At 56.2% G+C, this 96,323-nt stretch carries 92 protein-coding genes, 7 tRNA genes and 1 pseudogene; 66 read left to right on the top strand and 34 right to left on the bottom strand.

The features are described 5' to 3' along the window. The first annotated feature begins 84 nt into the window (after positions 1–84). Positions 85–160, top strand: a tRNA-Trp gene (locus tag ACETPC_RS21220). Between the two features lie 237 nt (positions 161–397). On the opposite strand, the gene hdfR is transcribed toward ACETPC_RS21220, so the two are convergent. Beyond that, the gene (hdfR, locus tag ACETPC_RS21225) at positions 398–1,222 is read right to left on the bottom strand and encodes an HTH-type transcriptional regulator HdfR (protein WP_380184456.1); all 825 of its coding nucleotides are present in this window, start codon (positions 1,220–1,222) and stop codon (positions 398–400) included. A 121-nt stretch (positions 1,223–1,343) separates the two neighbouring features. Between hdfR and ACETPC_RS21230 the strand changes: the two genes are divergently transcribed. Beyond that, positions 1,344–1,682 carry a DUF413 domain-containing protein gene (locus ACETPC_RS21230; RefSeq protein WP_380184457.1) on the top strand — a complete coding sequence of 113 codons (339 nt, stop codon included), beginning with the start codon at positions 1,344–1,346 and terminating at the stop codon, positions 1,680–1,682. 61 nt (positions 1,683–1,743) lie between these two features. On the opposite strand, the gene ACETPC_RS21235 is transcribed toward ACETPC_RS21230, so the two are convergent. Beyond that, a complete protein-coding gene (locus ACETPC_RS21235; RefSeq protein WP_380184458.1) occupies positions 1,744–3,261 on the bottom strand; it encodes a YifB family Mg chelatase-like AAA ATPase in 1,518 nt (505 codons plus the stop codon). 336 nt (positions 3,262–3,597) lie between these two features. Between ACETPC_RS21235 and ACETPC_RS21240 the strand changes: the two genes are divergently transcribed. The 6 genes from ACETPC_RS21240 to ilvA all read left to right on the top strand — a co-directional run bounded on the left by ACETPC_RS21240 (position 3,598) and on the right by ilvA (position 10,151). After that, positions 3,598–3,696 (top strand): IlvGEDA operon leader peptide, encoded by a 99-nt coding sequence (locus tag ACETPC_RS21240; RefSeq protein WP_125290746.1) that lies wholly within the window; start codon positions 3,598–3,600, stop codon positions 3,694–3,696. Positions 3,697–3,845: 149 nt separating this feature from the next. After that, positions 3,846–5,492: an acetolactate synthase 2 catalytic subunit gene (gene ilvG, locus ACETPC_RS21245; protein ID WP_380184459.1), complete on the top strand. Its 1,647-nt coding sequence runs from the start codon at positions 3,846–3,848 to the stop codon at positions 5,490–5,492. Continuing rightward, the gene (ilvM, locus tag ACETPC_RS21250; RefSeq protein WP_380184460.1) at positions 5,489–5,746 is read left to right on the top strand and encodes an acetolactate synthase 2 small subunit; all 258 of its coding nucleotides are present in this window, start codon (positions 5,489–5,491) and stop codon (positions 5,744–5,746) included. Before ilvG ends, ilvM begins: the two co-directional genes overlap by 4 nt. Positions 5,747–5,764: 18 nt before the next feature. Then, complete coding sequence (locus tag ACETPC_RS21255) at positions 5,765–6,691, top strand: branched-chain amino acid transaminase (RefSeq protein WP_380184461.1); 927 nt, start codon at positions 5,765–5,767, stop codon at positions 6,689–6,691. A gap of 59 nt (positions 6,692–6,750) precedes the next feature. Beyond that, the gene (gene ilvD / locus ACETPC_RS21260; RefSeq protein WP_380184462.1) at positions 6,751–8,601 is read left to right on the top strand and encodes a dihydroxy-acid dehydratase; all 1,851 of its coding nucleotides are present in this window, start codon (positions 6,751–6,753) and stop codon (positions 8,599–8,601) included. Positions 8,602–8,606: 5 nt separating this feature from the next. Then, positions 8,607–10,151: a threonine ammonia-lyase, biosynthetic gene (gene ilvA / locus ACETPC_RS21265; RefSeq protein ID WP_380184463.1), complete on the top strand. Its 1,545-nt coding sequence runs from the start codon at positions 8,607–8,609 to the stop codon at positions 10,149–10,151. Here the strand turns inward: ilvA and ilvY are convergent. Further along, positions 10,148–11,029 carry an HTH-type transcriptional activator IlvY gene (gene ilvY, locus ACETPC_RS21270; protein ID WP_380184464.1) on the bottom strand — a complete coding sequence of 294 codons (882 nt, stop codon included), beginning with the start codon at positions 11,027–11,029 and terminating at the stop codon, positions 10,148–10,150. The genes ilvA and ilvY overlap by 4 nt on opposite strands. A gap of 155 nt (positions 11,030–11,184) precedes the next feature. Here ilvY and ilvC point away from each other — a divergent pair, with 155 nt between their 5' ends. Next, positions 11,185–12,663: a ketol-acid reductoisomerase gene (gene ilvC / locus ACETPC_RS21275; RefSeq protein ID WP_380184465.1), complete on the top strand. Its 1,479-nt coding sequence runs from the start codon at positions 11,185–11,187 to the stop codon at positions 12,661–12,663. A 45-nt stretch (positions 12,664–12,708) separates the two neighbouring features. Here ilvC and ACETPC_RS21280 read toward each other — a convergent pair whose 3' ends face one another. From ACETPC_RS21280 to ppiC, 3 genes are all read right to left on the bottom strand, one after another. After that, complete coding sequence (locus ACETPC_RS21280) at positions 12,709–14,085, bottom strand: MFS transporter (protein ID WP_380184466.1); 1,377 nt, start codon at positions 14,083–14,085, stop codon at positions 12,709–12,711. A 29-nt stretch (positions 14,086–14,114) separates the two neighbouring features. Beyond that, on the bottom strand, positions 14,115–15,275 hold the full coding sequence (locus ACETPC_RS21285) for a M20 aminoacylase family protein (RefSeq protein ID WP_380184467.1): 1,161 nt from the start codon (positions 15,273–15,275) through the stop codon (positions 14,115–14,117). Between the two features lie 213 nt (positions 15,276–15,488). Continuing rightward, entirely contained in the window at positions 15,489–15,770 is a 282-nt protein-coding gene (gene ppiC, locus ACETPC_RS21290) for a peptidylprolyl isomerase PpiC (RefSeq protein WP_125290737.1), read from the bottom strand. A gap of 87 nt (positions 15,771–15,857) precedes the next feature. On the opposite strand from ppiC, the gene rep reads away from it, so the two are divergent. Then, positions 15,858–17,882 (top strand): DNA helicase Rep, encoded by a 2,025-nt coding sequence (gene rep, locus ACETPC_RS21295; RefSeq protein ID WP_380184468.1) that lies wholly within the window; start codon positions 15,858–15,860, stop codon positions 17,880–17,882. Between the two features lie 82 nt (positions 17,883–17,964). On the opposite strand, the gene gppA is transcribed toward rep, so the two are convergent. Next, positions 17,965–19,452, bottom strand: a complete 1,488-nt coding sequence (gene gppA, locus ACETPC_RS21300) for a guanosine-5'-triphosphate,3'-diphosphate diphosphatase (protein ID WP_380184469.1) — start codon at positions 19,450–19,452, stop codon at positions 17,965–17,967. 5 nt (positions 19,453–19,457) lie between these two features. After that, complete coding sequence (rhlB, locus tag ACETPC_RS21305; RefSeq protein WP_380184470.1) at positions 19,458–20,750, bottom strand: ATP-dependent RNA helicase RhlB; 1,293 nt, start codon at positions 20,748–20,750, stop codon at positions 19,458–19,460. 117 nt (positions 20,751–20,867) lie between these two features. Between rhlB and trxA the strand changes: the two genes are divergently transcribed. The 19 genes from trxA (at position 20,868) to ACETPC_RS21400 (ending at position 34,872) form a co-directional block, all read left to right on the top strand. Next, the gene (trxA, locus tag ACETPC_RS21310) at positions 20,868–21,200 is read left to right on the top strand and encodes a thioredoxin TrxA (RefSeq protein WP_380184471.1); all 333 of its coding nucleotides are present in this window, start codon (positions 20,868–20,870) and stop codon (positions 21,198–21,200) included. Between the two features lie 368 nt (positions 21,201–21,568). Further along, positions 21,569–22,828 (top strand): transcription termination factor Rho, encoded by a 1,260-nt coding sequence (gene rho, locus ACETPC_RS21315; RefSeq protein WP_380184472.1) that lies wholly within the window; start codon positions 21,569–21,571, stop codon positions 22,826–22,828. A 27-nt stretch (positions 22,829–22,855) separates the two neighbouring features. Further along, positions 22,856–23,035, top strand: a complete 180-nt coding sequence (locus tag ACETPC_RS21320) for a hypothetical protein (protein ID WP_380184473.1) — start codon at positions 22,856–22,858, stop codon at positions 23,033–23,035. Positions 23,036–23,135: 100 nt separating this feature from the next. Continuing rightward, a complete protein-coding gene (gene wecA, locus ACETPC_RS21325; protein ID WP_380184474.1) occupies positions 23,136–24,215 on the top strand; it encodes a UDP-N-acetylglucosamine--undecaprenyl-phosphate N-acetylglucosaminephosphotransferase in 1,080 nt (359 codons plus the stop codon). 43 nt (positions 24,216–24,258) lie between these two features. After that, positions 24,259–25,287, top strand: a complete 1,029-nt coding sequence (gene wzzE, locus ACETPC_RS21330) for an ECA polysaccharide chain length modulation protein (RefSeq protein WP_380184475.1) — start codon at positions 24,259–24,261, stop codon at positions 25,285–25,287. Positions 25,288–25,332: 45 nt separating this feature from the next. Further along, complete coding sequence (gene wecB, locus ACETPC_RS21335; protein WP_380184476.1) at positions 25,333–26,463, top strand: non-hydrolyzing UDP-N-acetylglucosamine 2-epimerase; 1,131 nt, start codon at positions 25,333–25,335, stop codon at positions 26,461–26,463. Then, positions 26,460–27,722 (top strand): UDP-N-acetyl-D-mannosamine dehydrogenase, encoded by a 1,263-nt coding sequence (gene wecC, locus ACETPC_RS21340; protein ID WP_380184477.1) that lies wholly within the window; start codon positions 26,460–26,462, stop codon positions 27,720–27,722. Before wecB ends, wecC begins: the two co-directional genes overlap by 4 nt. Next, positions 27,719–28,423, top strand: coding sequence for a dTDP-4-amino-4,6-dideoxy-D-galactose acyltransferase (gene rffC / locus ACETPC_RS21345; protein ID WP_380184478.1), 705 nt, complete (start codon positions 27,719–27,721; stop codon positions 28,421–28,423). Before wecC ends, rffC begins: the two co-directional genes overlap by 4 nt. A gap of 4 nt (positions 28,424–28,427) precedes the next feature. Then, complete coding sequence (rffA, locus tag ACETPC_RS21350; RefSeq protein WP_380184479.1) at positions 28,428–29,555, top strand: dTDP-4-amino-4,6-dideoxygalactose transaminase; 1,128 nt, start codon at positions 28,428–28,430, stop codon at positions 29,553–29,555. Position 29,556: 1 nt separating this feature from the next. Next, positions 29,557–30,807 carry a lipid III flippase WzxE gene (wzxE, locus tag ACETPC_RS21355; RefSeq protein ID WP_380184480.1) on the top strand — a complete coding sequence of 417 codons (1,251 nt, stop codon included), beginning with the start codon at positions 29,557–29,559 and terminating at the stop codon, positions 30,805–30,807. After that, a complete protein-coding gene (locus ACETPC_RS21360; RefSeq protein ID WP_380184481.1) occupies positions 30,804–31,871 on the top strand; it encodes a TDP-N-acetylfucosamine:lipid II N-acetylfucosaminyltransferase in 1,068 nt (355 codons plus the stop codon). Before wzxE ends, ACETPC_RS21360 begins: the two co-directional genes overlap by 4 nt. Further along, complete coding sequence (gene wzyE, locus ACETPC_RS21365) at positions 31,868–33,241, top strand: ECA oligosaccharide polymerase (protein ID WP_380184482.1); 1,374 nt, start codon at positions 31,868–31,870, stop codon at positions 33,239–33,241. Before ACETPC_RS21360 ends, wzyE begins: the two co-directional genes overlap by 4 nt. Next, positions 33,238–33,978, top strand: a complete 741-nt coding sequence (gene wecG / locus ACETPC_RS21370) for a lipopolysaccharide N-acetylmannosaminouronosyltransferase (RefSeq protein ID WP_380184483.1) — start codon at positions 33,238–33,240, stop codon at positions 33,976–33,978. The genes wzyE and wecG overlap by 4 nt, the downstream gene beginning before the upstream one ends. A gap of 167 nt (positions 33,979–34,145) precedes the next feature. After that, positions 34,146–34,222, top strand: a tRNA-Arg gene (locus tag ACETPC_RS21375). Between the two features lie 74 nt (positions 34,223–34,296). After that, positions 34,297–34,372 (top strand) — tRNA-His (locus ACETPC_RS21380). A 10-nt stretch (positions 34,373–34,382) separates the two neighbouring features. After that, positions 34,383–34,469: transfer RNA gene (locus ACETPC_RS21385), tRNA-Leu, on the top strand. A gap of 26 nt (positions 34,470–34,495) precedes the next feature. Continuing rightward, positions 34,496–34,572 (top strand) — tRNA-Pro (locus tag ACETPC_RS21390). Between the two features lie 73 nt (positions 34,573–34,645). After that, positions 34,646–34,722: transfer RNA gene (locus ACETPC_RS21395), tRNA-Pro, on the top strand. 73 nt (positions 34,723–34,795) lie between these two features. Next, positions 34,796–34,872 (top strand) — tRNA-Pro (locus ACETPC_RS21400). Positions 34,873–34,930: 58 nt separating this feature from the next. On the opposite strand, the gene ACETPC_RS21405 is transcribed toward ACETPC_RS21400, so the two are convergent. Next, a complete protein-coding gene (locus tag ACETPC_RS21405) occupies positions 34,931–35,260 on the bottom strand; it encodes a carboxymuconolactone decarboxylase family protein (RefSeq protein ID WP_380184484.1) in 330 nt (109 codons plus the stop codon). 69 nt (positions 35,261–35,329) lie between these two features. Then, positions 35,330–35,854, bottom strand: a complete 525-nt coding sequence (locus tag ACETPC_RS21410) for an RNA polymerase sigma factor (protein ID WP_380184485.1) — start codon at positions 35,852–35,854, stop codon at positions 35,330–35,332. Positions 35,855–36,560: 706 nt separating this feature from the next. Between ACETPC_RS21410 and ACETPC_RS21415 the strand changes: the two genes are divergently transcribed. Further along, positions 36,561–36,872, top strand: coding sequence for a hypothetical protein (locus ACETPC_RS21415; protein WP_380184486.1), 312 nt, complete (start codon positions 36,561–36,563; stop codon positions 36,870–36,872). A gap of 39 nt (positions 36,873–36,911) precedes the next feature. On the opposite strand, the gene hemY is transcribed toward ACETPC_RS21415, so the two are convergent. From hemY to hemC, 4 genes are read right to left on the bottom strand one after another with little or no spacing between them, the layout of a single operon-like run. Continuing rightward, positions 36,912–38,102 (bottom strand): protoheme IX biogenesis protein HemY, encoded by a 1,191-nt coding sequence (gene hemY / locus ACETPC_RS21420; protein ID WP_380184487.1) that lies wholly within the window; start codon positions 38,100–38,102, stop codon positions 36,912–36,914. A gap of 2 nt (positions 38,103–38,104) precedes the next feature. Further along, on the bottom strand, positions 38,105–39,232 hold the full coding sequence (gene hemX / locus ACETPC_RS21425) for a uroporphyrinogen-III C-methyltransferase (RefSeq protein WP_380184488.1): 1,128 nt from the start codon (positions 39,230–39,232) through the stop codon (positions 38,105–38,107). Positions 39,233–39,255: 23 nt separating this feature from the next. Beyond that, positions 39,256–39,996: a uroporphyrinogen-III synthase gene (gene hemD / locus ACETPC_RS21430; RefSeq protein WP_380184489.1), complete on the bottom strand. Its 741-nt coding sequence runs from the start codon at positions 39,994–39,996 to the stop codon at positions 39,256–39,258. Then, the gene (hemC, locus tag ACETPC_RS21435; RefSeq protein ID WP_380184490.1) at positions 39,993–40,934 is read right to left on the bottom strand and encodes a hydroxymethylbilane synthase; all 942 of its coding nucleotides are present in this window, start codon (positions 40,932–40,934) and stop codon (positions 39,993–39,995) included. The genes hemD and hemC overlap by 4 nt, the downstream gene beginning before the upstream one ends. Before the next feature lie 287 nt (positions 40,935–41,221). Here hemC and ACETPC_RS21440 point away from each other — a divergent pair, with 287 nt between their 5' ends. The 3 genes from ACETPC_RS21440 to ACETPC_RS21450 all read left to right on the top strand — a co-directional run bounded on the left by ACETPC_RS21440 (position 41,222) and on the right by ACETPC_RS21450 (position 46,510). Then, positions 41,222–43,771, top strand: coding sequence for a class I adenylate cyclase (locus tag ACETPC_RS21440; protein WP_380184491.1), 2,550 nt, complete (start codon positions 41,222–41,224; stop codon positions 43,769–43,771). Positions 43,772–43,949: 178 nt separating this feature from the next. Beyond that, positions 43,950–45,218: an MFS transporter gene (locus tag ACETPC_RS21445; protein ID WP_380184492.1), complete on the top strand. Its 1,269-nt coding sequence runs from the start codon at positions 43,950–43,952 to the stop codon at positions 45,216–45,218. Beyond that, complete coding sequence (locus tag ACETPC_RS21450; protein WP_380184493.1) at positions 45,215–46,510, top strand: BNR repeat-containing protein; 1,296 nt, start codon at positions 45,215–45,217, stop codon at positions 46,508–46,510. The genes ACETPC_RS21445 and ACETPC_RS21450 overlap by 4 nt, the downstream gene beginning before the upstream one ends. Before the next feature lie 4 nt (positions 46,511–46,514). Here the strand turns inward: ACETPC_RS21450 and ACETPC_RS21455 are convergent, their stop codons facing one another. Next, on the bottom strand, positions 46,515–47,327 hold the full coding sequence (locus tag ACETPC_RS21455; RefSeq protein ID WP_380184494.1) for a helix-turn-helix domain-containing protein: 813 nt from the start codon (positions 47,325–47,327) through the stop codon (positions 46,515–46,517). A gap of 248 nt (positions 47,328–47,575) precedes the next feature. Between ACETPC_RS21455 and ACETPC_RS21460 the strand changes: the two genes are divergently transcribed. From ACETPC_RS21460 to corA, 9 genes are all read left to right on the top strand, one after another. Then, positions 47,576–47,896 carry a cupin domain-containing protein gene (locus tag ACETPC_RS21460; protein WP_380184495.1) on the top strand — a complete coding sequence of 107 codons (321 nt, stop codon included), beginning with the start codon at positions 47,576–47,578 and terminating at the stop codon, positions 47,894–47,896. 159 nt (positions 47,897–48,055) lie between these two features. Next, positions 48,056–48,250 carry a lipoprotein gene (locus ACETPC_RS21465; protein WP_380184496.1) on the top strand — a complete coding sequence of 65 codons (195 nt, stop codon included), beginning with the start codon at positions 48,056–48,058 and terminating at the stop codon, positions 48,248–48,250. 27 nt (positions 48,251–48,277) lie between these two features. Then, entirely contained in the window at positions 48,278–49,102 is an 825-nt protein-coding gene (dapF, locus tag ACETPC_RS21470) for a diaminopimelate epimerase (RefSeq protein WP_380184497.1), read from the top strand. Beyond that, positions 49,099–49,800: a DUF484 domain-containing protein gene (locus tag ACETPC_RS21475; RefSeq protein ID WP_380184498.1), complete on the top strand. Its 702-nt coding sequence runs from the start codon at positions 49,099–49,101 to the stop codon at positions 49,798–49,800. Before dapF ends, ACETPC_RS21475 begins: the two co-directional genes overlap by 4 nt. Then, a complete protein-coding gene (gene xerC / locus ACETPC_RS21480; protein ID WP_380184499.1) occupies positions 49,797–50,702 on the top strand; it encodes a tyrosine recombinase XerC in 906 nt (301 codons plus the stop codon). The genes ACETPC_RS21475 and xerC overlap by 4 nt, the downstream gene beginning before the upstream one ends. After that, positions 50,702–51,418, top strand: coding sequence for a 5-amino-6-(5-phospho-D-ribitylamino)uracil phosphatase YigB (gene yigB / locus ACETPC_RS21485; protein WP_380184500.1), 717 nt, complete (start codon positions 50,702–50,704; stop codon positions 51,416–51,418). The genes xerC and yigB overlap by 1 nt, the downstream gene beginning before the upstream one ends. A gap of 54 nt (positions 51,419–51,472) precedes the next feature. Continuing rightward, the gene (gene uvrD / locus ACETPC_RS21490) at positions 51,473–53,635 is read left to right on the top strand and encodes a DNA helicase II (RefSeq protein ID WP_380184501.1); all 2,163 of its coding nucleotides are present in this window, start codon (positions 51,473–51,475) and stop codon (positions 53,633–53,635) included. 117 nt (positions 53,636–53,752) lie between these two features. Beyond that, positions 53,753–53,809 (top strand): YsgD/CorL family protein, encoded by a 57-nt coding sequence (gene ysgD, locus ACETPC_RS21495; protein ID WP_380184543.1) that lies wholly within the window; start codon positions 53,753–53,755, stop codon positions 53,807–53,809. A 129-nt stretch (positions 53,810–53,938) separates the two neighbouring features. Then, complete coding sequence (gene corA / locus ACETPC_RS21500) at positions 53,939–54,892, top strand: magnesium/cobalt transporter CorA (protein ID WP_380184502.1); 954 nt, start codon at positions 53,939–53,941, stop codon at positions 54,890–54,892. Between the two features lie 43 nt (positions 54,893–54,935). On the opposite strand, the gene mdtI is transcribed toward corA, so the two are convergent. The 4 genes from mdtI to ACETPC_RS21520 form a co-directional block, all read right to left on the bottom strand. Beyond that, complete coding sequence (mdtI, locus tag ACETPC_RS21505; protein WP_380184503.1) at positions 54,936–55,265, bottom strand: multidrug/spermidine efflux SMR transporter subunit MdtI; 330 nt, start codon at positions 55,263–55,265, stop codon at positions 54,936–54,938. Then, positions 55,252–55,602 (bottom strand): multidrug/spermidine efflux SMR transporter subunit MdtJ, encoded by a 351-nt coding sequence (gene mdtJ, locus ACETPC_RS21510; RefSeq protein ID WP_380184504.1) that lies wholly within the window; start codon positions 55,600–55,602, stop codon positions 55,252–55,254. Before mdtJ ends, mdtI begins: the two co-directional genes overlap by 14 nt. A 377-nt stretch (positions 55,603–55,979) precedes the next feature. Next, positions 55,980–56,879, bottom strand: coding sequence for an EamA family transporter RarD (rarD, locus tag ACETPC_RS21515; protein ID WP_380184505.1), 900 nt, complete (start codon positions 56,877–56,879; stop codon positions 55,980–55,982). Positions 56,880–56,907: 28 nt separating this feature from the next. After that, entirely contained in the window at positions 56,908–57,381 is a 474-nt protein-coding gene (locus ACETPC_RS21520; RefSeq protein WP_380184506.1) for a thioesterase family protein, read from the bottom strand. Between the two features lie 159 nt (positions 57,382–57,540). Here ACETPC_RS21520 and pldA point away from each other — a divergent pair, with 159 nt between their 5' ends. Together pldA and recQ are read left to right on the top strand one after the other, a co-directional pair. Next, positions 57,541–58,419, top strand: a complete 879-nt coding sequence (pldA, locus tag ACETPC_RS21525) for a phospholipase A (protein WP_380184507.1) — start codon at positions 57,541–57,543, stop codon at positions 58,417–58,419. A 50-nt stretch (positions 58,420–58,469) separates the two neighbouring features. Then, complete coding sequence (gene recQ / locus ACETPC_RS21530) at positions 58,470–60,296, top strand: ATP-dependent DNA helicase RecQ (RefSeq protein WP_380184508.1); 1,827 nt, start codon at positions 58,470–58,472, stop codon at positions 60,294–60,296. Between the two features lie 10 nt (positions 60,297–60,306). Here recQ and rhtB read toward each other — a convergent pair whose 3' ends face one another. Continuing rightward, complete coding sequence (gene rhtB, locus ACETPC_RS21535; RefSeq protein WP_380184509.1) at positions 60,307–60,930, bottom strand: homoserine/homoserine lactone efflux protein; 624 nt, start codon at positions 60,928–60,930, stop codon at positions 60,307–60,309. Positions 60,931–61,032: 102 nt separating this feature from the next. On the opposite strand from rhtB, the gene pldB reads away from it, so the two are divergent. Continuing rightward, positions 61,033–62,013 (top strand): lysophospholipase L2, encoded by a 981-nt coding sequence (pldB, locus tag ACETPC_RS21540; RefSeq protein ID WP_380184510.1) that lies wholly within the window; start codon positions 61,033–61,035, stop codon positions 62,011–62,013. A gap of 48 nt (positions 62,014–62,061) precedes the next feature. After that, entirely contained in the window at positions 62,062–62,862 is an 801-nt protein-coding gene (gene yigL, locus ACETPC_RS21545) for a sugar/pyridoxal phosphate phosphatase YigL (RefSeq protein ID WP_380184511.1), read from the top strand. 257 nt (positions 62,863–63,119) lie between these two features. Here yigL and glpQ read toward each other — a convergent pair whose 3' ends face one another. After that, positions 63,120–64,118: a glycerophosphodiester phosphodiesterase gene (gene glpQ / locus ACETPC_RS21550; protein WP_380184544.1), complete on the bottom strand. Its 999-nt coding sequence runs from the start codon at positions 64,116–64,118 to the stop codon at positions 63,120–63,122. 44 nt (positions 64,119–64,162) lie between these two features. Next, the gene (gene glpT, locus ACETPC_RS21555) at positions 64,163–65,506 is read right to left on the bottom strand and encodes a glycerol-3-phosphate transporter (protein WP_380184512.1); all 1,344 of its coding nucleotides are present in this window, start codon (positions 65,504–65,506) and stop codon (positions 64,163–64,165) included. 297 nt (positions 65,507–65,803) lie between these two features. On the opposite strand from glpT, the gene ACETPC_RS21560 reads away from it, so the two are divergent. After that, positions 65,804–66,655, top strand: a complete 852-nt coding sequence (locus ACETPC_RS21560) for a carboxylate/amino acid/amine transporter (protein WP_380184513.1) — start codon at positions 65,804–65,806, stop codon at positions 66,653–66,655. A gap of 78 nt (positions 66,656–66,733) precedes the next feature. Here the strand turns inward: ACETPC_RS21560 and ACETPC_RS21565 are convergent, their stop codons facing one another. Then, positions 66,734–67,210: a DUF1456 family protein gene (locus ACETPC_RS21565; protein WP_380184514.1), complete on the bottom strand. Its 477-nt coding sequence runs from the start codon at positions 67,208–67,210 to the stop codon at positions 66,734–66,736. A 95-nt stretch (positions 67,211–67,305) separates the two neighbouring features. Next, complete coding sequence (metR, locus tag ACETPC_RS21570; protein ID WP_380184515.1) at positions 67,306–68,247, bottom strand: HTH-type transcriptional regulator MetR; 942 nt, start codon at positions 68,245–68,247, stop codon at positions 67,306–67,308. A 135-nt stretch (positions 68,248–68,382) separates the two neighbouring features. Here metR and metE point away from each other — a divergent pair, with 135 nt between their 5' ends. Next, complete coding sequence (gene metE / locus ACETPC_RS21575; protein WP_380184516.1) at positions 68,383–70,653, top strand: 5-methyltetrahydropteroyltriglutamate--homocysteine S-methyltransferase; 2,271 nt, start codon at positions 68,383–68,385, stop codon at positions 70,651–70,653. A 192-nt stretch (positions 70,654–70,845) separates the two neighbouring features. Then, complete coding sequence (locus ACETPC_RS21580; RefSeq protein ID WP_380184517.1) at positions 70,846–71,451, top strand: LuxR C-terminal-related transcriptional regulator; 606 nt, start codon at positions 70,846–70,848, stop codon at positions 71,449–71,451. A 64-nt stretch (positions 71,452–71,515) separates the two neighbouring features. On the opposite strand, the gene ACETPC_RS21585 is transcribed toward ACETPC_RS21580, so the two are convergent. The 7 genes from ACETPC_RS21585 to ACETPC_RS21615 form a co-directional block, all read right to left on the bottom strand. Further along, positions 71,516–71,941 carry a hypothetical protein gene (locus tag ACETPC_RS21585; protein WP_380184518.1) on the bottom strand — a complete coding sequence of 142 codons (426 nt, stop codon included), beginning with the start codon at positions 71,939–71,941 and terminating at the stop codon, positions 71,516–71,518. Beyond that, positions 71,938–72,393, bottom strand: coding sequence for a hypothetical protein (locus tag ACETPC_RS21590; protein ID WP_380184519.1), 456 nt, complete (start codon positions 72,391–72,393; stop codon positions 71,938–71,940). The genes ACETPC_RS21585 and ACETPC_RS21590 overlap by 4 nt, the downstream gene beginning before the upstream one ends. 53 nt (positions 72,394–72,446) lie before the next feature. Beyond that, complete coding sequence (locus tag ACETPC_RS21595; protein ID WP_380184520.1) at positions 72,447–72,941, bottom strand: ribonuclease; 495 nt, start codon at positions 72,939–72,941, stop codon at positions 72,447–72,449. A 47-nt stretch (positions 72,942–72,988) separates the two neighbouring features. After that, a complete protein-coding gene (locus ACETPC_RS21600) occupies positions 72,989–73,438 on the bottom strand; it encodes a lysozyme (protein ID WP_380184521.1) in 450 nt (149 codons plus the stop codon). Then, complete coding sequence (locus ACETPC_RS21605; RefSeq protein ID WP_380184522.1) at positions 73,428–74,129, bottom strand: DUF2589 domain-containing protein; 702 nt, start codon at positions 74,127–74,129, stop codon at positions 73,428–73,430. Before ACETPC_RS21605 ends, ACETPC_RS21600 begins: the two co-directional genes overlap by 11 nt. Positions 74,130–74,199: 70 nt before the next feature. Then, positions 74,200–74,844 carry a DUF2589 domain-containing protein gene (locus ACETPC_RS21610; protein ID WP_380184523.1) on the bottom strand — a complete coding sequence of 215 codons (645 nt, stop codon included), beginning with the start codon at positions 74,842–74,844 and terminating at the stop codon, positions 74,200–74,202. A gap of 359 nt (positions 74,845–75,203) precedes the next feature. Further along, on the bottom strand, positions 75,204–76,031 hold the full coding sequence (locus ACETPC_RS21615; RefSeq protein WP_380184524.1) for a dienelactone hydrolase family protein: 828 nt from the start codon (positions 76,029–76,031) through the stop codon (positions 75,204–75,206). A 258-nt stretch (positions 76,032–76,289) separates the two neighbouring features. Here ACETPC_RS21615 and udp point away from each other — a divergent pair, with 258 nt between their 5' ends. The 11 genes and pseudogenes from udp to tatD all read left to right on the top strand — a co-directional run bounded on the left by udp (position 76,290) and on the right by tatD (position 85,578). Continuing rightward, complete coding sequence (udp, locus tag ACETPC_RS21620) at positions 76,290–77,051, top strand: uridine phosphorylase (protein ID WP_380184525.1); 762 nt, start codon at positions 76,290–76,292, stop codon at positions 77,049–77,051. A 167-nt stretch (positions 77,052–77,218) separates the two neighbouring features. Next, positions 77,219–77,422 carry a hypothetical protein gene (locus ACETPC_RS21625; RefSeq protein ID WP_380184526.1) on the top strand — a complete coding sequence of 68 codons (204 nt, stop codon included), beginning with the start codon at positions 77,219–77,221 and terminating at the stop codon, positions 77,420–77,422. Then, positions 77,388–77,882 carry a hypothetical protein gene (locus tag ACETPC_RS21630; RefSeq protein ID WP_380184527.1) on the top strand — a complete coding sequence of 165 codons (495 nt, stop codon included), beginning with the start codon at positions 77,388–77,390 and terminating at the stop codon, positions 77,880–77,882. The genes ACETPC_RS21625 and ACETPC_RS21630 overlap by 35 nt, the downstream gene beginning before the upstream one ends. A 235-nt stretch (positions 77,883–78,117) precedes the next feature. Beyond that, a complete protein-coding gene (gene rmuC, locus ACETPC_RS21635; RefSeq protein ID WP_380184528.1) occupies positions 78,118–79,641 on the top strand; it encodes a DNA recombination protein RmuC in 1,524 nt (507 codons plus the stop codon). A 74-nt stretch (positions 79,642–79,715) separates the two neighbouring features. Continuing rightward, positions 79,716–80,471 (top strand): bifunctional demethylmenaquinone methyltransferase/2-methoxy-6-polyprenyl-1,4-benzoquinol methylase UbiE, encoded by a 756-nt coding sequence (gene ubiE / locus ACETPC_RS21640; protein ID WP_380184529.1) that lies wholly within the window; start codon positions 79,716–79,718, stop codon positions 80,469–80,471. A 12-nt stretch (positions 80,472–80,483) separates the two neighbouring features. Continuing rightward, the gene (locus ACETPC_RS21645) at positions 80,484–81,089 is read left to right on the top strand and encodes an SCP2 domain-containing protein (RefSeq protein WP_380184530.1); all 606 of its coding nucleotides are present in this window, start codon (positions 80,484–80,486) and stop codon (positions 81,087–81,089) included. Then, complete coding sequence (ubiB, locus tag ACETPC_RS21650) at positions 81,086–82,723, top strand: ubiquinone biosynthesis regulatory protein kinase UbiB (protein ID WP_380184531.1); 1,638 nt, start codon at positions 81,086–81,088, stop codon at positions 82,721–82,723. The genes ACETPC_RS21645 and ubiB overlap by 4 nt, the downstream gene beginning before the upstream one ends. Positions 82,724–82,820: 97 nt before the next feature. Then, complete coding sequence (gene tatE, locus ACETPC_RS21655; protein ID WP_380184532.1) at positions 82,821–83,066, top strand: twin-arginine translocase subunit TatE; 246 nt, start codon at positions 82,821–82,823, stop codon at positions 83,064–83,066. 3 nt (positions 83,067–83,069) lie between these two features. Beyond that, positions 83,070–83,600: pseudogene (gene tatB / locus ACETPC_RS21660) on the top strand (Sec-independent protein translocase protein TatB); the annotation flags it as partial. A 200-nt stretch (positions 83,601–83,800) separates the two neighbouring features. After that, complete coding sequence (gene tatC / locus ACETPC_RS21665; protein ID WP_380184533.1) at positions 83,801–84,550, top strand: Sec-independent protein translocase subunit TatC; 750 nt, start codon at positions 83,801–83,803, stop codon at positions 84,548–84,550. A 239-nt stretch (positions 84,551–84,789) separates the two neighbouring features. Beyond that, the gene (gene tatD, locus ACETPC_RS21670; RefSeq protein WP_380184534.1) at positions 84,790–85,578 is read left to right on the top strand and encodes a 3'-5' ssDNA/RNA exonuclease TatD; all 789 of its coding nucleotides are present in this window, start codon (positions 84,790–84,792) and stop codon (positions 85,576–85,578) included. Between the two features lies 1 nt (position 85,579). Here tatD and rfaH read toward each other — a convergent pair whose 3' ends face one another. After that, a complete protein-coding gene (gene rfaH / locus ACETPC_RS21675; RefSeq protein ID WP_380184535.1) occupies positions 85,580–86,068 on the bottom strand; it encodes a transcription/translation regulatory transformer protein RfaH in 489 nt (162 codons plus the stop codon). Between the two features lie 280 nt (positions 86,069–86,348). On the opposite strand from rfaH, the gene ubiD reads away from it, so the two are divergent. Together ubiD and fre are read left to right on the top strand one after the other, a co-directional pair. Then, positions 86,349–87,851, top strand: a complete 1,503-nt coding sequence (ubiD, locus tag ACETPC_RS21680) for a 4-hydroxy-3-polyprenylbenzoate decarboxylase (protein WP_380184536.1) — start codon at positions 86,349–86,351, stop codon at positions 87,849–87,851. 21 nt (positions 87,852–87,872) lie between these two features. Beyond that, complete coding sequence (fre, locus tag ACETPC_RS21685; protein WP_380184537.1) at positions 87,873–88,574, top strand: NAD(P)H-flavin reductase; 702 nt, start codon at positions 87,873–87,875, stop codon at positions 88,572–88,574. A 38-nt stretch (positions 88,575–88,612) separates the two neighbouring features. Here the strand turns inward: fre and fadA are convergent, their stop codons facing one another. Together fadA and fadB are read right to left on the bottom strand one after the other, a co-directional pair. Continuing rightward, the gene (gene fadA / locus ACETPC_RS21690; RefSeq protein ID WP_380184538.1) at positions 88,613–89,776 is read right to left on the bottom strand and encodes an acetyl-CoA C-acyltransferase FadA; all 1,164 of its coding nucleotides are present in this window, start codon (positions 89,774–89,776) and stop codon (positions 88,613–88,615) included. A gap of 10 nt (positions 89,777–89,786) precedes the next feature. After that, positions 89,787–91,970 carry a fatty acid oxidation complex subunit alpha FadB gene (fadB, locus tag ACETPC_RS21695; RefSeq protein ID WP_380184539.1) on the bottom strand — a complete coding sequence of 728 codons (2,184 nt, stop codon included), beginning with the start codon at positions 91,968–91,970 and terminating at the stop codon, positions 89,787–89,789. 179 nt (positions 91,971–92,149) lie between these two features. Between fadB and pepQ the strand changes: the two genes are divergently transcribed. Genes pepQ through hemG form a run of 4 tightly spaced genes read left to right on the top strand, consistent with a single transcriptional unit; the run spans position 92,150 to position 96,122 of the window. Continuing rightward, positions 92,150–93,481, top strand: a complete 1,332-nt coding sequence (pepQ, locus tag ACETPC_RS21700; RefSeq protein ID WP_380184545.1) for a Xaa-Pro dipeptidase — start codon at positions 92,150–92,152, stop codon at positions 93,479–93,481. Further along, positions 93,481–94,092, top strand: coding sequence for an IMPACT family protein (locus ACETPC_RS21705; RefSeq protein ID WP_380184540.1), 612 nt, complete (start codon positions 93,481–93,483; stop codon positions 94,090–94,092). Before pepQ ends, ACETPC_RS21705 begins: the two co-directional genes overlap by 1 nt. A 26-nt stretch (positions 94,093–94,118) precedes the next feature. Continuing rightward, on the top strand, positions 94,119–95,570 hold the full coding sequence (gene trkH, locus ACETPC_RS21710; protein ID WP_380184541.1) for a Trk system potassium transporter TrkH: 1,452 nt from the start codon (positions 94,119–94,121) through the stop codon (positions 95,568–95,570). A gap of 15 nt (positions 95,571–95,585) precedes the next feature. Continuing rightward, positions 95,586–96,122: a menaquinone-dependent protoporphyrinogen IX dehydrogenase gene (gene hemG / locus ACETPC_RS21715; protein ID WP_380184542.1), complete on the top strand. Its 537-nt coding sequence runs from the start codon at positions 95,586–95,588 to the stop codon at positions 96,120–96,122. The last annotated feature ends 201 nt before the right edge of the window (positions 96,123–96,323 follow it).

The raw sequence follows: 96,323 nt of genomic DNA on the forward strand, positions 1-96,323 counted from the left end.
GAGCGGTAGTTCAGTTGGTTAGAATACCTGCCTGTCACGCAGGGGGTCGCGGGTTCGAGCCCCGTCCGTTCCGCCACCCTATTTAGGGGCGTAGTTCAATTGGTAGAGCACCGGTCTCCAAAACCGGGTGTTGGGGGTTCGAGTCCCTCCGCCCCTGCCAGAAAATAATCCTTTGCTTCGGCAAAGGATTTTTTTTGCCCTGAAAATGGTGACCTGCTCTGTTTTTCAGCAATCCCTCTCCGTATAACGCCTCTTTTTGTTCATCTTTTCTTCGCTATATCCCTTCCTGAGCTCTTGTAAACCACTAAAACTGCCATTTTTTTCCTTTGTATGCGGTTAGCTTCATAGCCAAAGCTATAAAAAATGGCCAGCGAGCTGACCATTTTGAAATACAAGCCTATGGCGTATTAACAGGAAATTTCAGCAGCTGGCGTATATGCGATTGCTGATCGCTGTTCTGTAGCCAAACGGCATAGAGCGGACGAACCGCAACCGGCGTATCGGGGATCACAGCCAAATCGGCATATTCACCGTGCCAGAAATCCGGCAAAAATGCGCATGCGCCAGTAGTATGCAGCAGCTGACGAGTTAAATGCGCCGAGGTCGTGGTTAACACCGGCACGTCGTCAGCGCCGGCCAGGTAGCTCTCATGCTGATGAAAATCAGCGCCCCATTCCAGCTTAATATAGTCATATTGCTCGCGTTTCTCTGACTTTCGCGAACGGTAAAGCGTCAGCGAAATATGACCGATCTGCTGGCTGGTCAGCTCATCCATTTTTGGCGCTTCGGTCGTGATCAGTAAATCCAGCTGGCGCTCATGCAGTTGTTTAACCAGTAAATGGCGCTGGGCCACTCTGGCTTCAAGATGCAGGTCTTCACGGTGCTCATACAGCGTCTGTAGCCAGGGCGTCAGATAGGCTTCCCATAAGGAGGCGCTGGCCCCCATAGAAAGCTCATGGTGCTGTTGAGTATGGGCAACCTCCTTTTTAGCCATCATCCAGGTGCTCATCAGGCTTTCGGCATAAGGAAGCAGCCGCTCCCCTGCAGAAGTCAGGCGAATATTATTACGATGACGGGTAAAAAGATTGACGCCCAGCTGATTTTCCAGCTGCCTGATGCGAAAACTAACGGCAGACTGCGTGAGATAGAGCGCTTCAGCGGCACGTCCAAAGTGGCGGGTTCTGCTCACTTCAAGAAAGGTTTTTAGTAATTCCGTATCCACATCTGTCTCCTGAAAATCATTTGTCGTCATGATTTAAATGTTTTGTTTTACACTCTGTCAAGCGTATCTAATACTCCGCGCCATAAACAGCACGGCCATAAAAGAGTTAGGAGCGTGTAAAATGGCGGAAAGCTTCGCAACAACGAATCGTTTTTTTGATAACAAACATTACCCACGCGGATTCTCCCGTCACGGTGATTTCACCATCAAAGAAGCTCAACTTCTTGAGCGTTATGGTTACGCTTTTAACGAGCTGGATTTGGCAAAGCGTGAACCCGCAACGGAAGAAGAGCGTCTGTTTATTGAGGTGTGCCGTGGCGTACGTGAACCTCAGACCGAAGCAGAACGGGTCTGGTCAAAGTATATGACGCGTATCAAGCGTCCCAAGCGTTTTCATACACTTTCCGGCGGCAAGCCGCAGATGGAAGGGGTTGAAGACTATTCGGACAGCGATGATTAATAATAAAGGGGCTTCGGCCCCTTTATTGTCAGCGATCGACGCTATTTTGCAAGGTAAAAGCTTATTCCAGACTGTCGAGCAGGTGGATCAGCAATCTGTCGATAGCACGATAGCTTAAAGCTTCATGTAAATGCTCACGTTCAATCTTCTCTTTTCCCGCTAAATCGGCAATGGTTCGGGCAACTTTCAGAATGCGTTGCCAGGCGCGAACAGAAAGCCCCAGCTGAGTCAGCACCTCTTCCAGCCAGTCGGCATCTTTCTTACTGATTTCACAATACCGCCGAATGTCGCCAGCTTTTAGTTTCCCGTTTATAGTAGCGGCGCGCGCCTGCTGAATCTCTCTGGCTGCCAGTACTCGTTGGCGCACCGTCTCGCTGGATTCTTCAGACGCTGAATGGCTTAGCGTTCCCGGAGGCAGCAGAGGCACCTCCAGCGAGAGATCGAAGCGGTCAAGGAAAGGACCGGAAAGACGATTTAAATAACGTAGCGTCTGCTGAGGCGTGCTGCGGTTTCGTTTTGCGCCATGCTGGCCGGTAGGGCTGGGGTTCATGGCCGCAACCAGTTGAAAGCATGCCGGATAGGTAACCTTTGCCCGGGCGCGGGAAATAGCGACGCAGCCTGACTCAATCGGCTCCCGTAGCGCATCCAGTGTTCTGCGCTCAAATTCCGGCAGCTCATCCAGAAACAGAATGCCGTTATGCGCCAGCGAGATCTCACCGGGTTTAGGCAGCGGGCCACCGCCTACCAGCGCATAGCGGGAAGAAGTATGATGAGGCGCGCGGAAAGGACGCTGACGCCACTGATGGTCTGCCAATGGTGCTCCGGCGACGCTGGCGATGGCGGCGCTCTCCAGCGCTTCCTGGTCGCTCAGGGGTGGTAACAGTCCGGGAAGGCGGGTCGCCAGCATGGTCTTGCCCGTGCCGGGCGGGCCGATCAGCAGCAGGTTGTGACCGCCGGCTGCGGTTATTTCCAGCGCTCTTTTAGCCTGCTGCTGACCAATCACCTCGCTTAAATCCTCAGGCGGCAGCGGCGAAACGGGCGGTGTGTAGCTTGCCTGCTCCAGATCTGCTTGCCCGTTTAAAAAAGCGCAGACTTCAAGCAGATTGTTTGCCAGACGGCATTGAGCATGCCGCACCAGCCCTGCCTCCTGACGATTATCCGCCGAGAGGATAAGTACGCGTTTGGCCTCCGCTGCCGCCATTGCCGCTGGAATGGCAGCCTGTACGCCACGCAGAGCACCTGTCAGCGCCAGTTCGCCTAACAGCTCGTATTGACTCAGGTTCTCTGCGCGAATTTGTTCTGAGGCCGCGAGAATGGCTATGGCGATAGGCAGATCGTAGCGGCCACCTTCTTTGGGAAGATCCGCCGGAGCCAGATTGACGGTAATACGCCTGGCAGGAAAAGAGAAACCACAGTTAATCAGCGCGCTCCTGACACGTTCGCGCGCTTCCTTCACAGTGGTTTCTGGCAAACCAACCAGTGTCAACGCGGGCAGGCCGTTGCTCAGATGGACTTCAACAGCAACCAGCGGTGCTTCAACACCGATTGCTGCACGCGTATAGATCACAGATAACGACATAGCTACTCCTTATGCCTTTATTCTGCTCCTGGGTTAAAAGGGGCGCGATGGGAAGCGCATTTGTTGTCGAGCCGGTTCGTAAAAAACTTACCTTCTTGCAGCAACGCGACCTGGATCTCTGGAAATGGCTCGCAGAACTCATTGAACCGAAAAGCCGTTGCGCCAGGTGCGTAATGAATATTTTTCAATATTTGTCTTATGTATTGATTAATAGTTGTTTTTTTATCAACCACGCTTGCCGCCCAAAAATAAAATAACGAAAAAAGTTGAATGCAAGGCGATAACTGTGATAACTCTGTAGGCATTACTTCGAACAAGTGAATTTATCGAATCTAAATGAAAGCCCTTCTACGAGTCCTAAGCCTTGTCATTATCAACGTCGTCGTGATTATTATCACGCCGTGCGGGGCTACGCTCGGAGGAAGAAAGGCTTAAAAATCAAGCCTGATTTCAGAAGAACCCCCGCACCGAAAGGTCCGGGGGTTTTTTTTTGGCAGGGCTTACAGGCTATCAACGACAGAGGAACAGAAGATGAACAGTAGAATAAAATGCTGTTGTTCCCAGCGAGAGGCGGGGAAATAACTATGAATGGTGCTCAGTGGGTGGTTCAGGCGTTGCGTGGGCAGGGAGTCGAGACAGTTTTCGGCTATCCGGGTGGTGCGATTATGCCCGTCTATGATGCGCTCTATGATGGCGGCGTCGAACACCTACTGTGTCGGCATGAGCAGGGCGCCGCAATGGCAGCCATCGGCTATGCCCGCGCAACCGGCAAAGTCGGCGTTTGTATCGCCACTTCTGGCCCTGGCGCGACCAACCTGATCACCGGCCTCGCTGACGCGATGATGGATTCTGTTCCTGTTGTGGCAATCACCGGGCAAGTCGCAGGTGGACTGATCGGCACAGATGCTTTTCAGGAAATCGACGTGCTTGGCCTGTCGCTGGCCTGCACCAAACACAGCTTCCTGGTTGGCTCGCTGGAAGAACTGCCGGAAGTAATGGCTGAAGCCTTCGCCATCGCGCGCTCGGGCCGTCCTGGCCCTGTTTTAATCGATATCCCTAAAGATATCCAGCTGGCGAACGGCGAGCTGTCTGCCCATCTGGCGGCCGTTGAAGACGAGGCGGATCATCCGCATCAGGAATTGCAGCAGGCGCGCGCCATGTTAGCCCAGGCGAAAAAGCCCATCCTGTATGTTGGCGGCGGTGTCGGCATGGCGGGTGCCGTCGAAGCCTTACGTTCATTCGCTCGCGAAACGGGCATCCCGACAGTTGCTACGCTGAAAGGCCTGGGCACGCCGGATGCGCAAGATCCCTGCTACCTGGGGATGCTGGGGATGCACGGCACCAAAGCTGCCAACTTTGCCGTTCAGCAGTGTGACCTGCTGATTGCCGTCGGCGCTCGCTTTGACGATCGCGTTACCGGCAAGCTGGACACTTTTGCGCCGCACGCCAGCGTAATCCATATGGATATCGATCCTGCCGAATTAAACAAATTGCGCCAGGCACACGTTGGGCTGCGCGGCGATCTCAACAAGCTGCTGCCTGATTTGTATCATCCGGTTGATATCAGCGCCTGGCGCGAGCAGGTTCAGGCACTGAAAGCCGAACATGGCTGGCGTTACGATCATCCGGGCGAAGCCATCTATGCGCCGCTGTTTTTAAAGCAGCTTTCCGACAGCAAGCCAGCGCGCGCCGTAGTGACCACCGATGTTGGTCAGCACCAGATGTGGTCGGCGCAGCACATGAGCTTTGACCAGCCGGAAGATTTCATTACCTCCAGCGGTCTGGGCACTATGGGATTCGGTCTACCTGCTGCGGTAGGCGCGCAGGTGGCTCGCCCGGAAGATACCGTTATCTGCGTATCGGGCGATGGTTCCTTTATGATGAATGTGCAGGAGCTGGGCACCATCAAGCGCAAGCAGCTGCCGGTAAAAATTGTGCTGCTGGATAATCAGCGTTTAGGCATGGTGCGACAGTGGCAGCAGCTGTTCTTCTCAGAGCGCTACAGCGAAACCAATCTCTCTGATAACCCCGATTTTCTCACCCTTGCCAGCGCCTTCGATATCCCGGGCCAACGCATTACCCGTAAAGACCAGGTCGCCGAAGCATTAGACGCTTTGCTCAACAGCGAAGGGCCATACATGCTGCACGTCGCCATTGACGAACTTGAAAACGTCTGGCCGCTGGTGCCGCCGGGCGCCAGCAACGAAAATATGATGGAGAAAACCTCATGATGCAGCATCAGTTATCCATAGAGGCGCGCCTGCGTCCTGAAATTCTGGAGCGCATTCTGCGCGTGGTTCGCCATCGCGGCTTTCAGGTTTGCGCCATGAATATGACCTCCGGCGAAAACAGCGACAGCATAAATATTGCCATGACCGTTGCCAGCCAGCGTCCGGTCGATTTACTGTCAACACAGTTAAGCAAGCTGATGGATGTTGCCACCGTTCACATCCAACACCAGACAACACAACAAATCCGCGCCTGAGCGCGAAAGGAAAGAAGAATGACGAAGAAAGCTGACTTTATCTGGTTCAATGGCGAGATGGTTAAGTGGGAAGACGCGAAGGTAAGCGTGATGTCCCACGCGCTGCACTACGGCACTTCCGTATTCGAAGGCGTCCGCTGCTACGACTCGCACAAAGGCCCGGTAGTCTTCCGCCATCGTGAACATATGCAGCGTTTGCATGACTCTGCAAAAATTTATCGCTTCCCGGTTACCCAGAGCGTTGATGAGCTGATGGAAGCCTGCCGTGAAGTGCTGCGCGTCAACAAACTGACCAGCGCCTATATTCGTCCGCTGGTCTTCGTTGGCGATGTCGGTCTGGGCGTCAACCCGCCGGAAGGCTACAGCACCGATGTCATCATTGCCGCTTTCCCGTGGGGCGCATACCTGGGCGCGGAAGCGCTGGAGCAGGGCATTGATGCGATGGTTTCTTCCTGGAACCGCGTCGCGCCGAACACGCTGCCAACCGCAGCCAAAGCTGGCGGTAACTACCTTTCTTCTCTGCTGGTGGGCAGCGAAGCACGCCGCCACGGCTACCAGGAAGGCATCGCGCTGGATACCCAAGGCTATATCTCCGAAGGCGCGGGCGAAAACCTGTTTGAAGTCAAAGACGGCATTCTGTTCACCCCGCCGTTTACCTCTTCCGCTCTGCCGGGCATTACCCGCGACGCCATCATCAAGCTGGCGAAAGACATGGGCATCGAAGTCCGTGAGCAGGTGCTCTCCCGTGAATCGCTCTACCTGGCCGACGAAATCTTTATGTCCGGCACCGCGGCAGAAATCACGCCGGTACGCAGCGTAGACGGCATCCAGGTCGGCGAAGGTAAGCGCGGCCCGGTTACTACCCGTATTCAGTCCGCCTTCTTTGGCCTGTTCACCGGCGAAACCGAAGACAAATGGGGCTGGTTAGATCAGGTAAACCCATAACAATGAAATTTACGGGCGTCGTTTGACGCCCGTGTACTGTCAGATTCTGGAGTATGAGCATGCCTAAGTACCGTTCCGCCACCACCACTCACGGCCGTAATATGGCTGGTGCCCGCGCGCTGTGGCGCGCCACGGGTATGACCGACGACGATTTCGGCAAGCCAATTATCGCCGTGGTCAACTCCTTCACGCAGTTTGTACCAGGACACGTGCATCTGCGCGATCTGGGCAAGCTGGTTGCCGAACAGATCGAAGCTTCCGGCGGCGTCGCCAAAGAGTTCAACACCATCGCCGTTGATGACGGTATCGCGATGGGGCACGGCGGCATGCTTTACTCTCTGCCTTCGCGCGAGCTGATCGCCGACTCGGTCGAATATATGGTTAACGCCCACTGCGCGGATGCCATGGTCTGTATCTCTAACTGCGATAAAATCACGCCGGGCATGCTGATGGCTTCCCTGCGTCTGAATATTCCGGTGATCTTTGTTTCCGGCGGCCCGATGGAGGCCGGTAAAACCAAGCTTTCCGATAAAATCATCAAGCTGGATCTGGTCGATGCGATGATTCAGGGCGCTAACCCGAACGTCAGCGACGAAGACAGCGATAAAATTGAGCGCTCGGCCTGTCCGACCTGCGGCTCCTGCTCCGGCATGTTTACCGCTAACTCCATGAACTGCCTGACGGAAGCGCTGGGTCTGTCGCAGCCGGGCAACGGCTCGCTGCTGGCGACCCATGCCGATCGTAAAGAGCTGTTCCTGAAAGCTGGCGAACGTATCGTTGGCCTGGCGAAGCGCTATTACGAGCAGAATGACGAAAGCGCGCTGCCGCGCAGCATCGCCAACAAGGCCGCGTTTGAAAACGCCATGACGCTGGATATCGCCATGGGCGGTTCCACCAACACCGTATTGCACCTGCTGGCCGCCGCGCAGGAAGGCGAAATCGACTTCAATATGTCCGATATCGACCGTCTGTCGCGTCTGGTGCCGCATCTGTGCAAGGTTGCGCCAAGCACCCCAAAATATCATATGGAAGATGTGCATCGCGCGGGCGGCGTGCTGGGCATTCTGGGCGAACTGCACCGCGCGGGCCTGATGAACAGCAGCGTCAGAAACGTGCTGGGCCTGAGCCTGGAAGAGACGCTGAATCAATACGATATCGTGCTGACCAAAGACGAAGCGGTGAAGAAAATGTTTCGCGCTGGCCCGGCCGGTATTCGCACCACGCAGGCTTTCTCGCAGGATACCCGTTGGGATACGCTGGATGACGATCGTCAGGAAGGCTGCATCCGTTCCCGTGAATACGCCTATAGCCAGGACGGCGGTCTGGCCGTGCTGTATGGCAATATGGCGGAAGATGGCTGCATCGTTAAAACCGCGGGCGTAGAGAAAGAAATTCTGACCTTCCGCGGCCCGGCCAAAGTCTACGAAAGCCAGGACGACGCGGTTTCCGCTATCCTGGGCGGCAAAGTGGTAGCTGGCGATGTAGTGGTGATCCGTTACGAAGGGCCAAAAGGCGGGCCGGGTATGCAGGAGATGCTCTACCCGACCACCTACCTGAAGTCGATGGGCCTGGGTAAAAGCTGTGCACTGATCACCGATGGTCGCTTCTCCGGCGGCACATCAGGTCTTTCTATCGGTCACGCCTCGCCGGAAGCGGCCAGCGGCGGCACCATCGCGCTGGTAAAAGATGGCGATATGATCGAGATCGACATCCCTAATCGCGGCATCAAACTGGACGTGCCGGATAATGAGCTGCATGCCCGTCGTGAAGAAGAGCTGGCGCGTGGCGATGCGGCTTACACGCCGCACGGCCGTGAACGTCAGGTTTCCTTAGCTCTGCGCGCCTATGCCTTGCTGGCAACCAGCGCAGACAAAGGCGCCGTACGTGATAAGAGCAAGCTGGGAGGCTAACAAACATGGCAGAGTCTCAACCGCTACCCGCCGAGCCTTGCGGCGCGGAGTATCTGCGAGCGGTGCTCCGTTCGCCGGTTTACGAAGTCGCGCAGGTTACGCCGCTGCAAAAGATGGAGAAAATCTCTTCTCGTCTTGGCAACACGGTGCTGGTGAAGCGTGAAGATCGCCAGCCGGTGCACAGCTTTAAGCTGCGCGGCGCCTACGCGATGATCGCTTCGCTGAACGAGGAGCAAAAAGCCTGCGGCGTGATTACCGCTTCGGCGGGCAACCATGCGCAGGGCGTCGCGCTCTCGGCGACCCGGCTGGGGATTAAATCCCTGATCGTGATGCCGGTGGCTACCGCAGATATCAAAGTCGAGGCCGTGCGGGCGTTTGGCGGTGAGGCTTACCTGTTTGGCGCCAACTTCGACGAGGCGAAGGCTAAAGCGATCGAACTGGCGCAGCTGCAGGGCTACACCTTTGTGCCACCGTTCGATCATCCTATGGTGATCGCCGGGCAGGGCACGCTGGCGATGGAGCTGCTGCAGCAGGATGCGCATATCGACCGCGTCTTCGTGCCGGTCGGCGGCGGCGGGCTGGCCGCCGGCGTAGCGGTGCTGATCAAACAGCTAATGCCGCAGATCAAAGTGATCGCGGTAGAAGCAGAAGATTCAGCCTGCCTGAAAGCGGCGCTGGAAGCAGGCGAACCTGTGGATCTGCCACGCGTTGGGCTGTTTGCCGAGGGCGTGGCGGTAAAACGTATCGGCAGCGAAACCTTCCGGCTTTGCCGGGAGTATCTTGACGATATTGTCACCGTAGACAGCGACGCCATCTGCGCGGCCATGAAGGATCTGTTTGAAGACGTGCGCGCCGTAGCGGAACCGTCCGGCGCGCTGGCGCTGGCCGGAATGAAAAAGTACATCCAGCAGCACCAGATCAAAGGCGAGCGGCTGGCGCATGTGCTTTCGGGCGCCAACGTCAATTTCCACGGCTTGCGCTATGTTTCTGAACGCTGCGAGCTGGGCGAACAGCGCGAGGCGCTGTTGGCGGTTACTATTCCCGAACAAAAAGGCAGCTTCCTGAAGTTTTGCCAGCTGCTGGGCGGCCGTTCCGTTACCGAGTTCAACTACCGCTTCGCGGATGCGGAAAACGCCTGCATCTTTGTCGGCGTGCGGCTGACACGCGGTATGGAAGAGCGTCGTGAAATCCTGCAGATGCTCAACGAAGGCGGCTACAAGGTGGTGGATCTCTCCGATGACGAAATGGCGAAGCTGCACGTGCGCTATATGGTCGGCGGGCGGCCGTCAAAGCCGCTGCGCGAGCGGCTTTACAGCTTTGAGTTCCCGGAGGCGCCCGGCGCGCTGCTGCGCTTTTTGCAAACCCTGGGCACCCACTGGAATATCTCGCTGTTCCACTATCGCAGCCACGGCACCGACTATGGCCGCGTGCTGGCGGGCTTTGAGCTGGGCGAAAACGAGCCGCAGTTTGAAGAGCACCTTGCGGCGCTGGGCTACGACTGCCACGATGAAACCCGCAATCCGGCCTTCAGTTTCTTCCTGGCCGGTTAAAGCAGGTTCCAGAACGCCTCGATCAGCGGCTCGTTGAGCCGCTTCTTCTGTACGCAAACGCCCAGTTCCAGCGGCGCGACAATATCGATATTTTCCAGTTCCAGAATACGGTTGCGGATCGGCTCCGGGCTGTTTTCCAGCACCACATCGGGGATAAGCGCGACGCCACAGCCCAGCGCCACCATCGACACAATAGCTTCATGCCCGGCCACCGTGGCGTAAATCAAGGGGTTAGCAATGCGGCGACGTCGGAACCAAAGATCGATGCGCTGACGTGTCGGCCCCTGATCCGGCAGGATAAAAGGGATCTGCGGCCAGTCTGGCTCCGGCTGGCTGGCCTGGCTGCGTACCGGACAGGGTAACGCGGGCGCGATCAGCACCAGCGGGATCGGGCCCAAGGCGGTAAAACCGATGCTGCCAGGCAGCGTCTCCGGTCGCCCGGCGATAGCTATATCGGCCTCGGCGCTCTGGACTTTTTCTACCGCATCGGCGGGATCGCCAGTAGTAAGTTTGATCTCCACCAGCGGATGCTCGGCGCGAAAGCGATCGAGGATAGGCGGCAGATGGCTGTAGGCTGCCGTTACCGAGCAAAACAGGCGCAGCTCGCCGCTTAGCGACGGGCCATGCTGGCCGATAGCGTGGCGCAGCTGCTGATACTGCAACAGCGTCTGCTGGGCGAACTGCCGCAGCTGTTCACCGGCGTCGGTCAGCGTTACCGTGCGGTTATCGCGCAGGAACAGCGTTTGCCCCAGGTCTTCCTCCAGCCGTTGAATCTGCCGGGAAAGGGTGGAAGGGCTGACGTGCATCGCCCGCGCGCTGCGGCCAAAATGTCGGCTTTCAGCCAGATGCAGAAAAAGTTTCAGATCGCGTAAATCCATGCGCTTTGGGCCTCGTTTTGACGTTGCACTATTTGCAATATGACGTTGTTAATATATCAATTTAAGCAATGCATTTCCTGTCATATGATGGGGATTAACAGGGTGAGCTAAAGCGTCACCGACAAATAAAAGCGAACACAACCTCAGGAGTCTCCATGGCTAACTATTTCAACACTTTGAACCTGCGCAACCAGTTAGCGCAATTAGGTAAATGCCGCTTTATGGCGCGCGACGAGTTTGCGGACGAAGCAAGCTACCTGAAAGGCAAAAAAGTCGTCATCGTTGGCTGTGGCGCCCAGGGTCTGAACCAGGGCCTTAACATGCGCGATTCCGGTCTGGATATCGCTTACGCCCTGCGTGCAGAAGCCATTGCAGAAAAACGCGCCTCCTGGCGTAAAGCGACCGAGAACGGCTTTAAAGTCGGCACCTATGAAGAGCTGATCCCGCAGGCAGATCTGGTAGTTAACCTGACGCCGGACAAGCAGCACACTTCCGTAGTGCGTGCTGTACAGCCACTGATGAAAGATGGCGCGGCGCTGGGCTACTCGCACGGTTTCAACATTGTGGAAGTAGGCGAGCAGATCCGTAAAGACATCACCGTAGTGATGGTAGCGCCAAAATGTCCAGGCACCGAGGTTCGTGAAGAGTACAAACGCGGCTTCGGCGTACCAACGCTGATCGCCGTTCACCCGGAAAATGACCCGAAAGGCGAAGGCATGGCAATCGCCAAAGCCTGGGCAGCAGCAACCGGCGGCCATCGTGCGGGCGTGCTGGAGTCCTCTTTCGTTGCGGAAGTTAAATCCGATCTGATGGGCGAGCAGACCATTCTGTGCGGCATGCTGCAGGCTGGTTCGCTGCTGTGCTTCGACAAGCTGGTGGCTGAAGGCACCGATCCGGCCTACGCGGAGAAACTGATTCAGTTCGGCTGGGAAACCGTGACCGAAGCGCTGAAGCAGGGCGGCATCACGCTGATGATGGATCGCCTGTCTAATCCAGCCAAACTGCGCGCCTTCGAGCTTTCTGAGCAGCTGAAAACCATTATGGCACCGCTGTTCCAGAAGCATATGGACGACATCATCTCCGGCGAGTTCTCTTCCGGCATGATGGCCGACTGGGCCAACGACGATAAGAAACTGCTGGGCTGGCGCGAAGAAACCGGTAAAACCGCTTTCGAAACCGCGCCACAGTTCGAAGGTAAAATCGCCGAGCAGGATTACTTCGATGAAGGCGTGGTAATGATCGCTATGGTGAAAGCAGGCGTTGAGCTGGCGTTCGAAACCATGGTGGCTTCCGGCATCATTGAAGAGTCCGCCTATTACGAATCGCTGCACGAGCTGCCGCTGATTGCCAACACCATCGCTCGTAAGCGCCTGTATGAGATGAACGTAGTCATCTCCGATACGGCGGAATACGGCAACTACCTGTTCTCTTACGCGGCCGTACCGCTGCTGAAAGAGTTTATGACTACGCTGCAGGCAGGCGATCTGGGCAAAGCGGCAGCGACCTCAACCACGGTAGACAATGCGCAGCTGCGTGACGTGAACGAGGCTATCCGCAACCATCCTATCGAATCTGTAGGCCGCAAGCTGCGTGGCTACATGACCGATATGAAACGTATTGCGGTAGCAGGTTAATCGGCCTGCCCGCGTTTGAAATCAAGCGCGGGGAACCGCGCTTTTTCACTTCCTGGGCACCATCAGCACAACGGCTGCCATCGACAGCAGGCAAAAAGCGACGTTGACCAGCAGGCCTGCCGTGGCCGCCACCGATCCGCCTTGCGGCAGCAGCGCCGCATAAACCGAAGCCGAAATCGCCACGCCAAAAGCACCGCCCAGCGAGCTGGCCATCTTATAAATGCCGGAAGCCACGCCAATTTTATCGGCAGGCGCGTTGGCTATCGCCGTATCGGTAGAAGGCGTTGCATAACAGCCCAGCCCCAGACCAAGCAGCACATAACCCGCCAGTACCGCGACGACATAGCTGCTGTCCGGCAGAAAGGTAAAGGTCATCATCATCACGCCGACTGCGCCCAGCCGCGTTCCCCACAGCATCGGCTTTCTGGCGCCCGCTTTTTGCAGCAGTTTCTCTCCTACGCGGATCATCGCCAGCACGGCGATCAGATAACCTATGGTCAGCATCCCGGCCTGGAAAGCGGTAAAATCCCTGTGGCGCTGGACATAGACGCTGGCGATCATTAGCGTCCCGGCAACGGCATTCAGCAAAAAATTAGAGAGCACCGCGCCGCTGTAGGCTTTATTGCGGAACAGAGAAAAATCGATAAAGCCGTGCTGCTTTTTAATGATTTCGATGCGGAAAAACAACGCGGCGGAGAACAGGCAAATTGCCGCCAGTCCCAGCGTAACAGGACTTAGCCAGCCAAAGGTGCCGCCTTTGGTAATCACCAGGTTCAGCGTAACCAGCGCCATAACGAAAGCTATCAGGCCGCTAAAATCGAACGGTTGCCGTTCGCCCGGCTCCGCTTTGCTTTCCGGTGTACCGCGGATCAGCAGCATGCCAATCAGGGCCGCGACAATGGAAAAGATAAAGATCCAGCGCCAGCCCAGCCAGGTAGCGACCGCGCCGCCCGCCAGCGAGCAGAGGCCGGAACCTCCCCATGAACCCACCGACCAGAAGCTCAGCGCCCTTTGCCGATCTTTGCCTTCATAGCTGGTTTTTATCAGCGACAGCGTGGCAGGCATAATGCAGGCGCCTGACAATCCTTGCAAAACGCGGCCAAGGGCAAACAGCGGCATGCTTTGCGCAAAAATAATGCACAGACAGCCCACGATACTCAATGCGAAGCCAGCGTAGGTCATTCTCACCCGACCAAGCTTATCGGCTATGCCGCCAGCGACCACGATAAAGCAGCCGGAAAACAGCGTGGTCAGGCTGATCGCCAGGTTTAACGAAGGCAGAGGAATGGCCAGGCTTTGTTGAATTGCCGGAACGATGTTCAGCACCGACTGGGCAAACAGCCAGAAAGTCAGCACGCCCATTACCATGCCCAGCGTCAGGCGATCGTTGCCCCGGAAGGCGCTTTGCTCAAGCGTTGACATAACTACTCCTTGTTAATTTCTCCGTGCGCCTACTGCAAATAGCGCTCCGCCAGCAGGCACCAGTATGCGGCAGCGGGCAAAATAATCTCGTCGTTAAAGTCGTAGCCAGGGTTATGCACCATGGGGCCCGGGCCATTGCCGACCATCAGATAGGCGCCGTTGGGGTTGGCTTCCAGCATAAAGGCGAAATCTTCGCTGCCCATTAATGCAGACGCATCGGTACAGATCTGCGACTCGTCCACCAGCTCACGCGCTACGCTGATGGCGAACTCGGTTTGCGCATCGTCATTGATCAAAACCGGACAGCCGTTGATATGCTCAACTTTTGCGACGGCATTAAAGCTTTCCGCCTGTAATCGCGCAACCTCATCAATACGCTTCAGCAGCAGCTGCCGCACCTGGGGATCGAGCGAGCGGACGCTCAGTTTCATTACGGCTTTTTCGTTGATGATATTCGGCGCTTCGCCGGAGTGAATGCTGCCCACGGTAATCACCGCCTGCGCGAAAGGCGTAACGTTGCGGGAAACAATAGTCTGTAGCGCTACGGCGATCTGACAGGCGACCAGAGTAGCGTCTACGGTTTTTTCCGGTATTGCGCCGTGTCCGCCCGTGCCGGAGACAGTAATGTGCACCGTATCGCAGGAAGCCATCATTGCCTGCTTTCTGAAATGAAAGGTGCCGACCGGCATGCCTGGCATATTGTGCAGGCCAAACAGCGCATCGCAGGGGAATTTCTCCAGCAGGCCATCCTCAAGCATGACTCTGCCGCCATACAGCAGCTCTTCCGCAGGCTGGAAAATCAGATTAAGGGTGCCGTTAAAATTACGGCGGCGCGCCAGAAACTCGGCGGCGCAGAGCAGGATAGTGGTGTGGCCGTCGTGGCCGCAGCCATGAAATTTTTCGGTATGCTGGCTGGCCCACGGCTTGCCGCTGTTTTCCGTCATTGGCAGGGCGTCTATATCGGCGCGTATTCCAAGTGTTTTGCTGCCGTTGCCGCATTTCAGCGTACCGACGACGCCGGTCTTCGCCATGCCTTGATCGACCTCATAGCCGAATTCCTTCAGCTTTTCCGCCACCAGCCGACTGGTGCGATGCTCTGCAAAACCTGTTTCCGGATGCTGATGTAAATCGCGCCGGAATATCGTCCAGTCTGCTATAGAAGGTTGAATTTCCTGAAGAATAGCATGCATCTTTCTCTCTCCCTGATCGCGAGTCCTGTAGTAATTCGTGGATCTAAAATGAGATAAACAGAGAAGCAATGCAATAAATTGTTTCTTTTTTGTGCGAAAAGGGAAGCCGCTGGCGAAAAATCCGCCTCAGAGCATGGCTTTAATTTCCAGGATGAGGGCGTAAAAAGCAGTAAATCCGGGTGAAGAATTTACTGCTGCGGTAAAGCCGAGCCGTTAGTTACGGTACAGCACTTTAATAATGTGGTAGCCGAACTGCGTATGCAGCGGGCCGTAAGGCGTGATAAGCGGGCAGGAGAACACCACTTTATCGAAAGCCGGCACCATCGCGCCCTGTTTAAACTCGCCTAAATGGCCGCCTTTTTTACCTGACGGGCAGATAGAGTGTTTTTTCGCCAGTTTTTCAAAATCGGCGCCCTGTTCCAGCTGTGCCAGAAGGTCCTGCGCCAGTTTCTCTTCCTTTACAAGGATATGGAGTGCTGCTGCGGTTTTTGCCATGATCGTACCTTGAGTCGTAGGGATGCTGCTGGCTATACTACCACGCTGTGATTTCTTTCCCTCTGTCATTTCATCGAGTAAATCCCTATGCGTCTTAATCCTGGTCAGCAACAAGCCGTCGAATTCGTCACCGGGCCCTGTCTGGTGCTGGCCGGTGCGGGCTCGGGCAAAACGCGCGTCATTACCAATAAAATTGCTCACCTGATCCGCGAATGCGGCTATCAGCCCCGGCACATCGCGGCGGTAACCTTTACTAATAAAGCCTCGCGAGAGATGAAAGAGCGTGTAGCGCAAACGCTGGGACGCAAAGAGGCACGCGGCCTGATGATTTCCACCTTCCATACGCTGGGGCTGGAAATTATCAAACGCGAATATGCTGCATTGGGCATGAAATCTAACTTCTCGCTGTTTGACGATCAGGACCAGCTGGCCCTACTAAAAGAGCTGACGGAAGAGTGGCTGGAAAACGATAAAAATCTGCTGCAGCAGCTGATCTCGACGATCTCCAACTGGAAAAACGATCTGATGGATCCTTCCCGCGCAGCGGCGTCGGCGCAATCAGAGCGCGATAAGATCTTCGCCCACTGCTACAGCTTGTACGATCGGCACCTGAAAGCTTGCAACGTGCTGGACTTCGATGATTTGATCCTGCTGCCAACGCTGCTGTTTCAGCGCAACCTGGAAGTGCGCGAGCGCTGGCAGCAGCGCATCCGCTATCTGCTGGTGGATGAATACCAGGATACCAACACCAGCCAGTACGAGCTGGTAAAACTGCTGGTTGGCGCGCGCGCGCGTTTCACCGTAGTAGGCGATGACGATCAGTCTATTTACTCGTGGCGTGGCGCAAGGCCGCAAAACCTGGTGCTATTGAAAGAAGATTTCCCGGCGCTACAGGTAATTAAGCTGGAGCAGAACTACCGCTCTTCCGAACGCATCCTGAAAGCGGCCAATATCCTGATCGCCAACAATCCGCACGTATTCGAAAAGCGCTTGTTTTCGGAGCTGGGCTACGGCGCGGAGTTAAAAGTCGTCACGGCTAACCACGAAGATCACGAAGCCGAGCGCGTAACGGGCGAGCTGATAGCGCATCACTTTATCAACAAGACGCAGTACAAGGATTACGCCATCCTCTATCGCGGTAATCACCAGTCGCGCGTCTTTGAAAAAATGCTGATGCAGAACCGTATTCCTTATCGTATCTCCGGCGGTACCTCGTTTTTCTCAAGGCCGGAGATTAAAGATCTGCTGGCCTATCTGCGCGTGCTCACTAACCCTGATGACGACAGCGCTTTTATGCGTATCGTTAACACGCCAAGGCGGGAAATCGGCCCGACCACGCTGCGTAAGCTGGGCGAATGGGCGATGCAGCGCAACAAAAGCCTGTTTACCGCCAGTTTCGATATGGGGCTTGGCCAGACGTTAACCGGACGCGGGCTGGAATCATTACAGCGCTTCACTTTCTGGCTGCGTGAGGTAGCACAGCTGGCGGAACGTGAGCCGGTAACCGCCGTGCGCGATCTGATCCGCGGTATCGATTACGAAAGCTGGCTGTTTGAAACCTCCGCCAGCCCAAAAGCTGCGGAAATGCGCATGAAAAACGTCAATACGCTGTTCCAGTGGATGACGGAAATGCTGGAAGGCAGCGATATTGATGAACCGATGACGCTAACGCAGGTGGTAACGCGTTTCACGCTGCGCGACATGATGGAACGCGGCGAAAGCGACGAAGAGGCGGATCAGGTACAGCTAATGACGCTGCACGCCTCGAAAGGGCTGGAGTTTCCTTATGTCTATCTTGTCGGCATGGAAGAAGGGCTGTTGCCACACCAAAGCAGCATTGATGAAAACAATGTAGAAGAGGAGCGGCGGCTGGCCTACGTTGGCATCACACGCGCGCAAAAGGAGCTGACTTTCACGCTATGCCGCGAGCGCCGCCAGTATGGCGAAGTGATTCGTCCGGAACCAAGCCGCTTCCTGCTGGAACTGCCGCAGGACGATCTCAACTGGGAAACGGAACGTAAAGTGGTCAGCCCGGAACAACGGATGCAAACCGGCCAGAGCCGCGTGGCGGGGCTGCGCGCGATGCTGGATAAGGCGAAAAGCGCCGGGTAAATAGCGCAGCGCAGAATACGCTGTGCTGGCTTCGGCATAAGTTCTGAACGGCCCGCGCCTGATAAAGCGCGGGCCGCTGTTTTTAGCAGCCTACGGTCAGCGACCAGTGCACATAACTCTGCCAGTGGCTTTCCTGCTCCAGCAGCTCCGCGCGCAGCGGATGTGCCTCCAGCCAGCCAGCCGGAAGAGTCAGCTTCAGGGCGTCGTCTTCGGCATGCAGGCGCACCGCAGGCAAAGTATCGTCACGGCGGCGGCTGGCGAAAATAATCGCTAACCGCAGCAGTCGGCACATCCTCTCTGCCATACGCGGCGGCACGGCGTTTTGCTGGCTGAGCAATGCCAAATCTATGCCGTTGACCTGATTTTGCAGCAGCGTCGCCAGCAGCTTTTTCTGTGCGGGAGTAAAGCCCGGCAGATCGAGATGGCGAATCAGGTAGGCAGCGTGCTGCGGTGCCTGTTTAAAATCGACGCTCAGGCCGATTTCATGGATCAGACAGGCGCTGTTCAACAGCTCGCGGCAGCGATCGTCCAGCTTCCAGTTCTGGCTGACCTGACGACTGAAGCTCTCCGCCAGCGTGCGTACGCGCTCCGCCTGATCAACATCAATAGCAAAGCGGCGCTGGATATTGTGCAGCGTGCGGCTGCGGATATCGCGATTCACCGGCAATTGCAGCATGCCGTACACCAGGCCTTCGCGCAGCGCGCCGCCAGCCAGCGTCATGCTGCTGATATTCAGCTCGGTAAAGATGGCGATAAGAATCGAGAGGCCGCTGGGAAAGACCAGCGCGCGCTCCAGCGTCAGGCCTTCGATCTCCAGCTCTTCCAGTTTGCCGCACTGAATGGCGCGCTGCTTCAGCTGCTGCAGCTTGGCAAGCGTGATGCGCTCATCCATGCCCTGCGCCATCATGATTTCCTGCAGCGCCTGAACGGTACCGGAAGCGCCGACGCAAATTTCCCAGCCCTGCTCGCGCAGTTTACCGGCTATCGGGCGGATCATCTCGCTGGCCGCCTGTTCCGCCTCGTCAAAATTCTGCTGGCCGAGATGGCGATCGCCGAAATAGCGTTCCAGCCAGGTTACGCAGCCCATCGAGAGGCTGAACAGCGCGCCCGGCTGCTCGCCGCTGCCGGTGACCAGCTCGGTGCTGCCGCCGCCGATATCCACCACCAGCCGCTTGTCGGAGCCGCCGGTAGTATGTGCCACGCCCTGATAAATCAGACAGGCTTCTTCTTCGCCGCTGATCACGTTAATGGCGCAGCCCAAAATTTGCTGCGCCTGCTGCAGAAAAGCGCCCGCGTTGGCGGCCAGCCGCAAAGTCGCGGTTGCTACCACGCGGATCTGCTCAGGTGGGATATCCTGTAACTGCTCCGAAAACAGTTTCAGGCACTGCCAGCCGCGCGTCATCGCCTCAAGAGAAAGACGGCTGTCGCTGTCCAGGCCAGCGGCCAGACGCACTTTGCGTTTGATGCGCGCAACGGTCTGGATACTACCAGCCACCTCGCGCACCACCAGCATATGAAAGCTGTTAGATCCTAAATCTATTGCAGCATAAAGCGATGAAGCGCTCGGCATGGCGATTAACCTGAACGTTTGCGGTTATTGTTACGCGGCGGGCCGCTACGGCGATTGTTCGGACCGTTGCGGCGCGGGCCGCTGGCGGAACGGCTGCGCGTCAGACGTTTCGGCGGCGGCAGATCGCTCATCAGCGCATCGCTGTTATAACGGCTGACGCTGATACTGTGGCCGATATACTCTTCGATGGCAGGCAGGTTCAGCGCGTATTCTTCACAGGCCAGGCTGATGGAATGCCCGTTGGCGCCTGCGCGGCCGGTACGACCAATACGGTGAACGTAGTCTTCGCGATCGTCAGGCAGATCATAGTTAAAGACGTGCGTAACGGCCGGAATATGCAGACCGCGCGCGGCAACATCGGTAGCGACCAGAATATCGATATCGCCTTTGGTGAAATCTTCCAGGATGCGCAGGCGTTTCTTCTGCGCTACATCGCCAGTCAGCAGGCCAACGCGATGACCGTCCGCAGCCAGATGACCCCAGATATCTTCACAGCGGTGCTTGGTGTTGGCGAAGATAATGGCGCGATCCGGCCACTCTTCTTCCAGCAGGGTTTGCAGAAGACGCATTTTTTCTTCGTTAGAAGGGTAAAAAAGTTCTTCTTTAATCCGGTGCCCGGTTTTCTGCTCCGGCTCGACTTCGACATATTCGGCGTTGTTCATATTTTCGAACGCCAGCTCGCGTACGCGGAAGGAGAGGGTAGCGGAGAAGAGCATATTCAGACGCTGGTTCGCGGCAGGCATGCGGCGGAACAGCCAGCGAATATCTTTAATAAAGCCCAGGTCGAACATCCGGTCGGCTTCATCCAGCACCACCACCTGGATAGCGCCCAGATTGACATGGTTCTGCCTGGCGTAGTCGATCAGCCTGCCGGTAGTCCCGATCAGAATATCGACGCCGCTTTCCAGCACTTTCAACTGCTTATCGTAGCCGTCGCCGCCATAAGCCAGACCAAGCTTCAGCCCGGTTGCCTGCGCAAGCGGTTCTGCATCGGTATGGATCTGCACGGCCAGCTCGCGGGTAGGTGCCAGGATCAGCGCGCGCGGCTGATTAACCTGACGGCCTTCCGGCGCGGGGTGAGAAAGAAGATGATGGAACGTTGACGTCAGAAACGCCATCGTTTTCCCGGTACCGGTTTGCGCCTGTCCCGCTACATCACGCCCGTTAAGGGTGAAAGGCAATGCCAGCGCCTGAATAGGCGTGCAGTTATGAAAGCCTTTATTTTCAAGGGCTTCGATAACCTGTGGGTGCAGGGCGAAGTCGGAAAACTTCTGTTCGGTTAAGTGTGTTTTGCTCATAGTGTGGTAGAATATCAGCTTACTATTGCTTTACGAAAGCGTATCCGGTGAAATAAAGTCAACCTAAGTTGGCAGATTTTACGCCAGGCAGCCAGGCATAATCTTTTGGAGTAAGACATGAGCAGCGATAAAATTGTCCACCTGACCGATGACAGCTTTGAAACCGACGTCCTGAAAGCAGAAGGCTTGACGCTGGTCGACTTCTGGGCGGAGTGGTGCGGTCCGTGCAAAATGATCGCCCCGATCCTCGACGAAATCGCCGAAGAGTACGACGGCAAGCTGACCATCGCAAAACTGAATATCGACGATAACCCGGGCACCGCGCCTAAATACGGTATTCGCGGCATTCCTACTTTGCTGCTGTTTAAAGACGGCGAAGTCGCGGCAACGAAAGTGGGCGCACTTTCCAAAGGCCAGCTGAAAGAGTTCCTGAACGCGAACCTGGGCTAACAGCCTTTCTGCGGCGGAAATCTCCGCCGCAGGCGCAACGGCTTATTTTTAGCTCATCGCTAGACGTTTGCCATTGGGCGTGCTAACTTACTTTTACTGCACTACGCACTTACCTGTAGTTTGAATCTTAGCTTTACTCCTTGTTGAATACTGTATTCGTCCGAGTGATACAAATATTCAGCAATCTGACGGTTAGTATCCAGAATTTCCGGCACCTTGTCCTTACCGTCTCCTTGTATCGGATCCGCGTATTCCTGCACGCGTTCCTCGGGACTCTGACAAGAAAGCCATTAACAGGCATGGATTTTTCGCCATACCATTGACGACAAACATTTCGAGATTTACCCCGAGTTTAAGAACCCACCATTATGAATCTTACCGAATTAAAAAATACGCCGGTTTCTGACCTGATTACTCTCGGCGAAAACATGGGGCTGGAAAACCTGGCGCGCATGCGCAAACAGGACATTATCTTCGCCATCCTGAAGCAACACGCGAAGAGCGGCGAAGATATCTTCGGCGACGGCGTTCTGGAGATATTGCAGGATGGATTTGGTTTCCTCCGCTCTGCAGACAGCTCCTACCTCGCCGGTCCCGACGACATCTACGTATCTCCCAGCCAAATTCGCCGCTTCAACCTTCGCACTGGTGACACCATCTCCGGCAAGATCCGTCCGCCGAAAGAAGGCGAGCGCTACTTTGCCCTGCTGAAGGTCAACGAAGTTAACTTCGACAAGCCGGAAAATGCCCGCAGCAAAATCCTGTTTGAAAACTTAACGCCGCTGCACGCTAACTCGCGTCTGCGCATGGAGCGCGGCAACGGTTCTACCGAAGATTTAACCGCGCGCGTGCTGGATCTGGCTTCGCCGATCGGTCGCGGCCAGCGTGGTCTGATCGTGGCGCCGCCGAAAGCGGGTAAAACCATGCTGCTGCAGAATATCGCGCAGAGCATCGCTTATAACCATCCTGACTGCGTGCTGATGGTGCTGCTGATTGACGAACGTCCGGAAGAAGTTACCGAGATGCAGCGTCTGGTAAAAGGCGAAGTCATCGCCTCTACCTTCGATGAACCCGCTTCCCGCCACGTGCAGGTTGCTGAAATGGTTATCGAGAAGGCCAAGCGTCTGGTTGAGCATAAAAAAGACGTTATCATCCTGCTGGACTCCATCACGCGTCTGGCTCGCGCCTATAACACCGTGGTGCCGGCTTCCGGTAAAGTCCTGACCGGTGGTGTGGACGCTAACGCCCTGCATCGTCCAAAACGCTTCTTCGGCGCCGCGCGTAACGTGGAAGAGGGCGGCAGCCTGACCATCATCGCTACCGCGCTGGTGGATACCGGCTCGAAGATGGATGAGGTTATCTACGAAGAGTTTAAAGGTACCGGCAACATGGAACTGCATCTGGCGCGTAAAATCGCCGAGAAGCGCGTATTCCCGGCTATCGACTACAACCGCTCCGGTACCCGTAAAGAAGAGCTGCTGACCAGCTCTGAAGAACTGCAGAAGATGTGGATCCTGCGCAAGATTATTCATCCAATGGGTGAAATCGACGCCATGGAATTCCTGATCAACAAGCTGGCGATGACCAAAACCAACGACGAATTCTTCGATATGATGAAACGTTCGTAAAGAGCCTGCTCTGCTGAAAAGAGAGGGTTGAGCGATCAACCCTCTCTTTTTTCGCCGTTTTTGGCGGAAACCGCAGCCAAAGGCGCAAAAACAAGAAAACTCGGGGAACGCCACGCTCAGACGTGGCGTTTTTCGTTTATGGGCTATACGATGTTGCCACTGGAAAACTCATTAAAGGTGCGGCCAGGTATAAAACCGGATAATTAGCCGGATTTTTGCCGGTGGCACAATGGACATCAGAATCTGGCGACGTTCTTGGCACAGAAATTGCTATAACATCGGGATTCTTAGCAGAGAGCTGGTTAATGTGAATTTACTCAATATGAGTACCGAGCTTGCCTTAATATTTTTGTTTTCGCTGGTGTTTCTTTTTTTCGCCCGCAAAGCGGCAGAGAAAGTTGGGCTTGTGGACAAACCCAACTACCGCAAACGTCACCAGGGCGTCATTCCTCTGGTCGGCGGCATTTCGGTATTCGCCGGGATCTGCTTTGGCTTCACCGTCACGGATTATTATATTCCCCATAGCCTGCTTTATTTAGGCTGCGCTGGCGTACTGGTGCTGGTAGGCGCGCTTGACGATCGTTTTGATATCAGCGTCAAGATACGTGCCTGCGTTCAGGCGGGTATTGCGGTAGTCATGATGAGTATGGCCAAGCTTTACCTGCTTAGCCTGGGGTTTATTTTCGGCCCCTGGGAGCTGATTGTTGGCCCTTTCGGCTATGTGCTGACGCTGTTCGCGGTCTGGGCCGCCATCAACGCCTTTAATATGGTGGACGGCATCGATGGGCTGCTCGGCGGGCTTTCCTGCGTAACCTTCCTCGCTATGGGCACTATTTTGATGGTGGATGGGCAGCAGAGCCTGGCGATGTGGTGCTTTGCCATGATTGCCGCCATCATCCCCTACATTCTGTTGAACCTGGGTGTATTTGGCCGCCGCTATAAAGTCTTTATGGGCGATGCGGGCAGCACGCTGATCGGCTTTACCATTATCTGGATCCTGCTGGAAGCGACTCAGGGACAGAGCCATCCTATTACGCCTGTTACGGCGCTGTGGCTGATCGCCATTCCGCTAATGGATATGGTCGCTATTATGTATCGCCGCCTTAGCAAAGGCATGAGCCCGTTTTCCGCCGACCGCCAGCATATTCACCACCTAATCATGCGCGCCGGTTTTACCTCCCGCCAGGCCTGCTTTCTGATCACGCTGGCGGCCGCGCTGCTGGCTGGCGTTGGTGTGCTGGGCGAATCGCTGAGCTTTGTGCCCGACTGGATGATGCTGCTGCTGTTTTTGCTGGCGTTTATGCTGTACGGCTACTGCATCAAGCGCGCATGGCGCGTGGCGCGAATGCTGAAAAGAATTAAAAGAAGGCTGCGCAAGGCCCGCTAGATGATTTCGCAATTCTTTACCCTGATGACAAGGAATATCAAGTATGACGCATCCTGAGGTTGCAGAGAACGAACTGGATATCCGCGGACTTTGCTGCGCGCTATGGCGCGGCAAATTGTGGATTATCGGCAGCGCGCTGCTTTTCGCCCTGCTGGCCTGGCTCTGTTCGCTACTGATGACGCCGAAATGGAGCACTACGGCGGTTACCGATCGTCCCACCGTCAATATGCTGGGCAACTACTACTCACAGCAGCTGTTCCTGAATAACCTGGACAGCCGCGCCAGCAGCGTGCCGATCGCAGCGCCTGCTATTGCGGATGAGGCTTATCAGGAGTTCGTTATGCAGCTGGCCTCTTACGACAGCCGTCGTGAGTTCTGGCTGCAAAGCGACTATTACAAAAAGCGCCAGAGCGGCCAGGCCCGTGATGACGCGGCGCTGCTGGATGAGCTGATCGCCAATATCCAGTATCAGCCCGGCGACGCGGCGAAAAACCTTAACGACAGCGTCAGGCTGATAGCGGAAACCGCGCCGGAAGCCAATACGCTACTGCGTCAGTACGTCGCTTTTGCCGGCGAGCGTGCTTCGCAGCACCTTAATGCCGAGCTGGCTGGCGGCTGGGCCGCGCGCGCCCAGCAGCTGAAAGCGCAGGTGCAAAGGCAGGAGGCCGTGGCGAAAGCCGTTTATGACCGCCAAATCAACAGCGTGCAGCAGGCGCTGAAAATCGCCCAGCAGCAGGGTTTTGAACAGGCGAAAACCAGCACGCCTTCAGAGCAGCTACCCGATTCCGAACTCTTTTTGCTGGGGCGTTCGCTGCTGCAGGCCAGGCTGGAGAACCTTCAGGCCAGCGGCCCGGCTTACGATCTGGACTATGATCAAAACAGAGCCATGCTGAGCACGCTTAACGCCGGACCGCAGCCGAACAGCGCTTTCCAGCCCTGGCGCTACCTGCGCACGCCGGAAGAGCCGGTGAAACGCGACAGCCCCCGTCGGCTGTTTATGATGATCCTGTGGGGCGCAGTCGGCGCGCTGGCTGGCGCGGGAACTGCTTTAGTACGTCGGCGTCGTGATTAAGCGCTGGCTACTGGTTATCTGAAAGACGAAGGAAAGAGAATAACAGTGAAAGTACTAACTGTTTTTGGCACGCGCCCGGAAGCGATAAAAATGGCTCCGCTGGTACATGCTCTTGCCCTGGATGGCGAGATAGAAGCACGTCTGTGCGTCACCGCCCAGCATCGCGAAATGCTGGATCAGGTGCTGCAGCTGTTTGCTATCGTCCCCGATTACGATTTAAACATTATGCGTCCCGGCCAGGGACTGACGGAGATCACCAGCCGTATTCTGGAAGGGCTGAAAGAGGTTTTCGCCGAATTCAGGCCGGATGTGGTGCTGGTGCACGGCGATACCACCACCACTTTTGCCGCCAGCCTGGCGGCTTTTTATCACCGCATCCCTGTCGGGCACGTAGAGGCCGGATTGCGCACTGGCGATCTCTATTCGCCGTGGCCGGAAGAGGCCAACCGTACGCTGACTGGGCATCTCGCCACCTGGCACTTCACGCCGACGGAAACGGCGCGGCAAAATTTGCTGCGTGAAAATCTGCCCGCTTCGCGTATGTTCGTGACCGGCAACACGGTTATTGATGCTCTGTTTTGGGTGCGTGACCGCGTGTTAAGCGATGAACAGCTGCGCAACAGCCTGGCGACGCGCTATCCCTTCCTGGCAGCCGATAAAAAGCTGATCCTGGTAACCGGCCACCGCCGGGAAAGCTTTGGCGGCGGTTTTGAACGCATCTGTAGCGCGCTGGCGGAAATCGCCCGCAGCCATCCGGAAACGCAGATCGTCTATCCGGTACACCTCAATCCGAATGTTAGCGAGCCGGTCAACCGCATCCTGAGCGATATCGATAACGTGGTGCTGATTGAGCCGCAGGAATATTTGCCGTTTGTCTGGCTGATGGATCGCGCCTGGCTGATCCTCACCGACTCCGGCGGCATTCAGGAAGAGGCGCCTTCGCTCGGCAAGCCGGTACTGGTGATGCGCGACACTACCGAACGCCCGGAAGCCGTGGAAGCGGGGACTGTAAGGTTAGTAGGCACCGACACACAAACCATCGTCCGCGAGGTAACGCGCCTGCTGACGGATGAAGAGGCATACCAATCCATGAGCCGCGCCCATAACCCTTACGGCGACGGCCTGGCCTGCGAGCGCATTGTGCAGGCCCTAAAAAATAATCGGATTTCTTTATGATGTTCAATACCATATCTGTTATCGGGCTGGGCTATATCGGCCTGCCTACCGCTGCGGCTTTTGCTTCCCGCCAGAAAAAAGTGATCGGCGTGGATATCAACGCGCGAGCGGTCGAAACCATCAACCGGGGCGAAATCCATATCGTCGAGCCGGATTTAGATGTCGTAGTGAAAACCGCCGTGGAGCAGGGTTATCTGCGCGCCACAACCCGGCCTGAACCTGCCGATGCCTTTCTAATCGCCGTGCCGACGCCGTTTAAAGACGACCATCAGCCCGACCTGAGCTGGGTGAAAGCGGCGGCGGAATCCCTCGCGCCCGTGCTGAAAAAAGGCGATCTGGTGATTCTGGAATCGACTTCGCCGGTCGGCGCAACGGAACAAATGGCTGAATGGCTGGCGATGGCGCGCGGCGATCTGGCTTTCCCGCAGCATGCAGGCGAACAGACCGATGTGCATATCGCCTACTGCCCGGAGCGCGTGTTGCCGGGTCAGGTGATGGTAGAGCTGATTAAAAACGACCGCGTTATCGGTGGCATGACGCCGCTGTGTTCGCAGAAAGCCAGCGATCTCTACCGCATCTTCCTGGAAGGCGAGTGTGTGGTCACTAACTCACGCACCGCCGAAATGTGCAAGCTAACGGAAAACAGCTTCCGGGACGTCAACATTGCCTTCGCCAACGAACTGTCGCTGATCTGCGCCGATCAGGGCATTAGCGTCTGGGAGCTGATCGCGCTGGCTAACCGCCATCCGCGCGTCAATATCTTACAGCCAGGCCCTGGCGTGGGCGGCCACTGCATTGCTGTCGATCCCTGGTTTATCGTGGCGCAAAATCCGGTACAGGCCCGCCTGATCCGTACCGCGCGCGAGGTCAACGACAGCAAGCCGCATTGGGTACTGGAACAGGTAAAGAAAAAACTGGCTGAATGCCTGGTCGCCAGCGACAAACGCGCCAGCGAGCTGACTATCGCCTGTTTTGGCCTGGCCTTTAAGCCCAATATCGACGACCTGCGGGAAAGCCCGGCAATGGAAGTCGCGCACATGATCGCAGACTGGCACCAGGGCGTAACGCAGCTGGTAGAGCCGAATATTCACGAGCTGCCGCAAGGCCTGCCGGAAAGAAGCGTGCTGGTCTCGCAGGAAGAGGCGCTGAACCAGGCGGACGTGCTGGTAATGCTGGTGGATCATCAGCAATTTAAAACTATTGATATCCAGAGCCTGCGTTCGCGCTGGCTGGTAGATACTAAAGGTCTCTGGCAATGAACACGCCAGCCTTGCAGGGGCGCGTCGAGCCGCTAACGTGGGAAAACGCGTTTTTTAATATCAACAGTGGCCTGCTGAGCGTCGATCTTCACGCTGCACCAGTCGATGAAGCGACGCTGCAGGGTTACGACTTAGTGCAGGCAAAAATTCTGTCGCAGCAAACGGCGGAGCTGGATGCCTTAAGCGCGCTGGGGTTTCGCTTTGTGGAAGGCGAAGCGGACTTCGTCCTGGGCATTGGCGTGGGCGGCAGGCCGGAAGGTATCCGCATCGCCCGCAAAGAGCATATCCCGGCCTTGCGCGAGGCCGCCGCCAGCGCGTTTGCTTATAGCCGCTTTCGCGCGCCCTGGTACAAAGCGCAGGATAGCGGGCGCTTTTACGCGCAGTGGGTGGAAAATGCCGTACTCGGAACATTTGACCATCAATGCCTGCTTGCGGTAAATCAGCAGGGCGAATTGCAGGGTTTCGTCTCGCTGCGCGAACTGGGCGACGGCAGCGCCAGAATCGGGCTGCTGGCGACGCTGCCGGAGGCGCAGGGGCTGGGCGTTGGTCAGCGTATGATCGAAGCCGCCATTGACTGGAGCCGCGCGCGGCGCCTGACGCGTCTGCATGTTGCCACGCAGCTGGGCAATCTGCCGGCGCTCCGACTTTATCACCGCTGCGGCGGCGTGATTGAACGCACCGCCTGGTGGCTTTACAGGTAATTTTATGATCCCGTTTAACGCCCCACCGGTAGTGGGAACCGAACTTGAGTATATGCAGTCGGCGATGGGCAGCGGCAAGCTCTGCGGCGACGGCGGCTTTACCCGGCGCTGCCAGCAGTGGATGGAAAACCGTTTCGGCAGCCGCAAGGTGCTGCTGACGCCTTCCTGCACCGCTTCGCTGGAAATGGCCGCGATCCTGATCGACATCCAGCCCGGCGACGAAGTAATCATGCCGAGCTACACCTTTGTCTCCACCGCCAACGCTTTTGTGCTGCGCGGCGCAACCATCGTTTTTGTCGATATTCGTCCCGATACGTTAAATATCGACGAAAAGCTGATTGAAGCGGCTATCACTGAAAAAACGCGCGCCATCGTGCCTGTGCACTACGCGGGCGTTGCCTGTGAAATGGATGCGATAATGGCGCTGGCGGAAAAGCATAAGCTCTACGTGATTGAGGATGCGGCCCAGGGCGTGATGTCCACTTATAAAGGCAAAGCGCTGGGGACTATCGGCCATATCGGCTGCTTCAGCTTCCATGAAACCAAAAACTACACCGCGGGCGGCGAAGGCGGCGCGACGCTAATTAACGATCCGAAGCTGGTTGAGCGCGCGGAAATCATCCGCGAGAAAGGCACCAACCGCAGCCAGTTTTTCCGTGGCCAGGTGGATAAATATACCTGGCGGGATATCGGCTCCAGCTATCTGATGGCTGATTTGCAGGCTGCTTATCTCTGGGCGCAGCTAGAGGAAGCTAAACGCATCAACGAGCGACGCCTGCGCCTGTGGCAAAACTACTATGATGCGCTACAGCCAATTGCTGCCAGCGGCCGCATTACGCTGCCGACTATTCCGGCAGACTGCGAGCACAATGCGCATATGTTTTACATCAAGCTGCGCGACAACGACGATCGCGGCGCGCTGATCAATTGGCTGAAAGAAGCGGAAATTCTGGCCGTCTTCCACTATATCCCGCTGCACTCGTCACCGGCCGGGCAGCGCTTTGGCCGCTTCCACGGCCCGGACAACCATACGCAAGCGGAAAGTGAGCGCCTGCTACGCCTGCCGCTGTTCTATAACCTCTCTGACAACAATCAGAAAACGGTTATCAATTCGCTGCTGAGCTGGTTCTGATATGTCGCTGGCTAAGGCTTCGGTGTGGACGGCAGCGTCCACGCTGGTAAAAATTGCTGCCGGTTTGCTGGTAGTAAAAATGCTGGCGATCTCGTTCGGCCCGGCAGGCGTTGGCCAGGCGGGGAACTTCCGCCAGCTTATTACCGTGCTTGGCGTGCTGGCTGGCGCAGGCATCTTTAACGGCGTCACTAAATACGTAGCGGAGTATCAACAGCAGCCCGCGCAACTGCGCGCGGTCACTGGCACCGCTTCGGCGATGGTATTAGCTTTCTCTACGCTGCTGGCCGTTATCTTTTTACTGTTCGCCGGGCCGATTAGCGTTGGCCTGTTTGGACATGACGGCTACCGGAACGTCGTGCGGATAGTGGCTTTTGTGCAAATCGGCATCGCCTGGGCGAACCTGGCGCTGGCGATAATCAAAGGCTTTCGTGATGCGATGAGCAACGCGCTGTCGCTGATCCTGGGCAGCCTGATCGGCGTGGCGGCGTGGTTTGTCTGCTACTGGCTGGGCGGCTACAGCGGCGCGCTGGTCGGTATGGCGATGGTTCCGGCGCTGGTGGTGCTACCCGCCGCGCTCTTTCTGGCAAAACGCGATCATCTGCCGCTGAGCTTTCTCAAACCGCAGTGGCACGGCGAGATTGCCCGCAGCCTGGGCAAATTTACGCTGATGGCGCTGATGACAGCCGTCACGCTGCCGGTCGCCTGGGTGATGATGCGCAACCTGCTGGCAGCGCACAATGGCTGGGAGCAGGTCGGTCTCTGGCAGGGCGTGACCAGCATTTCGGACGCTTATTTGCAGTTTATCACCGCTTCGTTCAGCGTTTACCTGCTGCCTACGCTGTCAAAGCTGAGTGATAAAAAAGCCATTTCGCGCGAGATCCTGCGCTCGTTAAGTTTTGTATTGCCTGCGGTAGCGGTGGTCAGCCTGAGCGTCTGGCTGCTGCGCGATGTGGCGATCTGGCTGCTGTTTTCCAGCAAGTTTACCGGCATGCGCGATCTCTTTATCTGGCAGCTGACCGGCGATGTATTCAAAGTGGGCGCTTACGTTTTCGGTTATCTGGTGATAGCCAAAGCCTCGCTGCGTTTTTACCTGCTGACGGAAATCAGCCAGTTTTTGCTGCTGACGCTGTTCGCCTGGTGGCTGATCCCGCTCCATGGCGCCGTCGGCGCAGCGCAGGCCTATATGGCGACCTATATCGTCTATTTCGCGCTTTGCGCGGGCGTATTTTTTCTTTATCAAAGACAAGTATGACAACATTGATTCACGTTCTTGGCTCGCCTGTTGAGCACCACAACCAGACCGTACTGCGATTTTTTAACGAAGTTATGACGCAGGCCGCGCCCGTGGATGAAAAGCGCCAGTTTTGGGTCGTAGGCAAACCTGCGGCCCCGGCTTTTCCTCTGCTGGCAATCCGCTGGTTCGCGGATAAAAAGAGTATTGCCCGCGCGGTCACGGCTCGCGCCCGCGCCGAAAGGCAAACCCGTTTCTTTTTTCACGGTCAGTTCAATGCCGCGATCTGGCTGGCGCTGCTGCTGCGTAAAATCCGGCCTGAACAGGCTTACTGGCACATCTGGGGTGCCGATCTCTACGAGCAGGCGAATGGCCTGAAGTTCCGCCTGTTTTATCAGCTGCGTCGGCTGGCGCAAAAGCGTGTCGGCCACGTCTTTGCCACGCGTGGCGATATCAATTTCTTTCATCAGCGCCATCCTGCCGTGCCCGCTTCGCTGCTCTACTTTCCAACCCGTATGGCGCAGATAGCGCTGCCTGAGACGCGGGAAAGCGCGGAGCTGACCATACTGGTGGGCAATTCGGGCGATGCCAGCAACCGCCATATTCAGGCCTTGCAGGATATTCACCGCCAGTTCGGCAGCAAGGCGCGGGTCATTGTGCCGCTGGGTTACCCGGAAAATAACGGCGCCTATATTCAGCGCGTGCGGGAAGCGGGCGAGGCGTTGTTTGCCGATAACCTCACTATCCTGAGCGAGAAGCTGGATTTCACGGCCTATCTGGCGCTGATTGCCCGCTGCGATCTGGGCTACTTTATCTTTGAGCGCCAGCAGGGCATCGGCACGCTCTGCCTGCTGATTCAGGCCAATATTCCCTTTGTGGTCAACCGTAAAAATCCTTTCTGGCAGGATCTGGCCGAACAGCAGGTGCCGGTGCTCTTTGTCGGCGACGAGCTGACGCCTGAACTGATTGCCGAAACAAAACGGCAGATGACAAAGCTGGATAAATCCGCCATCGCCTTTTTCGATCCGGCCTATGTGGCGGGTTGGCAGCAGGCGCTGGCGCAGGCAGAAGGAGCGACATCATGATGTTTACAGATTTCGCGGGCCTGCTGACCGTCTGGCTGCTGTCGCTGGGATTGATCCTCACGCTGACCTGGCGTGAGTTCCGCCGCGTGCGGTTTAATTTCAACGTTTTCTTCTCGCTGCTTTTTTTGCTGACGTTCTACTTCGGCTTCCCGCTGACCAGCATGCTGGTATTCGGCTTTAACGTCGAAGTGGTGCCCGCAGAATTCCTGTTACAGGCGATGCTCGCCGCTACAGGTTTTTACGCCATTTACTATGTCAGCTATAAAACCCGGCTCAGAGCGCCACCGCGAGGGCCAGTGCGCCAGGCCTTCACTATTAACCGCGTCGAGGCGCATTTAACGTGGGGCATCCTGGCGCTAATCGCGCTGGGCACGGTATTGGTCTTCTTCCTGCACAACGGCTTTTTGCTGTTTAAGCTGCATAGCTACAGCCAGATCTTCTCGGCGGAAGTCTCAGGCGTAGCGCTGAAGCGCTTCTTCTACTTCTTTATTCCGGCGATGCTGGTGGTCTACTTCCTGCGGCCCGGCCTGAAAAGCTGGCTGCTGTTTCTGGTCGCCACCGTGGCTTTCGGGCTGCTGACTTACGCCATTGTTGGCGGCACGCGGGCAAATATCATTATCGCCTTCGCGCTGTTTCTGTTTATCGGCATTATTCGGGGTTGGATTACGTTGTGGATGCTGGCGGCGGCTGGCGTGGCGGGCATCGTCGGCATGTTCTGGCTGGCGCTGCGCCGTTACAACCTCGACGTCAGCGGCAGCGAAGCGTTTTATACTTTTCTCTATCTGACACGGGATACCTTTTCGCCCTGGGAAAATCTGGGGCTGCTGCTGCAAAACTACGACAAAATCAAGTTTCAGGGGCTTGCGCCCATCGTCAGGGATTTCTATGTCTTTATCCCTGGCTGGCTGTGGCCCGATCGGCCTTCGCTGGTGCTCAACAGCGCCAACTACTTTACCTGGGAAGTGCTGAACAACCATTCCGGCCTGGCTATCTCGCCAACGCTGCTGGGCTCGCTGGTGATTATGGGCGGCGTCTGGTTTATTCCGCTGGGCGCGGTAGCGGTAGGCATGATTATCAAATGGTTTGACTGGCTTTACGCTAAAGGCCGCCAGGAAAGTAACCGTTATAAGGCTGCTATCCTGCAAAGTTTCTGTTTCGGCGCAGTCTTCAATATGATCGTACTCGCCAGGGAAGGACTGGATGCTTTTGCCTCGCGCGTCGTGTTCTTCTGCCTGATTTTTGCAGCGGCGGTAGTGGTCGCTAAATTGCTTTATTGGCTGTTCGACAGCGCAGGCCTGATCCGTATGCGCGCAGCCAGGCCGGTGCAACAACAAGACCTGTTGGTCAGCAACGTTAAGGATTTAACATGAACGCCGCTTTTACGCCGCCGCAGTACCTGATCCGCGGCATCAGGCTGCTGGGCTTTCGCGACATGGCCGAGTTTCTTGACTACCTCTGGCAGGAGGAAAAACTTAAAAGCGGCACCCTGATAGCTATCAATGCCGAAAAAGTGCTGACGGCCGAAAGCCAGCCGGAAATCCATCGGCTGATTGACGAAGCGGAATACAAATATGCCGACGGCATCAGTATCGTGCGATCTGTCCGCAAAAAATATCCGCAGGCGCAAGTCTCGCGTATTGCCGGAGCGGATCTTTGGGAAGGGCTGATGCAACGCGCAGGCCGCGAAGGCACGCCGGTCTTCTTGATCGGCGGCAAGCCGGGCGTTCTGGCCCAAACCGAAGAGAAGCTGAAGCGCCAATGGAATGTGAATATTGTCGGCTCGCAGGATGGCTATTTCGCACCGGAACAGCGCGAGGCGCTTTTTGCCCGCATTGCCGCCAGTGGCGCAAAGATAGTAACGGTAGCTATGGGCTCGCCGCGTCAGGAGGTGCTGATGCGCGACTGCAAGGCAATCTATCCCGATGCGCTCTATATGGGCGTAGGCGGCACTTACGATGTTTTTACGGGCAACGTAAAGCGAGCGCCGAAAATATGGCAGAGAATGGGCTTTGAATGGCTTTATCGGCTGATTACGCAGCCTTCGCGGCTGAAACGCAATTTCAGGCTGCTGAAATACGTGCGTTATCATCTGCGCGGCGATCTTTAATCAACCGTTTTTAAACGGGCTAAGGGCAAAAAAGTCATAGATAAACGTGAAAACTGCCCGTAGTTTAGACAGAACGCACAAAGCGTAAGCAAACGGAATTTTTTGTGAAAAAAGCACTGGACAGGATCGGCCTGAATCCGTAGTATGCCCATCCGCAACGGCGCTACGCGCCCGTAGCTCAGCTGGATAGAGCGCTGCCCTCCGGAGGCAGAGGTCTCAGGTTCGAATCCTGTCGGGCGCGCCATTAAGTTTGTGCGCGAGAGCTGCGGTGGTAGTATTACCGCGTTAAGTAGTAAAGCAGTATGAGTAACAGGTGTGGTGGCTATAGCTCAGTTGGTAGAGCCCTGGATTGTGATTCCAGTTGTCGTGGGTTCGAGTCCCATTAGCCACCCCAGATTTTGTATGCGAAGGTGGCGGAATTGGTAGACGCGCTAGCTTCAGGTGTTAGTGTTCTTACGGACGTGAGGGTTCAAGTCCCTCTCTTCGCACCACAAAATCTTTAGCAGTACGCAGTTTTCGGCGAGTAGCGCAGCTTGGTAGCGCAACTGGTTTGGGACCAGTGGGTCGGAGGTTCGAATCCTCTCTCGCCGACCATTTTCTAAAAACCTTGCTGAGGCGGGGTTTTCGCTTAAAAAGCTATTTTTTAGGCAGCAGTACCGGCAGTATCCGGCGAGTAGCGCAGCTTGGTAGCGCAACTGGTTTGGGACCAGTGGGTCGGAGGTTCGAATCCTCTCTCGCCGACCATTTTCTAAAAACCTTGCTGAGGCGGGGTTTTCGCTTAAAAAGCTATTTTTTAGGCAGCAGTACCGGCAGTATCCGGCGAGTAGCGCAGCTTGGTAGCGCAACTGGTTTGGGACCAGTGGGTCGGAGGTTCGAATCCTCTCTCGCCGACCATATACAGAAAAGGCCAGCTTTCGAGCTGGCCTTTTTGCGTTTGTAGCCTGCCTTAGCGTTAAGCCTCTTCGTATAAACGCAACGTCATCAGCCCGTATCCCATGGTTGCGCCCGCTCTTACCGCTGCGGCAATGGTAACAAGTTCAGCAATCTCTTCTGCTGTCGCCCCGGCTTTTTTGGCCGCTCTGGTATGAACATCAAGGCAGTAAGGACATTGGGTAGTTAGCGCGACGGCCAGAGAAATAAACTCGCGGGTTTTGGGAGGAATGATGCCATTAGTTCGTTTCGCTGCCTTGTCGAAGGTTATAAAGGCTTCTCCCTCTTCTTTTGCTAATGCCAGAAGCCTGGGCGCAATTAAGAAATCGTTAGCGGTTTGATATTCACTCATTATTAACATCCTTATTTGTTGGCGTATCAGCGTCTGTAGATCGTATAAAATTTTCCGGGTAGGATTAGACTAATATCCGTTAGCGGTGAGCATATGACGAACAAGTTTTCGGGCGCGATGAAGACGACTTTTTACCGCCCTGGTGGTAATAGCTAATTTTGTCGCTACTTCGGGCGTCGTGAGTTCATCTACGTCTCTCAGGATCAGAACAGTACGATAATTTTCCGGCAGCGCCGCAATGGCAAAGGCAAGATCCTTTTGTAATTCAACATGCTTTTGCAATGTATTAGCATTACTGGATCCCACTTCGTTAAAAAATAAGGTGGACTGCCGTTTTCTGAACAGGCGATGACAACTCCTTTCAACAATACGGAACAGCCAGCTGGTGAAGGCTGCGGCGGTTTTTAACGTACCTATCTTCCGATAAAGTTGCCATAAAGCCATTTGGGCCGCGTCATCGGCATCCGCTTTGTTTGCGCAGGTACGCTGTGCAAACCTTTTTATATCTGGCTGGCAAATAGCTAAAAGCTGGGATATCGCAGCCGCATCGCCAGCACAGGCGGCAGCGATAAGCTGTTCAGAAGGAGCTTTCATCTACTTCTCCTTAAGTAAGCGCAGGCCGGGCAACAACCAATAATTGCCGGGCCCGCCAAAACGACCGCCGCTAAATAAAAAGATTCGCGGCCAGCCTGCTGTAGCATCCAGGGCGAAGGCAATCAGCGCTATACAGACTCCAGAAATTGTGCGAGCCGCGCGCGCCACGCCCGATAAATGACATCTCAGATAAAACATGCTTAATCCTTTTAAAGAAGCTCATTACATAGAGTCCGGGCTGCTGTAAAAGGATTCATTGAATTTAAATTTTTATGCTTAAGTGACATGAAGCGCGATTCTGCATGGCCGATCCTCGCTGCACTTTGGAGTGTCACCATAAGACGACATTCAGATACCTGTTATTAAAGAAATTTACTGAGCTATACGTAAGCTGTCGTCAGTAAGCGACGGCTATAACGGAGGGTGTTGTCTGGATACGACAAAATTAGACGCAACAAAAGAGAAGGGCATCAGGTTAACCGATTGAATTATTGAACGAAATGAATTTATAAATCTGAAAACAAAAACCTGGCACGCAATCTGCTATAATACCGTTGTAGATGCTCATTCCACCTCTTATGTTCGCGCAAGCTTCATAAACCCGGGAATGATGCAGAGCCCTTAGGATACCTGTTGTCCATTTGCCGCTATCGCCGTCAGGCCTTAACGGAGTTCAGGACACCACGTTGAGTCAGGTATCAGCCGATTGTCTTTCGGCCTGTTTTTTATACCCGCCAAACCGGCGGGTATTTTTTTATCTGGCATCAGGCAAAAAAAAGCCGGGCAGGGCGCCCGGCTTGAGGTTGATGACCAACTCATTGTCGCGTTTAAAACGGTGACAGAGCAGCAGAGGCAGATAGGAACATGGACACGCCGTGAAATCGTCCCTGATGGCTCGGTTGGCGCGTCCCTGCGCCAAACGGTCCATTTATCCGCTCAGCCTCTGCCGCTATCAAGCTGCTGTGTGGCTGTAAAAGAGTCAGTCCTGATGAAGGGTTCAGGTTTGTCAGCAGTCTGAAGCCGGGCAGAGCGCCCGGCTTTGTTAATGCCCTTTCAGTCAGGGATTGTTTTTCAGCGTCAGCAGTAGGCCGTCACGGCGCATCTGCGCCGCTTCTTCCGGCAGGTTCTGGCGATCCAGCGTATCGGCCAGCCAGGCGTAGTCGAAGGCGTCGGGACGTTGCTTTAGCGCCTCGCGGAAAGCCTGGCTTGCCAGTTCCCACTCGCCATGCTTCATCAGCAGCTGACCCAGCGTGCTGTGCAGCAGCGGCGTAGCGCCATGCTGTTTGATCTGCTGGCGCAGCGCTTTCTCCAGCTGCTCCGGATTGCCGGTTTTCAGGCGCGGCATCAGCAGCACCAGCCGCTCGTCATAGCCGCGTTTCAAACCTTCCAGCACTATGCTCTGCGCGGTATCGTGATCGTCGCAGACGATTAGGTGATCCGCCATCGCTACCTGAAGCGCCGTCTGCTGCCGCGTTTTACGGCTTTGATCATGCCACCAGCGCTTCAGCCCCTCGCTGCCCCGATCGGCCATTGCCTGATTCATCAGGCCAAGCCACGCCTGCTGTTGCAATGCCAGACGATGAGTCTCATCGGCAACCTGCGCTTTTTCCATCGCTGGCAGAATATCCAGCAGCGCACTCCAGGCACCGGTTCGCACATAGGCCTGCTCGGCCAGGCGCAGCACTTCCGGATGGCGGGGCGCGACTTCCAGCAGGCGATCCACGCCGTTACGGGCGGCATGATCTTCATTACGCGCCAGCTGAAGGCGCACGCGGGTAATTTCAACCGGCAGCTGATCGTTACCAGCCAGTTCGGCGGCGCGTTCCAGATGCTGGCTGGCGCGAGCCTCATCGTTGCGCTGCTGGGCCGCTTCCGCCGCCAGCAGATAGTTAACCATCGGCTGCTCGGCATGATCCGCATTGCGCGACAGCAATTTCTCAACCTGGCGATGATCGCCTTCCGCCATTTTGATCAGCGCGGCGTTGGTCTGTTTACGCGCGCGGTTGCGTTTGCGGCCTTTAAACCAGCCGCGGGTTCTGGCACCTGTACGGAACAGGCGACGCAGGATCCATTCGACAAACAGGATCACCAGCAGCGACAGGATCAATATGATCGCCAGCCCGGTGACGCTGGTTTCAATATTCCAGTTATCAGTCTGGATCAGCACATAGCCCTGATGGCCTGCCAGCATCGGGCCCAACACGATGCCTGCCATCAGCAAAACAAAAATAATCAGTACCTTAAGCATGCTTACTCTCCCTGCTGCGGTTGGGCACCGGGCTGAGCCAGCAGGTTACGCACGCGCGTTTGCATCAGCTTGTCCAGCATTGGCTGGCTCTGCAGCGCATCCGGCACGTCCATTGAGACGCTCTGCTGGCTCAGTTCGTCCAGCTGGCTGAGGAAGGCTTTGGTCGCCGCATCGTCGGTATCGAACCAGGCGCGAACCCAGGCGGAAACCGTATCAATGGACTGCTTGTAGATCTGATCCTGATGGCGCGGCACGGCCTGGGCGGCAATCAGCAGGCGCGAGCGGATATTCTCTCGCAGATAAACATCCTGATTAGGGGCCAGCAATGGTTCCGCGGTGGTGTCACGGCGGCGGATGGTAATAAAGTCATCCATAAAGTTATGCCAGCTTTTCACCAGGTTTTGCCGCCACTCGCGCAGCGAGGAGGAGAGTTCGCCGCTGTCGGCGTCCATTGGCGCGTCGTCGCTGTCGTTATCGGCCAGGCGCAGATTATCGACGCCGTTGGAAAGCTGGTTAAGCTTGAGGATGATACCGTCGTAGTCCACCTGGCTGATGGCGGAAAGCGAGCTGATATCCTGCGTAAGCGCGCGGCGCGCGTCGATCAGGCTTGGATCGTTCATATCGGCCAGGCTGGCGTCTGCGCTTTTCAGCAGCGCGGCGGCGGTGGTGACATCCTGATCGCTCCACAGCTTGCGTCCTGCCAGCTTCACCAGATAATCCGCCTGTGCCAGCAGCCAGGTATGCGCATCGTTACCGGAGATAGACGCCACTTTTTCTTTCAGCTCATCCAGCTGTTTGCTCATGGCTGCCTGCTGAGCGCGGGCCTTATCCAGCTCGCTACCCTGCGCAGCCAGCTGACGCACCAGATTTTGCTTTTCGCCGGCGGCATCCTGCTGCAATCCGGCCAGCTGATCGGTCAGCGCCTGAGTGGCCGCTGCCTGCTGCTGAGCCTGCGTACGCGCGTGGAAATAGAGGCCAGCGCCGGAGGCCAGCGCGATAGCTATCGCCAGCACGGCCAGCGCCGTAGCGCCGTTACGCGGTTTACGCTCGGGCGCTTGCTTCGTCGCTAAGGTCTCTTCCTCTGGGGTGGTTGTTTCAACCATGGCAGAGGACTCTTTTTGTTCCGTCATTGTGGCACATCCCATCTTTAAGTTTATAGTAACGCACGCAGCAAGGCGTCGTTATCGGCACCCTCGGCGACCCTGATGTTGCGCCAGCCCAGTTCTGCGGCACGGGTAGCCAGGCGTTCACTGACGACAAGCAGCCGACAGTGCAGAAGCCATTCCTCGCGATCGATCGCCGGGAACAGCGCATAAAGCTGCTGTAGCATCTCACCGCTGGTAACAACCAGCGTATCGACCTCACGGTCGCGCCAGCGACGGCCCTCAATAGCGCCCTGATAAATCTTCGCACAGCGTTGATAGCATTCAACAAACTGTACATCAGCGCCGCGCTGTTGCAAGGTTTCCGCCAGCAATTCGCGTCCGCCGTTGCCGCGCAGGATCAGCGCGCGCTTGCCCGCCACCTGCTGTAAAGCAGGAAGCTGGATTAATACTTCGCTGGTTTCGCGCTCGTGCGGCCAGACGACATCCAGCCCGCTGACGGTATGCAGCGCCAGCGCGGTAGTGCGGCCTATAGCATAGTAGTGCAGTTCGGCAGGCCATGCCGTGCCCGCGCGAACCAGCGCAGGCTGGGCATAATGAATAGCGTGCTGCGAAAGGATAAAAACCAGATCGCCTTCATTTAACGCTGCCAGCCTCATTGGCAAGCCATCCAGCTCTGTACCCGGCGTAAACTCGATCAGCGGCATAGACCAGGCGACCCGACCGGCGGCGCGTAAACGACTAACCAGATCTTCCGCCGCGGGCGACGGACGGGTCACCAGAATGGTCATTTAGGCGGATTTCCCTGATATACCTCCGCCAGGATTTCACGCGCGCCGTTGTTCAGCAGCTCTTCCGCCAGCGAAATCCCCATTTTCTCTGCATCTTCGCGCGGCCCACGGCGTTCGCCCCGGATCATCGCGCTGCCGTCTGGCGAGCCTACCAGGCCGCGCAGCCACAGCTCATCTTCTTCCAGCACCGCATAGCTGCCGATTGGCACCTGGCAGCCGCCTTCCAGCCGGGTATTCATCGCGCGTTCCGCTTTGACGCGTATCGCCGTCTCTTCATGATTCAGGGCGGCAAGCAGCGTAATAGTTTGTTCATCGTCAAGGCGGCATTCGATACCGACCGCGCCCTGGCCTACCGCAGGCAAAGACTCTTCGGCAGGCATCGCATGGCGAATGCGATCGCCTAAGCCCAGGCGTTTTAGCCCGGCTACGGCAAGAATGATGGCATCGTATTCACCTGCATCCAGCTTGCTCAGGCGCGTGCCTACGTTGCCGCGTAGCGAGCGGATAATCAGATCCGGACGGCGGGCGCTTAGCTGGCACTGGCGGCGCAGGCTGCTGGTGCCGACCACGGCGCCCTGTGGCAGTGCATCGACGGAGTCATACTGAGGAGAAACAAAAGCGTCCAGCGGATCTTCTCGCTCGCAGATTGTCACCAGCCCCAGCCCCTCGGGAAACTCTACCGGCACATCCTTCATGGAGTGGACGGCGATATCGGCGCGGCCATCCAGCAGCGCCTGCTCCAGCTCTTTTACGAACAGGCCTTTGCCGCCGACCTTAGCCAGCGGCGTATCTAAAATAATGTCGCCCCTGGTGACCATAGGCACCAGCTCGACGCTCAGGCCCGGATGGCAGGCCATCAGGCGCTGCTGCACATAGTGCGCCTGCCATAGCGCAAGCGGACTCTGACGGGTAGCTATTCTTAAAATTTTGTCTGACATGCGGGTTACCGTTTTTATCGTTCACTGATTATCCTATCATTGATACGGGAAGGCTGTCAGTTTCCGCGGGCTGAAACGGCAGGCGTGGGCAGTCGCTCCGGCATTTCAGGTCAGTTGATGGTAAAACGTGCTAAACTAGGTGGTAGCGCATCTTTCTTTACGGTCAACCAGCCAGGTGTTAGATTGATCACGTTTCCAGCACTAATTCGCCCGACTATTTTTAAAGCAAGCGGCGGATTTCGGAAACGGGGGTTTTTGCAGGCACTGGGATAATCAGGCGAGACGTCTTGTACCTCTACATTGAGACACTGAAACAGAGACTGGATGCCATTAACCAGCTGCGCGTCGATCGCGCGCTGGCGGCTATGGGACCCGAGTTCCAACAGGTTTACAGTCTGCTGCCAACTTTATTGCATTATCATCATCCGCTGATGCCGGGTTACCTTGCGGGTAACGTTCCACATGGCATCAGCTTCTACACGCCTGATGAAAGTCAAAAAGAGTATCTCTCTGATTTAGAAGCAAAATCCGGCTCAGACGCTGCGCTCACGCCGCAGGGCGAGATGCCGATCACCGGCGTTTACTCAATGGGCAGCACCTCTTCGGTGGGCCAGAACGCCACTTCCGATCTGGATATCTGGGTCTGCCATCAGTCCTGGCTGGATAACGAAGAGCGGCTGGCGCTGCAGAAAAAATGCGTGCTGCTGCAAAAATGGTGCGCCAGCATGGGCGTCGACGCCAGCTTCTTCCTGATTGACGAAAACCGCTTCCGCCATAACGAAAGCGGCAGCCTGGGCGGCGAAGACTGCGGCTCCACGCAGCATATCCTGTTGCTGGACGAGTTTTACCGCACTGCGGTACGGCTGGCCGGCAAGCGTATCCTGTGGAATATGGTGCCGGGCGAAGAAGAAGAGCACTACGACGACTACGTGATGTCGCTCTATCAAAAAGGCGTGCTGACGCCTAACGAGTGGCTGGATTTGGGTGGCCTGAGCACGCTTTCCGCCGAAGAGTACTTCGGCGCAAGCCTGTGGCAGCTCTATAAAAGCATCGATTCGCCCTACAAAGCGGTACTGAAAACGCTGCTGCTGGAAGCCTATTCCTGGGAATATCCGGGCACGCGCCTGCTGGCAATGGATATCAAACAGCGCCTGCACGATGGCGAAATTGTCTCCTACGGCCTCGATCCTTATTGCATGATGCTGGAACGCGTCACGCATTACCTCACCAGCATTGACGATCACGCACGCCTTGATCTGGTGCGCCGCTGCTTTTACCTGAAAGTGCGCGAAAAGCTTTCCGTAGACAGTGAGCCGGGCTGGCGGCGTGAAATCCTTAGCCAACTGGTCAGCGAATGGGGCTGGGATGAACAGCGCCTGATCGTGCTGGATAGCCGCGCCGAGTGGAAGATAGGCCGGGTGCGCGAAGCGCATAACGAGCTGCTGGATGCGATGATGCAGAGCTATCGCAACCTGATCCGGTTCGCCCGCCGCAACAACCTGAGCGTTAGCGCCAGCCCGCAGGATATTGGCGTGCTAACGCGCAAGCTGTATGCCGCTTTTGAAGCGCTGCCGGGCAAGGTCACACTGGTGAATCCGCAGATCTCGCCCGACCTTTCCGAGCCGCACTTAACCTTTATTCACGTGCCGCACGGCCGCGCCAACCGCGCGGGCTGGTATCTTTATAACCAGTCGCCGGATATGCAGTCGATTATCAGCCATCAGCCGCTGGAATATAACCGCTATCTCAACAAGCTGGTGGCCTGGGCATGGTTCAACGGTCTGCTGACCAGCAAAACGCGGCTGCATATTAAAGGCAACGAGCTGTGCGATCTGGCAAGGTTGCAGGAACTGGTAGCAGATGTGTCGCATCACTTTCCGCTACGTCTGCCCGCGCCTACGCCAAAGGCTCTGTACAGCCCATGCGAAATTCGCCACCTGGCGATTATCGTCAACCTTGAACACGATCCTACGGCGGCCTTCCGCAACCAGGTAGTGCATTTTGATTTCCGCAAGCTGGACGTATTCAGCTTCGGGCAGCAGCAGCAGTGCCTGATCGGCAGCATAGATCTGCTCTACCGTAACTCCTGGAACGAGGTGCGTACGCTGCACTTCAACGGCGAGCAGGCGATGATCGAAGCGCTGAAAACCATCCTGGGCAAAATGCATCAGGACGCCGCGCCGCCGGATAACGTCGAAGTCTTCTGCTACAGCCAGCACCTGCGTGGCCTGATCCGCACGCGTGTCCAGCAGCTGGTATCAGAGTGCATTGAGCTGCGTCTTTCCAGCACGCGCCAGGAGCCTGGCCGCTTTAAAGCCGTGCGCGTCGCCGGACAGACCTGGGGACTCTTCTTCGAGCGGCTGAGCGTCTCGGTACAGAAGCTGGAAAACGCCGTGGAGTTCTACGGCGCTATCTCCAACAACAAACTGCACGGTCTGTCGATCAAGGTAGAAACCGATCAAACGCGGCTGCCGTCGGTGGTCAACGGCTACGCCAGCGAAGGCATTATCCAGTTCTTCTTTGAAGATACGCAAAACGATCGCGGCTTTAATATCTATATCCTGGATGAGACCAACCGCGTAGAGATCTATCACCATTGCGAAGGCAGTAAAGAAGAGCTGGTGCGGGATGTCAGCCGCTTCTACTCTTCTTCGCACGATCGCTTTACCTACGGCTCCAGCTTTATCAACTTTAACCTGCCGCAGTTCTACCAGATTGTGCAGGTTGACGATCGCTTCCAGGTGATCCCGTTCCGCAGCCAGACGCTGGCGCAGCTGTGCGCTAACCTTTCCGACAACGATCCCAGCGACTACGCGCAGCGCTATCAGATGCATTGACGGCGGCCCGCAATGCTGCGGGCCGCAGGTAAATGCCATTCTTTTCGCCTTTCTGGCGCTGAAGTACAAATCACAATGATGTTATTCACAGAGTAAAAACCCCGCCCGCGCGCCCGGCGTAATCAAACTTATACTCGCGCCAGAGTCTTATTTAACGGAATAATTCTGTGAGGGACATATGGCAAAAGGAAATAAGTCACTGACCAGAAGAGGAAATAAATTCGGTCTTTTTATTTCTCTTCTGCTTCTTTTATTGGGCTGCATTCTGTTCTTTTTCTCCTTCGACCGGCAAATCGTCTCGATTCTTAAAACCACGCTGATGCATGAAATGGGCGTAAGCAATAAAGATTACTCCCTGCTGATTACCGCTTTTATGGCGCCTTATATTGGCATGTATTTTTTCTCCGGCGTGCTGGTGGATAAATTCGGCAGCCGTCTGGTGCTGACCTTTTTAATGATAGTGATGGCGATAGCCACGCTGATCACCGGCTTATCTCATTCGCTGACCGGCATGTTAATTGGCCGCTTTATGCTGGGCCTGGCGGAATCGGGCGTAGTGCCTGCGTTGACGCTGGCGATATTTACCTGGTTTAAAGCGGAGCAGCGCGCTTTCGCCTTTCAGCTCACCAATATTGTGCAGTCGCTGGGGCTAATCGTCGCGCCGCCTTTTATTGCCTGGATTACGCTTTCTCACAGCTGGCGCTGGGCATTTTTTATTCCGGCGGGAGTCGGCATCCTGGTCGGGCTGCTGTGGTTTATCGCCTGCCGTCGCCAGCCAGCCGTAACGGAGCTGCAGCCGGAAAGTAAAGACGACGTTTCTATGCTGCAACGTTACAAATTCGTGCTGGCCTCCGCGCCCGTCTGGACGCTGATCGTCGCGCGGCTGCTGACCGATCCTTTCTGGTTCTTCTATCAGTACTGGCAGATTGGCTTTATGCAGGAAAAGCTGGGGCTGAGCCTGGCACGCGTGGGCGAGCTGATGTGGTTTCCGCCGCTGGCGGCGGTATTCGGCGTGCTGCTGGTTTGCCGGATCTCCGATCGGCTGGTGGCGCGCGGCGTTGAGCCGACCCGCGCGCGCCTCAATCTTATCTGGGCCGTTACCTGCCTTGCGCCGCTGATATTTTTCCTGCCGTCCGTGCAAAACGTCTGGCTGGCGGTAGGCATTATGACCGTGATCAACTTTATGTGTACGGCCTGGCTGAGCATGGTGACCATTATGATGGGCGGCCTGGTGCCGCGGGCGGCCATTGCTACCGCTATCGGCATTATGAGCGCGCTCGGCGGCATTAGCGCCATTATCTTTAACGGCTTCGTCGGCGCTATCATCGATCTCTATGGCTATGCCGTACCGATTTATGTGGGGGCCGTGCTTCATCCCGCTGGCGCGATCGTGCTGGCCGGTTATTTCCTGCGCTATAAAAAAATTAATCAGGAGATTGCGATATGAGTGTGACTCTCTCAACCGTAGGCGAGGCATGCGCGGACTTTAACGTGCTGTACTGTCTGCTTCATCATCAGGGATCGCTGTTTGCCGCCTGGTACGATGCCGCCCATCGCATCACCGTAGGCTGTCGGCGCACTGGCGGACAACACTGGGAAACCTTTCAGCCCGAAGGCTTCTGGCTGCCGCAGCGCAACCGCGACGCCGCTATTACCGATTACGATTCGCATAACTATTTGACGATGGCCATAGACAGCGAAGGCTACCTGCATCTTTCCGGCAATATGCATGTCGATCCGCTGATCTACTTTCGCTCTGAACGGCCGCTGGATATCCATTCGCTGCGCGTGGTCAGATCCATGACCGGCGAACGGGAGGATCGCGCCACCTATCCGCTCTTTTTCAAAGACAGCCAGGGACGGCTGCTGTTTCGCTATCGCGACGGCTGTAGCGGCAACGGCGATGATATCTATAACCTTTACGATACGGCGCAACGGCGCTGGTCGCGCCTGTTGGAGACGCCGCTGCTGGACGGCGAAGGCCAGCGCAACGGCTATGCCAGGCCGCCGGTTGCCGGGCCGGACGGCTGGTGGCATCTGATCTGGATGTGGCGCGAAACGCCGCATTGTGAAACCAATAACAACCTCTCCTATGCGCGCAGCCGCGATCTGCGGCATTGGGAAACCTCGTCCGGTACAAGCCTGACGCTGCCAATCTCGCGCGCAAAAGGAGAAATAGTCGATAGTGCCGGAATCGGCGAAGGGCTGATTAATATGGTGCAGGAGATCGGCTTTGATACTCAGAGAAAACCGCTGTTGATTTATCACCGCTACGACCAAAGCGGCCATTCGCAGGCGTACCTGGCCAGGCCGGACGGCGCGGGCGGCTGGCAAAAACAGCAGCTCAGCCAGTGGGATTTTCGCTGGGATTTCAAAGGCCCTGGCTCTATTCCGCCCGACCTGGTTTTGCAGCCGCCGCGCGTTGTGGAAAAAAACAGGCTGGAAGTCGGCTGGTACACTCTGTGGACGGGCGCAGGGCGCTGGCTGCTCGCTGAAGACTCGTTAAACGTGACGGAGACGCTGCCCGCGCAGGCGCCGCTGCCGGAAGCGCTGTCGCAGCCTTACCAACACCTGCATCCCGCCGCGGAAGTTCAGCTGCTGGCGGCGCAAAACAGCGACTATTCGCCGCAGAGCCGTTACTGGCTGCGTTGGGAAGCACTGCCAATCTGCCGCGATGAACCTTATCCGGCAAAAGTAGCGGCAGGCAAGCTGGAGCTTGTCGAGGTAACGACAAACTGAAGCCTTATAAACACTGGCCGGGAGAAATGCCGAACTGCTTGCGGAACAGGCGGGAAAAATAGCTGGCTTCGTTAAAGCCCACCTGTTTGCCTGCTTCCGCCACCGTCATCTCGCTGTATTGCAGGTGATACTTCGCCTGCAATAGCCGCATGGTGGTGAGGTATTTTTGCGGCGAGACGCCTGTATAGTCTACAAAGCCCCGCTGTAGCGTCCGGCGCGAAATGGCAAAGCGCCGACAGAGGCGTTCGAGATCCAGCGGCTCGGCCAGATGGGAATTTAACCAGATAATAATCTGGCTGAGGCGATCGTCGCTGCTGGCGAAATCCTGGGTTTTATAACGCCACTGATGCAGCTTGTGCAGCGTCTCCAGAAAAATCATCTCTTTATGGCTTTCGCACAGCAGCTTATTTTCATGCTCTGTTGCCGCATGCGAGCGTAGTCTGGCGATAACCTGCTGCATAACGCGCGTATTGATTTGCCATACGTTGGTCTCGCCGGGACGGTTCAGCAGATGCTCAATGCTCTTCAGCACGTTAAATTTATCTGGCGCCAGATAAAGCAAATTCACCTGCTTTAAATTTTTCATGCCTTCGAAAAGATGATAATCGTGGCGGTTCAGATAACAGAGCGTGCCTGCGGTTAGCAAATAAGGCTTTTCGTTAATCACATGAATGCCACTGCCTTTTTCAACCAGAAACAGCTCGCAATATTCATGGCGGTGTTCCTGGCACAGCGTTTTTTCCGGCTGCCAGAAATGAAACACGACTTTTTCATCGGGATGACGGAAATGCGTCTCACGACGAAGCGTAACGGTCATGACGATAATCCTTATCGGGTACGCGGATCCAGCCGCTATCTTCAGCCAGCGCGCCAGGCCTGTCATTGTTGCGAATCACAAAACGGCAAAAAGATCGCCTGGGCTATAACAATTGCGCCATAAATAGCGGTTTTTTGGCCCTTTTGTACAAACCGGCATGATGGCTGTCACAGTTAATTTTCTGCTGAATAGTAAATCCCCGCGCGACGGTCAAAATAGCTGGCTGACTTACCGCAAAGGATAAAAAGATGTTTTTCTTTTACAAAGACTCGTTACAGGAAAGAGCGGGCGAAGGCGTAACGCGTCGCGTGCTGGCGCGCGGCGGCGGCCTGATGTGCGTAGAGGTCAGCTTTGAACAGGGCGCGATTGGCCCAATGCATAGCCATCCCCATGAACAGTTAACCTATGTCCGCTCCGGCGCGTTTCTTTTCACCATCGGCAGCGAACAGCATCAGGTCAGAGCGGGCGATACGCTGTATAAGAAATCGGACATTCTGCACGGCTGCGTTTGTCTGGAAAGCGGCGTGCTCGTCGATATGTTTACGCCCCAGCGCAAAGACTTTTTATAACCGGCTTTCCGTTCCGGCGCGGGCCTTTGCCCAGGTTCAGTGCCGCGCGGCCTGCCCGAACCGAAACAAATTTCCGCTTTTCTTTTCCGCAACCTTCGCCTTTTTCCTGTTGCTTTTAGCACTTCACCTGCGATGATAGTCAACCAACAGGCAGCAATAATGAGCAGAACAAGCATGAAAAAGATGATTTGCCGGATGGCGCTGGCGCTGGCCGTAGTCAGCCTGGCGGGATGCGGACTGAAAGGCCCTCTCTATTTTCCAAAGCAGGCGCAGCCAGCGCAGGCTAACGGCGCGAAGAGCAGCGCGCAGCAGCAGTCAAAGACCACCGATGCGGAACGGCAATCGGCTCAGTAACAGATGACGCACACGCCGGAGCCACATATGCAGTTCTCCAAAATGCACGGTCTGGGCAATGACTTTATGGTGGTCGATGCCGTGACGCAAAACGTCTATTTCTCCCCTGAACTGATCCGTCGGCTGGCGGATCGCCATCTGGGGATCGGCTTCGATCAGCTGCTGATCGTCGAACCGCCCTACGATCCCGACCTTGATTTTCACTACCGTATCTTTAACGCCGACGGCAGCGAAGTGGCGCAGTGCGGCAACGGCGCGCGCTGTTTCGCCCGCTTTGTGCGCCTGAAAGGGCTGACCAATAAAAGCGATATTCGCGTCAGCACCCAGACTGGCCGCATGGTACTGAGCGTCACGCCGGACGAGCTGGTCTGCGTCAATATGGGCGAGCCGAACTTTGAGCCGCAGCAGGTGCCATTCCGCGCCAACAAAGCGGAAAATCTCTACCTGATGCGCGCGGCAGAGCAGACAATAATGTGCGGCGTGGTATCAATGGGCAACCCGCACTGTGTGCTCCAGGTTGATAGCGTGAAGACCGCGCTGGTAGAAACCTTAGGTCCGGTGCTGGAAAGCCACGAGCGTTTCCCGGAAAGAGTTAACGTCGGCTTTATGGAAGTCGTCAGCCGCGAGCATATTCGCCTGCGCGTCTACGAGCGCGGCGCGGGCGAAACCCAGGCCTGCGGCAGTGGAGCCTGCGCGGCGGTAGCGGTTGGCATTCAGCAGGCGCTGCTGGCGGAAAAAGTTCGCGTCGATCTGCCCGGCGGCTCGCTGAACATCGCATGGAAAGGGCCTGGTCATCCGCTCTATATGACCGGCCCGGCCACTCACGTTTACGACGGATTTATTCATCTATGAAAAATGTCAGCGAGGCCGCCAGCGACAGCCTGCTGGACGATCGTGCAGTCAGCGATTACCTGCTGCAAAACCCCGACTTTTTTATCCGCAACGCCCGCCAGGTCGAACAGATGACGGTACCGCATCCGGTACGCGGCACCGTCTCGCTGGTGGAGTGGCAGCTGGGCCGCCAGCGCCACCAGATTGCGCAGCTGGAAGAAGAAATCACGCTGCTGATGGAGCAGGCCAGCGCTAACCACCGCCTGTTCGAACAGCTATTAACCTTGCAAGGGCGCATGGCGGCGGCAGACAGCCTGCATGAAATGCTTAATCGGCTGCACCGCTGGGCGCGGGAGCTGGGGCTGGCAGGCGCCAACGTGCGGCTGTTCAGCGAAAAATGGCGTATCGGCGCGCCCTCAGACTTCACGCAGCTGGCGCTGTCGCGCCAGGCTTTCGAATCCATACGCATTCAACGGCTGGGCAAGCAGCAGCACTATCTGGGCAGCCTGAACGGCCCGGAACTGCTGCTGCTGCTGCCGCAGGCCAAAGCGGTCGGCTCGGTAGCGATGTCGCTGTTGGGCGAGCGCGGCGAACTGGGCGTGCTGATCTTCAGCAGCCGTGACAGCCAGCATTATCAAAGTGGCATGGGCACGGTGCTGTTGCAGCATCTCGCGCAAATGCTGCCGGAGCTGCTGCAGCGTTGGATAGAAAGAACATGAGTTCCTCTCCTCTACAGCCAGCCGTAGAGGGCTTCCTGCGCTATCTGAAGGTTGAGCGCCAGCTCAGTCCGCTGACGCAGATTAACTATGAGCGCCAGCTAAGCGCCTGCATCGCTTTGCTGAGCGAGATGAAACTTGTCGCCTGGGAAAAGCTGGATGCCGCTCAGGTACGCGCGCTGGCCGCTCGCAGCCGCCGCGCCGGGCAAAAGCCAGCCAGTCTGGCGCTGCGTCTCTCCGCGCTGCGCAGCTTTCTGGACTGGCAAATCAGCCAGGGCAAAATAAAAGCCAATCCGGCCAAGGGCGTCGCCACGCCGCGCGCTTCCCGTCATCTGCCAAAAAATATCGATGTAGACGAAGTAAATCGCCTGCTGGATATCGATCTGAACGATCCGCTGGCGGTGCGTGACAGAGCGATGCTGGAAGTAATGTACGGCGCAGGGCTGCGACTCTCTGAGCTGGTAGGGATAGATCTTCCCCATCTCGATCTCGCTTCCGGCGAGGTTTGGGTATCGGGCAAAGGCAGCAAAGAGCGCCGCCTGCCGATTGGTCGCACGGCGGTAGAGTGGACAGAGCACTGGCTGGCGCTGCGCGAACTGTTTGCGCCATCCGATAATGCCCTGTTTTTATCCAAACAGGGCAAGCGCATCTCAGCGCGCAATGTGCAAAAGCGCTTTGCGGAGTGGGGCATAAAGCAGGGCCTTTCCAGCCATATTCATCCGCACAAGCTGCGCCACTCTTTTGCCACCCATATGCTGGAATCGAGCGGCGATCTGCGAGCGGTGCAGGAGCTGTTAGGCCATGCCAACCTTACCACTACCCAAATCTATACCCACCTTGATTTTCAACATCTGGCCTCGGTGTACGATGCCGCGCATCCCCGTGCCAAACGAGGAAAAACCTGATGCACTTTTACCGTTCGCTGCGCCCAATCGCGGCCATGACTTTCGACCTGGACGATACGCTGTACGACAACCGTCCGGTCATCAGCCGCACCGCTAAAGAAACCCATGCGTTTTTGCAGGCTTATCATCCGGCGCTAAAAGAATTTACGCCTTTGCAATATCAGCAGCTGCGCGACAGCCTGCTTGAGCAGGAACCGGAAATTTATCACGACGTTAGCGAATGGCGCCGCCGCGCGGTAGAGCTGGCGATGTTAAACATCGGGCTTGACGCGCAGCAGGCGGAAAAAGGCTCGCGCGAGGTGATGGCGCACTTCGCCCACTGGCGCAGCCAGATAACGGTGCCGGATGAAACGCACAGCACGCTGGCCGCGCTGGCGGCGAAAATTCCGCTGGTAGCGGTTACCAACGGCAACGCCGAGCCGCATCTGTTTGGGCTGGATAAATACTTTAAATTTATTCTGCGAGCCGGGCCGCATGGGCGCGCCAAGCCTTATGAAGATATGTATCACCTGGCGGCGGAGAAACTCGATCTGCCGCTGGCAAGCATCCTGCACGTGGGCGACGACCTCACCACGGATGTGGCGGGCGCGGTGCGCTGCGGCATGCAGGCGTGCTGGATCAACTTACACAATGGCAACCTGATGCGGGCCAGCGACAGCCGTTTGCTGCCGACGCTGGAAATTTCGCAGTTGGCATCCCTGACCGCGTTGCTATAATACGCTGGTTAAATATCCAGTGGAGCTGTAGCTTCCCTTAACCTGACGGTGCTTATGGACGTTTCTGACCTTCTCGACGGCTTGAATGACAAACAACGCGAGGCCGTAGCCGCGCCACGCAGTAATTTGCTGGTGCTCGCAGGCGCGGGCAGCGGCAAAACGCGCGTGCTGGTGCACCGCATCGCCTGGCTGCTGGGGGTTGAAAACTGTTCGCCTTACTCCATTATGGCCGTGACCTTTACCAACAAGGCGGCGGCGGAGATGCGCCATCGTATCGAGCAGCTAATCGGCACCAGCCAGGGCGGCATGTGGATCGGCACCTTCCACGGCCTGGCGCACCGCCTGCTGCGCGCGCACCATCTGGATGCCAGGCTGCCGCAGGATTTCCAGATTCTGGACAGCGAAGATCAAATGCGGCTGCTAAAGCGCCTGATCAAAGCCATGAATCTGGACGAGAAGCAATGGCCCGCGCGTCAGGGCATGTGGTACATCAACGGCAAAAAAGACGAAGGGCTGCGGCCTAAGCACATCGAGAGCTACGGCAATCCCGTTGAGCAAACCTGGCTGCGCATCTATCAGGCCTATCAGGAAGCCTGCGACCGCGCCGGGCTGGTGGATTTCGCCGAGCTGCTGCTGCGCGCGCACGAGCTGTGGCTGACTAAACCGCATATTCTTAACCACTACCGCGAGCGCTTCACCAATATCCTGGTGGACGAATTCCAGGACACCAACAATATCCAGTACGCCTGGATCAGAATGCTGGCGGGCGACAGCGGCAAAGTGATTATCGTCGGCGACGACGACCAGTCGATCTACGGCTGGCGCGGCGCGCAGGTAGAGAACATCCAGCGCTTCCTTAACGATTTCCACGGCGCGGAAACTATCCGCCTGGAGCAAAACTACCGCTCGACCAACAACATTCTGAAAGCGGCCAACGCCCTGATCGCCAACAACAATGGTCGCCTGGGTAAAGAGCTGTGGACGGACGGCAGCGACGGCGAGCCGATCTCTGTCTACTGCGCCTTTAACGAGCTGGACGAAGCCCGCTTTGTGGTTAACCGCATCAAGGTATGGATGGAAAACGGCGGCGCGCTGAACGACTGCGCCATTCTCTACCGCAGCAACGCCCAGTCGCGCGTGCTGGAAGAGGCGCTGCTGCAAACCAGCATGCCTTACCGCATTTACGGCGGCATGCGCTTCTTTGAACGTCAGGAAATCAAAGACTCGCTGGCCTACCTGCGGCTGATAGCTAACCGCAATGACGATGCGGCCTTTGAACGCGTGGTAAATACGCCAACGCGCGGCATCGGCGATCGCACGCTGGACGTGGTACGCCAAACCGCTCGCGAGCGCCAGCTAACGCTGTGGCAGACCGCTCGCGTACTCCTCCAGGAAAAGGCGCTGGCCGGTCGTGCCGCCTCGGCGCTGCAACGCTTCACCGAGCTGGTGGACTCGCTGGCGCAGGAAACCAGCGAAATGCCGCTGCACGTGCAGACCGACCGGGTAATCAAAGATTCCGGCCTGTGGCTGATGTATGAACAGGAAAAAGGCGAAAAAGGCCAGGCGCGCATCGAAAACCTTGAGGAGCTGGTCAACGCCACGCGGCAATACAGCTATCAGGACGAAGACGAAGATTTAATGCCGCTGCAGGCGTTTCTGTCGCATGCGGCGCTGGAGGCGGGCGAAGGCCAGGCGGACAAATGGCAGGATGCGGTGCAGCTAATGACCATGCACGCGGCCAAAGGGCTGGAGTTCCGCCAGGTCTTTATCGTCGGTATGGAAGAAGGCATGTTCCCCAGCCAGATGTCGCTGGAAGAGGGCGGCAGGCTGGAAGAAGAGCGCCGCCTGGCCTACGTCGGCGTCACGCGCGCCATGCAAAAGCTGACCCTGACCTATGCGGAAACGCGTCGGCTTTATGGCAAAGAGGTTTATCACCGGCCTTCGCGCTTTATCGGCGAGCTGCCGGAAGAGTGCGTCGAGGAAGTGCGTCTGCGTGCCAGCGTCAGCCGCCCGATAAGCCATCAGCGCATGGGCACGCCGGTGGCGCAAAACGACAGCGGCTTTAAGCTCGGCCAGCGCGTGCGCCACGCTAAGTTCGGCGAAGGCACCATCGTTAACCTGGAAGGCAGCGGCGATCACAGCCGGTTACAGGTTGCTTTCCAGGGCCAGGGCATCAAGTGGCTGGTGGCCGCCTACGCGAAGTTAGAAACCGTCTAAGCCCGGCATTTTTCCCTGATTCCAACGCGTGCCGGCTCGTTTATCCGGGCTGGCTGTTGACGCCATTTTCAGCACAGCGTAACATGCGCGCACTATCATCCTGAGAGGACATTCGCCTTGGACACACCCAGTAGATACTGGCTCATTGACCTGGAAACCAGGTACAACTCCTAAGGCTATCCCTCTCTGCCGATAGCCTTCGTGGTTGTTGGCGATCCGCATTCCGCATCGCTCTGAGTCATATCGACCGAACTTTCCCGTGTTCAGGCGCGTCCCAGATTATAAAGAATTGGGAGTACAGCTATGCTGAGCGCATTTAAACTTGAAAGCAGCCGCCTTGCCCGCCTGGAGCTGGAAGAGCCGATCGACGAGCTGACCAGCTCGGTCTGGGTCGATCTGATCGAGCCGGAAGAAAACGAGCGTGACCGCGTACAGAACGAGCTGGGCCAGAGCCTGGCGACGCGGCCCGAGCTGGAAGATATCGAAGCTTCCGCCCGTTTTTTTGAAGACGAAGACGGCCTGCATATCCACTCCTTTTTCTTTTACGAAGATGCGGAAGACCACGCGGGCAACTCCACGGTGGCTTTCACCATTCGCGATGGCCGCCTTTATACGCTGCGTGAGCGCGAGCTGCCCGCGTTCCGGCTTTACCGCATGCGCGCGCGCAACCAGGTGCTTACCGACGGCAACGCCTATGAGCTGCTGCTGGACCTGTTTGAAACCAAAATCGAGCAGCTGGCGGATGAGATCGAGAACATCTACAGCGACCTGGAAAAGCTCAGCCGTGTAATCATGGAAGGCCAGCAGGGCGACGAGTTCGACGCCGCGCTTTCCACGCTGGCGGAGCTGGAAGATATCGGCTGGAAAGTACGCCTGTGCCTGATGGATACCCAGCGCGCGCTCAACTTCCTGGTGCGCAAGGCTCGCCTGCCGGGCAACCAGCTGGAGCAGGCACGCGAAATCCTGCGCGATATCGAATCGCTGCTGCCGCATAACGAATCCCTGTTCCAGAAGGTCAACTTCCTGATGCAGGCGGCGATGGGCTTTATCAATATCGAGCAGAACCGCATTATTAAAATCTTCTCGGTGGTCTCGGTGGTCTTCCTGCCGCCAACGCTGGTTGCCTCCAGCTACGGCATGAACTTTGAATTTATGCCGGAACTCAAATGGAGCTTCGGCTATCCCGGCGCCATTTGCCTGATGATCCTGGCGGGCCTGGCACCTTATGCCTACTTCAAGCGGAAGAACTGGCTGTAACCACTCAACCGGCACGGATGCCGTTTAATGAACTGCGCGGGCTTCAGGCGAACTTAATCAAGATCATACCGAGCAGCAGCACGCCGATGCCGCACCAGCCGCGAACGTTCAGACGCTGGCCAAACAGGATCCAGCCGGCCGTTGCCGTCGCCACTATGCCGAATCCGCCCCACAGCGCGTAGGCCACTGACAAATCTATTCCTTTCACAGCCTGCGCCAGCGCGCTAAAAGCGGCCAGCACGGCAACGATAGAGCAAAGACCATACAGCGGGCGGCGGAAGCCGTTGGAATACTTCAGGAAAATATTTGCCAGGATCTCCAGCGCGACGGCAAGCGCCAGCCAGGCGATATGTGTCCAGTCAAGCGGTGACATGCTGCGGCTCCTTGCGGGCGACGGTGCCCGACTTCACCAGCGCGATGCCCGTTACCAGCGTTGCCAGTCCGGCCATTTTCATCAGCGTCAGGGATTCACCAAACAGCGCCACGCTAAACAGCGTAATAAGCAAAATGCCGACGCCTTCCCAGATAGCATAGGCTACGCCCAGCGCAATCTTTTTAACGGCGAAGCACAAAACAATATAGGAAAGGGCGATGCTGCCCAGCATAAAAATATAGCCCGCGGCATGGCCGTTGAGGCTGGCCCATTTCATCGCCAGCGTGCCGGTAATTTCAAAAACAATAGCAAGCGCTAACAGCAACCAGTACAGCATTTTCTCTCTCCGAAAAAGGAAATTATTTTTCGCGCAGACAAACGCGCAGGAAATTAATCGACAGAGAGCGCGCTACAGCGCGGAACGCCAGTGCTGGTCAATGACGGAACGGCAGAAGAACCGGGTAAGGGAAAAGGCTGGGCACTGCAGGGAAATGAACAAACCGTCCATAAATTTACCACTCATCCACGCTATTGCTTCTCATCCTGGTGGAATGAATATTGTCCTCAGTAGTTAAACACGCCGCTATTCTGGCACTATCCCGAACGGCGGCGGTAAAACATTTGCACTGATTTACGAAGAAAAAAGAAGGTTGCAAACTTTACTAAACTGTTAATTTCACCGGACGCAGATTATCCGGTGAAATAAAATCGCGCTCAGACTTCAGCGGGCCGCCGCCTTTTTAAAGTCATCAACGCATCAAAAACAAAGATCGCCAGCGCCGCCCAGATAAAGCTAAAGGTCACCGCTTTATCCGGCGTCATTTGTTCGCCGTAAAAGGTGATGGCCAGCAGGAACATCAGCGTCGGGCCGAGATACTGGAAAAAACCCACCGTTGACAGGCGCAAACGCGAACAGGCGGCGGTAAACAGCATTAGTGGAATGGTGGTGATAATCCCGGCGGCAATCAGCAGCAGGTTCAGCGAAAGCGGATTCTGCGTCAGATGGCTGGTCGGGCTTTCCGCGATGCCGAACAGATAGATGGCGGCAACCGGCAGCAGCCAGCTGGTTTCAATCAGCATGCCGGTCTGCGCATCCACGCCAATCTTTTTGCGCATCAGGCCGTACAGGGAAAAAGTGCCAGCCAGGCCAAGCGCGATCAGCGGCACAGAGCCAAATTTCCACAGCTGTACCAGCACGCCGCAGGCGGCCAGCGCCACCGCCAGCCACTGCAAACGGCGAAAGCGTTCGCCCAGAAACAGCATGCCGACCAGCACATTCAGCAGCGGATTAATAAAATAGCCCAGGCTGGCTTCCAGAATATGATCGTTATTCACCGCCCAGATAAAAATCAGCCAGTTACTGCACACCAGAGTGGCGGAAACCGCCAGCAGCAGCACCTTTTTTGGCGTCTGGAAAACCGCCTTTACCTTGCCCCAGTTACGGCTGACGCTCAGGAGCAGCAGCATAAAAAAGAACGACCAGATGACGCGGTGCGTCATGATTTCGCCGGGCGCGACCTGCTTAATCAGTTTGAAATAGGCGGGCGCGATGCCCCAGATAAAGTAAGCGCCCAGCGCATAGAAAATGCCCTGGCGAGATTGCTGCGCATCCATGTAACATCACTCCGTCAACGGTGGAAATTTAACCTACAAGATAGGTTGCCGTGGTGCTGGCGATATAAAGACCGGCGTCATTATGCAACTCAACGCGCGCCACCGCGACCTTATTACCGCCGCGCAGCAGGCTGCTGGTGGCGATAAAGCGTTCGCCGCGGCCAGGACGCAGATAGTCCACGCGCAGATCGATAGTGCCCATCCGCGACAGGCGCTGCCGCAGTTCCTCTTCGGTAATGGCCTCTTGCCTGGTAAGCGCGCTGCTGACGCAGACCAGACCAGCCGCTACGTCCAGCACCGCCGCGATCACGCCGCCGTGCAGAATTTTTTGCGCAATATTGCCAACCAGCTGGGTCTGATTAGCGAAGCTAAGTTCCGCATAATCCGGCTCCAGCCGATCCAGCGTGAGGCCGAGCGTGCGGTTAAAGGGCATATCATAAACAAAGATTTCGCCGATCAGGCGGCGGGCCGCGGCCCGATCGAGCAGTGCAGGTGAAGGCATAAAAAATTCCTTTACGACGTAAGCCGCTTATCAGACTGACTATTTTAACCCGCCGGTAGCGAGGCGTTTACTTTACAAAAACAGCACTAATCCCGGCCAGTAATTCTGTGTAGAATGGCGTGCTTTTTACCCATACCCTTATCTGTTCTGGAGAATTTTATGTCGATGCTGAAAGGCCCGCTGGCTGCAGCGCTCCTTTTCCCCTGCCTGGCTCTGGCGCAGGAAGCTCAGGTCACAGAGGTGCATGACCAGCCCGCCGTGCGCGGCAGTATTATCGCCAATCTGCTGGAGAAGCATGACAACCCTTTTGTGCTCTTTCCTTACGAAAGCAACTATCTGCTCTACACGGATACCAGCAATATCAACAAAGAGGCGATTCAAAGCTACAACTGGGCGGATAAGGCGAAGCACGACGAGGTAAAATTCCAGCTAAGCCTGGCCTTCCCGCTCTGGCGGGGCATTTTAGGCGACAACTCGGTGCTCGCGGCCTCTTATACTCAGTCATCCTGGTGGCAGCTTTCCAACCGCGGCGGCTCGTCGCCGTTTCGTGAAACCGACTATCAGCCGCAGGTTTTCCTGGGCTGGGCTACCGACTACAGCTTTGCCGGCTGGACGCTGCGCGACGTTGAGCTGGGTCTGAACCACCAGTCGAACGGCCGCTCAGAGCCAACTTCACGCAGCTGGAACCGTGTTTACGCGCGGCTGATGGCGCAGAACGGTAACTGGCTGGTAGAGGCCAAACCCTGGTACCGTCTTCCAGAAAATGAAAATAATGACGACAACCCTGATATCACTAAATATATGGGGTATTATCGCCTGACGGTCGGCTACCAGCTGGGCGAAAGCATCTTCAGCCTGCAGGGCAACTATAACTGGAACAGCGGCTACGGCGGCGCCCAGGCGGGATGGAGCTATCCCCTTACGGAACATGTCCGTTTCTACACGCAAGTCTTTAGCGGCTATGGTGAATCGCTGATTGACTATAACCATCGTCAGACCAGGGTCGGCGTCGGCGTCATACTGAACGACCTGTTTTAACGCTTTCCGGACGGCCGTCGCGCGCCGTCCGCCATCAAGTTGGAGTACACGTGTCTACGGCTGCAGTGATCAACCAGGAAACGCTGGCGCAACAGGTTTTGCAGGAAACCTTCGGCTACCAGCAGTTTCGTCCCGGCCAGCAAACCATTATCCAGGCTTCGCTGCAGGGGCGCGACTGTCTGGTGGTGATGCCGACCGGCGGCGGCAAATCGCTTTGCTATCAGATCCCGGCGCTGGTGCGCGAAGGGCTGACGCTGGTGGTGTCGCCGCTGATCTCGCTGATGAAAGACCAGGTCGATCAGCTGCTGGCTAACGGCGTAGCCGCCGCCTGCCTGAACTCCACGCAAACGCGGGAGCAGCAGCAGGAAGTTTTCGCAGGCTGCCGCACGGGGCGTATCAAGCTGCTCTACATCGCGCCAGAGCGCCTGATGATGGACAACTTCCTGGACAACCTGGCGCACTGGAATCCGGCGATGCTGGCGGTGGATGAGGCGCACTGCATCTCGCAATGGGGCCACGATTTCCGGCCGGAATACGGCGCGCTGGGCCAGCTGCGGCAAAGGCTGCCGGAAGTGCCGGTAATGGCGCTGACCGCTACCGCCGACGAAACCACGCGTAACGATATCGCGCGGCTGCTCCAGCTACAGGATCCGCTGATCCAGGTCAGCAGCTTCGATCGTCCTAATATTCGCTACACGCTGGTTGAGAAATTCAAGCCTACAGATCAGCTAATCCGCTACGTACAGGATCAGCGCGGCAAATGCGGCATCATTTACTGCAACAGCCGGGCGAAGGTAGAAGACACCGCCGCGCGCCTGCAAAGTCGCGGCCTGAGCGTCGGCGCTTACCATGCCGGTATGGATAACGCGCATCGCGCTCACGTGCAGGAAGCCTTCCAGCGCGACGATCTGCAAATCGTCGTCGCCACGGTCGCTTTTGGCATGGGTATCAACAAGCCTAACGTACGCTTTGTGGTGCACTTTGATATCCCGCGCAACATCGAATCCTACTATCAGGAAACGGGCCGCGCCGGGCGAGACGGCCTGCCAGCCGAAGCGCTGATGCTTTACGATCCGGCAGATATGGCCTGGCTGCGTAAATGTCTGGAAGAAAAAGCGCCGGGGCCTCTACAGGATATCGAGCGCCACAAGCTCAACGCGATGGGCGCCTTTGCGGAGGCGCAAACCTGCCGCCGGCTGGTGCTGCTGAACTACTTTGGTGAAGGACGCCAGCAGCCGTGCGACAACTGTGATATCTGCCTGGATCCGCCACGCCGCTACGATGGCACGGTAGAGGCGCAGAAAGCGCTCTCCTGCATCTATCGCGTCGGCCAGCGTTTCGGTATGGGCTACGTGGTGGAGGTGCTGCGCGGCGCCAACAACCAGCGTATCCGCGATATGCAGCATGACAAGCTGCCGGTCTATGGTATCGGCCGCGACCAGACTCATGAGCACTGGATAAGCGTGATCCGCCAGCTCATTCACCTGGGGTTCGCCACGCAAAACATCGCTATGCATTCTGCTCTGCAGCTAACGGAAGCCGCGCGCTCCGTGCTGCGCGGAGAAACGCCGCTGCTGCTGGCGGTGCCGCGTATGGTCAGCGTCAAACCGCGCAGCAGCAGTCAAAAATCGTTCGGCGGCAACTACGACCGCAAGCTGTTCGCCAAGCTGCGTAAGCTACGCAAGGCGATTGCCGATGAAGAGAACATCCCGCCGTACGTGGTGTTTAACGACGCCACGCTGATAGAAATGGCCGAGCAGATGCCGCTGACCGCGTCAGAAATGCTGAGCGTCAACGGCGTCGGCCAGCGCAAGCTGGAGCGCTTCGGTAAGCCGTTTATGGTAATGATCCGCGAGCACGTAGACGGCGAAGAGTAAGAGCGCGCCGTCAGGCAATTTTCCTGGCGGAAGCCAGCAGCGCGCCGACAGCGATAAACATGCCGCCGAACAGGCGGTTCAGCAGCTTCATCTGCTTTGGTCCTTTAATCCAGGCCGCAATACGCTGCGCCAGCGTGGCGTAGCCGATCATCACGATGATATCGACTACCACGGTAGTGACGCCCAACACCACATACTGCATCGCCTGCGGCTGGTGCGGAATAATAAACTGCGGAAAGAGCGCCGCCAGAAAAACGATGCTTTTCGGGTTGGTAAGGTTAACCAGCACCGCACGTTTAAACAGCCTGCGGCGCGGCATCGCTTTAGTCACCGCCTGTAAATCGATCGCGCCCGCCGAGCGCCACTGCTGAATGCCCAGCCAGACCAGATAAGCTGCGCCAGCCCATTTCAGCGCTTCAAAAGCCAGTATGGACTGGGAAAACAGCGCGCCCAGCCCGATACCAACCAGTAAAATATGCGTCGCCAGCCCAACCTGCAGGCCGCAAATCGACGCCGCCGCGCCGCGATAGCCGTGGCTGATGCCGGTGCTCATGGTATTGATTGCGCCGGAACCCGGCGAAAGACTTAAGATACTGGTTGTTAAAAGATAGGCCAGCCACCATTGGATGGTCATAGGGTAAGGCTCCCTGATAGCGCAGAAGTATGACACAATACGCCATTGCGGCGGTGCAGGCTATGGGGGCGTGCGTGACAGAAAAACAGCGGGGTTAGGGTGATGAAAAAGCCTGCCTGGCAAAGGCGTGAAAAAGCGTTTGCCGCTTTCGCTACCGGCCCGCTGCTGGACTTCTGGCGGCGGCGGGAAGAGCGCGAATTCGTGGGCGTCGAAAACGTCCCGATCCGCTATGTTCGCTTCATTTCTCCGCAACACAGCAAAGTTATACTGGTCTGCCCTGGACGTAGCGAAAGCTATGTAAAGTATCCGGAGCTGGCCTACGATCTGTTTCACTGCGGCTACGATGTGGTAATTGTCGATCATCGTGGGCAAGGACGATCCGGCAGGTTGCTGAAGGATCCACATCGCGGGCATGTGGAGTTGTTCGATCACTATGTAGACGATCTGGAAACGCTCTATCTGCAAGAGATCCTCAGCCGCCATTATCAACATCGTTACGCGCTGGCTCATTCTATGGGCGGCGCCATCCTGACGCTGATGCTGACCAGACAGCCGCAGGCCTTTGACGCCGTGGCGCTGGTTTCGCCGATGTTCGGCATTTTTCTGCCGATGCCGCTGTGGATGACGCACTGCATCCTCAACTGGGCGGAGAAGCGTCCGGCAGTGCGCGATGGTTACGCCATAGGCACAGGTCAGTGGCGGCCTAACCCGTTCGGCATAAATCAGCTGACCCACAGCCGCGAGCGCTACCGGCGCAATCTGCGTTTTTACGCCGACGAGCCGGGGCTGCGGGTTGGCGGCCCGACTTATCACTGGGTCAGAGAAGGCATTCTGGCCGGAAAAAACATTTTGACTCAGGCAAAAGAGATCGTCACGCCGCTGCTGCTGCTGCAGGCTGGCGCAGACAAAGTGGTGGACAACCGTGCGCAGGATCTCTTTTGCCAGACTATGAAGGCGGCGGGCAATCCTTGCGAAGGCCCGCTGACTATCGCCGGCGCGCGTCACGAGATCTTGTTTGAAAAAGACAGCATGCGCGCCGAGGCGCTGGAGGCCATTACGGCGTTTTTCGCCCGGCATCCCTGATTTACTGCTCAGATATGGCAACCGCATCTCACCATTAACAGAGGTTTTATGTACCCAATCGTTGCATCCGATCTTGACGGCACGCTGTTGTCGCCGGATCACCGTTTATCCGCTTTCGCCCGTGAAACGCTGCAGCTGCTGACGCAAAAGGGCGTGCATTTTGTTTTCGCTACCGGCCGCCATCATATCGACGTAGGCCAGATGCGTGACAGCCTGGGCATTGACGCCTATATGATCACTTCTAACGGCGCACGCGTGCACAACACCGCTGGCGAGCTGATTTTCAGCCATAACCTGGAAGAAGATATCGCGCTTGAGCTGTTTGGGCTGCACCACAGCCACGAGCATATCTATACCAATGTCTACCGCGACGAAGAGTGGTTTCTGAACCGTCATCGCCCGGAAGAAATGGACTTTTTCCGCGAGTCCAACTTCAACTATCAGACCTACGAGCCGGATGCGCTGCCGACCGATGGCATCAGCAAAGTCTTCTTTACCTGCGCTAAGCCAGAACTGCTGATCCCGCTGGAAGAGGCGCTGATCGCGCGCTGGGGCGATCGCGTTAACGTCAGCTTCTCGCTGCCGACCTGTCTGGAAGTGATGGCGGGCGGTGTCTCTAAAGGGCACGCGCTGGATGCGGTTTCACGGCTGCTGGGCCATACGCTGGCGGACTGCATCTCGTTTGGCGACGGCATGAACGATAAAGAGATGCTGAACATGGCGGGCAAGGGCTGCATTATGAGCAACTCGCACCAGCGCCTGAAGGATCTGCTGCCGGAGCTGGAAGTGATCGGCAGCAATGAGGATAACGCCGTGCCGAACTACCTGCGCAAGCTGTATAACGTTTGAGAAAAACCGCCTCCGTAAGGAGGCGGAGAGATTGATGACAAACCCCAGGTCGCGTTTAAACCAGTGGCAGAGCAGCAGAGGCCGATCGGAACACGGACACGCCGTCCCCGTGGGCTCGGTTGGCGCGTCCATGCGCCCGCCTATCCGCTCGGCCTCTGCCGCTATGAAGCTGCGGTGTTGCTGTAAAAAGAGATAGTCCTGATGAACGGTTTAGGTTTGTCAGCAGTCTGACCGCCTCCGTAAGGAGGCGGCAAAGATTAGCGTTGTAGAAAATGTACGGCCTTGTCCGGAAAATCGGTAAACAGGCCGTCCACGCCCGCCTGGTTGTAGAGCGCATCGTAAACCTGGTCGACGTTATCCGCCCAGGCCGGTAGCTGGTCGGCGCGCACCGTATAGGGGTGCACAACCAGCCCGTTCTCGTGCGCCTCTTTTACCATCGGGGTAAAACGGACATTGCCTTTGCCCGAGCCGCTGGCAACCAGCATGTGGTAATCAGGGCCGATGCCGTCAACATAGCGCGCCAGGGTTTTCATCGCGCCGGGCTTCAGCATCCAGTCATAGCTGTAGTTTACCCATTTGCCGTTTTGCTGCTCCTGCGTCTCTTTTGACTCGGTTTCGGTGATCAGCTGCACCAGTTTCACCGCCATACCGCGCTGCGGTTCAAGCTCCGTTTTGATGCGTTTTAACTCGTTATAGTCAAAACACTGGAGATAAACCTTGTCGCTTTTCGCGCTATAGCCGTACTGCTTAAGCACATCCAGCACTTTCGCGGAGATATCTTTGCCCTCCTGGCGATGGAACCAGGGCGCTTTGATCTCGGTATAGATGCCGATATTTTTGCCCGTTGAATGATTCATCCCCTGAATAAACTCAATCTCTTCGGCAAAGGTATGAATATGGAAATCGGACTTGCCCATCGGAAAGCGCTGCGGATAAGTCTGCGTCTTTTTGCCGTCCTTTAGCGTAAAGCCCTCGGTAAACTTCAGTGCCTTGATCTCCGCCAGCGTAAAGTCGATAGCGTAATAGCGGCCATCTTTCCTGGCGCGATCGGGATAGCGCTCCGCTACATCCGTTACGCGATCCAGATAATGATCGTGCAGCACCACCAGCTGATCGTCCTTCGTCATCACCAGATCCTGCTCAAGAAAGTCGGATCCCTGGGCGTAGGCCATTGCTTTAGCGGGCAGGGTATGCTCCGGCAGATAGCCGCTGGCGCCGCGATGGGCAATCACTACCTTAGGCTCCGTAGCCGCCATAACGCTAAGTGAAGCGCCCAGCAGCAGCGTAGCTATCAGCTTTTTCATTGCGTTGCTCCTTTCTTGTGTTTGTGCTCGCTTAGCATGGTGGCAATGAGCAGCAGAACCGCCAGCACGCCGCCGCCAATCATCACGATAAAGCCGCCATCCCAGCCGAAATAGTCCACCGTATAGCCGACGATGGCGCTGGCGGCCACCGAACCGCCAAGATAGCCGAACAACCCGGTAAAGCCAGCCGCCGTGCCTGCTGCTTTCTTCGGTGCCAGCTCCAGAGCGTGCAGCCCGATTAACATCACCGGCCCATAAATCAGAAAGCCAATGACGATCATACAGGTGATATCTACGCCGGGATTACCGGGAGGATTCAGCCAGTAAACCACCGTTGCCAGCGTCACCAGCACCATAAAAAAGACGCCGGTAGCGCCGCGGTTGCCCCTGAAGACTTTATCGGACATCCAGCCGCACAGCAGCGTGCCGGGAATACCGGCGTACTCATAAAGAAAGTAGGCCCAGGAGGATTTATCCAGCGTGAAATGCTTGACCTCTTTTAAATAGGTCGGCGACCAGTCAAGAATGCCGTAGCGCAGCAGATAGACGAAAACGTTGGCCAGCGCGATATACCAGAGCAGCTTGTTGGGCAGCACGTACTGCATAAAGATTTGTTTGGCCGTTAGCTCTTCTTCCTGGCTTTGATCGTAATCGGGCGGATAATCGTTTTTATACTCTTCAATCGGCGGCAATCCGCAGGACTGCGGCGTATCTCGCATCAATGCAAAGGCGAACAGAGCCACGAGGATAGCGGCGAAGGCGGGCATATAAAAAGAGGCTTTCCAGTCGTTAAACCAGTACATGCCCAGCAGAAACAGCAGCGGCGGAATGCCGCCGCCGACGTTATGCGCGCAGTTCCAGACGGAAACAATGCCGCCGCGCTCTTTCTGCGACCACCAGTGCACCATAGTACGTCCGCAGGGCGGCCAGCCCATGCCCTGAAACCAGCCGCAGAGAAACAGCAGCACGAACATCACCATAATGCTGGAGGTCGCCCAGGGCACAAAACCCATAAACAGCATCACCGCCGCCGCCAGAATCAAACCGGCAGGCAGGAAAACGCGTGGATTAGAGCGATCGGAAACCGAGCCCATAATAAATTTGGAAAAGCCGTAAGCGATGGAAATACCGGAAAGGGCGAAGCCCAAATCGCCGCGCGAAAAGCCTTGCTCAACCAGCGAGGGCATAGCCAGCGCGAAGTTTTTCCGCACCAGATAATAAGCCGCATAGCCAAAGAAAATGCCGAAGAAAATTTGCCAGCGCAGCCGACGGTAAAGGGGATCGACGGCGCTGGCTTCTACGCGCGGCCGATGCGCCGCAGGTTTAAAAACAGATAACATAACAGCCTCCCATGGCGAATTATTTTTTTTCTGAACGGATGCAGGATAAAAAAACACCAGGCAGAGACTAAAAGAAAAGCGGCAGGCTCACTGTGAACAAGGGCGCAAAAGATGTCACTTTTATGACAAAAGACTGAATTATGCGAGGTGTCTCCCGGCTTAAAACTTTTTACCGCTTCGAAAAATATGAGAGGAACCAGTAAAGTTTGTTTTTTAATCGGATGTAAACCATATATTTCCCCGTTAATAAGGCATTTTCGCTACACTACGCCCTCTTTTCGCAACAGAGTCTTTATCGTGACCTTACTGATAATCACCACTATTTTATGGGCCTTTTCATTCAGCCTGATTGGCGAATATCTGGCGGGCCAGGTCGACAGCGTGTTTTCAGTGCTGATCCGCCTGCTGCTGGCCGCCGTGGTTTTTCTGCCTTTTCTGCGCTGGCGCGGCTACCGGCTCTCGACGCTGCTGCTCTATATGGCTGTGGGCGCGCTGCAGCTTGGCGTGATGTACCTGTTCAGCTTTGAAGCCTATCTCTATCTCAGCGTTTCCGAGCTGCTGCTGTTTACGGTAATGACGCCGCTCTATATCACGTTGATTTACGACTTAATGAGCGGCCGCGGCGTGCGTCCCGGCTATGCGTTGAGCGCACTATTGGCCGTCATCGGCGCGGCTATTATTCGCTATGACAAGGTCAGCGACCATTTCTGGTTCGGCCTGCTGCTGGTACAACTGGCCAACCTCTGCTTCGCGGTCGGCATGGTGGGATATAAGCGGCTACAGGAAACCCGGCCAATGCCGCAGCATGCCGCTTTCTCCTGGTTTTACATGGGCGCGGCGCTTGTTGCGGTTATCGCCTGGTGCCTGTGGGGCAATCCACAAAAGCTGCCAACCACTACGTTGCAGTGGACTATTTTAGTGTGGCTGGGCGTGGCGGCTTCCGGGCTGGGCTATTTCATGTGGAACTACGGCGCGACGCAGGTTGATGCCGGTACGCTGGGCATCATGAACAATATGCACGTACCTGCCGGTTTGCTGGTTAATCTGGCGATATGGCAGCAGCAGCCGCACTGGGCGAGTTTTATCGTTGGCGCGGCGGTAATATTCGCCTCGCTTTGGGTACATAAACGCTGGATTATAAACAGGTAGCTGAGGAGCTGGCGCACGGACAAAATGCCAATCCGCGCGCCGTTTAAGCAGCATTCCCGGCGCCATGCCGAAGTTTTATCAGGCTTTATTTGGCGTTGGGCGCAGCTTCATGGTCAACCCTTTCAGGAAGTTCCTTAAAATCTGATCGCCGCACTCGCGGTAGTTTTTGTGGCCCGGCTTGCGGAAAATCGCGCCAATTTCAGACTGGCCTACGGCAAAATCGGCCAGCTTGAGCACATCAATAATATCCGTGGTCTTTAAATCAAAAGCGATACGCAATTTTTTAAGAATAATATTATTGGTCATTTTGCGCTCGATAGAAGGCTCCGGTGCCTCTTCGCTTTTACCGCGGCGCTGGAAAATCAGGCCGTTCAGGAAATAGCCCATCAGCACGTCGGGACAGGCGCGATAGCCTGCTTCATCCTCTTTTTTCAGGAAGCTCTGCATCTCCGCTTCGCTGACTTCGCTTTCCGCCAGCGCCAGGATGCCGACCATCTGGGCATCGTTCAGCTTCAGCATATAGCGCACGCTGCGCAAAACGTCGTTATTAGTCATAAAAATCTCATCGGTTCAGGATCGTTGGCCGCATTATAGAGACAAATAGCTTTGGATAAAGGAATACCGTCAGCAAAAAGCTGACGGCAGGCCGATCAGGAAGGGTTGAGGGAAACAGGCAGCGGCGTGCCGGGCACGGAGGCATCCCTGACCAATGGCAGATGCTCGCAGGCATGCTGGCGGGCGGAATGAATAAAAGCTTCTACCACCGGCTGGCGTTGTTCACCATCGCGCACGGCGGCGTATAACCGGCTCCACAATCCTTCGCCCAGCGTTTTGGTCACCACCAGACCCTGATGCTCAAAGCTCTCAACCACCCAGTGCGGCAGGGCGGCAATCCCCATGCCTGCTGAAACCATCTGGATCAGCAGCAGCGTATTATCGACGCTTTTCAGCGCCGGACTTACGCCCGCAGGCTGTAAGAAATGCCGCCAGATATCCAGGCGCTGGCGCTGCACCGGATAAATCATCAGCACCTCGCTGGCTAAATCCTCCGGCGAAATATGCTCGACTTGCGCCAGCGGATGATCGGGTGCCAGCACCAGCCTGACTTCGAAATCAAACATCGGCGAATAGAACAGCCCGCTGCGCGGCAGGATATCGGAAGTCAGCACCACGTCCAGCTCGCCCTGCTGTAGCGCGGGCTGCGGATCGAAAGTTACGCCCGATTTGAAATCCATCACTACCTGCGGCCAGCTCTTGCGGAAATTGTTCAGCGCTGGCGTCAGCCACTGAATGCAGCTGTGGCACTCAATGGCGATGCGCAGCGTGGTCTGATGCGGCTCATGGCACGCCTGCAAAGCGTGCTGGATCTGTGGCAGCACCTGCTCGGCAAGCTGTAGCAGGATCTCACCCTGCGGCGTAAAGCGCAGCGGCTGGCTTTTGCGCACGAACAGGCGGAAGCCCAGGCGCTGCTCCAGATCGCTGAACTGATGGGAGAGGGCCGACTGCGTCTGGTGAAGCTGGGCGGCGGCGGCGGCCAGCGAACCGCTGTTGCGCAGCGCTTGCAGCGTCCGCAGGTGTTTAAGTTCGATCATGAGAGTCCTTCACATCGACAATGAACAATTTGCGCTTGTGGTCACTACAGTACCTGCGGATTATAGATGTGTAAACATCTGGACGTCTAAAAGCCCGATTGCCCGCGCAACGGGCGTTAACTGAGGAAGGAATCAATGACCATTCTGAACCATACGCTCGGCTTTCCCCGTGTTGGCCTGCGCCGTGAACTGAAAAAAGCTCAGGAAAGCTACTGGGCAGGCAACAGCACTCAGGAAGAGCTGCTGGCGGTAGGCCGTGAGCTGCGCGCGCGCCATTGGGAACAGCAAAAACAGGCGGGCGTCGACTATGTGCCGGTTGGCGATTTCGCCTGGTACGATCATGTGCTGACCACCAGCCTGCTGCTGGGTAACGTGCCCGCTCGCCATCAAAACAAAGATGGCTCTATAGATCTGGATACTTTATTCCGTCTTGGCCGTGGCCGCGCGCCGACCGGCGAGCCTGCGGCAGCGGCCGAGATGACCAAATGGTTTAACACTAACTATCACTATATGGTGCCGGAATTCACCAAAGGCCAGCAGTTCAGCCTGAGCTGGAGGCAGATTCTGGATGAGGTGGACGAGGCGCTGGCGCTGGGCCATAAAGTGAAGCCGGTACTGCTTGGCCCGGTAACTTATCTGTGGCTGGGCAAGGTCAAAGGCGAGCAGTTTGACCGCCTGAGTTTGCTGAATGACATTCTGCCAGTTTACCAGCAGGTGCTGGGCGAGCTGGCGAAGCGCGATATTGAGTGGGTGCAGATCGATGAGCCTGCACTGGTGCTGGAGCTGCCGCAGGCCTGGCTGAACGCTTTCAAACCAGCTTACGAGGCGCTACAGGGCAAGACCAAATTACTGCTGACCACCTACTTTGAAGGCGTTGGCAGCAACCTTGATACTATCGTTAAGCTGCCGGTGCAGGGATTGCATGTCGATCTGGTGCAGGGCAAAGACGATATCGCCACGCTGAACGCTAAAGTGCCGTCCGACTGGCTACTCTCTGTTGGCGTTATCAATGGCCGCAACGTCTGGCGTGCCGACCTCAGCAGCTGGTTTGAGCGTTTGCAGCCGCTGTTGGGTAAACGCCAGCAGCTGTGGATTGGAACTTCCTGCTCGCTGCTGCATAGCCCCATCGATCTGAGCACTGAAACCCGTCTGGATGATGAGATAAAAAGCTGGTTCGCCTTTGCGTTACAGAAATGCCAGGAGCTGGCTTTGCTGAGCAAAGCGTTGAACAACAACGATCCGCAGTCGCTGGAAGCCTGGAGCGCGCCAATTCGCGCCCGTCGCCATTCTGCCCGTGTACATAATGAGGCTGTCGGCAAGCGGCTGGCGGCAATTACAGCAAAAGACAGCGAACGTCATAGCAGCTATGCGGTGCGTGCCGCAGCGCAGCGCAAGCGCTTCCAGCTGCCCGCGTGGCCAACTACCACTATTGGCTCCTTTCCACAGACCACTGAAATCCGCAGCTTGCGCCTGGACTTCAAACAGGGACGCCTGGACAGCACACGCTACCGTACCGGCATTGCCGAACATATCAAACAGGCGATTGTCGAGCAGGAGCGTCTGGGGCTGGACGTGCTGGTACACGGCGAAGCTGAACGCAATGACATGGTCGAATACTTTGGCGAAAACCTGGACGGCTTCGCCTTTACCCAAAACGGCTGGGTACAAAGCTATGGCTCCCGCTGCGTGAAGCCGCCGGTGATTATCGGCGATGTTAGCCGCCCGCAGGCAATCACCGTTGAGTGGGCGAAATACGCACAATCGCTGACTGATAAGCCAGTTAAAGGGATGCTAACCGGCCCGGTCACTATCCTCTGCTGGTCTTTCCCGCGCGAAGACGTTTCCCGCGAAACTATTGCCAAACAGATTGCGCTGGCGCTGCGCGACGAAGTGGAAGATTTGGAAAAAGCGGGCATCGGCATTATTCAGATCGACGAACCGGCGCTGCGCGAAGGTCTGCCACTGCGCCGATCTGACTGGGCAGCTTATCTGACATGGGCCGTAGAGGCTTTCCGCCTCAATGCTGCTGTGGCGCAGAACGATACCCAAATCCACACCCATATGTGCTACTGCGAGTTCAATGACATCATGGATTCCATCGCCGCGCTGGATGCAGACGTTATCACCATCGAAACCTCGCGTTCCGATATGGAGCTGTTGGAATCCTTTGAAGAGTTCGACTATCCCAACGAAATCGGCCCGGGCGTTTACGATATCCACTCGCCGAACGTACCGAGCGTGGAATGGATAGAGGCGCTACTGCTAAAGGCAGCGAAGCGGATCCCGGTCGAGCGTCTGTGGGTTAATCCGGACTGCGGCCTGAAAACGCGCGGCTGGACGGAAACCCGCCAGGCGCTGGCAAACATGGTCGAAGCCGCCCGCAATCTGCGCAAAGCGGCTGGCTGAATTCTGTCCAGTTTTTGGGGCGCTGCGGCGCCCCTTTTTTATTTGTCACATTTAAAACAGCAAAGCTATAAGTCTGTTGTCATAGGCTGAATGACTTCTCCCATTTACTAATTATTGGGTTAATACTCGTAATCGAAGAAAGTTCTCTTCGGTTTGGCCAGTTACGCATCCATTAATAGGGGAGTAGATACAATGAAGGTACTTATTGTTGATCCGCTGTCGTTTTTTGTTCAGGGCATGATTTCCGGGCTTAAGGAGATAATGCCCGATATGGATGTAAAGGGAATTAGCTGCCGGGAAGATATATTGTCGGAGCTTGCTGCTCATCCCGTTTCAATAATAATCATGGATGGTGGAACAGGCAGCAGTGAACAGTTCGCGCTGCTGGACGACATTGTGCGAAATTATCCGGATATGCGTATTATCGTTACCCTGTTGAAAGTAGGCAAAGATGCTTTGCGCCGCTTCCTTGAGCATCATGCTGTTGCCGTGATCTCCAAAGCCTCCTCGCTGGAAATCTTCTCGCAGGTCATTCGGACCGCCTGCTGTGGCATGGTTTGCATCCCTGACGGCGAACACGTTTGGGAAATAAACAGCGAGCAGGAATTAATAATGAAACTAAGCGAACGCCAGCGCGAAGTATTAAAGCTGATCGCGGCTGGCGAATCGAATAAGCAAATAAGCCGACATCTTAATATTAGTGCCGGTACGGTAAAATCTCACCTCGAATCCATCTATCGCCGCCTGAATGTAAAAAACAGAACCCAAGCCGCCATGATGATGTCGCTGGAAGATTAAATAATCTTATTCCGCACCAGGGAATCATTAAATTATAAAAAACAAAGAATCGAGCTGGGTCATACTAATCAGTATGCGTTGATTTTCTTCTCTTGTTTTTGCCTGCTGTTGATGTAGCTGCCTTGTTAACCACGGCCTTTTTCGTAGCGGGCTTACGACTGGCCGGGGTTTTCTGTGCCAGAGGCGTGCCTGGTTTTCTGCGATCCCGCAATATTTGCCAGAAATAGTGGGTGGCGACCATGCCAATCCCGGCATCTTTCAAAATACGCACCGGCAGCTCATCAATGAGCAATATTTTGCCGAATGGCAAATAAGGCGCGTTGATCACTGCCTGAGTGGCAAAACCCAGCGCGGTACAGATTAAACCGATACGATACCAAACCGGCAGCAGTAGCATCCGCTTATTAAGGGCACAGAAAAAAATCATTGTCGCGGCCAGCGCATCAACGATGGTTAAGAAAAAATATTCCAGCCAGGCCATATAGTTCATTTTGCGCTCCTGGTATTAACCGGTTGCCGGACTGGTTTGCCGCGCGGGCTTCTTTTATCTGCCAATTCGTTTTTCTTGCGCAAGCCGCGCGCTACCCGCTTCAGTTCACCGGCCACCTCCAGGATATCGCTATCCTCCCGCCGGTTAAAAAAATTTGCCAGCCAGGCGATTACGCCGACGCTCACTATGCCCAGGCCGTAGCCAAGTCCCATCGCGTTGTCTGCCTGGTTAAAATTCATGCCCAGCCAGCGCGATACCAGGCCGCCGAGCGCAAAGGTCGCCGCCACGCTGATACTGCCGATAATAATGCCGGCAGAAAGCCTGCCATGCTGGTGCAGCTTTCTGGGCTGCCAGAAAAACGAGATGCTCAGGCCGCCAAATAATCCGGCGAAAGCGGCCAGCAGTTGATTAATAAAAAAGCTCTGACCAGGTTCAAGCATGGCAGGGTTCATGATGTGCTCCCGTAAACAACGGCGCCGTCCGGCAGACGGCGCCGGATGATGACCTAAAAACAGGGCGCGATTTCCACCCTTGAGCTGTTTTCGTTACTGGTTAAATAACGTGTTGTTGACTGCGGCGAATAGATAACCCTTTTCGCGCTGCGCAAGCCGCGAACGCTTTCCAGATCGGCGCTATACCAGGTGCTGCCGCCCGCCAGGCCCGCGCTCTGCACTACATCGCCGCCTATACTCTTTTGGTTCAGTACCCAAACTTTCCAGAGCGAATCCGTAGCCTTGCCGCTCCAGCCCTGGCGTATGGCGTACTCGCTGGTGACATAATTTGCGGGTAAAACCTCATCTTTATTAAGCGCGCGCAACAAAGTTACCAGCGCGGCTTCATTACGAATCGGCTTACCGTTCTGCTCTTCCAGCGCCTGGTTAGCTTCGTGAACGGCATCGACGCAGCTTGTTTTCCCGGCTGCCTGCGCTGGCAGACTAACCGCATTCAGCAGCGAAACAGCCGCCAGGAGGCTGGACAGAAAAAATCGACGTGTTTGCATAAGGTTTATCCTGTAGAAAAAAAGAAGTGTTGGCGTTAATAAAACGGCTACTGGCCTAAAAACAGCGCGCGCTCGGCTGTCCGGCGGCGGGTTAATCCGGCAACCTGCTTGCCGCCCGCTTTATCCCAGCGCAGAAACTGATCGGCTGCTTCCTGATAGCGCCGTTCATTCAGCAGCTTCAGCAACGTGGAGCTTTTAAGATTGCCGCTGCCCAGGTTGAAGGTAAAAGAGACCAGAGCATCAAACTGATCCTGACTAAGCGCGACCAACACATATCTATTTACGGCGTTCTCGCTGACGCTGAGATCCCGTCGCAGCAGAGCTTCTGCCTGCGCTTCGTTAAGGGGTTGCGCAAACGACTCTTCCGGCAGAATGAGATGCCCGTAGCCAATAGTCCATTTCCCCACCACATCCTGATATTTGCTCAGGCTTAAGCCTTCGAACACTTTGATTAGCGCGATACCCTTAGCGCCCGTGACTCGCTTTTCATTGCTCATTCTCGGTTACCTCTGCTGCGTTGGGTTTAGGGACAATCCGGTTGGTATACTCTTCAATCAGCCGCATAACGCTTTCCGGCGGCTCCAGCACCGTAAACTGCATTTCTATATCCACATGGCGGCTGTCGCGGCCCTCTTTGGCCTTGCTGGGCGGCGAAAGGCTGACCTGAAAGCGGCTGACGTTCTCCTGACCGCCTTCGGCTGGTAGCAGATCGACGGCCTCGGTGCGGATAGTCAGATGGACATTCATCTTTTCCAGCATCAGGCCGCGCGGCGTGGCTAATGCCACCAGCGGCAGCTCGAAATGATGCTTATCATCCAGCTGCATCAGCAGCGTGCGTGGCGATAGCGAGCCATCGTCCAGGTGCTCGAAATAGGGATCCAGCGCCTGCATATACTGATGCGAAATCAGCTGGTTGGCAGCGCTGGCGGCCTGCTGCATACCGCGAGTGATCTCCTCCAGCGAAACGGGCATCACGCCTCCCGACGGCGGCGGCAGATCGGCATCCTGCCCGTTGGGTGGTGGAGGCGGCGGTAAATCGGCATCCTGACCATCAGGCGGCGGAAATGGCGGCAGATCCGTTTCCTGCCCGTTAAGCGGCGGCAGATCGGCATTCTGCCCGTCAGGCGCGGTCGCTGGCGGCACGCGATTAGGCGTTTTACTGCCGCGTAGCCAGTTTCTGAAAGACATAATCTTCTCCCGGTTAAGAAGGCCCCGCGCTGGCGGCCTTCAGATAGAGGCGATCCTGTGCTTTGCGCTGTTAGGCAGCCCTGGTCGTCGGCTGGTCGCCGCCGGATACCGTTGGCGCATAGCCGTCCAACGTGTTGTCATCCAGCTTTTTCGCTTCCGCTGGCAACACTGCCGGTTTGGTGGCGGCGTCGGTCAGAAAATCGATAACCCGCATCAAAGCTTCTGGCGGCTGCTGGCGTTTAATCTGCGTATGAATACTGTATTTGGCGCGGGTATCGGATTTGCGGGTTTGCTCCGCCTTATGCGATACGCGACCGGCGACTTTGACTTTTACCGGCCCCCAGCCGACGGTGGCTTCAAAAGTGCCTTCCGCATCGTCGGAGCTGGAGCTGGCTTCGCTTTGGGTCACTTCCAGTTCAAAATCGATGGTGCCTTCTTCAATGCAGATAATGGGATGGGTGATGGCGGCCAGCAGCGGAATGCGCATGGTTTTTTTCACCACGCCCTGGATCACGCCAGCCTGATCGACGACGGTTTCGTCGTAGTCAAACTGCACGGATTCAGCCTTGCCGTCTTTAATGCAAACCGAGAGCAAAAAATCGGCATAGGCCTTGCTGGCCTGCACCTGAGCCTTGATCATCGCCTGTAAAGGGCCGCCGATCATATGCTCCAGCGGCAGGGCGTTGATAACCGAACCAATAAACTGTGAATCCATAGCCTGTACTCCTGTTGATTGAGTGCGACATGAGGGACGAGCTCGCAGGAGAAACAGTAAGGCACAGCGCTAACAGAAAATATCCGTTGCGTGGCGGAAAGCGGCAGGCGAATGGCCGATGATGGAAGGAGGAAATGGCGATAAAAAAGCCCGCCGGGAAGGGCGGGCCTGGAAGAAGGCGTTATTTAACGCCGCAAACTGCTGAACCTGAAGCGATGGGGGGCCTGTGGCTGGAGCAAAGCATTACGGGCCATGGACGGCCCGTACTGAGCTGCCAGGGACGACGTTTTTTGCGTCTTTGCGGAAGACACTGGCCCTCCTGAGCCCGCATCGGAATACTTTTTCATCAACCTCAGGCGTTATTTAACGCCGTTTTGCCGGAACCAGGCAAGCATGCGCTGCCAGCCGTCTTTGGCGGATTCTTCATGATAGCTGGGACGATAGTCGGCGTTAAAAGCGTGCCCGGCGTCGGGATAAACTACAATCTCCGAATGCGAATTTGCTGCCCGTAGCGCCTGGCGCATCGTCTCCACGCTTTCCAAAGGAATGCCATCATCCTGCGCGCCGTAAAGCCCAAGCACCGGCGCGTTAAGATCGATTGCGACATCTACCGGGTGCTTCTGCTGCTGCAACGTTTTATCGCCTGTGAGTTTGCCATACCAGGCAACGCCCGCTTTCAGCTGAGGATTATGCGCCGCGTAAAGCCAGGTAATGCGGCCGCCCCAGCAAAAACCAGTAATGCCCATATTGCGCATATCGCCGCCGTGCCGCGAGGCCCAGTTAGCCACGTGATCCAGATCCGCCAGTACCTGAGTATCCGGAACCTTGCTCACTAACTCTTTAAACAGGGTAGGGATATCATCGTACTCAGCGGGATCGCCCTGGCGGAAGTAGAGCTCTGGCGCCACAGCCAGATAGCCTTCCGTCGCCAGGCGGCGGCAAATATCACGGATATGCTCGTGAACGCCGAAAATTTCCTGCACTACCAGAATCACCGGCAGCGGGCCGCTGGCGTCGCGTGGTCTGGCGTGAAAAGCGGGCATATTTTCGCCCTGAGTGGGCACCGACGTTTCGCCGGAAACGATATCGGCGCTGTCGGTAACGATGGTGGTCGATGCGGCAGGTGAAACCGCAGGAGCGAACCCCTTATTGCTCAATGGTTGAGTCGGATTATCTTCGGTTTTCATTGTCCTCTCCATGCATGCAGTAGCGCAATCAGCTAACTATAGCCAGGATTAAGTTGCAAACGGATAACGACCATCTCAGGATTTTTAACAAGGGCAGCCGTTGCTGCCGGCATTAACGCCCAAGATGTGATGTTTCTCTCATATTTACCGAACGAAAATGTAACTTTCATAAATTCAGGCGAAGTTGCTCACACAATTTTGCCTCAATCTGCGTTACCTTAGACGTTTCAACGCTTTTTTCCGTCACAGGAGTTTGTCATGGCGCAGTCCGATGTTTTTCACCTGGGTTTAACTAAAGCCGATCTACAGGGCGCAACCCTTGCTATTGTGCCGGGCGATCCCGAGCGCGTTAAAAAGATTGCTGCACTGATGGACAATGCGGTTCATCTGGCCTCGCACCGTGAATTCACTACCTGGCGTGCAGAAATCGACGGCAAAGCGGTAATTGTCTGCTCAACCGGTATTGGCGGGCCTTCTACTTCTATCGCGGTTGAAGAACTGGCGCAGCTTGGCGTCCGCACTTTCCTGCGCGTCGGCACTACAGGCGCTATCCAGCCTGGAATTAACGTAGGTGATGTGCTGGTCACCACCGGCTCGGTTCGTCTTGACGGCGCCAGCCTGCATTTTGCACCGCTGGAGTTTCCGGCCGTCGCCGATTTCGCCTGTACCACCGCGCTGGTGGAAGCGGCAAAAGAGGCTGGCGCGAATCTGCACATCGGCGTCACTGCTTCTTCCGACACTTTCTATCCGGGGCAGGAGCGTTATGACACTTTTTCCGGCCGCGTAGTAAGCCGCTTCCAGAATTCTATGCAAGAGTGGCAGCAAATGGGCGTGCTGAACTATGAAATGGAATCGGCCACGCTGCTGACCATGTGCGCCAGCCAGGGATTACGCGCGGGCATGGTGGCGGGCGTCATCGTCAACCGCACCCAGCAGGAAATCCCGGATGCGGAAACCATGAAAAAAACCGAAAGCGATGCGGTACGTATCGTGGTCGACGCAGCGCGCCGTTTAATTTAGGTATCACTGCTATCCGCCTCAGGGAAACAGGGTTTCCCTGAAGTCGGCCTGGATTCAGATTAACCCGGCCTGAGCGCAAATTCGGTTCTATAGAGGCCGGGAAAATTTTTGTACCCTTCTGGTTGTTCGTAATTTATACTAATAAACCAGGCTTTTGGAGGTTTTCCATGAAAAAATGTTCAAAAAAAGAGCAAGCCATTGCTTCTCATATTAATGAAGGACGCGAAGCGGGGTTAGCCAGGGTAACTGGCACCACACCTGAAGAGATCCGCGCCAGCTTTATGCGAACCTTCAGAAATAAGGATATTGGCGAAAGCAGGCAGGTAAAGGGATTACATGGCCATTCAGAGAAAAAGCATATCCTGGGTTGACTTCAGGCTAAAGTTTGAAGATTCCTGCCGCGCCTATGGCTTTAACGCTGATAAAATAGATGCTTTATCCACAGATATCTTCGAATTGGTTGCTAAATGGCGTGCAGATGGCTTCGTCGATATTTATGAAAATGGCGATAAGCCTGCCCACGGTATGATTAAGTCTTCCAGGAAAGACGCAAGCGGCCGAATATATGAGTGTTATACAGAATTTTACCATTCCCGCATCACGCCCGGTGCAGATGACCCTTTGCTTTTACTGACTTTCGAAAACGTAGCGGACGATCCTTTTCCATGGCTGGTTCTGGAATCTATTATAAAACATGACCAATATTTTGGTCGTAAAGGTAAAGCGAAAAGAATGGTTAACCATTTGAATGCGTTACGTGAAGCCGTTGCCCGGCGTATTAATTATGCCCGCAAAAAATTCAAAATGATGTTTATAAAAAACTTAAAATAAAACGCGAGTAAGTTTTTTAATAAAGCGTTCGCGTAATTCCAGCCAGAATGGGTTTATTATCTATAACCCTGCAATTACTTTTATCTCTTCAGGCCACCAGTAACCACTTTTGCGAGCCGTCTCCGGCATTCTGATGAAAACCCCACCGACGCCGTTACATCGTGCTTTTTAACTCGACATTGCCGCAGGCTGCCCTTACCTTTTCTGCCAGAGAAGCTTGTGTGGGGGGAAGCGCGTGGATGCAACAATCGGTTACGGCATTGGTTCAGGCCTGGCGGGCATACTGCTTGGCTGGCTGATCGCCTGGTATCAGGGCCAGCAGCGCGCCGCCCGGCAGGAGACAGAACGCAGGCTGCAACAGCAGGCCGCCGACCAGCTAAAGCAGGAGCGCGATCGTCTCACGCAGCAGCATAGCCAGCAGCAGCAGGCGCAAAAACAGCAGGAGCTGGAGCTGCGTCAGCTGCACGGCGCCCTCGCGGCAGCGCAGGAAAAGCTCAGCCAGCTCGACCACTGGCGAGGCGAAGCCGAACAGCTATCCCGGGAAGTGCGCGCGCAGTTGGAAATCAACAGCGCCCAGGAAGCAGAGCTGCGCGAAGTCACCATTCGCCTTGAAGAAAGCAGAATGGCGGCGGAAGAGAAACAGCGTCTGCTGGTCAACAGCGAGCAGCGGCTGAACTCGCAGTTCGAACAGCTCGCCAACCGTATTTTCGAGCACAGCAACCGCCGCGTGGATGAACAGAACCGCCAAAGCCTGGACGGGCTGCTGTCGCCGCTGCGCGAACAGCTGGAGGGTTTTCGCCGTCAGGTGCAGGATGGTTTCGGCCAGGAAGCGCGCGAACGCCATACGCTGTCGCATGAAATTCGCAACCTGCAGCAGCTCAACGCCCGCATGGCGCAGGAGGCAATCAACCTCACCAAAGCGCTAAAGGGCGACAATAAAATGCAGGGCAACTGGGGCGAAGTCGTGCTTAGCCGCGTGTTAGAGGCATCTGGCCTGCGTGAAGGCCACGAATACCAAACCCAGGTCAATATACAGCTGGAGCATAACGCCCGCATGCAGCCAGACGTAATTGTGCGGCTGCCGCAGGGCAAGGATGTTGTCATTGATGCGAAAATGACGCTGGTCGCCTACGAACGCTACTTCAACGGCGAGGACGAGGTCACGCGAGAAACGGCGCTCGGCGAACACGTCGCCGCTATCCGCAGCCATATCCGCCTGCTAAGCCGCAAAGATTATCAGCAGTTACCCGGCCTGCGCTCGCTGGATTATGTGCTGATGTTCATTCCGGTCGAGCCAGCGTTCCTGGTGGCGATCGATCGCCAGCCGGAGCTGATTAACGAAGCCTTAAGCCAGAACATCATGCTGGTCAGCCCGACCACGCTGCTGGTGGCGCTGCGCACCATCAATAATCTGTGGCGCTATGAGCATCAAAGCCGCAATGCCCAGCGTATCGCCGACAGAGCGGCTAAGCTCTACGATAAAATGCGCCTGTTCGTCGATGACATGTCGGCGATGGGGCAAAACCTCGACCGGGCCACGGAAAGCTACCGGCAGGCAATGAAAAAGCTGGCGGAAGGGCGGGGCAACCTGATAGCCCAGACGGAAAGCTTTCGGCAGTTGGGTGTTGCCGTTAAGCGGCCGGTCAATCCCCGGCTGGTGGAACAGGCGATGCCGGATGCGCACGAGCAGGAAGAGGATGAAGACGACGAGCCTGAGTACCTGGCTACGCAGGCAGGCGCAGCCCGCGTCAACGAATAACCTGCAAGGCAGTGCCTGGCCTGCGGGACTCTGATACACTTGGCAGATAACTGATTGCAGAGCAGGCAAAACAAATGGCAGATGAATCAAAGGATACCACGCACTTCGGCTTTCAGACGGTAGCGAAAAGCGACAAGGCTGAAATGGTGGCCGACGTTTTCCATTCCGTTGCGGCCAAATATGACCTGATGAACGATCTGATGTCGTTCGGCATCCACCGCGTCTGGAAGCGCTTTACCATCGACTGCAGCGGCGTGCGTCGCGGGCAGCGCGTGCTGGATTTGGCCGGCGGAACCGGCGACCTGACCGCGAAATTTTCCCGTCTTGTCGGCGAAACCGGCGAAGTAGTGCTGGCGGATATCAACAGCTCCATGCTGAAAGTCGGCCGTGAAAAGCTGCGCAACAACGGCATCATCGGCAACGTCAGCTATGTGCAGGCCAATGCCGAAGCGCTGCCCTTCCCGGACAACCACTTCGACTGCATCACCATCGCCTTCGGTCTGCGCAACGTCACCGAAAAAGAAAAAGCGCTGGCCTCGATGTTTCGCGTGCTTAAACCAGGTGGACGCCTGCTGGTGCTGGAGTTTTCTAAACCGGTGCTGGAGCCGCTGAGCAAAGCCTACGACACCTACTCTTTCCACGTGCTGCCGCGTATCGGCGAGCTGGTGGCGAAAGATGCCGGCAGCTATCGCTACCTGGCCGAATCGATCCGCATGCATCCGGACCAGGATACGCTAAAGCAAATGATGGACGATGTCGGCTTTGAGAACACTACTTACCACAATCTTACCGGTGGCATTGTCGCGCTGCACCGTGGATTCAAGTTTTAAACAGGATAGCGAATGACCATAACGCCGCTGTTAACCGCAGGGCTGGAAACAGCGCTCAATCAGATTTTATATCGCGATCGCGGCCTGAAAGCGGCGCGTCAGCGTCTTAACGGCAGAAGCCTGGCTATCGAGCTGGCCGAGCTAAACAAGCCGCTGATTTTTATCTTCAGCGAGCGTCAGGTTGACGTGCTGGGCGACTGGAGCGATACGCCGGACTGCAAAGTGAAGACCCGCCTGGCTACGTTACGTAAGCTGCGCGATCGGCAGCAGTTAACCACGCTAATCCGCAGCGGCGAGCTGGAGGTTGAAGGCGATCTGCAGGTGGTTCAGCAGTTTTCCGCGCTGATCGACCTCGCCGAGCTGGATCCCGCCGAATACCTGGCGCCCTGGATTGGCGATATCGCCGCGCAGGGGCTCAGCCAGGCAGCTAAACGTGGCCTGCAGTTTGTGCGCGGCAACCTTGACCGCAAGCAAAGTTATCTGAGCCAGGCGCTGACGGAAGAGTGGCGGCTGGCGCCCGGCGGCCTGGAACTGGCCTGGTTTGCCGAAGAAGTCGACGCTGCCGCCCGTGAGTTGGCCGCGCTGGAAACCCGCCTTAAACAACTGGAGGGCAAATGACCCTCGGAGAATTACGACGTCTCTATTTTATTATCCGTGTCTTCCTGAGCTACGGTCTTGATGAGCTAATCCCGAAAACGCGGCTGGCGCTGCCGCTGCGCCTGTGGCGCCGGACGCTGTTCTGGATGCCTAATCTGCACCAGGAGCGCCAGCTTGGCGAGCGTATCCGTCTGGCGATGGAGCAGCTCGGCCCGGTATGGATCAAATTCGGCCAGATGATGTCCACGCGCCGTGACCTTTTTCCGCCGCATATCGCCGACCAGTTGGCAATGCTGCAGGATAAAGTCGCCCCTTTTGATGGCGTACAGGCGAAAAAGCAGATCGAGCTGTCGCTTGGCTGCAAAGTCGAAACGCTGTTCGATGACTTTGAAATTAAGCCGCTCGCCTCTGCTTCCATCGCGCAGGTGCATACCGCCACGCTGAAAGAAAACGGCAAGGAAGTGGTGATCAAGGTTATTCGTCCGGACATTCTGCCGGTGATCAAAGCGGATATGAAACTGATCAACCGCATGGCGGCCTGGGTGCCGCGCCTGTTGCCAGACGGTCGCCGTCTGCGCCCGCAGGAAGTGGTAGCCGACTACGAAAAAACCCTGATTGACGAGCTGAACCTGCTGCGCGAAGCGGCTAACGCCATCCAGCTGCGCCGTAACTTCGACGACAGCAAGATGCTTTACGTGCCGGAAATCTATTCCGACTACTGCAGCGAAACCATGCTGGTAATGGAACGCATTTATGGCATTCCTATCTCCGATGTCGCGCAGCTTGAACAGCGCGGCGTCAACATGAAGCTGCTGGCCGAGCGCGGCGTACAGGTTTTCTTTACCCAGGTCTTCCGCGACAGCTTTTTCCATGCCGATATGCATCCGGGCAATATTTTCGTCAGCTATGACCATCCTGAAGATCCACAGTATATTGGCATCGACTGCGGCATCGTCGGCTCGCTGAACAAAGAGGATAAACGCTACCTGGCGGAAAACTTTATCGCCTTCTTTAATCGCGATTACCGCAAGGTTGCCGAGCTGCATGTGGATTCCGGTTGGGTACCGCCGGACACCAACGTTGAAGATTTCGAATTTGCTATCCGCACCGTCTGCGAGCCAATCTTTGAAAAGCCGCTGGCGGAGATCTCATTCGGTCACGTATTGTTAAACCTCTTTAACACCGCGCGTCGCTTCAACATGGAAGTACAGCCGCAGCTGGTGCTGCTGCAAAAAACGCTGCTTTATGTGGAAGGCGTTGGCAGGCAGCTCTATCCGCAGCTCGATCTGTGGAAAACCGCCAAGCCGTTCCTGGAAGACTGGATTAAAGACCAGATTGGCATTCCGGCTATTATCCGCGGTCTAAAAGACAAAGCGCCGTTCTGGGCGGAAAAACTGCCGGAGCTGCCGGAACTGTTTTACGAAAGCCTTAAGCATCACAAGCACCTGAAACACAGCGTAGAGAAACTCACGCACGACTTGAGAAACGATCGCGTTCGTCATCATCAGTCCCACTACCTGTTTGGCGTGGGTGCCACGCTGCTGCTAAGCGGGACGGCCATATTGCTGACTCGCCCGCAGTGGGATTTCCTGTCGGCCGTAATGATAGCCGGTGGTCTGGTAAGCTGGCTGGTTGGCTGGCGTAAAACCGACTGATCGTCATAAAAGGTAAAGAGCGGCTGAAGAGGCGTGACGCGCCCTCAGCCCGGTATATACTGCGAAATTCGCATTAACTGATCTCAGAGGCAAAAATATGGGCGGTATCAGTATCACGCAGTTGTTAATTATTGCCGTAATCGTAGTGCTGCTGTTCGGCACGAAAAAATTACGTGGTCTCGGCTCTGACCTGGGCTCCTCGATCAAAGGCTTTAAAAAGGCCATGAGCGACGAGGAAGAAAAGCCGAAAACCCACGCCGATGATGCTGATTTTAAAGCCACGCTGGCCGATAAACAGCACGCGGAAGCGAAAAAAGAAGACATCAAGAACGACAAGGTGTAAGCCGTGTTCGACATAGGTTTTAGTGAACTGATCCTGGTGTTTGTCATCGGGCTGGTAGTGTTGGGCCCACAGCGTTTGCCGGTAGCGGTGAAAACCGTGGTCGGCTGGATCCGCGCGCTGCGCTCGCTGGCCGCTAACGTGCAAAACGAGCTGGCGCAGGAGCTGAAGCTACAGGAGCTGCAGGACAGCCTGAAAAAAGTGGAAGAGGCCAGTCGCGAGCATTTGACGCCGGAGCTCAAGGCGTCAATGGAAGAGCTGAAGCAGTCGGCAGAGTCGATGAAGCGCTCTTACCTGGGCGAAAACGAAAAGGCGGATGACGAGGCCAACACCATCCATAATCCGCTGGTGAAGAATGCCGAGTCTCATGAAGGCGCAACGCCAGCGGCGGCCGACCACAAGGCTAGCGCGCCAGCGCAAGCGCCCGTGGCCGACAGCGCCTCTTCTGCTGCCCAGACTTCGACTGCGGATGTATCGGTCGCCCAGCCATCTGCTGCCAGCAGCGCGCCGGTCGTGCATGTCTCCTCTGCCGCCAGCACGCCGTCGTCAGCCGTTGCCGAGGCCAATGAGCCACCAGCAGCAGCCAGCGCGCCTTATGAGGTCGGCACTACTGCCGCGCCGGAAGGCGTCACGCCCGCCGCCGCGCCCGTGCAGAAAAAGCCTGCCGCTACAGATGAACTGCCGCCGCTCTCCAGCCGCGCGCCCGTATCCACCACGCCACCGGAAGAACGCTAAACATGGCTGTTGAAGATACCCAACCGCTTATCAGTCATCTGATAGAGCTTCGTAAGCGCCTGCTCAACTGCATTATTGCCATAGTCGCGATCTTTCTTTGCCTGGCTTATTTCTCTAACGACATCTATCAGCTGGTCTCCGCGCCGCTGATTAAACAGATGCCGGCAGGCGCCAGCATGATCGCGACCGATGTGGCCTCGCCTTTCTTCGCGCCGATCAAGCTGACCATGATTGTCTCGATATTTATTGCGGTGCCGGTGATCCTCTATCAGATTTGGGCCTTTATCGCGCCTGCGCTCTATCGCCACGAGCGCCGGCTGGTGGTGCCGCTGCTGATTTCCAGTTCATTCCTATTCTACATAGGGATGGCTTTCGCCTACTTTATTGTCTTTCCGTTGGCCTTCGGTTTCTTCGCGCAAACCGCGCCGCATGGGGTACAGATCGCCACCGATATCAACAACTATCTCGATTTCGTGATGGCATTGTTTATGGCATTTGGCGTTTCCTTTGAGGTGCCTGTCGCCATCGTACTGCTATGCTGGACCGGCGTAACCACGCCGGAAGAACTAAAGAAAAAGCGGCCTTATGTTCTGGTAGGTGCCTTTGTGGTCGGCATGCTGTTAACGCCGCCGGATGTGCTTTCGCAAACGCTGCTGGCTATCCCGATGTACTGCCTGTTTGAAGTGGGCGTTTTCTTCTCCCGCTTCTATACCGGGTTACGTCGTGAAGAGAGCGACGAGGAAACAGAATAGCCGCCGAAGCCTGCATACATTATAAATAACCGCCCGTAAGGGCGGTTACAGACTGCTGACAAACGTGAAGCGATGGAGGGCCTGTGGCGCACTACGGGCCATGGACGGCCCGTACTGAGCTGCCACGGATGGCGCTTTTTGCGTCTTTGCGGAAGACACAGGCCCTCCTGAGCCGGCACCTGCCTACTTTGTCATCAACCTCAACCGCCCGTAAGGGCGGTTACTGTTTGGAACAAGCTATGTTTGATATTGGGGTCAACCTGACCAGCACGCAGTTCGCCAAAGATCGCGATAAGGTCGTTAAGCGCGCCGCCGAAGCGGGCGTTACCGGCATTCTGATTACCGGCACCAACGCGCTGGAGAGCCAGCAGGCGCAGAGCCTGGCGAAGCGTCAGCCGGACTACTGCTGGTCTACCGCTGGCGTACATCCGCATCACGCCAGCGAATGGTCGGCGGAGACGGCGGCCACATTAAGAAGACTGGCGGAAAGCCCGGAAGTAGTGGCGATTGGCGAGTGCGGGCTGGATTTTAACCGCAATATTTGCGGGCCTGAGCAGCAGGCTTATGCCTTCAACGCCCAGCTTGAGCTGGCCGCCGATTTAAACCTGCCTGTTTTCCTTCACTGCCGCGAAGCGCACGATCGCTTCCTTGCTATTCTGAAGCCCTGGCTGCCGAAACTGCCCGGCGCGGTCGTCCACTGTTTTACCGGCACCAGAACAGAGCTGGAAGCCTGTGTAAACGCTGGTCTGTATGTAGGGATTACGGGTTGGGTGTGTGATGAACGCCGTGGGCTGGAGCTGCGCGAATTGATGCCGCTTATTCCAGCGGAACGGCTGCTGCTGGAAACGGACGCGCCTTATTTGCTGCCGCGCGATATGCGTCCTCGTCCGGCATCGCGTCGTAATGAACCCTGCTTTTTACCGCATATAGTAGAGCAGGTAGCTATGCTGCGCGGCGAAGAAGCATCCGCGTTGGGGCAGCAGTGTGATCGTAACGCTCGCGCGCTTTTCCGGCTGGCCGGGCAGTAGCTCAGAGCTTTTGAAACTGCCGGTTATCCAGGCTGCGAACGATCTGCTTATTCAGCAAATTTAGCAGCAGCATGGAGCGTGCCTCGCCGTCCGGCTCGGTAAAAATTGCCTTCAGCCCTTCAAAGGCCCCGTCGGTAATCAGCACCCGGTCGCCGGGCTGCGGTAGCTCCGGGTCGGGCAGCGTTACCGTGGTTTGCGACTGCAACGCCTCGATCACGTCCGTGGGAACGGTAGCGGGCAGGCTGCCGAAGCGCACAAAATGGCTGACGCCGCGCGTCGCGCTGATGGTCGTGGTATGAATCGCTTCCGGATCGAACTCGACAAACAGATAGTTCGGAAACAGCGGCTCATTTACCTGGGTACGCTTGCCGCGCACCAGTTTCTCTAAGGCAATCATGGGGCTAAGACAATGCACTGCCTGGCGCTCAAGATGCTCTTTAGCGCGGCTAAGCTGTCCACGTTTGCAATAAAGTAAATACCAGGATTCCATAACGTCACTTTGCTATTACAGGGTCGCTAAGAATAGCAAAAATAGCGTAAGAGTTATAGCAACATCCGGGCAGCATAGCGCCTGAAATCGCCCCCGGCGGCAGCGGGCAATCGGGCGGGAAGGTTAATTACTTTAGTAATAAGCGGATCGGTTGCTCCCGGTAGTGAAAATTTTCTGCGCGCGCGCCGGGATCGGCGCGACATCCTGCCGCGAAAAACTAAGCACGACGCTTTAATCCTCCCTATAATGGCCGATTCACTGACCGTATTGATGAGAAGTCATGAAATATCACGATCTACGCGACTTCCTTTCCCTGCTGGAACAGCGCGGGGAATTAAAACGCATTACGCAAGAGATCGATCCCGATCTTGAAATGACCGAAATTGCCGATCGCACCCTGCGGGCCGGCGGGCCAGCGCTGCTGTTTGAAAACCCCAAAGGCTACAGCATGCCGGTACTCTGCAACCTTTTCGGCACGCCGGATCGCGTTGCGCTGGGCATGGGCCAGGAGGATGTTAAGGCGCTGCGCGAAGTCGGCCGCCTGCTGGCTTTCCTGAAAGAGCCGGAACCGCCGCGCGGCTTCCGCGACTTTTTCGATAAAATGCCGCAGTGGAAACAGGTGCTGAATATGCCTACAAAGCGCCTGCGCGACGCGCCTTGCCAGCAGCAGATCTGGCAGGGCGAAGAGGTCGACTTGCGCCGCATTCCGGTAATGAAGTGCTGGCCAGAAGACGCTGCGCCGCTGATCACCTGGGGCCTGACGGTCACGCGCGGCCCGCATAAAGAGCGGCAAAACCTCGGCATCTATCGCCAGCAGGTCATCGGCAAAAACAAGCTGATTATGCGCTGGCTGTCGCATCGCGGCGGCGCGCTCGATTTTCAGGAGTGGTCGCAGCAGCACCCCGGCGAGCGCTTCCCGGTCTCTGTAGCGCTGGGCGCCGATCCCGCCACCATCCTTGGTGCCGTCACGCCAGTTCCCGACACGCTCTCTGAATACGCCTTTGCCGGACTGCTGCGCGGCACCAAAACAGAAGTGGTCAAGTGCGTCTCTAACGATCTGGAAGTACCGGCCAGCGCGGAAATCGTGCTGGAAGGCTATATCGAAGCGGGCGAGCTGGCGCCGGAAGGGCCTTATGGCGACCACACCGGCTACTATAATGAAATCGATAACTTCCCGGTCTTTACCGTTACGCATATTACGCAGCGGCGCGACGCTATCTACCACTCCACCTACACGGGCCGTCCGCCGGATGAGCCTGCCGTACTGGGCGTGGCGCTGAATGAAGTCTTTGTGCCGATCCTGCAAAAGCAGTTTCCGGAAATCGTCGACTTCTACCTGCCGCCGGAAGGATGTTCCTATCGCCTGGCGGTCGTGACCATGAAAAAGCAGTACGCAGGCCATGCCAAACGGGTCATGATGGGCGTTTGGTCATTCCTTCGCCAGTTTATGTACACTAAATTTGTTATTGTTTGTGACGACGACGTTAACGCACGCGACTGGAACGACGTTATCTGGGCGATCACCACCCGCATGGATCCGGCCAGAGACACGGTACTGGTAGAGAACACGCCCATCGACTATCTGGATTTCGCCTCGCCGGTTTCCGGATTGGGATCGAAAATGGGCCTGGACGCCACCAATAAATGGCCAGGGGAAACCCAGCGCGAATGGGGCCGCCCAATCCGTAAAGATCCCGCCGTCACGGCGCGTATCGATGCGATCTGGGATGAATTAGGCATTTTCAGTGAGTCGCCCACGCGCAAAAATGCGCCCGGCAAATAATCGACCCGACAGAGGGAATGCATGACAACGTTAAGCTGTAAAGTGATCTCGGTAGAGGCGATAACCGATACCGTTTACCGAGTCCGCATGGTGCCGGAAGCCGATTTCAGCTTCCGGGCCGGTCAGTATCTGATGGTAGTGATGGACGAGCGCGACAAGCGCCCGTTCTCGCTGGCTTCCACGCCGATGGAAAAAGAGATTATCGAGCTGCATATCGGCGCTTCCGACCATAATCTTTATGCCATGGCGGTAATGGAACGTATTCAGGAACAGGGCACGGTCACCGTGGATATTCCACACGGCGACGCATGGCTGCGCGAAGAGAGCGAGCGGCCGCTAATTCTGATCGCAGGCGGAACAGGATTCTCCTATGCCCGTTCAATTCTGCTGACCGCGCTGGCGCAGCAGCCGGATCGCCATATTCAGCTTTACTGGGGCGGTCGCGAACTCAGGCATCTTTATGATATGCCCGAGCTGGAAGCGCTGGCGGTGAAGCACCCTAACCTGCAGGTGATCCCGGTAGTAGAGCAGCCTGAACCGGGCTGGCAGGGGCGCAGCGGCACAGTGCTGACAGCAGTGATGAACGACCACAGCAGCCTGGCCGATCGTGATATCTATATCGCTGGCCGTTTTGAAATGGCGAAAATCGCGCGCGATCGCTTTTGTGCGGAGCGCGGAGCGAAAGCGGAACAGATGTTTGGCGACGCCTTCGCCTTTATCTGAAGCGCTCCGGGGCAGCGAAAGCTGCCCCGGAATCTCTGTTATATTCTCTCGAATACGGTGGCGATGCCCTGGCCCAAACCGATGCACATGGTTGCCAGACCGAACTGCGCATCGCGCCGCTCCATCAGGTTCAGCAGCGTAGCGCTGATGCGCGCGCCGGAACACCCCAGCGGATGGCCCAGCGCGATTGCGCCGCCGTGTAAGTTGACCTTATCGTCCAGCTTATCCATCAGTCCCAGCTCCTTAATACAAGGCAACACCTGAGCGGCAAAAGCTTCGTTCATTTCAAACAGATCGATATCATCGACATGAAGGCCCGCCTTTTTTAGCGCCAGCCGCGAAGCCGGAACCGGCCCAAAACCCATAATTGACGGACCGCAGCCGACCACGGCCATTGACCTGATTCGCGCCCGCGCTTTCAGGCCCAATTCCCGGGCGCGCGATTCGCTCATCAGCAGCATGGCTGCTGCGCCGTCGGAGAGCGCTGAGGAGCTACCGGCTGTTACCGTGCCGTTAACCGGATCGAAAGCAGGTTTCAGTGCTGCCAGACCCGCCGCAGTGGTATCGGGCCGAATAACCTCGTCAAAATCGTAGCGCTTTAACACGCCATCGCTATCATGGCCGCTGGTGGCGACGATTTCAGTGGCGAAATGACCGGCCTGGGTTGCCGCCCAGGCGCGCTGATGCGAGCGGGCAGCGAACTCGTCCTGCATTTCCCGGCTGATATGATGCATCCGCGCCAGCATCTCGGCTGTCAGACCCATCATGCCAGCCGCTTTCGCCACGGTTTTGCCTAATCCAGGGTGAAAATCGACGCCGTGGCTCATCGGCACATGCCCCATATGTTCCACGCCGCCCACCAGACAGGCGCTGGCGTCGCCAACCATAATGGCGCGTGCTGCATCGTGCATCGCCTGCATGGAAGAGCCGCACAGGCGGTTAACAGTAGTTGCAGGAACGCGATGCGGGATTTCCGCCAGCAGAGCCGCATTGCGGGCAATATTAAAACCTTGTTCCAGCGTCTGCTGCACACAACCCCAGTAAATATCGTCCAGGCTTCCTGCCGCCAGCGCCGGATTGCGGCTTAGCAGCGAGCGCATCAGGTGCGCTGATAAATCTTCGGCCCGTACATGGCGAAAGGCACCGCCTTTGGAGCGGCCCATTGGCGTGCGGACGGCATCGACAATGACAACTTTTTCCATCTCTCTCTCCTTACGCCGTTTTCAGGACGTTAGCAGCCGGTTGCGCCTCGGGATACCAGCTCTCATTGCGCTGCGCTTTTGCCAGCAGGCTGGTGGGAAGTTGATAAAGCGGGCCGAGGGCGGCAAAAGCTTCCGCATCGGCGACAAAGCGGGCGCTGCCTTGCGTATCCAGATAGCGAAAAACGCCGCCGCGAAACGGTGGAAAGCCCAGTCCGTAAACCAGCGCCATATCCGCTTCGGCGGGCGTGGCGATAATGTTCTCTTCCAGACAGCGCGCTACTTCATTCACCATCGGAATCATCATGCGGGCGATAATCTCCCCATCGCTGAATGCCCGCTGCGGCTGGCAGACGCTCTGCAACAGCTTATTAACTTCGGGATCGGCCACTTTCTTCTGTTTGCCTTTGCTGTCCTTTTCCCAGCGATAGAAACCCGCCTGGTTTTTCTGTCCAAAGCGTTTCGCTTCAAACAGCACATCGATAGCGTCGCGGTAATCCTTCTTCATTCTTTCCGGAAAGCCGTCGGCCATTACGCTCTGCGCATGATGCGCCGTATCTATGCCGACCACGTCCAGCAGCCACGCCGGGCCCATCGGCCAGCCGAAAGCCTTTTCCATCACCTTATCGATCTGGTGATAATCAGCGCCGTCACGCAGCAGTAGACTGAAAGCGGCAAAATAAGGAAACAGCACGCGGTTAACGAAAAAGCCGGGACAGTCATTAACCACAATCGGCGTCTTGCCCATTTTGCTTGCCCAGGCCACTACCTTCGCCAGCGTGCCGTCGGAGGTTTTCTCGCCGCGAACCACCTCAACCAGCGGCATACGGTGCACCGGGTTAAAAAAGTGCATACCGCAAAAGTTCTCCGGACGTTGTAGCGCACGAGCCAGCTGGCTGATGGGAATTGTCGAAGTGTTGGAAGCCAGCACAGCATCCTGAGCAAGATGCTGCTCCGTCTCTGAGAGTACCGCCGCTTTGACCTGAGGATTTTCCACTACGGCTTCGACTACTATTTCGGCCTGTTCGAAACCTTCATAGCTCAGGGTGGGCCGGATAGCGCCAAGCGTCGCCGCCAGCTGCATACCGTCAATTTTGCCGCGTTCGAGCTGCTTATTCAGCAGACCTGCCGCCTCGCGCATGCCCAGCTCCAGCGAAGCCGGACTAATATCCTTCATCACTATCGGCGTGCCTTTGCTGGCCGCCTGATAAGCGATACCGCCGCCCATAATGCCTGCGCCCAGCACGCCAGCCTGTTGCGGCGTCGCCACATCGCGCGCCAGCTTTTTCGCTTTCGCTTTGATAGCCTGATCGTTGAGGAAAATGCCGACCAGCGCGCGGGCCTCATCGGAACGGGCCAGCGGTACAAAAGCCTTTGTTTCAAGCTGCAAAGCTTCATCGCGGCCCAGCGAGGCGGCGACTTCGATAGTTTTGACCGCTGTTAACGGCGCGGGATAGTGCTTGCCTGCCGTTTGCAGTACAACGCCTTTGGCGGTAGTGAAACTCATCATGGTTTCAATCTTGCTGAGCTTCAGCGGTTGTAGCTTCGGCTGGCGACGCTCACGCCACGGCTGTTTGCCGCTGATGGCCTCGCGCAGGATGGCAATACTCGCCTCGCGCAGCTTATCGGCGGCAACCACGGCATCCACCAGGCCCAGCGCCAGCGCTTTTTGCGCATCCACATCTTTTCCGGCAGCGATAATCTCCAGCGCGCTGTCGGCGCCCAGCAGTCGAGGCAGGCGCACCGAACCGCCAAAACCCGGCATAATCCCCAGCTTTGTTTCCGGCAGGCCAATCCGCGCATCAGGGGCGGCTATGCGGAAATCCGTTGCCAGGATACATTCGCAGCCGCCACCCAAAGCGTAACCCTGTATGGCGGACAGCGTGGGAACAGGCAAATCCTCAAGCCGATTAAAGATGCCATTAGCGTAATGAAGCCATTGCGTCAGCTGCGCTTCAGGCGCGGCGAACAACGATAAAAATTCGGTGATATCCGCACCAACGATAAAAGCGGGCTTGCGCGAGCTGAGCAGCACCGCCTGTAGCCGCGGAAGCTGCTCCAGCACCGCTATCGCCTCGCCCAGGCTGGCAACGGTTTGCGTATCCAGCTTATTGACCGAACCGGGCGCATCAAAGGCCAGTTCGGCAATGCCATCTTCGAGCCAGTCCAGAGTCAGGGTATCGCCTTGGTAAAGCATTCTTCTCTCCTGCCGCCGCGCTAAAGGGATCTGGTCATACCAGATGATCGAGAGTGTGGAGTTTATGTTAATTATTTGCAAACCGAGGTTTGCTTATTTGCAAACAAGATCACAGGCGCGGCAAAACCAACCCGCCGTGCTAAGATGCGGCTGATTACGTGATTAACGGAGGCAAAGTGATGGAGTCGTTGAGCGCCCTTTATCAGGAACACCTTAAAACGCTACAGGCGCGCGCGCAGCAGGTGCTGGCCCGCTATAAGCTGGATGCGATGCTGATCCATTCTGGCGAGCTGCTGACGGTTTTCCTGGATGACCACGATTATCCTTTCAAGGTAAATCCCCAGTTCAAAGCCTGGCTGCCGGTAACAAACGTGCCTAATTGCTGGCTGTGGGTCGATGGCGTTAATAAGCCGAAACTCTGGTTTTACTCGCCGGTAGACTACTGGCATAACGTCGAGCCACTGCCGCAAAGCTTCTGGACAGACGAAATCGATATTACCGCGCTAAAAAAAGCGGACGAAATCGGCCAGTTGCTGCCGGCGAAGCGGGAAAACGTCGCTTATATTGGGCCAGTGCCGGAACGCGCTGTTCAGCTTGGCATTAAAGCGGCCGCCATAAACCCAAAAGAAGTTATCGACTTCCTGCATTACCATCGCTCTTACAAAACCGACTATGAGCTGCATTGTCTGCGTGAAGCGCAAAAGACGGCGGTAGTTGGCCATCGCGCAGCGAAAGAAGCCTTTCTCTCCGGCATGAGCGAGTTCGATATCAATATTGCTTACCTGAGCGCGACCGGGCACCGCGATATCGATGTGCCTTACGGCAATATCGTAGCGCTGAACGAGCATGCAGCCGTACTGCATTACACTAAGCTTGATCATCTGCCGCCTGAGCAGCCGCGCAGCTTCTTGCTTGATGCCGGAACAGAATACAACGGCTATGCAGCAGACCTGACGCGCAGCTATGCGTACGATCCAGGCAGCGATTATGCGAAGCTGATTCAGGATATGAACGCAGAAGAGCTGGCGCTGATCGCCACGCTAAAAGCGGGAGTGCGCTATACCGATTACCATCAGCAAATGCATCAGCGGCTGGCAAAACTGCTGGTGAAGCATCAGCTGGTGACAGGGATCAGCGAAGAAGCAATGGTGGCGGAAAACCTCACCGGGCCCTTTATGCCGCATGGCGTTGGTCATCCGCTGGGTTTGCAGGTACACGATGTTGCCGGGTTTATGCAGGATGAGCACGGCACGCATCTGGCGCCGCCGCAGCAGTATCCTTTCCTGCGCTGCACCCGCATTCTGGAACCGCGCATGGTGCTGACTATCGAGCCAGGCATCTACTTTATCGAATCGCTGCTGGCACCGTGGCGCGAAGGTAAATTCAGCCAGCACTTTGACTGGGCGCGTATTGAAGCGCTGAAGCCTTACGGCGGTATCCGTATTGAAGACAATGTGGTAATCCGCGAGCAGGGCGTGGAAAACATGACCAGGGATCTCAAACTGGACTGATGAACGCTTATGACATTCCCGCTGAAACCTTCAGCTTCAGCGAGGAGATTAAAAAAAGCCGCTTCATTACGCTGTTAGCCCATACTGATGGCGTAGAAGCGGCGCGTGCTTTTCTGCAGCAGGTTAAAAGCGACCATCCCGCCGCCAGGCATCACTGCTGGGCCTGGGTAGCGGGCGCGCCCGACGATTCTCAACAGTTAGGGTTTTCTGATGATGGCGAACCTTCTGGCACGGCAGGCAAACCTATGCTGGCGCAGCTAATGGGCAGCGGCGTCGGCGAGATAACGGCTGTGGTGGTGCGCTATTACGGCGGCATTATGCTTGGCACCGGCGGGTTGGTTAAGGCCTACGGCGGCGGCGTGCAGCAGGCGCTGAAGGCGCTGCCCCGCTTGCAAAAAGTGCCGATGCTGACCTTTACTCTCTCCTGCGACTACGCGCAGCTGGCGGAAATAGAAAGAATGCTTGCCCGCTTTCAAGGGCAGCTGCTGCACAGCGAATTTTTACAGTGCGTCTCGCTGACGCTGGCCTTGCCGCATGCGGAAGTAGCAGGCTTTACGCGCAACCTCACCGATTTCAGCAGAGGGGCGCTTCATCTGGCCCCGGTCAACTAACATACTGTCAGCAAAGGAAAGGCCACATGCATTTTCGTGCCATTACCCGCATCGTGGGTTTACTGGTCATTTTGTTCTCGGGCACCATGATTGTGCCGGGCCTGGTGGCGCTAATCTATCGTGACGGCGCTGGACGGGCCTTTACCCAAACCTTCTTTATGGCGCTGCTAATCGGTTCGCTGCTGTGGTGGCCGAACCGCAAACAGAAAAGCGAGCTGAAGCCGCGCGAAGGTTTTTTGATTGTGGTGCTGTTCTGGACGGTGCTGGGCAGCGTCGGGGCGATGCCTTTTATTTTCGCCGAACATCCTAATCTTTCATTTACCGATGCGTTCTTTGAATCTTTCTCCGGGCTGACCACCACGGGTGCAACAACGCTGGTGGGTCTGGATTCACTGCCTAAAGCGATCCTCTTCTACCGGCAAATGCTACAGTGGCTGGGCGGTATGGGGATCATCGTGCTGGCGGTAGCTATTCTGCCTATCCTTGGCGTTGGCGGTATGCAGCTTTATCGTGCAGAAATGCCCGGCCCGCTAAAAGATAATAAAATGCGGCCCAGGATCGCGGAAACGGCGAAAACGCTTTGGCTGATCTATGTGCTGCTGACGGTGATCTGCGCGCTGGCGCTCTGGCTGGCAGGCATGCCGCTGTTTGACGCTATCGGCCACAGCTTTTCTACTATTGCTATCGGCGGCTTCTCTACGCACGATGCCAGCATTGGCTATTTTCATAGTCCGACCATTAACACCATTATCGCTATTTTCCTGCTGATCTCCGGCTGTAACTATGGCCTGCACTTTACATTGCTCAGCGGACGCAATTTGCGTGTCTACTGGCGTGACCCGGAATTCCGTATGTTTATTGGCGTGCAGTTTACGCTGGTAATCATTTGTACCGTGGTGCTTTGGGCGCACAACGTATACCAAAGCGGTATGCAAACGCTGAATCAGGCTTTTTTCCAGGTTGTCTCTATGGCGACCACGGCTGGCTTTACGACAGACAGCATCGCGCGCTGGCCACTCTTTCTGCCGGTGTTACTGCTTTGCTCTGCTTTTATCGGCGGCTGTGCGGGTTCAACCGGCGGCGGCCTGAAAGTCATCCGTATTCTTTTACTGTTCAAACAGGGCTCCCGCGAGCTAAAGAGGCTGGTGCATCCCAATGCGGTCTATACCATTAAACTGGGCCAGCGAGCCCTGCCGGAAAGAATACTTGAAGCGGTATGGGGCTTTTTTTCCGCCTATGCGCTGGTATTCCTGCTGAGCATGCTGGCCATTATCGCTACGGGCGTGGATGACTTCTCGGCCTTTGCCGCCGTAGCCGCAACGCTGAACAATCTGGGGCCTGGCTTAGGGGTAGTAGCGGATAACTTCACTACTATGAATGATACGGCGAAATGGATTTTGATTCTGACGATGCTGTTTGGTCGTCTTGAGGTCTTCACGCTGTTGGTTCTGTTCACGCCGACCTTCTGGCGCGAATAACAAAAGTTGAAACTTATGAAAGCACTGATTCTTTACTCCAGCCGCGATGGACAGACTCGCGAAATCGCAGCTTATATAGCTAACCAGCTTAAAACGCGTCAGGAATGCGATACGCTCAATATCCTGCATGCAGAAAACATTGAATGGCAGCAGTACGATCGCGTTCTGATTGGCGCTTCCATCCGTTACGGCCACTTTCACCCAAAGGTGGATAAATTCGTTAAGCAGCATCTGGCTGAAATCAAAAAGCGGGCTTCTGGTTTCTTCTCGGTAAACCTTACCGCGCGCAAACCAGAAAAGCGTACGCCGCAAACCAATGCCTATACACGCAAGTTCCTTTTGAACTCGCCGTGGCAGCCAGATTGCTGTGCCGTATTCGCTGGCGCACTGCGGTATCCGCGTTATGGCTTCTTCGATCGCTTTATGATCCAGTTGATTATGCGCATGACCGGTGGCGAAACCGATACGACTAAAGAAGTGGAATACACCGACTGGGAAGAAGTGGCGCGTTTTGCCCACGAATTTGCCGATTTAACCGGCAAAAAGAGGTAAAAACAGGCGTTATGCTGGAAATTACAGCGAACGGCAAAAAAGTTTGTTTTTATGCTTGCCTTCCCGCGGCGCATCCCTATAATGCGCAACCACTGAGACGGCACAACGGCTTACGGCCAGCGGCTCAGGAGGTTCAGGAAGCTGAACCGCCGGAGAAAAACTTCTGAAAAAGAAGTTGACTCTGAAGGAGGAAAGCGTATT

It is taken from the genome of Pantoea sp. sgz302252 (assembly GCF_042610525.1).
Classification (GTDB): domain Bacteria; phylum Pseudomonadota; class Gammaproteobacteria; order Enterobacterales; family Enterobacteriaceae; genus Erwinia.

Bases quoted from the DNA above. Each gene is read 5' to 3' on its own strand.
- ACETPC_RS21230 (WP_380184457.1), top strand. From the start codon at position 1,344: ATGGCGGAAAGCTTCGCAACAACGAATCGTTTTTTTGATAACAAACAT.
- ACETPC_RS21235 (WP_380184458.1), bottom strand. From the start codon at position 3,261: ATGTCGTTATCTGTGATCTATACGCGTGCAGCAATCGGTGTTGAAGCA.
- ACETPC_RS21240 (WP_125290746.1), top strand. From the start codon at position 3,598: ATGAAAGCCCTTCTACGAGTCCTAAGCCTTGTCATTATCAACGTCGTC.
- ilvG (WP_380184459.1), top strand. From the start codon at position 3,846: ATGAATGGTGCTCAGTGGGTGGTTCAGGCGTTGCGTGGGCAGGGAGTC.
- ilvM (WP_380184460.1), top strand. From the start codon at position 5,489: ATGATGCAGCATCAGTTATCCATAGAGGCGCGCCTGCGTCCTGAAATT.
- ACETPC_RS21255 (WP_380184461.1), top strand. From the start codon at position 5,765: ATGACGAAGAAAGCTGACTTTATCTGGTTCAATGGCGAGATGGTTAAG.
- ilvD (WP_380184462.1), top strand. From the start codon at position 6,751: ATGCCTAAGTACCGTTCCGCCACCACCACTCACGGCCGTAATATGGCT.
- ilvA (WP_380184463.1), top strand. From the start codon at position 8,607: ATGGCAGAGTCTCAACCGCTACCCGCCGAGCCTTGCGGCGCGGAGTAT.
- ilvY (WP_380184464.1), bottom strand. From the start codon at position 11,029: ATGGATTTACGCGATCTGAAACTTTTTCTGCATCTGGCTGAAAGCCGA.
- ilvC (WP_380184465.1), top strand. From the start codon at position 11,185: ATGGCTAACTATTTCAACACTTTGAACCTGCGCAACCAGTTAGCGCAA.
- ACETPC_RS21280 (WP_380184466.1), bottom strand. From the start codon at position 14,085: ATGTCAACGCTTGAGCAAAGCGCCTTCCGGGGCAACGATCGCCTGACG.
- ACETPC_RS21285 (WP_380184467.1), bottom strand. From the start codon at position 15,275: ATGCATGCTATTCTTCAGGAAATTCAACCTTCTATAGCAGACTGGACG.
- ppiC (WP_125290737.1), bottom strand. From the start codon at position 15,770: ATGGCAAAAACCGCAGCAGCACTCCATATCCTTGTAAAGGAAGAGAAA.
- rep (WP_380184468.1), top strand. From the start codon at position 15,858: ATGCGTCTTAATCCTGGTCAGCAACAAGCCGTCGAATTCGTCACCGGG.
- gppA (WP_380184469.1), bottom strand. From the start codon at position 19,452: ATGCCGAGCGCTTCATCGCTTTATGCTGCAATAGATTTAGGATCTAAC.
- rhlB (WP_380184470.1), bottom strand. From the start codon at position 20,750: ATGAGCAAAACACACTTAACCGAACAGAAGTTTTCCGACTTCGCCCTG.
- trxA (WP_380184471.1), top strand. From the start codon at position 20,868: ATGAGCAGCGATAAAATTGTCCACCTGACCGATGACAGCTTTGAAACC.
- rho (WP_380184472.1), top strand. From the start codon at position 21,569: ATGAATCTTACCGAATTAAAAAATACGCCGGTTTCTGACCTGATTACT.
- wzzE (WP_380184475.1), top strand. From the start codon at position 24,259: ATGACGCATCCTGAGGTTGCAGAGAACGAACTGGATATCCGCGGACTT.
- wecC (WP_380184477.1), top strand. From the start codon at position 26,460: ATGATGTTCAATACCATATCTGTTATCGGGCTGGGCTATATCGGCCTG.
- rffC (WP_380184478.1), top strand. From the start codon at position 27,719: ATGAACACGCCAGCCTTGCAGGGGCGCGTCGAGCCGCTAACGTGGGAA.
- rffA (WP_380184479.1), top strand. From the start codon at position 28,428: ATGATCCCGTTTAACGCCCCACCGGTAGTGGGAACCGAACTTGAGTAT.
- wzxE (WP_380184480.1), top strand. From the start codon at position 29,557: ATGTCGCTGGCTAAGGCTTCGGTGTGGACGGCAGCGTCCACGCTGGTA.
- ACETPC_RS21360 (WP_380184481.1), top strand. From the start codon at position 30,804: ATGACAACATTGATTCACGTTCTTGGCTCGCCTGTTGAGCACCACAAC.
- wzyE (WP_380184482.1), top strand. From the start codon at position 31,868: ATGATGTTTACAGATTTCGCGGGCCTGCTGACCGTCTGGCTGCTGTCG.
- wecG (WP_380184483.1), top strand. From the start codon at position 33,238: ATGAACGCCGCTTTTACGCCGCCGCAGTACCTGATCCGCGGCATCAGG.
- ACETPC_RS21405 (WP_380184484.1), bottom strand. From the start codon at position 35,260: ATGAGTGAATATCAAACCGCTAACGATTTCTTAATTGCGCCCAGGCTT.
- ACETPC_RS21410 (WP_380184485.1), bottom strand. From the start codon at position 35,854: ATGAAAGCTCCTTCTGAACAGCTTATCGCTGCCGCCTGTGCTGGCGAT.
- hemY (WP_380184487.1), bottom strand. From the start codon at position 38,102: ATGCTTAAGGTACTGATTATTTTTGTTTTGCTGATGGCAGGCATCGTG.
- hemX (WP_380184488.1), bottom strand. From the start codon at position 39,232: ATGACGGAACAAAAAGAGTCCTCTGCCATGGTTGAAACAACCACCCCA.
- hemD (WP_380184489.1), bottom strand. From the start codon at position 39,996: ATGACCATTCTGGTGACCCGTCCGTCGCCCGCGGCGGAAGATCTGGTT.
- hemC (WP_380184490.1), bottom strand. From the start codon at position 40,934: ATGTCAGACAAAATTTTAAGAATAGCTACCCGTCAGAGTCCGCTTGCG.
- ACETPC_RS21445 (WP_380184492.1), top strand. From the start codon at position 43,950: ATGGCAAAAGGAAATAAGTCACTGACCAGAAGAGGAAATAAATTCGGT.
- ACETPC_RS21450 (WP_380184493.1), top strand. From the start codon at position 45,215: ATGAGTGTGACTCTCTCAACCGTAGGCGAGGCATGCGCGGACTTTAAC.
- ACETPC_RS21455 (WP_380184494.1), bottom strand. From the start codon at position 47,327: ATGACCGTTACGCTTCGTCGTGAGACGCATTTCCGTCATCCCGATGAA.
- ACETPC_RS21460 (WP_380184495.1), top strand. From the start codon at position 47,576: ATGTTTTTCTTTTACAAAGACTCGTTACAGGAAAGAGCGGGCGAAGGC.
- ACETPC_RS21465 (WP_380184496.1), top strand. From the start codon at position 48,056: ATGAGCAGAACAAGCATGAAAAAGATGATTTGCCGGATGGCGCTGGCG.
- dapF (WP_380184497.1), top strand. From the start codon at position 48,278: ATGCAGTTCTCCAAAATGCACGGTCTGGGCAATGACTTTATGGTGGTC.
- ACETPC_RS21475 (WP_380184498.1), top strand. From the start codon at position 49,099: ATGAAAAATGTCAGCGAGGCCGCCAGCGACAGCCTGCTGGACGATCGT.
- xerC (WP_380184499.1), top strand. From the start codon at position 49,797: ATGAGTTCCTCTCCTCTACAGCCAGCCGTAGAGGGCTTCCTGCGCTAT.
- yigB (WP_380184500.1), top strand. From the start codon at position 50,702: ATGCACTTTTACCGTTCGCTGCGCCCAATCGCGGCCATGACTTTCGAC.
- uvrD (WP_380184501.1), top strand. From the start codon at position 51,473: ATGGACGTTTCTGACCTTCTCGACGGCTTGAATGACAAACAACGCGAG.
- corA (WP_380184502.1), top strand. From the start codon at position 53,939: ATGCTGAGCGCATTTAAACTTGAAAGCAGCCGCCTTGCCCGCCTGGAG.
- mdtI (WP_380184503.1), bottom strand. From the start codon at position 55,265: ATGTCACCGCTTGACTGGACACATATCGCCTGGCTGGCGCTTGCCGTC.
- mdtJ (WP_380184504.1), bottom strand. From the start codon at position 55,602: ATGCTGTACTGGTTGCTGTTAGCGCTTGCTATTGTTTTTGAAATTACC.
- rarD (WP_380184505.1), bottom strand. From the start codon at position 56,879: ATGGATGCGCAGCAATCTCGCCAGGGCATTTTCTATGCGCTGGGCGCT.
- ACETPC_RS21520 (WP_380184506.1), bottom strand. From the start codon at position 57,381: ATGCCTTCACCTGCACTGCTCGATCGGGCCGCGGCCCGCCGCCTGATC.
- pldA (WP_380184507.1), top strand. From the start codon at position 57,541: ATGTCGATGCTGAAAGGCCCGCTGGCTGCAGCGCTCCTTTTCCCCTGC.
- rhtB (WP_380184509.1), bottom strand. From the start codon at position 60,930: ATGACCATCCAATGGTGGCTGGCCTATCTTTTAACAACCAGTATCTTA.
- pldB (WP_380184510.1), top strand. From the start codon at position 61,033: ATGAAAAAGCCTGCCTGGCAAAGGCGTGAAAAAGCGTTTGCCGCTTTC.
- yigL (WP_380184511.1), top strand. From the start codon at position 62,062: ATGTACCCAATCGTTGCATCCGATCTTGACGGCACGCTGTTGTCGCCG.
- glpQ (WP_380184544.1), bottom strand. From the start codon at position 64,118: ATGGCGGCTACGGAGCCTAAGGTAGTGATTGCCCATCGCGGCGCCAGC.
- glpT (WP_380184512.1), bottom strand. From the start codon at position 65,506: ATGTTATCTGTTTTTAAACCTGCGGCGCATCGGCCGCGCGTAGAAGCC.
- ACETPC_RS21565 (WP_380184514.1), bottom strand. From the start codon at position 67,210: ATGACTAATAACGACGTTTTGCGCAGCGTGCGCTATATGCTGAAGCTG.
- metR (WP_380184515.1), bottom strand. From the start codon at position 68,247: ATGATCGAACTTAAACACCTGCGGACGCTGCAAGCGCTGCGCAACAGC.
- metE (WP_380184516.1), top strand. From the start codon at position 68,383: ATGACCATTCTGAACCATACGCTCGGCTTTCCCCGTGTTGGCCTGCGC.
- ACETPC_RS21580 (WP_380184517.1), top strand. From the start codon at position 70,846: ATGAAGGTACTTATTGTTGATCCGCTGTCGTTTTTTGTTCAGGGCATG.
- ACETPC_RS21585 (WP_380184518.1), bottom strand. From the start codon at position 71,941: ATGAACTATATGGCCTGGCTGGAATATTTTTTCTTAACCATCGTTGAT.
- ACETPC_RS21590 (WP_380184519.1), bottom strand. From the start codon at position 72,393: ATGAACCCTGCCATGCTTGAACCTGGTCAGAGCTTTTTTATTAATCAA.
- ACETPC_RS21595 (WP_380184520.1), bottom strand. From the start codon at position 72,941: ATGCAAACACGTCGATTTTTTCTGTCCAGCCTCCTGGCGGCTGTTTCG.
- ACETPC_RS21600 (WP_380184521.1), bottom strand. From the start codon at position 73,438: ATGAGCAATGAAAAGCGAGTCACGGGCGCTAAGGGTATCGCGCTAATC.
- ACETPC_RS21605 (WP_380184522.1), bottom strand. From the start codon at position 74,129: ATGTCTTTCAGAAACTGGCTACGCGGCAGTAAAACGCCTAATCGCGTG.
- ACETPC_RS21610 (WP_380184523.1), bottom strand. From the start codon at position 74,844: ATGGATTCACAGTTTATTGGTTCGGTTATCAACGCCCTGCCGCTGGAG.
- ACETPC_RS21615 (WP_380184524.1), bottom strand. From the start codon at position 76,031: ATGAAAACCGAAGATAATCCGACTCAACCATTGAGCAATAAGGGGTTC.
- udp (WP_380184525.1), top strand. From the start codon at position 76,290: ATGGCGCAGTCCGATGTTTTTCACCTGGGTTTAACTAAAGCCGATCTA.
- ACETPC_RS21625 (WP_380184526.1), top strand. From the start codon at position 77,219: ATGAAAAAATGTTCAAAAAAAGAGCAAGCCATTGCTTCTCATATTAAT.
- ACETPC_RS21630 (WP_380184527.1), top strand. From the start codon at position 77,388: ATGGCCATTCAGAGAAAAAGCATATCCTGGGTTGACTTCAGGCTAAAG.
- ubiE (WP_380184529.1), top strand. From the start codon at position 79,716: ATGGCAGATGAATCAAAGGATACCACGCACTTCGGCTTTCAGACGGTA.
- ACETPC_RS21645 (WP_380184530.1), top strand. From the start codon at position 80,484: ATGACCATAACGCCGCTGTTAACCGCAGGGCTGGAAACAGCGCTCAAT.
- ubiB (WP_380184531.1), top strand. From the start codon at position 81,086: ATGACCCTCGGAGAATTACGACGTCTCTATTTTATTATCCGTGTCTTC.
- tatE (WP_380184532.1), top strand. From the start codon at position 82,821: ATGGGCGGTATCAGTATCACGCAGTTGTTAATTATTGCCGTAATCGTA.
- tatC (WP_380184533.1), top strand. From the start codon at position 83,801: ATGGCTGTTGAAGATACCCAACCGCTTATCAGTCATCTGATAGAGCTT.
- tatD (WP_380184534.1), top strand. From the start codon at position 84,790: ATGTTTGATATTGGGGTCAACCTGACCAGCACGCAGTTCGCCAAAGAT.
- rfaH (WP_380184535.1), bottom strand. From the start codon at position 86,068: ATGGAATCCTGGTATTTACTTTATTGCAAACGTGGACAGCTTAGCCGC.
- ubiD (WP_380184536.1), top strand. From the start codon at position 86,349: ATGAAATATCACGATCTACGCGACTTCCTTTCCCTGCTGGAACAGCGC.
- fre (WP_380184537.1), top strand. From the start codon at position 87,873: ATGACAACGTTAAGCTGTAAAGTGATCTCGGTAGAGGCGATAACCGAT.
- fadA (WP_380184538.1), bottom strand. From the start codon at position 89,776: ATGGAAAAAGTTGTCATTGTCGATGCCGTCCGCACGCCAATGGGCCGC.
- fadB (WP_380184539.1), bottom strand. From the start codon at position 91,970: ATGCTTTACCAAGGCGATACCCTGACTCTGGACTGGCTCGAAGATGGC.
- pepQ (WP_380184545.1), top strand. From the start codon at position 92,150: ATGGAGTCGTTGAGCGCCCTTTATCAGGAACACCTTAAAACGCTACAG.
- ACETPC_RS21705 (WP_380184540.1), top strand. From the start codon at position 93,481: ATGAACGCTTATGACATTCCCGCTGAAACCTTCAGCTTCAGCGAGGAG.
- trkH (WP_380184541.1), top strand. From the start codon at position 94,119: ATGCATTTTCGTGCCATTACCCGCATCGTGGGTTTACTGGTCATTTTG.
- hemG (WP_380184542.1), top strand. From the start codon at position 95,586: ATGAAAGCACTGATTCTTTACTCCAGCCGCGATGGACAGACTCGCGAA.